The following is a 115343-nucleotide window of genomic DNA, read 5'->3' as shown; positions in this document are numbered from 1 at the left end:
CGACCCGGGTGACGCGGCGGGGGAAGCCGGGCTTCACCCGGTACAACGCCAGCCGCTGCGAATCCGGCGACCAGGCAATCGTTTCCGGGTCGTAGAAATCGTCGCTGCGGCCATCGTCGGCCAGGCGCAGCGTGTGGCCGTCCGCCACCGCGCGCAGCATCAGCGCATTGCCGTCGACATAGGCGTCCCAGCGTCCGTCCGGCGAGCGCCGCGGAGTGGCATCGGCCGGCACGCTGAGATCGCGCACCACACCGAAACCGCGCGGCCGCGTCTGCGGGCCGCTGTCGGCCCGCGCGCAGACGTAGGTGGTGAGCCTGCAGCGCCACGGCGTCTCATCGAGCTCGAAGGCGATCGCCGCCTGCGGCTGGCCGCCATCGGCGACGTAGGCGAAGCGCGTGAACGGCAGCCGCAGCGCCGGATAGGCGGTGCCGGTTGCCGCGCCCAGCGCGCGCGCCAGCCGCGCCTGGTCGAACGCCGGCTGCTTGCGTTGGCTGGCCACGTCCTCAACCTCGAAGGCGAAACCGCCCGGCACGGTCTTGCGGTAGTAGAACGCGCCGTCGTCGCGCCACTGCGCCGGCCAGGTCACGTTCTCGGTCAGACCGATCCAGGCTTCGCGCAAGCCCAGCGAGCGCTGGTAGTCGGCGACGCTGGGCGCGGCCTGGGCGGCGCCGGCGCAGCAGGCCAGGGCCATGACGAGGGAGACAACGAACTTGTTCATGCGGTTTCCAAAAAATTTCATGAAGCGCTTGTCTTCCATAGGGGCGGCTCTAGCCGCGACGGGCGTTCCCGATAACGTCTGTCGCAACCAATCACAACAAAGGAGACAAGCGCCGTTTCTTCGTACACCCAGACGCGACGGGTTATTCCCCGTCGTCTTCTTCCAGTGCCAGTTCCTCCGGACGCAGGCCGCTGCGCGCACCCCAGTGGTAACAACCCAAGGCAATCGCGGCCACGCACAGCGTGTCCCAGGGATGGGCGATCCAGCCGCTGCCGCCGAAGGTGCCAAGACGCGATACCACCAGCACCAGCGCGAAGAACACGATCAGCCACAGCACGCCGCGCACCTGCCGCCACAGCCGCGCACGGCCGGCCGCGTTGGGCAGGCGGTACAACACGTACAGCGCGAACATGGCGATCTGCAGGCCGAGCAGCCACGACAGCGTGCTCCAGGTCGACCAATACACGATCAGGCCTGCGACGATGAACGACAGCGGGCCGAGCAGCGCCATGCCGCGCAACCGGAACGGCCGCGGCAAGTCCGGCGCGCTGCGCCGCAAGGCGGCCACGGTCACCGGCGCCACCGCATAACTCAGCACCAGCGCCGCGGACACCACGTTGATCAGCGCCTCCCACGAGGGGAACGGCAGGGTCCAGAACACCGACAGGCCCAGGCTCAGCCACAGCGCCGGGCGCGGGATGCCGGAGGCGGCGTCCACCTTGGTCAGCACCGGCAGGAATCCGCCGCTGCGCGCCCAGCCGTAGACCACCCGCGGCGTGGCGTTCATGTAGATGTTGCCGGTGCCGCTGGGCGAGATCATCGCGTCGCAGATCACCAGCGCCGCCAGCCAGCCCATGCCCAGCGCCAGGGCGATATCGTGGTACGGCAGCGAGAACGCCTTGTCGATGCCGCCCCAGCCGTTGACCAGATGTTGCGCCGGCACCCCACCGAGGAAGGCGAGCTGCAGCAGCACGTAGATCACAGTGGACAGCGCCACCGACAGGATCAGCGCGATCGGGATATTGCGCTGCGGATCGCGCACCTCGCTGGCCACCGACACGATCGGCGTGAGCCCCAGGTAGGCGAAGATGATGCCGCCGGCGGAGATCGCCGCCTCCACCCCGGCCGCGCCGAACGGTGCGAAGCCCTGCACGTGCAGGTTGCGCGCATCGAAGTGCGCCATCAGCAGCACGATCACCAGCACCGGCACCAGGAACTTGAACACGCTGACGATGTTGTTGGCGGTGGCGAAGGTCTTGACGCTGTAGTAGTTGAGCAGGAAGAACGCGACCAGCAGCGCCAGTTGCAGCAGCCAGCCGGCGACGCTGGGATGGGTACTGCCTGACTGGTTGAGCCAGGGGAACCACGCCGCGGCGTATTGCCGCGCCGCTTCCACCTCGATTGCGATCAGGCTGGAGAAGGCGATCAGGGTGATGAAGCCCATCAGCCAGCCCAGCAGTACGCCGTGCGAGTACTCCGGGTAGCGCACCACGCCGCCGGCGCGCGGCAGCGCCGCGCCGAGTTCGCAGTACACCAGGCCCAGCAGCAGCACCGCCACGCCACCGGCGATCCACGAGACGATGCCGGCCGGCCCGGCGATCGCCGAGACGTGGCTGGCCGAGAACAGCCAACCGGACCCGAAGATCGAGCCCAACCCGATGAAGGTCAGATCGGTCAGGCTCAAGCGCTTGTGGAACTTGCCTTGTGCGGCCATGGCGTCTCCCGCTGGATTGGTGTCACTGGCGATTCGATGATCTGCGGCGTTCCCTACCCTCACCCCAACCCCTCTCCCGGAGGGAGAGGGGCTTTTACTTCCCTTCTCCCCTCGGGAGAAGGTGCCCCGAAGGGGCGGATGAGGGTCCGAGCGAAGCCTCGTGCAGCTGAAACACCGCATGCGCTTCGCGCCCGACCCTCACCCCAACCCCTCTCCCGGGGGGAGAGGGGCTTAGCACTCCCTTCTCCCTCCGGGAGAAGGTGCCCCGAAGGGGCGGATGAGGGGCCGGGCGAAGCCTCGTGCAGTTGAAACACCGCATGCGCTTCGCGTCCGAACCCTCACCCCAACCCCTCTCCCGGGGGGAGAGGGGCTTGTAGCTCCCTTCTCCCTCCGGGAGAAGGTGCCCCGAAGGGGCGGATGAGGGTACGGGCGAAGCCTCGTGCAGTTGAAACACCGCACGCGCTTCGCGCCCTATCCTCACCCCAACCCCTCTCCCGGGGGGGAGAGGGGCTTATTACTTCGCCGCCTCCTTCGACCAAGGCGACTTTCCACCCTCGGCAATGAACCGGTCGATGCGCTGCTCCAGCACCGGCAGCGGCACCGAGCCCGTCTCCAGCACCGCGTCGTGGAACGCGCGGATGTCGAACTTCTCGCCCAGCGCCTGCTCCGCCTTGCGCCGCAGCTCCAGGATCTTCAACTCACCCAGGTAGTACGACAGCGCCTGGCCGGGCCAGGCGATGTAGCGGTCGACCTCGGTGGTCACCTCGTGCTCGCTGAGCGCGGTGTTGTCGCGCAGGAACGCCTGCGCCTGCTCCCGCGTCCAGCCGTCGTGGTGAATGCCGGTGTCGATCACCAGCCGGCACGCACGCCACATCTGGTAGGTCAGGTAACCGAAGCGGTCGTACGGGGTGTCGTACATCCCCATCTCCTGCCCCAGGTATTCCGAGTACACCGCCCAGCCCTCGCCATACGCGGAAATGAAGGTGTAGCGGCGGAAATCCGGCAGGTTGTCCTGCTCGGCCGCCAACGGCATCTGCAGCGCATGACCAGGCGAGGACTCGTGCAAGGTCAGCGCAGCGAGGTTGTACAGCGGCCGTGACGGCAGGTCGTAGGTGTTGACCAGGTAGATGCCGGGGCCACCGCGGCCGCCGGTGTAGAACGGCGCCAGGTCCGCCGGCACCGGCTCGATCGCGAAGCGTTGCCGCGGCAGCCGGCCGATGTAGTCGCCGATCTTGCCGTCCACGCGCTTGGCGATCCACGCCGCGTCCTTGAGCAGTTCTTCCGGGGTCTTGGCGTAGAACTTGGGATCGGTGCGCAAATAGTGCAGAAACGCCGGGAAGGTCTGCTGCCCCGGCGGGGTCTTGAAGCCGCTGTCGGCGATCGCCTGGTCCATCTCCTTGCGCAGCCGCGCCACCTCCTTCAGGCCCACCGCATGAATCTGCTCGGGGCTGAGGTCGAGCGTGGTGTATTCGCGGATCTGCGCGCGGTAGTACGCCGCGCCGTCGGGCAGCGATTCGGCGGCCAGCGCCGGGCGTGCCTTGGGCAGGTATTCCTCGCGCATGAAACGCAGCAGCTTGGCGTAGGCCGGCACCACCTGCTGGGCGATCGCCGTGCGCGCCTGCGCGCGCAACTGCGCCTGCAGCGGCGCCGGGATCGTCGCCGGCATCTGCTTGAACGGGGTGTAGAACAGATTGGTCTCGCCAGGCGCCTGCGCGACCTCGGCGATCGACTGGTCGCGACCCTGCAGGGTCACTTTGGGCTGGGCGAAACCGCGCGCCAGACCGGCGCGCATGTTGGCGATCTGCTCGTCGAAGTAGCGCGGGATGTCGGCGAGCTGTCCGAGATAGCGCTGGTAGTCCTCGCGGTTGCGCAGGGTGGCGCGCGCGGTGAAGCCCAGGTCGCTCCAGAACGCGGTGTCGCTGTTGAACGGCATTTCCCAGGCGCGGAACCGCTGCTGGTCGAGCAGCACCTGCAGTTGCTGGCGATAGACCTGGTAGTTCACCTGGTCCTGCGCCGACAACTGCGCCGGGTCGATCGCATCCAGATCATGCAGCGTCTGCTGCCAGTAGGCGGTGCGCTGCGCCTGGGTGGCCGGATCGACCTTGGGCAGGTGATCGGCGGCCTGTCCCTGCGCGTCCTCGTCGTCGGCGCCGGCGAATTGCTCCTGGCGCCATTTCCACTCGCGCTGGTACAGCGCCTTGAAGCGCGCGCCGGCATCGCCGGCGGGGGCAGCGGCCGCCGGCGCGGCGGTCTTTGCGGGCGCGGCGGCGGCAGCGCCCTGCCAGGCCAGGGTGCACGCGATGGCCAGGGCCAGCGCCGTGCGCAGTCGGGAACGGGAGGTCATCGCGAAGTCTCCTGAGTAGAGGGAGCGCCGGCCTGGACCTGGGCGATCCAGGCGTCGATGCGCGCGTCCAGCAGGTCCAGCGGCATCGCGCCGCCGCCGAGGATGGCATCGTGGAAGGCGCGGATGTCGAAGCGCTCGCCCAGCGCGCGCCTGGCATTCTCGCGCAGCGCCAGGATGTCCAGTTCGCCGAGCTTGTAGCCCAGTGCCTGGCCCGGCCAGACGATGTAGCGGTCGGTCTCGGACTGGATGCTGGGCTCGTCGTCGGACGGATGCGCGTGGAAGAAGTCGATCATCTGCTGCCGGGTCCAGCGCTTGTAGTGCACGCCCGTATCCAGCACCAGCCGATTCGCGCGCAGCAGCTCGCCGGCCAGGCGGCCGTAGTCGCTGTACGGATCGCGGTAGAAGCCCACTTCCTTGCCCAGCCGCTCGGCGTACAGCGCCCAGCCTTCCACGTAGGCGTTGTAGCTGGATTGCTGGCGGAACGGCGGCAGCGGCAGGGTCTGCGCAAGCGAGATCTGCAGGTGATGACCGGGCACGCCCTCGTGATACGCGGTGGCCTCGATGTTGACCAGGGTGCGGTGCGCGTAATCGCTGGTGTTGACCATCACCAGCCCCGGCTTGCTGCCCTGCGCATCGCTCTGCCAGTACTCGGCACCGGGCGCGGTGGCGCGGAACGCCGGCATCGCGCGCACCTCCAGCGGCGTCTTCGGCAGCGTACCGAACAACGTCGGCAGCTTCGGCTGCATCTGCGCGATGTCGTCGCGGTAGCGCTGCAGGATCTGCTCGGGCGAGGTAGCGAAGAACTTGCGGTCATGGGCCACCGCCTTGCGTAGCGCAGCCAGATCGGCATAGCCGAGCTGCTTGGCGATGAGGCCCATCTCGCCCTCGATGCGCGCGACCTCGGCCAGGCCGGTCTGGTGGATCTGCTCGGGCGACTGATCTGTGGTGGTCTGGGTGTGGATCGCGAAGCGGTAGCGGCGCGCACCATCGGGCAGCGACCACAGGCCTTCGTGGACGCGGCCCTGCGGCGCGTACTCGTCGGCGACGAAGTCGGCGAGCTTGCGATAGGCCGGCCGCACCTGCTGGTCGATCGCCGCGATCATCGCCGCGCGCAGGCGCGGCCGCTCGGCCTCCGGCACTGCCGCAGGAAACTGCTGCAGCGGCTGCGCGAACGGACTGTCGGCCCCGGCCGGTGCGGCGATCTCGCGTACCTGCGCGGGAATGCGCTCGAGCAGGTACTTCGGCTGCACCAGCCCGTCCCTGGCGCCGGCGCGCGACAGCGCCACCACCTGGTCGAGCAGCGCCGGGATCGCCTGCAGGCGCTTGATGTAGTCCTCGTAGTCCTTGACGCTGGCGAACGGAAACGCCTGCGCATAGCCCGGCAGCGCCACCTGGATGCCGCCGACCGGCTCCAGCGGCATCTCGTCGTTCTTCAGCGCGATCGCCTCCATCCGGTCGCGCAACTGCCGCTGCATCATCTGCAGGCTCAACTGCTCCTGCGCCGACAGCGCCTTGCCGTCGATCGCATCGAAGCGCGCCAGGAACGCAGCGGTGGCCTGGCGTTCGGCCTCCAGCGCGGCGAGCGAATAGTCGCTCCAGCGCTCGTTGTAGCGGCTGTCGCCGATGATGCTGGCGAACTCCGGATGGTGTTCGAGCTGGTACTGCCACTGCGCATCGAGCAGCGCGGCGAAGGCCTGCGACGGCGAGGTGCTTGCCTTGGCCGGCGCCGTTGCCGCCGGCGTGGAAGGCGCCGACGGTGCCGACGGCTGACAGGCACTCAGCAGGGCCAGTGCCAGCATGCCGACGACGGGCAGAGGTATGTGCTTCATCGAGGAACTCCGCAGGGCGGCACGCGCCCGTGACACACCGCGGCGGCCGCCGCACAAACGTGGCAAGCGGCCGCCCTGCGCATCAGGCGAACGGCCGGTCGATCGCCGGCGACGGCGGGGTGAACCACTGCGCGCCGTCCTCGGTGACGTAGAAATGATCCTCCAGGCGCACGCCGAACTCGCCCGGCACCACGATCATCGGCTCGTTGCTGCAGCACATGCCCGGGGCCAGCGCCAGCGCATTGCCGCGCACCAGGTACGGTGCCTCGTGGATGCTCATGCCGCAACCGTGGCCGGTGCGATGCGGCAGCCCCGGCAGCTGATAGTCCGGGCCGAGCCCGGCACGCTGCAGCACCTTGCGCGCGGCCTCGTCCACCACCGCGCAGGCCACGCCCGGCCGCACCGCGGCGAAGGCCGCCGCCTGCGCGTCGTGCTCCAGTTGCCAGATGCGTCGCTGCTTCTCGCTGGGCTCGCCGAAGATGTAGGTGCGGGTGATGTCGGAGTGGTAGCCCTGCACGGTGCAACCGGTATCGATCAGCACCAGCTCGCCCGGGCGCAGCGCCTGCACGCCGGGAATGCCGTGCGGATACGCGGTGGCGTGGCCGAACTGCACGATGCAGAAGGTCGAGCCGTTGTCGGCACCGAGCGCGCGGTGCGCCTGGTCGATGAAGCGGGTCAGTTCCGCGGTGGTGATGCCTTCGTGGATCAGCCCGGCGGCCAGCCGCTGCACGTGCAGGGTCATGTCGCAGGCCTGCTGCATCAGCGCCAGTTCCGCCGGCGACTTGCGCATGCGGCAGCCGTCGACGATCGCCGCCGCATCGCGGATCGCGATCCGGCCCAGCACCGCCGTCAGCCCGGTGTGCACCGCAAAGGCCACGCCCGGGTCCAGCGCCAGGCTCTGCGCGTCCAGTTCCAGCAGGGCCTCGGCGACCAGCGCGTGCGGATCCTCGTGTTCCTGCCACAGGCGCTTGCGCACTGGCACCGACAGCACTGCGTCCAGCGAGCCTTCCTCGAACGCCGGGCAGATCAGCAGCGGATCGCCTTCGGCGGTCAGCAACATCGCCACCAGGCGCTCGCTGGCGCCCCACGGCACCCCGGTGAAGTAGCGCAACGAAGCGCCAGCACCGATCAGCAACGCGTCGGCGCCGTGCGCGCGCATCAGCGCGCGCGCATTGGCCAGACGCTGCCGGTACTCCTGCTGCTGGATCGCCGGCGCGCGGTGCGGCCACGGCGCCAGTTGCGCGTGCGCCTGCTCCAGGGTCAACCCGCCGATCTGGGCCTGCTCGCTCATGCGCGCGGATCCACGTCGGCGGTGCTCCAGCTGCCGTCGATCAAGCGCTGCACGCCGCCGGGATTGCGATCGCGCAGCAACGGCGGCAGCAGCGCGTCGGGCACGCCGTCATAGCTGTGCAGCGCGGCGAAGCGGCGGATCGCCGCGGGCATGCCGACGGCAGTGAAGCCCGGATGGCCGGTGCTCGGATACGGGCCGCCATGGTTCATCGCCGGGCTCACCGCCACGCCGGTCGGCATCTTGTTGCAGATCAGGCGGCCGACCCGCGGACGCAGCGCCGCGGCCAGCGCGGCGAAGGCCATGTCGTCGCTGCCATCGGCGGCGCGATAGAGCGTGCCGGTGAGATTGCCCTCGAAGCTGCGCGCCAGGGCGGTCAACTGCCCCAACCCGCCGCCGCGCACGATCAGGCTGACCGGGCCGAACGCCTCGGTCTGCAGCGCCTCGGGCTGCTGCAGGAAGGCCCCGGCCGACACTTGCAGCAGCGTCGGCGCATGCCGATAGCCGGGGCCGGCATCGGCCTCGCCACCGGCCAGCACCGTGGCGCCGGCATCGCGCAGCGTGCCCACGCTGCGCTGCAGATGCTCCAGCACGCCGCGCGAGAACAGCAGCGCCGGCGCAGCCGCGGCGAAATGCGCGGTGGCCGCGGCGACGAAGGCATCGCCGGCCTCGCCCTCGGGCACCACCACGATGCCCGGGTTGGTGCAGAACTGGCCGCTGCCCATGGTGCAGGAGGCGAAGAACTCCTGCGCCAGCGCCGCACCGCGTTCGGCCAGCGCGCCCGGCAGCAGGAACACCGGATTGACGCTGGACAACTCGACATAGGCCGGCACCCCGGCGCGGTCGGCGGCGGCCTTCAGCGCCAGCCCGCCGGCACGGCTGCCGGTGAAGCCGATCGCGCCGAGCCGCGGATCGCCTGCCAGTTCCAGGCCCAGCGTGTTATCGAAGTGATACAGCAACTGCACCGTCGCCGCCGGCAGGTCGTTGGCCAGCAGCGCCTGGTGCGCGAGCTGGGCCAGGCGCTGGCTGGTGGCCGGATGCGAAGGATGCGCCTTGGCGATGACCGGATTGCGCGCGGCGATGGCCGAGGCGAAATCGCTGCCGGCCACCGCGTTGAACGCGAACGGGAAATTGTTCGGACCGAACACCAGCACCGGCTTGTGCAGCGGCCCCAGCTGCGCGCGCAGGCCCGCCGCGGTGTCGATCACCGGCTGCGCCCAGCTGTGGCTACGCACTGCCTGCGCGGCCTGGCGCAACTGCCCGCTGGCGCGCGGCAGCTCCACCTTGGCCAGGCGCGGCTCCACCGGCAGGCCGGTTTCGGCATGGGCCAGCGCCACCAGACGTTCGACGTCGGCGTCGATCGCGTCCGCGTACGCATCCAGGAACCCGGCGATGCGTTCCGGCGCGGCCGCGGCCAGCGCATCGGCGCTCAGCGCCGCCGCGCTCAGCGCCGCTTCCAGATCGGCGGCGCCGCTGATCGGGAACGACGGGCCGAACTCGCTCCCGTCGCGCGGATCCTCGGCGCGGAAACTGCCGCGCTCTTCCAGCGAGGCCTGCCAATGGCCGGCCAGCAACAGCGGTTGCGTGCTCATCTCAGTGCCCAGGGTGGGTGGCGATGGCGTGGTCGATGACCTTCAGCGCGGCCTCGCGCTCGGCGCCTTCCAGCACCAGCCGCGGCGCGCGCACGCGCTCGCTGCCCAGGCCGACCTTCTCCTGCACCAGCTTGATCAGCTGCACGAACTTGGGCACGGTGTCCAGGCGCAGCAGCGGCAGGAACCAGTCGTATAGCGCCTTGGCCGCCGGGTAGCCGCCGTCGCGGGCCAGCTCGAACAGCTTCACCGACTCCTTCGGGTAGGCGTTGACCAGGCCGGCGATCCAGCCCTTGGCGCCCATGCTCAGGCCTTCGACGATCGCATCGTCCATGCCCACCAGCAGCACCAGGCGGTCGCCGAGCAGCTCGCCCAGCGCGGCGAAGCGGCGCACGTCGCCGGAGGATTCCTTGACCGCCTGCAGGTTCGGGAATTCGGCGGCCAGCTCGGCGATCTGCGCCGGGCTGAAATCGGTCTTGTAGGCGATCGGGTTGTTGTACAGGATCGCCGGCAGGTCGGTGGCGGCGATCACCGCGCGCATGTGCGCGCCCATTTCGCGCCAGTCGGTGGAATACACATACGGCGGCAGCACCATGAGGCCACCGCAGCCGACCTGCTTGGCCGCCTGCGCCAGGCGCACGGCCTCGTCGGTGGACAGCGCGGCGATGCCCGGCACCACCGGGATGCGGCCGTCGACCGCCTGCACCAGGGTCTTCAGGATCGCCAGCTTGTCGTCGAAGCTCAGCGTAGCCGCCTCGCCCAGCGAGCCCAGCGGCACGATCGCAGTGCAGCCGGCGTCGATCATCAGCTGCGCATGCTTGGCCAGGAACGCGTGGTCGATGCTGCCGTCGGCGTTGAAGGGGGTGGTGATGGCCGGCAGCACGCCGTACCAGAAGGAAGCCTTGCTCATGGATGTACACCTTGTGGAGAGTTGCGAAGGGATGCCGCGCGCGACGGCGCGGCGCAAGCGGTGTGCGGACCGGGGTCCGGACAGGGATGGGCCAGCGCGTCCAGCCGCGCCGGGAACAGCGGCGGCCGGCGGCCGTCGTCGGAGAAATCGGCGGCGCGCGCGGCCAGCCCCAGCTCGGTCAGCGCGCTGCCGCAAATGCGACCTTGGCAGGCGCCCATGCCGCAGCGCGAGGCCAGCTTGGCGTCGCGCAGGTCGGCATGGCCCTGCAGCGCGGACAGCGGCACGTCTTCGCAGCGGCACACCAGCGTGTCCGGCGCGGCCAGCGCGTGGATGCGCGGGTCCAGCGCGAACTGCCGCTGCAGCAGTTCAGCAAAGGCGCGCGCGCGGCGCCGCTGCGGCTGCAGCGCCTGCGCAGCGGCGTCCTGGCCGGCGGCCAGATGGCCGGCGATGGCGCCTTCCACCCGCGCGCAATCGCGCCCGCCGATGCCCAGCGCCTCGCCCGCGGCGTACACGCCGTCGACGCTGGTGCGCAGTTGCGCATCCACCGCCACGCACGGATGCGCGCCGCTGCGGCCCAGCCGGCAGCCCAGCAGTTGCGCCAATTCCACGTTCGGCACCAGGCCGTAGCCCACCGACAGTTGATCGCAGGCGAGACGGCGGCGGCCGCGCGGGCCGTCGATCTCCGCCTCTTGCACGCGGCCCTCGCCGTACGCGGCCAGCACCACGCTGCCGGCGTGGTAGCCGACCCCGGCCAGTTGCGTGCGCAGCGCCAGCGCCTGCAGCGCCTTGTCCGGCCAACGCAGCGGCAGCTGCGCGGCGAACGCGGCCAGCGCGCGCCACGGCGCCTGTTCGACGATGCCCAGCACCTGCGCGCCGTGGCGATGCAGCGTCGCCGCCGAGGCCAGCAGCAGCGGCCCGCTGCCGGCGACCAGCACGCGCCGCCCGCGCAGCGGCCAGCCCTGCTTGGCCAGCGCCTGCGCGCCACCTGCACCGGTCACCCCGGGCAGGGTCCAGCCCGGGAACGGCAACAGCAACTCGCGCGCGCCGGTGGCCAGCACCAGCGCGTCGTAGCCCAGCCAGCGCGGGCCATCGGGTCCATCGGTGAGCAGTTGCCGGTCCTGCGCCAGCAGCACCTGGGTCTGCGGCAGAAACGTCACGGCGCTGGCCGCCAGTTGCGCCAGGGTGCGCGCGGCCAGGCGCGGCGGCGCCTGGGCCAAGTCGTGGCGCCAGATCTGCCCGCCGGCACGCGCCTGCAGATCGACCAGGCCGACGCGGCGGCCATGCCCGGCCGCGGCCAGCGCCGCCGCCAGCCCGGCCGGCCCGGCGCCGATCACCAAGACCTCGAAGTGGGTGCGCGGCTCAGCCATCGGTCCACACCTGCATGCCGTCGCGCGCCGGGGTGATGCAGGCGCGCAACTGGCCGACGCGGTCGATGCGCACCCGGCACTCGGCGCACACGCCCATGCCGCACAGCGGCGCGCGCGGCTGGCCGCTGCGCGAGCGGCGGAAATGCGTGGCCACCTGCGCCACCGCCGCGGCCACGCTGCTGCCATCAGGCACTTCGACATCGCGGCCGTCGACCTGCAGGCGCAACATGCGCGCGCTCATGCCAGCGCCCGCGCCGGCGCGTACGGCGCCGCGTCGATGGCCGTGGGCCGCTGCAGCAACTGGTCCAGCAGCAGGCGCGCACTGCCCAGCGCCGTCGTCACGCCCAGGCCCTCGTGGCCGGCCGCGACCCACACGTCGCGCCGCTCCGGCACCGCGCCCAGGTACGGGCGTCCGTCCGGCGTGGCCGGACGCAGGCCGGTCCACACCCGGATCGCCTGCAGTTGCCGCAGGCCCGGCAGGAACGCGAAGGCGCGCTCCAGCATCCGCTGCAGCATCGGCATCGACACCGTGCGGTCGGTCGCATCGAATTCGCGCGAGGAGCCGATCAGGATCTGCCCGGTCGGCCGCGGCTGCACGTTGAACGCCACGCTGCTGCCGTCGCTGCCGTGCGCGCTGTCGGCGTAGCCCAGTTCCAGCAATTGATGGGCGACGAAGCCCGGATAGCGGTCGGTGATCACCAGTTGCCCTTTGCGCGCGCGCATCGGCAGTTCCGGCAACAGCTCCGGCACGGCGCAGCCGGTGGCGACCAGCACCGGGCCATGCAGCGCGCTGCCGTCGTCCAGACGCACGCCGGCATCGGCCAGCGCAGTGGCGCGACGCCCGGCGTACAGCTGCGCACCGGCGGCGCAGGCACGCTCGACCAGGTAGCGCGCCATCCGCGGCGGATACACCACCGCCTCGGCGGCCACGCGCATGCCGCCGGCCAGGCCCGGCACCAGCGCCGGCTCCAGTTGGTACAAGCGCTGCGCATCGAGCGCTTCGGCGTGCACGCCGGCCGCGGCCAGCCGCTGGATCTTGGCCGGAATCGCCTCCAGTTCGCGCGCCTCGCGCGCCACCCACAGCGTGCCGCAGCGGCTGAACTCGGCCTCCGGCAGCGGCGCGAATTCTTCCCACAAACGCAGCGAGTACGCCGACAGCGCCAGTTCCGCCGGATCGTCGTCCATCGCCACCAGGTGCCCCATCGCCGCGGCGGTGGAACCGCCGCCGATACTGCCCGACTCGACGATCGCCACGCGCAGGCCGGCGGCCGCCGCCGCATCGGCGCAGGCCGCGCCGACGATGCCGGCGCCGACGACGATCAGGTCGAAACCGCTCATGCGGCGCCGATGCCCCAGGCGAACGGATCCTGCGGATCGATCGACAACTGCGCGCGCGCAGTGATGTAGGCCTGCCCGGTGATGCGCGGCAGTACCCCGCGCGCACCGGCCGTGTAGCTGCCCTCGAACACGCTGCCGAGGATGCCCTGCTGCCGCCACACCTGGCCCGGCGCCAGCTTGCCGTCGGCGGCCAGGCACGCCAGCTTGGCGCTGGTGCCGGTGCCGCAGGGCGACCGGTCGTAGGCCAGGCCCGGGCACAGCACGAAGTTGCGCGCATCGGCGCTGGCGTCCGGCGCCGGCCCGTTGATCTCGATGTGGTCGATCTCGCCGCCGTCGGCGCCGCGGATGCCCGCCGCCTCCAGCGCCAGCCGCAGCGCCTCGGTGTAAGCGGTCAGCGCGCGCTGGTGGCGCAGTTCCAGCGCGCACGGCGTCTGTTCGGTGATGAAGAACCAGTTGCCGCCCCAGGCGACGTCGCCGCGCACGCGCCCGTACTCGGGCACCTGCACTTCGACGCCGGTGGCATGGCGGTAGCTCTCGACGTTGTCGACCGAGACGCGGCCGTCGGCGTGCAGTTCCACGCCGACCGTGCCCACCGGCGTCTCGATGCGGTGCGTGCCCGCACTCAGCCGGCCCAGCTCGGCCAGCGTGCGCACCAGGCCGATGGTGCCGTGGCCGCACATGCCCAGGTAGCCGACGTTGTTGAAGAAGATCACCGCCGCGCAGGCATCGGCGGCCACCGGCGGCAGCAGCAGCGCGCCGACCATGGTGTCCGAGCCGCGCGGTTCGCAGGCGATGGCGCTACGCCAGGCGTCGAAGCGCGTGCGGAACAGCTCCCGGCGCTCGGCCAGGGAACCGGTTCCCAGATCGGGGAAGCCGGAGACGACGACACGGGTCGGTTCGCCGGCGCTGTGCGAGTCGATGACATCGAGTGTATGCATGGAGCCATGCTCACATTCGGCACCGCCGCCGGCTAGCAGCGTTTGCCTGTCGCCAATGCGGAAGTTCGCACAACCCGGCGACGCCCCAGGGCGCCGACTTAGGCTAGCATCGGCATTCGGGGGACGCGCGGCGGCGCGCCCGCACCGCCGCCCACTTCCGCAGGTGAACGCCATGGACACTCTGATTTCGGCACTGGAACTGCAGACGCTGTTCGACGCCCTGCCGGACGTGGTGTTCTTCGTGAAGGACCGCGACGGCCGCTACACCCACGTCAACCTGACCCTGGTGCGGCGGCTGGGCAAGAAATACCGCGCCGACCTGATCGGCAAGTCGGCTGCGGACGTGTTCCCGCTGCCGCTGGGCGGCAGCTACCTGATGCAGGACCGGCGCGTGCTGTGCGGCGAGGTGATCGAGAACCAGTTGGAAGTGCACTTGTTCCCGAATCGCACCCCCGGCTGGTGCCTGACCTTCAAGCGCCCGCTGTGCGAGGGCGAGGAGGTGATCGGCGTGGTCGGCATCTCCCGCGACCTGGGCCAGCCGGACAACCGCCATTCCGCCTACGAGCGCATCAGCCGCGCCATGGAACACATGCAGGCGCACTACGGCGACAACCTGCGCGTGCAGACCCTGGCCGACCTGGCGGAGCTGTCGGTGGCGCAACTGGAGCGGCACTTCCGTCGCGTGTTCCAGCTGACCCCGCAGCAACTGCTGACCAAGATGCGCATCGAAGCGGCGATGCGCCTGCTGCACGGCGACGACAGCATCGCCAGCATCGGCCAGCTGTGCGGCTTCGCCGACCAGAGCGCCTTCGCCCGCCAGTTCAAGGCCACCGTCGGCATGACCCCGCGCGACTACCGGTCGATGAAGGGCAAGCTGTGAAAAGCCGGGAATGGGGATTGGGGAATCGGGATTGGTTGCTGAATGCGGGCGTTGGGATGGCTGCACTGCAGATGCGGATGCGGATGCGGATGCGGCTATAGAAGCAGCTTCAGCCCCTCGGGGCAGCCTCTCCCGCAAGGAGAGAGGATGCTAAAGCCCCTCTCCCTCCGGGAGAGGGGTTGGGGTGAGGGTCCGGCACAGCCGATCGCATTGAAATGCCATGACATGTCTGCACCTCCACCCTGCGACCGCACTTCACTTTGAACACCACGGTTGCAGCTAGCCCGCCAATTGGGACAAGCGCCGCGCCAATGCACGCACACACGGTCGTGAGGCACGAATTCCACTTTGCCGACCATCCCAGCCAGCCCCCGCTGCACCGGCCGCTCAGGTCGCAAGTGGTAGCATTCTTCGTTTCCGGTCCACGCGTCATCCATGGTCAGCCTATTCCGCCGCAACAAGCCCCAGGACAACGCCGGCGAGAGCCGCACCCAGCGCTACAGCATCGAGGAACTGGCCGCCGCCTTCCCCAAGCCGGCAAGCGCCGAGCCCGCTGCGCCTGCGCCGTCGGCGCCGCCGGCCGCTGAGGCAGCGCCCGCCACTCCCGCACCCGCCGCCCCCCCGCAGCCGACGCCCGCGCCGATCGCCGAACATCCCGTGCAGGCGCCGGCCCCGGTCGCGGTGCCGCAGCCGCAACCGACCCCGCTGCCGCCGGCAGCGCCCACGCCACCGCCGCAGGCTTATGTGCCGACGCCGGCCGCTGTACCGGTGCCGAGCGTGCCGCAGCCGACGCCCGCCCCTGCACAGCCGCCCGTCGCGGTGTCCGTGCCCTCGCCGGTTACTGCGTCCACCGACGCCGACCTGGTGCGCAGCGACGCGCCGCCCGCTGCGCCGGCCGGCAAGCCCGGCTGGCGCGAACGGCTGCGCAACAGCAGCTTCGCGCGCAGCGTCGGCAGCCTGTTCTCGCGCAACCCCAAGCTCGACGACGACCTGCTCGACGAGATCGAGACCGCGCTGATCACCGCCGACGTCGGCATTCCCGCCACCACCGCGCTGATCGAGAGCCTGCGCAAGCGCATGAAGGCGCGCGAGTTCGCCGACGCCAGGGCGCTGCAGCAGGCGCTGCGCGCCGACTTGCTGGCGATCCTGCAGCCGGTGGCCAGGCCGCTGCAGATCGACCGCAACGCCAAGCCCTTCGTGGTGCTGACCGTCGGCGTCAACGGCGTCGGCAAGACCACCACCATCGGCAAGCTGGCCAAGCGTTTCAAGGACGAGGGCCACAGCCTGATGCTGGCCGCTGGCGACACCTTCCGCGCCGCCGCGGTGGCGCAGTTGCAGGCCTGGGGCGAGCGCAACAGTGTGACCGTGATCGCGCAGGGCCAGAACGCCGACGCCGCCTCGGTGGCCTTCGATGCGCTGCAGGCCGGCAAGGCGCGCGGCACCGAGGTGCTGATCGCCGACACCGCCGGCCGCCTGCACACCCAGACCGGGCTGATGAACGAGCTGGGCAAGATCCGCCGCGTGCTCGGCAAGCTCGACCCCAGCGCGCCGCACGAGGTGCTGATGGTCATCGACGGCACCACCGGCCAGAACGCGCTGTCGCAGCTGCGCCAGTTCCACGCCGCGGTCGGCGTCACCGGTCTGGTGGTGACCAAGCTCGACGGCACCGCCAAGGGCGGCGTGGTGTTCGCCCTGGCCCGCGAATTCGGCATCCCGATCCGCTTCGCCGGCATCGGCGAGCGCCCCGAAGACCTGCGCGTGTTCGACGCCGAAGCCTTCGTCGACGCGTTGCTGCCCGACGCCCTGGGCGGCTGATGCAAAGCCCCTCTCCCCCCGGGAGAGGGGTTGGGGTGAGGGTACGGCGGAGCCCGCAATGCCGGCATGCGCACTACCCAAACCGCACCAGGCTTCGCCCGTACCCTCATCCGCCCCTTCGGGGCACCTTCTCCCGAGGGGAGAAGGAACTCAGATGCCAGCATGCGCCAGCCCGACACCTTCCCTACCCGCCTGCTCGCCTGGTTCGACCGCCACGGGCGGCATGACCTGCCCTGGCAGCATCCGCGCAGTCCGTACCGGGTGTGGCTGTCGGAGATCATGCTGCAGCAGACCCAGGTGGCGGTGGTCATCCCCTATTTCCTGCGCTTCCTGCAGCACTTCCCGACCCTGCCGGCACTGGCCGCCGCCGACAACGACGCGGTGATGGCGCAATGGGCCGGGCTCGGCTACTACGCCCGCGCACGCAACCTGCACGCCGCCGCCAAGCGCTGCGTGGAACTGCACGGCGGCGAGCTGCCGCGCGATTTCGAGGCCCTGCATGCGCTGCCCGGCATCGGCCGCAGCACCGCCGGCGCGATTCTCAGCCAGGCCTGGAACGACCGCTTCCCGATCCTCGACGGCAACGTCAAGCGCGTGCTGACCCGCTACCACGGCATCGCCGGCTACCCCGGCCTGCCGGCGGTGGAAAAGCCGCTGTGGGCGCTCGCGCACGACCACGTGGCCGCCGTGCCGGACGGGCGCATGGCCGACTACACCCAGGCGCAGATGGATTTCGGCGCCACCCTGTGCACCCGCGCCAACCCGGCCTGCGTGCTGTGCCCGCTGCAGGACGACTGCGTGGCGCGCCGCGACGGCCTGGTCGAAGCGCTGCCCACGCCCAAGCCGGGCAAGACCCTGCCCGAGCGCGAGGCGCTGGCGCTGTTGCTGGAGAACGCCGCCGGCGAATTGCTGCTGCAGCGGCGGCCGCCGACCGGCATCTGGGCCTCGCTGTGGACCCTGCCGCAGGCCGACACCGACAGCGAGCTGCGCGCCTGGTACGCGCGCTGGATGCGCGGGCGCGCCTACGACGACGCCGAAGCGCTGCCGCCGATCGTGCACACCTTCAGCCATTACCGCCTGCACCTGCAGCCACTGCGCCTGCGCAAGGTCGCCATGGGCGATGCGCTGGGCGACAATGACGACCTGCGCTGGGTGGCGCGCGCCGACCTGTCGACGCTGGGCCTGCCCGCACCGATCCGCAAACTGCTCGACGGCCTCTAGCGCGCCAGCGCGCGCCGCCGTACGCACCGCCAGGAATTGACATGTCCCGCACCGTCTTCTGCCAGTACCAGCAACGCGACACCGAAGGGCTCGACTACGTGCCGTATCCCGGCGAGCTCGGCAAGCGCGTGTTCGCGCACATCGGCAAGGCCGGCTGGCAAGCCTGGCTGGCGCACCAGACCATGCTGATCAACGAGAACCGGCTGTCGCCGCGCGATCCCAAGCACCGCGCGTTCCTGGAAACGGAACTGGAAAAGTTCCTGTTCCAGGGCGGCGCCGACAAGCCCGACGGCTACGTGGCGCCCGACCAGGCCTCCTGAGCACCACCGCGTCGTCGCGTCACTCCCACGTACCGACGCTCAGACACCGCCAAGCGCCTGCGTTCGTCGCACCTCACCCAACCTCCAGGAGCGTCTTCAGCCGCGACACGGCCTTACCGGTAATACCCGTCGCGGCTGAAGCGTGCGCCCCGGAGCCATAAGGGCGTGCCGCACAGCACCTTGCAGTGCACCTGACGCAACAGGCTGCACCAGCAAGCGACGGCGCGACATCACACTAGCCGCACCACCGCGCGCGCCGCCTCGCGAATCCCGAATCCCGGCACTGCGTCAGCTCCCAGGCGCCTGCTGCGCCCGTTCCTGCACCTTGGCCTCGCGCAGTTCCTTCTCCGAGGTGCGCAGCGCCTTGACGTCGAGCGGGCGGATGCTGTCGATGCGGCACGGCAGGCGAATCGCGGCGGGGCCGCCGCCGAGCACCAGCACATCGTCGAACTTCGCCGAGACCTGGCTGCCGAAATGGGTGATGGCGATGCTGGGGGCGAAATCCAGGTCCTGGCAGGTGCCGGCGAATTCCAGCAGATAGGCCTGGTTCGGGCGCGTCCACACCGCCAGCGCGCTGTCGCCGAGTGCGGTCCAGCCGCTGAGCCGGTTGAAGTACTGGAAGTCGCGCACCGGCGCACCGGCGTGGGCGCGGTACAGGGTCAGACGCTCGTCGTCGCTGAGCCGGTTGGTGGCACAGCCGGCCAGCACGGCCGTGGCGACGAGGGAGGACAGCAGCAGGCGTTTCATGGCAGTGCTCCCGATGGTGTGGAGCGCATCATGCGCCCGCCGCCGTGCACGCGAGCGTGGATAAGCGCGCGGCGTTCAGCGACAAGGCAGCCAACGCGTGCGGCGACGGCAGCGCTTACTGCGAAGCACCACGCGCGGACTCGCAGAAGCGCTGCCGGTACTCCAGCGCCTTGGGCATCAGCGCCTGCAGGTTCTGGATGCGGGTGCCCGGATTGGGATGGGTGGAGGCGAACTCCGGCGGCGCCTGGCCGCCGCTGCTGGCGCTCATCCGCTCCCACAGCGGCACCGCCTCGCGCGGGTCGAAACAGGCCGCCGCGGCCAGCATCAGGCCCACTTCGTCGGCCTGGGTCTCGTGGCTGCGCGCGTACGGCAGCAGGTAGCCATAGCCCATCGCCGCCATCGCCATCTGCTGCTGTTGCGGATCCAGGCCGCCGGCGGCGCCGGCCATCTGCCCGATCTGGGTCAGCTTCTGCTGGGCCATGCGCTGCGCGCCATGCCGCAGCAGCGCATGCGCGATCTCGTGACCCATCACCACCGCCATCGCGTCGGCGTTCTTGGCCACCGGCAGCAACCCGGTGTAGACCGCCATCTTGCCGCCGGGCAGGCAGAACGCATTGGCCTGGTCGGACTCGATCACGTTGACGTCCCAGTCGAAGCCGCGCGCGTAATGCTTGGCCTGCATGCCGTGCTCGGCGGCCAGCGCGTCCTCGACCACGTCGACCTTGGCGATCAGCCGCTGCGCGATCGCACGCACCTGCTGCGCCACCTGCGACTGCGGATCGACCGGATGTTCCTGCGCCAGGATCTCCTGGTACGCCTGCAGACCCAGCGCCTTCTCGTCCTCCACATTCAACGAGCGGTCGATCAGCACCTGCTCGCCGGTGTACGGATCCTCGCTGCGGTTGGAGAACCAGTAGAACCCGGCATACACGGCAAACCCCAGCAGTACCAGCCAGCGCACCCCGCCCAGCGGTCCACGGCGGCCGCCGCCCGGTTCGCCGCCCTGGCGGCCGAAGACTTGGTTCATCGCACTCCCCCTCGCTGACTGGTGAGGCAATCTAGCGCCGACCCTGGCGCGGCGGCGTCAAATGCCGCGCACCAGGCGGAAGCCGACGCGTGCACTGGTGCTGTCCGAATCCTGCATCAGCCGCCAGGCCGCGCGGGTCTGCTCCGGTGCATTGGCCCAGTTGCCGCCGCGCACCACCCGCGAGCGGCAGCCCGGGTTGTACCAGGCCGCGCCGTCGGCCGGCGCGCGGCGATAGCTGGCGTGCCAGCAGTCGGCGACCCACTCGCTGAGGTTGCCGGCCATGTCGTGCAGGCCCCAGGCGTTGGCGGAAAAACTGGCCACCGGGGCCGGGCCCCAGAAGCCGTCGGTGTAGCCGACGAAGGCATTGCGCCAGTGCCGCCCGCTGGGCGAGACGTCGCCGCCGCCGGTGAAGTTGCCGCTGCCGCGCGGCGGCGTGCCGGCGTTGCCCCAGGGGTAGCGGCCGCGGCCGCCGGCGCGCAGGGCGTATTCGAACTCGGCCTCGCTGGGCAGCCGGTAATGCCGCCCGGTCTGCTGCGACAGCCAGGCCGCATAGGCCTCGGCGTCGCGCACGCTGACGTGCATCACCGGGCTGTTCGGCGCCGCCCGCGCGCCCTGGTAATCGGACTGCCAGTCCACGCCGTTGCGGCGCACGAAGTTGCCGCTGCGTTCGTCGTAGACGGTGGAATGGCCGCGGCGGGTGGCGCGCGGACGCGCATTGGTCGCCTCCACGAAACGGCGGAACTCGGCCACGGTGACCTCGGTGATCGACATGGCGAAACCGCGGTCGAAGCGCACGTAGTGCTGCGGCATCTCCGCCGGCGAGGCGCCGGGTTCGGTCTCGGCCGCGCCCATGCGGAAGCCGCCGTGCGGCACCACGATCATCTGCGGACCGCGCCCGCCGTCGTGCATGCCGTCGGTGAACACCTGGCCGGGGCGGAAGCTGCCGTAGTGGGTGGCCAGGTCGATGCGTTCGCGCAGCATCGCCGCCACCGGGTCGCCGGGATCGGCAATGCGCAGCACGTCGCCCAGGCGCTCGCGCGCCGACTTCAATCCGGCCGGGGTGGCCAGATCGCGCAGGCCCGCATCGCGCAAGGCGGCGATGCGCGCCACCCGCACCTGCTCCACGCGCTCGCGCGCGTCGTGCACCGTGGGCGCGTCCTCGCGCACCCGCGCCGCGCGCGCCAGCCAACTGCCGGCGGCGGCGAAATCCGAGGCCGCCGCGGCCGTCTCGGCGCGACGGATCAGCGCGCTTTCCACCGCCGCCACGCCCTGCCGCGCGCGCGCATCGTCCGCATCCAGCAGCAACGCCTCACGGAAATTGGCCAGGGCGCCGTTGCCGTCCTCGCCCAGGCGGCCACCGCGCAGGTCGTCCTCGCCGGCGCGGTTGTAGGCCAGCACCCGCGATGCGGTCTCCACCCGCTGCTGCAGGCGCCGCACCGCCGGGTCATCGGCATCCAGCCACAGCGCCACCATCGCGATGCGCGCGGCCTGCTCGAGCGTGCGTTCGGAAAGATCCGGATCGCCCAGCGCCTGCGCGCCGAGTTGCAACAGGCGCCGCCGCGCCTTGCGCAGGCCGTCCTGGGCAACGCGATCGTTCGGCGCCAGGCTGCGGATCGCCAGGTACAGCGGAATCGCCGACTGCGCATCCTCGAACAGGCGATCTTCGGCCAGCGCGCGCGCCGCCTGGCGCCGCGCCTGCGGCAGGCCGCTGCGCGTCAGGGTCGGCAACGGCGGCTGCCAGCGCGCCACGGTCTCGGCCGCATCCTCGCCGCCGATGGTCACGCTGGGCGCCTGCACCGGCTTGACCGGCGCCGACTGCGCCGTAGCGGTGGCGGTGGCAGCGGCGGTCGCAGGCGCGGTCTCGGCGGCCGGCGCCGACGGCTGCCGCGCACAGCCGACCAGCGCCGCCGCAAGCATGCTCCAGACCATCACAACGCCGCTGCTGCGCACTTTCCCTCCGAACCATGGACCTTGCGACGCCATCCCGTCCGGCGCGCCGTGCGGCCGGCGGAGCGACGTTAGGCTATTCTCGCCTGCCTGAGCAAACCCTGCAGTCAACGGAAATCACGTGCCTTACTGGATCAAGCAACCTGCCGAGCTGAGCGAACGGCTGGCGCAGCGACCGGCCCGCATCGGCCTGGATACCGAATTCGTCCGCGAACGGACCTACTGGCCGCAACTGGCGCTGGTGCAGATGGCCGTAGGCGACGAAATCCTGCTGATCGACCCGCTGATCCCGGGCATGCCGCAGGCGCTGGCGCCGTGGCTGAGCGACCCGGACATCCTCAAGATCATGCACAGCGCCAGCGAAGACCTGGTCGCCTTCAAGTGCGCCTGCGGCACCCTGCCGCGGCCGCTGTTCGACACCCAGATCGCCGCCGGCCTGGCCGGGCTCGGCGCCGGCATGGGCTACCAGAAGCTGGTGCTGGAGATCACCGGCGTGCACCTGGCCAAGGGCGAGACCCGCTCGGACTGGCTGCGCCGCCCGCTGTCGCCGGCGCAGCTGGAGTACGCCGCCGACGACGTGCGCCATCTGTTCGCGCTGCACGACAACCTGCAGGCGCGGTTGCAGACCCTGGAGCGCGGCGACTGGCTGCTCGAGGACGGCGAACGCCTGCTCGGCACCGTCGAGCACGACGACGGCGAACGCTGGCCGCACCTGGGCATGCGCTCGGCGCAGTTCATGGACCGCCCCGCGCAACTGCGCCTGCTGCGCCTGTTGCGCTGGCGCGACGCGCAGGCCCGGCACAGCGACAAGCCGCGCAGCTGGATCCTGGACAACGAACTGGCCGCCACCCTGGCGCGCTTCCCGCCGCAGGACCAACCGGCCATGCTGGCGCTGTTCGACAAACACCCCAAGGCGCCGCGCAAGCTCAGCGATGCGGTGTGGCAGGCGCTGACCACCCCACTGGCCGACGAAACCGACGCCCCGCAGGCGCTGGCCGCCAGCGACGACAACAAGGCCGCGCTGAAGCGGCTGCAGGACGCGGTGGCCGCGCGCAGCGCCGAACTCGGCCTGCCCGACGGCCTGCTCGCCTCGCGCAAGCACCTGGAAGCCCTGCTGGAAAGCGCGCAATGGCCGGCGCCGCTGGCCGGCTGGCGCCGGCGCGAACTGGAACCGCGGCTGCAGCCGCTGCTGGCGGCCACGCGCTGAGCGGGCGCGGCCGGGCCGATCGCGCCGCCTCGTCCGCGCAGCGCGATCGGGTCAACGATCGGGCATAAAAAAAGGCCAGGAATTCCTGGCCTTTCTTCGTTCGCTCAATACTTGAAGAGCGGGAACTTCAGATCCGGATGGCGCGCCTTCCATTCGTTGTAGGCGGCGGTGCCTTCCCAGGCGGCGAACGCCTTCGGCGTGCGACCGCGGCCGGACCAGGTCTCGCCGGTGTGCGGCAACTGGTACTTCGGCTTGACCTCGCTGCGGCCGCCGGCGGACTTGCTGCTGGCCGGCTTGGGCGCTGCGCTGGTCACGTAGGCGGCGATCTCGTTGCGCTGCTTGGCGCTGAAGAACTCGGCGAACTGCTCCAGCAGCGACAGCACGTTGGCATGCGCCGCATTGGTTTCGCCCTCGCGCGCCTGCCGCTCCTGCTCTTCCAGCTTGCGCATTTCTTCCTGCAGCTTGGCCTTGGCTTCGGCGATCTGTTGCAAGTTGCGAACTTCCGTCATGTGTAAAAGACCTGTCTTTAGTAAAAGGTGTGAAGCGGACGGTATATTTCGTCCGGAACGAAATCACCGCGGGGGATTTCGGCCGTCGAGTATATCGACTCCATGCGCGCGCTGTAGACAAAAGGCGAACACGTTTTCCGGCCCGACCGGTCCCCTGCCCCGGCGCCGCCGATGTTGCACTGCCCCCTTGGCACGCGGCCCCGTGCCCAGTTACACTACGCGTCTGATGTGGGGCGGTAGCTCAGCTGGGAGAGCGTCGCGTTCGCAATGCGAAGGTCGAGGGTTCGATCCCCTTCCGCTCCACCATCTTGCCGTCTTCGACGGTGCAAACGAGGTCAGACAGCCACCAGGCTCTCTGGCCTTTTTTGTTGGCCAAGCTTGGGCCTGGCCGCGCTCGATCGCGCGGGGTGCGCCATCCGCTGGCGCGCCAGGCAGTCCTTGGCCGTCGTCCTGGCGGAACGGGAAGCGGGATGCACTCCGCTCCTGCCCGCCGCATCGCTCAGTCGTGCCCGTCCTGCGCCGCCTCGCCCTGGCCGGAGCGCGGGCCGCGCTCGTGCGCCTCGCGCAGCTTCTGGTCTTCCAGGCCCGGCCGCTGCTTGGCGGTGTCGTCCTGGGCACGGTCCTGCCGGCCCTCGTGGATGCCCTGCTGCTTGCCGGACTGGGTGGTCTCGTCTTTTGCCATGGTCTGCACCTCGCTGGGGCGGATGCCCGTTCGCCGCCACCCTAGCGAGGCCGCCGTGATGCATGGATCACGGCCTACCTGACGTCACGCCGCCAGCGCCGCTGCGCCGACCTCGGCGATGTCGTCGCTGCGCAGCAGCCGCGCGCGGTCCAGCAGGATCACCAGCCGATCCTCCAGCTTGCCCATGCCCTGCAGCAGGTCGCGGCGGATATCGCTGCCGAAGGCCGGCGGCGCCTCGATCTGCTGCGGCGGCAGTTCCAGCACCTCGTTGACCGCATCCACCAGCAGGCCGAAGGACTGCGCGCCGCCGCCCTCGTCGGTGGCGGCGCTGGCGATGACGATGCAACTGCGCCGGGTGACCTCGCTGGGCCCGCGGCCGAGCCGCGACTGCAGGTCCACCACCGGCACCACCGCGCCGCGCAGGTTGATCACCCCGCGCACGCAGGCCGGCATGGTCGGCACCGGGGTGGGCGGACGGTACTCGATGATCTCGTGGATGCCGGCGATGTTGAGCCCGAACAGTTCGCGGTCCAGCTGAAAGGTCAGGAACTGCCAGCCACCCTGCGGCGCGTGCTCGGCCGCGCTCTCATAGCGATCGTTGTGCATGTTCTTTCCCCTCAGAAGTTGACGAACTGGCCTTCGTCCGGCGCATCCGCCAGCGCGTAGGCCGGCACCGGGCGCGCACGCGGGCGCAGCGCCTTGCCGGCGTTGCGCAGCGGCCGGGTGGCGGCCGGCCTCGGCGCCACCGGCGCGGCACGGCGCGGCGCGGCCAGGTCCTGTTCGCGGCTGAGGCGGAAGAATCCCATCGCCTGCTGCAGCGATTCGGCCTGGGTGCTCATCTGTTCGGCGGTCGCCGCCAGTTGCTCGGAGGCCGCCGCGTTCTGCTGCGTGGCCTGGCTGAGCTGGGATACCGCCAGGTTGATCTGGGTGACGCCGGAGGACTGCTCCTGCGAGGCCGAGGCGATCTCCTGCACCAGATCCGAGGTCTTCTTGATGCTGGGCACGATGGTGCCGAGCAGGCTGCCGGCGCGATCGGCCAGGCCCACGCTGCTGGCGGCGACCTCGCCGATCTCCTGCGCCGCCACCTGGCTGCGCTCGGCCAGCTTGCGCACTTCGGCGGCGACCACCGCAAAGCCCTTGCCGTGCTCGCCGGCGCGCGCGGCCTCGATCGCCGCGTTCAGCGCCAGCAGGTTGGTCTGATAGGCGATGTCGTCGATGATGCCGATCTTCTGCGCGATCTGCTTCATCGCCTGGGTGGACGCCAGCACCGCGTCGCCGCCCTCCACCGCTTCCTTGGCCGCCTGCGCCGACATGCCCTCGGTGACCTTGGCGTTGTCGGTGTTCTGCGCGATGGACGCGGTCATCTGCTCCAGCGAGGCGCTGGTCTCCTCCACGCCGGCGGCCTGCTCGGTGGCAGCCTGGCTCAGCGACTGCGCGGTGGCGCTGACTTCCTCGGAGGAACCGGCCAGCGACTGCGCGCTGGCATTGACCTCGCCCACCACCTCCGCCAGTCGCTCGACCATCGCCTGCAGCGCCACCATTGCGCTGGTGCTGTCGTTGGCGCGGGTCGGCACTTGCACGGTCAGATCGCCGCGCGCGATCCGCGAGGCCACTTCCATCACCGTGCTCGGCTCGCCGCCAAGTTCGCTCATCAGCGACCGCGCGATCAGGAAACCGATCAACGAAGCACACAGTGCCGCGACCAGGCTGCCGACGATCAGGGTCAGGTTGGTGCGCTGCTGCAACTGCTCGGCCTCGGTGGCGCGCGCAGCGAGCAACTCGCTCTCGGCGCGGCGCACTTCGGCCATGCGATCGCGCATCGCGTCCATGTAGGCCTTGCCCTTGGAAGCACGCACCGCAGCGCTCAGCGCCTCCATCGTCGCCTGGCCATCGTTGACGTTCTTGCGCAGCGCGATCTGCGGATGCACCGCCTGGCTGAGCCATTGCGCCTGGGTCTGCTTCAGCGCGTTCAGGCGCTCCTGCTGCTTGGGGTTGTCGGCGGTCAGCTCCTGCGCCGTGCGCAGGTGGCTTTCGAAGCTGGCGACGCCGTCGCGGTAGGGCTGCAGAAACGCGTCCTCGCCGGTCAGCGAGAAGCCGCGCGTGCCGGTCTCGATGTTGATCAGGCTGCTGAGCGCGGCATCGACTTCGGCGATCACCTTGTAGGTGTGGGTGTTCCAGTAATTAGCCTGCGACAACGCGGACACGTTGAAGTAGGCCACGCCGGCCAGGGCCAGCAGGATGCACAGGACCACGGCGAAGCCGCCGTAGAGCTTGGTTGCGATTTTGAGATTCTTCAGCACGGCACTCTCCCGGCAATGGGCAGTTGTGACAACGACAGCGACACGGAACTGGCGGCGCGGCAGGCGCCGCCAGCGAATGGATCAGGCGCGGCCCAGCAGCGCTTCGCTGCGGTCGCGATTGCCTGCAACGGAACGGCGCGCGGCGACGGATGGCGCACGCGGCGCCCAGCGCGAGCCAGCCGCACGCAGCGGCGCCACCGCCTCGCCGTCGTCCAGCGCGTGCGTGGCGCGGCGCGTGCCGGCGGACAACTGGAAGAACGCCATGCTGTCCTGCAACTGCACGGCCTGCGTGCTCATCGATTCGGCGGTGGCCGCCAGCTCTTCGGAGGCGGTCGCGTTCTGCTGGGTGATCTGACTCAGCTGCACCACCGCCGCATTGATCTGGGTGACGCCGGACGACTGCTCCTGCGAGGCGGCAGCGATCTCCTGCACCAGATCCGAGGTCTTCTTGATGCTGGGCACGATGGTCTCCAGCAGCTGACCGGCCTTCTCCGCCAGTTCCACGCTGGAACCGGCGACCTCGCCGATCTCCTGCGCGGCCACCTGGCTGCGCTCGGCCAGCTTGCGCACTTCCGCGGCGACGACCGCAAAGCCCTTGCCGTGCTCGCCGGCGCGCGCAGCCTCGATCGCCGCGTTCAATGCCAGCAGGTTGGTCTGGTAGGCGATGTCGTCGATGATGCCGATCTTCTGCGCGATCTGCTTCATCGCCGCGACCGTGGCCACCACCGCCTCGCCGCCCTCCAGGGTTTCCCGCGCCGCCTGCGCGGCCATGCCGTCGGTGATCCTGGCGTTGTCGGTGTTCTGCGCGATCGAGGCGGTCATCTGTTCCAGCGAGGCGCTGGTCTCTTCCACGCCGGCGGCCTGCTCGGTGGAAGCCTGGCTCAAGGATTGCGCAGTGGCGCTGACTTCCTCCGACGCACCCGCCAGGCTCTGCGCACTGGCGTTGACCTCGCCGACCACCTGCTGCAACTTCTCGACCATGCGCTGCATCGCCAGCAGCAATTGCCCGGTCTCGTCCCTGCCGCGGACCTCGATCTGCATGCTCAGGTCGCCCTCGGACAGCGCATTGGCCACCTTGACCGCCTTGTCGATCGGCCGGGTCACGCTGCGGCTGATGCAGCAGCCCAGGCCGACCCCGAGCAGCACGCCGCCGATCACGATGGCCAGCATGGTGCGGGTGCTGCTGGCATAGATCGCATCGGTGGCGTCGTTGGCACGCGCGGCATTGGCTTCCTTGGTTTCGCTGAGTTCGGACATCAGCGCATCCAGTTCGTCGGAGCTGCTGCGCACGCCCTTCGACAGGTCAGCCAGCTGCGCATTGCCCTGCGGCAGCGGCTCACGCATCACCGAGTCGACGAACTGGCCGCGCCGCTCCAGGTAGGTCTTCCACACCTGGTCGAAGCGGGCCAGCTTGGCCAGCGTGGCCGGGTCGTCGAACGAGGTCCTGGCCTTGTCCATGTGCTCGACCACCTTGGCGGTGTACTTGTCGAGACTGGCGATGTGCTTGGCGCGATCCTCCGCCGTACTGGCCAACTGCAGGTTGGCGCGCGAGCGGCCGGCGTTGATCAGATTGATGTTGGCCTCTTTCAGGTGCGACAGACCAAGCAGTTCGCGCTCGTACAGCACCGTGGCGTAGTCGTTGATCCGGCCCGAGTTGCGGATGCCGACCCAGCCGATGCACGCGCCGATCGCCGCCACGATCAGGAACGCCGCCGTCAGCCTGACTCCGATTTTCATATTGCCCAACATGGTGTACCCCGATTCTTTGTGTGCGTCCGGTTGCGCAAGTGAGCGCCTCCAGCCGTCTTCCGCAGCGCCTCGCGGAGTGGACACACTCGCTCTGAGGAGAGCGAGGACGCTGCGCCGCAACGTCTGTGCGTGAGGGCTATCGGCGCCATCGACAGCGCCTTTAAATCGCGTGAAAACTGCGGAATTCCGCATAGCGCAAGCGCTGCGGCGACGTTGCATGAATGCGCAACGGGCATTGCGGCGCAGCACTCGACGCGTGTGAAGAAAGCGCCTGGGCGTCTGCGGCGCGGATGCCGCAGTTGTTCTGCAATGGCAGATGACCCCGGTTTTGCACCGAAGGCGAAGTGGGATACCAACCCCTTTAATTTGTAGACAGAATGTGAAAGCGGCGCCGATATGCCCGCCCTCGCAATGCGCGAGCGCATGCATGGCGCCGCGTCTTCACACCATCGGCAGCGCCGCGACCGTACGTCGTTCCGCCGCGGTGGCTCCGCGCAACAAGCGCTGCGCGCGCACGCGTTCCTCGGCATCGAGCTGCTGCAGCGCCTCGAAACGCTCGCCGACCCAGCTCGCCATCGGCACGCCGTCGCGGTACAGCACGCGCGCGCCCGCCACGCGTGGCAGCCGCGTGCCCGGGAGCACGCTGCCGAGCAGATTGGCCGGATCGGCGGCGGCCACGCACACCCAGGTGCCGTCGCCAGGCTGGCGGCGGATCTGCCGCAGCAGACCGATCGCCTCCGGCAGGGCGAACTGCTCGCCGGACAGGCCATCGATGAAGCGCCCGCCGCGGATCTCGCCACGCGCCTCCAGGCGCTGGTAGACCCGCAACAGCTCGCGCCACGGCGGCAGCCATGCCGCCTCGCGCTCGAGCAGGCGCCAGCAGACCACGCCGTAGCGGCGCAGCAGCGTCAGCGCGACGTGCTCGACCGCCGCGCTGCGCGCCGCCGGGTCGTCGGCCTCGGCGCCGGCCCGCAACAGCGCCCAGCGCCCGGCATCCTGGATGCCGCCGTACAGCGCCATGCGCGGCCGCCGCCGCGACAGCGCCGACGGGCGCTTCGATGCCGGCACCAGCAAGGCGCGCAGGCCGGCGTAGCTGTCGCAATGGACCCGGCCGGCGGCGACCAGCTCGGTCAGCGCCGCCTCCAGTTCGGTGGAGAGCAGGCGGGTGGCCGCCGCGATTTCGTCGAAGAACGAGGCGCCATGCGCCGCGAGATGGTCGGCGACCTTGCGCGCGCGCGAGCCGAGCGCATCGGCGTCCGGCACTGGCGACAGCCGCGACCACTGCCCGGCGCTGCGCCGCGGCAGCAGCAGGATCGGCGTGCTGCGCAGCGTCGGCGCGGCGCCGCCGGCGCCGGGGCGCAACCGCGTCCATAGCGTGCGGCCGGCACTGCAGGCCTCGTCCAGCCAGGCCGGGCGGTAGTCGCGCACCCGCGCAGGCAACAGTTCCGCCTCCCACAGCGGCGCCGCGGCCTCCACGCCCTCCAGTTGCGCCAGCACCGCGGCCAGCGCTTCGGCGCCCTCCACCTGGCCCTGTGTGTCCAGATGCTGCCAACGGAACAGGAAGCGCGCGTAGTCGCGCGGCGCCACCGGCTCGATCTCGCGGCGCAGGCGACCAAGGGTGTAGCGGTGGATGCGTGCCAGCAGGTGCCGCTCGCACCACTCCTCGGCATCGGCGTCGGCACTGAACCGACCACCGAGCACATAGCCGTCCTGCTGCAGCGCAAGCAGCCCGGCCTGCACCTCGCGCAGCGGCAGGTGCAGCGGCGCGGCCAGCGTGGCCGCAGTGACCGGCCCCAGGCCTGCCAGCCGGCAGCGCAGCAACTCGCGCAGCGCGCTGTCGCGGTCCCAGTCGGCCACCGCGTAGCCCTCGGGACTGGCGATGGCCGGCCGCGCGCTGGCCTGCGGGTACAGCGGCGCCACCGCCGCCAGCGCTTCGGCCGTCACCCACAACGCCGCCGCGGCGCCGTCGACGCCGTGCAGGCAGGTGGCGCGCGCGTCGGCAGCCAGTTCATCCAACCACTGCCGCCACTGCGGCTGCGCGGCGGCCTCGTCCACGCTCACCACCCCGAGCGTGAGCAGCGCCTCGTGCATCTCGTCGCGGCTGCGCGGCTGCGGCCAGGCCTCCTCGCGCACCGCAGCGATCGCCTGCGGGTCCAACTGGCCGAGATCGTCGGCGCTGTGCGGATCCTGGTAGCGGCGACTGTGCACCGCCTGGGTGCGCCGCTCTTCCAGCGGCGCGTCGTCGAGAAAGGCATAGGGCCGCGCGTCGAGCGCCTCGGCCGCCAGCGGCGAGGGCGCGGTCAGCTCGCGCGCCAGCACGCGCACCTCGCCGGCCTCGATGCCGCGCAGCAGCTGCAGCCAGCCGTCGCTGTCCATCGCCTCGTCCAGGCAGTCGCGCAGGGTCTGCGCCACCAGCGGGTGCTCGGGAATCTCGCGCTCGCCGACCAGGTTCTCCGCGCAGGCCACCTGGTCGGGAAACACCGTGGCCAGCAGATCCTCGGACTTCATCCGCTGCAGCTGCGGCGCGACCTTGCGCCCGCCGGTGAAGCGCGGCAGCGCCAGCGCGTTGGTGGCATTCCAGCGCCAGCGCACGCCGAACAGCGGCGCGTCCAGCAGCGCCTGTACCAGCACGTCCAGCGCAGACGCGGCGCGCAGATAGCGCGCCACCTCGTCCAGGGCGAAGCTGTGCCGGGTCGACAGCGACAGCACGATCGCGTCCTCGGTCGCGGCCGCCTGCAACTCGAAATTGAAGGTGCGGCAGAAGCGCTTGCGCAGGGCCAGGCCCCAGGCGCGGTTTATGCGGCTGCCGTAGACGCTGTGGATCACCAGCTGGGTGCCGCCGGTGGCATCGAAGAAGCGTTCCAGCACGATGCACTGCTGGGTCGGCAAGGCGCCCAGCGCCGCATGCGCGCGGCCCAGGTAATCGACGATCTGCTGCGCGGCGGCGGCGTCCAGCGCCAGCGGGCCGCACAGCCACTGCAGCGCCTGCGCCGCGCCGCCCTGCTCCAGCGCCTGCGCGACTTCGGCCCGCAGCCGCGACACGCCGAGCGACAGCGCGTCGCTGCGCCCGGGCGCCTCGCCGATCCAGAACGGGATGTTGGGCGGTGCGCCGCGCGCGTCCTCCACCCGCACCCGCCCCGCTTCCACGCGCAGGATGCGGTAGCTGGCGTTGCCGAGCTGGAACACGTCGCCACCCAGGCTCTCCACCGCGAAATCCTCGTTGACCGTGCCGATGGTCTGCGCCTGCGGCTCCAGCACCACGCTGTAGTCGCCGGTCTCGGGGATGGTGCCGCCGGAGGTGAGCGCCGCCATCCGCGCGCCGCGGCGCTGGCGCACGCGGCGATGCACCGCATCGCGATGCAGGTAACCGGCGCGCGGCCCCAGCCGCGTGCTGAAGCCTTCGCTGAGCATGCGCAGCACCGCGTCGAACTGCGCGCGCGGCAACGCCGCATACGGCCAGGCGCCACGCACCAGCGCGTACAGCGCGTCTTCCTCCCACTCCTGGCAGGCCACCTCGGCGACGAGCTGCTGGGCGAGCACGTCCAGCGGCGCATCGAGCATGCGCAGCGCATCCAGTTCGCCGCGGCGCACGCAATCCAGCAAGGCCGCGCACTCGACCAGGTCGTCGCGCGACTGCGGAAACAAGCGCGCCTTCGGCGTGCCGCCCACCGCGTGGCCGGAGCGGCCGGCGCGCTGCAGGAACGCGGCGATCGAACGCGGCGAGCCGAGCTGGCAGACCAGGTCGACGTCGCCGATGTCCAGGCCCAGTTCCAGCGAGGCGGTGGCCACCAGCACCTGCAGCTCGCCGGCCTTGAGCCGGCGCTCGGCGAGCAGCCGGGTCTCGCGCGCCAGGCTGCCGTGATGCGCCGCCACCGCCTGCGTGCCGAGCAGTTCGCCCAGGTGCCGCGCGGTGCGCTCGGCCATGCGCCGGGTGTTGACGAACACCAGGGTGGTGCGGTGCGCGCGCACCAACTCGGCCAGGCGCGTATACGCCTGCTGCCACTGGTCGGCGGACATGGTCACGCTGAGCGGCGTCGGCGGCACCTCCAGCGCCAGGTCGCGGGCACGCGCATAGCCGATGTCGACGATGGCGCAGTCGGCAACGCCGTCGTGCACCGCGGCGCTGCCGACCAGGAAACGCGCGACCGCCTCGATCGGCTTCTGCGTCGCCGACAGGCCGATGCGCAGCGGCGGCACCTCGCACAGCTGCTGCAGGCGCTGCAGCGACAGCGCCAGATGGCTGCCGCGCTTGTTCGCCGCCAGCGCGTGGATCTCGTCGACGATCACCGTGCGCACGTGGCGCAGCGTCTCGCGCCCGGACACCGAGCCGAGCAGCACGTACAGCGACTCCGGCGTGGTCACCAGCACATGCGGCGGGCGCCGCCGCGCCTGCGCGCGCTCGCGCTGTGGGGTGTCGCCGGTGCGTACCGCGGTGCGAATGGACACATCCGGCAAACCCAGCGCCGCCAGTTCGGCGCGAATGCCCTGCAGCGGCGCCTCGAGATTGAGCTGGATGTCGTTTGAAAGCGCTTTCAGTGGCGACACGTACAACACCTGAGTGCGGTCCTGCAGGCCGCCTTCACGCAGGCCTTCGCGGACCAGCGCATCCAGCGCAGCCAAAAATGCCGTCAGGGTCTTGCCCGAGCCGGTCGGCGCGGCGACCAGCGTATGCCGTCCGGCCTGGATCGCCGGCCACGCCGCCGCCTGCGCCGGCGTGGGCGCCGCGAAACGCTGCTCGAACCAGCGTGCAACGGCGGGATGGAAGCGCGCCTGCGCCAACGACATGCGATCTCCTTGTGTCAGCGTCGCAACCAACCTGGGGCGCGCCGACGATGCCGCCTGTGCGGATTGTCCAGCTGGATGTCTTGCGCCATTTTCTCGGCAATGAAAATGGTGACGTTATCCAGGCAATCAAGCGCAACCTCGCGCGAGCCCTGTTTTTAGGGGTTTTTCCATTAAGCGTTCATCGAACGACATAATGTCTACCACTCGCTCCGCGTAGCGCGGTTATGTTGTCGACGGCGTCACGTATCCCGGCCTAGCGTTTGCGCATCACGCACAAGCTTCGCTTCTGGGAACGGAATGCGGCACGGCAACACCAGCGAACAACGGCATCGCCCATCACGCGCGCGGGACGCTCCACGACCCGCACACGCGATCGCGGCGGCGCGCGTTCGCGCCGCGTCCGCCTCCGTCTCCCTTCGACGTCGAACTGCCGTCGCCTCGCGGCGCGCGGCAGCGATGGCGGCGGCATCCGCCATCGGGTCCTGCACTGTGGGACTGCGCATGCGTTGTACCTCTCCACCGCCATCGCCAAGGAGCATCACCAATGGCACAGAGCAGCCCGTCACTCTCCAGCACCGACCTCAACCAGCGCCGCGGCAGCGACGCGCAACAGTCGCTCGGCGTCGCGCCGAACGTGTTCGAAGGCAACGATCCGGCCGCGATCGCGCGCGCGCTCAAGCAGTCGGCCGACCTGCACGCCCGCCGCCGCACCGGTCCGTATCGCTCGGCCATGTCGATGCTGACCTTCTACATCAATCGCGCCGGCGACCAGTTGCCGGCGCAGCGCCGCCAGATCCTGGAGCAGGCCAAGGACGAGTTGCGCAGCCTGTACGGCAAGCCGCGCAAGGGTGGCGCTGGCGACTGAGCACGCGCACGCGCACGCGCGCAGCGTGATGGAGCGATCAGTTCCGCACGCTGCCTGGGCGAAGCGCGCGCCGCGCGATTGCCGTCCTCCGACGCACTGCCACATGATGCGGACATGGCCAAGGCATCCGACATTTCGGACCTCATCCAGCACGCCGCCGCCGCGACCCAGGACGACGCGGCGCTGCTGTCGCGCATCATCCTGGCGCAGGGCGAAATCGCCGCGGCCGGCGGCGATCCGCTGCAGGTGGTCGACGTGGTCACCCGCCGCGCGCAGGAGCTGACCCGCTCCAACGGCGCCGTGGTGGAGATGTGCGACGGCAAGGACATGCTGTACTGGTCGGCCAGCGGCGTCGCCGAGCGCCACCTCGGCCTGCGCCTGCCCAGCAACGGCAGCCTGTCGGGGCTGTGCATGCGGACCGGCGAGGTCTTGCGCTGCGACGATTCGGAAGTCGATCCGCGCGTGGACCGCGCGGCCTGCCGGCGCATCGGTTTGCGCTCGATGCTGGTGGTGCCGCTGCGCTACGGCGACCGCAGCATCGGCGTGCTCAAGGTCCTCGCGCCGCACCCCAACGCCTACAGCGCACAGGACGTGCGCACGCTGGAATTGCTGGCGACCCTGGTCGGCGCGACGCTGGCGCTGGCGATGGACCGCGCCGCACTGCAGACCGACATCGCGCGCCGCCAGGACATGGAGAAACACGCATTTCGCGAGAAGGCGGCGATCGCCACCCGCATCCGCGAAACCATCGCCGAGACGCGCCTGCAGATCGTGACCCAGCCAGTGCTGGCGCTGGCATCGCAACGCATCGTCGGGGTGGAGGCACTGTCGCGCTTTCCGGCCAATCCGGCGCTGCCGCCGCTGCGCTGGTTCGACGATGCCAGCCGGGTCGGGCTGGGCCTGGACCTGGAACTGGCCGCCGCGCGCCAGGCGCTGGAGCTGCTGGAGCAGTTGCCGGCGCCGCTGTATCTGGCGATCAACGTGTCCGCACCGACGCTGCTGCATCCGCAGTTGCAGGCGCTGCTGCACGGCCACGACCTGTCGCGGATCGTGCTGGAAATCACCGAGCAATTGCAGGCGCCGGATTACCCACGCCTTTCCGAGCACATCGGCCTGCTGCAGCGGCAGGGCCTGCGCATCGCCCTGGACGACGCCGGTACCGGCTTCGCCAGCCTGCGCCATCTGCTGCACCTGGCACCGGACATCATCAAGCTGGACCTGACCCTGACCCGCGGCATCGACGCCGAACCGCGCCGGCAGCGACTGGCGATGGCCATCCTCTCCTTCGCCGCGGAAACCAATGCCGACGTGGTCGTCGAAGGCATCGAGACCGAGAGCGAACTGGCGACACTGCAGGCGCTGGGCGCGCGCTACGGCCAGGGCTACCAGCTCGCCCACCCCGGACCGCTGTCGGCGCATCTGGCACGCTATCCGGCGATCGAATACGACAGCAGCGGCTGAGAACGCCCACCGCAGGCGCGGCGCTGGTCCCCGGTTCGGGATCATCCCCCCAGGCATTCCCAAGATCGCCATGCCGGCCTGGTCGCGGCTGAAGCCGCTCCTGCGAAAGCGTGCGCTACGGACGCGCGCCCCCCACCCTCGCCGCCCCCGGGCCGCTGTCAGCGCATCTGCAGATGCTCTCCAGCGATCGCTGGCAGCCTCGGCCAAGTCGCGGGCCAAATGCTCCGTCATCCTGTGCAGGAGCGGCGCCAGCCGCGACAGGACGTCACCGTTGACGCCGCGTCGCGCCTGCGCAAACGCCAGGCAAGAAAAAAGCGGGCCGAAGCCCGCTTTTTTCCTGGAACGACGCTGGCAGCGTGCGGCTTATTCGGCCGACGCGCCCTCGCCTTCTTCCACGGCCTTCATCGACAGGCGGATGCGGCCCTGCTTGTCGACTTCCAGCACCTTGACCTTGACCACGTCGCCTTCCTTCAGCTTGTCGCCGACCTTCTCCACGCGCTCGCTGGAGATCTGCGAGACGTGCACCAGGCCGTCCTTGCCCGGCAGGATGGTCACGAACGCGCCGAAGTCCATGATCTTGGCGACCTTGCCTTCGTAGATGCGGCCCGGCTCGACGTCCGAGGTGATCTGCTCGATGCGCGACTTGGCGGCCTGCGCGGCGATCGCATTGACCGAGGCGATGACGATGGTGCCGTCGTCCTGGATGTCGATCTGGGTGCCGGTTTCCTTGGTGATCGCCTGGATGGTCGAACCGCCCTTGCCGATCACTTCGCGGATCTTGTCCGGGTGGATCTTGATCGTCAGCAGGCGCGGCGCGTAGTCGCTCAGCTCCGCACGCGGGGTGGTCAGCGCGCTGGCCATCTCGCCGAGGATGTGCAGGCGGCCGGCCTTGGCCTGCGCCAGGGCCTGCTTCATGATCTCTTCGGTGATGCCTTCGATCTTGATGTCCATCTGCAGCGCGGACACGCCGTCGGCGGTACCGGCGACCTTGAAGTCCATGTCGCCCAGGTGATCTTCATCGCCCAGGATGTCCGACAGCACCACGAAGTCGTTGCCTTCCTTCACCAGGCCCATGGCGATACCGGCCACCGGCGCCTTCACCGGCACGCCGGCGTCCATCAGCGCCAGCGACGAACCGCAGACCGAGGCCATCGACGAGGAGCCGTTGGATTCGGTGATTTCCGAGACCACGCGGATGGTGTACGGGAACTCTTCCATGGTCGGCATCACCGCCAGCACGCCGCGCTTGGCGAGGCGGCCGTGGCCGATTTCGCGACGCTTGGGCGCGCCGAAGCGGCCGCACTCGCCCACCGAGTACGGGGGGAAGTTGTAATGGAACAGGAAGTTTTCCTTGTACTCGCCGGAGACCGCGTCGATCACCTGGCCGTCGCGGGCGGTGCCCAGCGTGGTGACCACGATCGCCTGGGTCTCGCCGCGGGTGAACAGCGCCGAGCCGTGGGTACGCGGCAGCACGCCGGCCTGCACGCTGATCGGGCGCACGGTGTCCAGCGCACGGCCGTCGATGCGCACCTTGGTGCTCAGCACCGAACCGCGCATGGTCTGGTATTCCAGCTCGCCGAATTCCTTGGCCAGGTCGGCAGCGACCCAGTTTTCGGCGGTGGCGCGCGGCGCCAGCTGCGCCAGCACGTCCTTCTTGATCGCGGCGATGGCGTCGCGGCGCTGCAGCTTGTCGCGCACCTGGAACGCGGCGGCCAGCTGCTCGCCGACGGCTTCCTTCAGCGCGGCGATCATGGCCTCGTTCTTGGCCGGGGCGACCCAGTCGGACGGCTTGGTGCCGGCTTCGACGGTCAGCTCGTTGATCGCGTTGATGACCTTCTGCATCTCGCGATGGCCGAAGGTGACCGCGCCCAGCATCACTTCTTCCGACAGCAGCGCGGCTTCGGACTCGACCATCAGCACCGCGTTGGCGGTACCGGCGACGACCAGCTCCAGCTGCGACTCCTTCAGATCCGACACGGTCGGGTTGAGGATGTATTCGCCGTTCTTGTAGCCGACCTTGGCGGCGCCGATCGGGCCCTTGAACGGGGTGCCGGCCAGCGACAGGGCGGCCGAGGCGCCGATCAGCGCGGCGATGTCGCCGTCGATGTCCGGGTTCATCGACATCACCGTGGCGATGATCTGCACTTCGTTCTTGTAATCCTCCGGGAACAGCGGACGGATCGGACGGTCGATCAGACGCGAAATCAGCGTCTCCTTCTCGGTCGCACGGCCCTCGCGCTTGAAGAAGCCGCCGGGGATGCGGCCGCCGGCGTAGAACTTCTCCTGATAGTCGACCGTCAGCGGGAAGAAGTCCTGACCTTCGCGCGCGCTCTTGGCGGCGACGGCGGTGACCAGCAGTACGGTGTCGTCCATCTTGACGATGACGGCACCGCCGGCCTGGCGGGCGATCTCGCCGGTTTCGAGGGTGACGGTGTGCTTGCCGTACTGGAAGGTTTTGGTGATTTTTGCCACGGGGTTTCCTTGGATGATGCTGTCTGCAAATGGACCGCTGACGGCCCATGCCGCTGGCGGGTGGCCGGGAGGATCCGGCCGGTGGCGCGGAGCGATCCCCGGGCCACGGTACTACCCAAAACAAAACCGCGGCGCATCGCTGCGCCGCGGTGGGGTTCGTTGACTCAGCGACGCAGGCCGAGCTTCTCGATCAGCGCCTTGTAGCGCTCGCCATCCTTCTTCTTCAGATAGTCGAGCAGGCTACGGCGGCGGTTGACCATCTGCAGCAGGCCGCGGCGGCTGTGGTGATCCTTCTTGTGGGTCTTGAAGTGGCCGGTCAGCAGTTCGATGCGGGCGGTCAGCAGGGCGACCTGGACTTCCGGCGAACCGGTGTCGGCAGCGCCGCGCTTGTTTTCTTCGATGACTTTCTGGGTGTCGATGGACATGGGATTTTTCTCTGAGATGCGGGGCCGGCAGGAACGTGCAGAGGACGCACCGCCTGGCTCGCCGATTGCGAAGGATTGCGCCGGAGCGCAGCGTGCCGGAAAGGCCGCGAAATTGTACCGGCCTCGGCCCGGAGGAACAAGGCGTTAAGACCGCGTCATGACTGAACGACAGTCAGGTAACACCCGGCGCGACCGCTGCGAGGTCACGGATTGAACATGCGCTGCGGCGCCAGCAGCCCGCTCGCATCGACCTGGCCCAGGCCCAGCGGGATGCCGTCGGCGTCGAACACCGCGGCCAGGCCGGGCGCCCAGGATGGATCGCGCAGGCGCTGGCCCATGCGGAAGCGCTGCGCCGCAGCATGTTCCAGGCGCAGCGGCGGGAAATCGGCCAGACCCGCGGCCAACGGCAGCACCAGCGCCTCCAGGGCCGCCGGATCCTGCGCGGCCAGGTGTTGCAGGTGCTCCAGGGTGACCATCTGCGGTGTCCGGAACGGCTCCACCCACAGCCGCCGCAACGCGGCGATATGCGCGCCGCAACCCAGCGCCTCGCCCAGGTCGCGGGCCAGGCTGCGGATATAGGTGCCGGACCCGCAGGCCACATGCAGGCGCAGGCGGTCGCCGGCATGCGCGAGCACGTCAATCGCATGCACCTCGACCTCGCGCTCCGGCGCTTCGATCGCCTCGCCGCGGCGCGCCTTGACGTACAGCGGTTCGCCGCCCTGTTTGAGCGCGGAATAGATCGGCGCACGCTGGCGGATGCGCCCGCGCAACGGCGCCAGCGCCGCCTCCAGGGTCGCTGCGTCCAGCGGCGGCACCGGCCGGGTGCGCAGCACCGCGCCCTCGGCATCGTCGCTGTCGGTGGTGACGCCGAGCACGACTTCCGCTTCGTAGGCCTTGGCCGAGCCGAGCAGCAGCCCGGCCAGCTTGGTCGCCTCGCCGAAGCACAGCGGCAGCAGGCCGGTGGCGAGCGGATCCAGGCTGCCGGTGTGACCGCCCTTCTCCGCACGGAACAGCCGCCGCGCCGCCTGCAGCGCCGCGTTGGAACTCATGCCGATCGGCTTGTCGAGCAGCACGATGCCGTCGAGGCGACGGAAGACGATACGAGGCAGGCGCGGGCCGAAGACGGGCATGGGGGGTTGGGCGGGGATTCGGGATTGGGGATTCGGGATTGGCGGATCCGACCCCGGCATGGCGCGGGCGAACGGCACGCATGGAACAGCGTGACGCCAGACGGATGAAAGAGCGCCGCGATCGCGACTGCGAAACGGACGCTCGCGTTGGGCGCCCGCACTCGAACACTGGACGCCGACGCCGCGGCGTCGGCAGCGGACTCAGTCCTTGCGCGGCGCCGTGTCGGCGTCGTCGGCGGCAGGGCCGCCGTCGTCCTGCTCCTGCTGCAGTTCCGGCATGTCGCGCAGCAGATTGTCGATGCGCTCGCCGCGATCGACCGAATCGTCGTAGTGGAAATGCAGTTCGGGCACGTGGCGCAGCTTCATCGCCCGCGCCAGCTCGCTGCGCAGCTGCGGCGCCAGTTCCTTCAGGCCCTTGACCGCCTCGGCCGAGCGCTCCTGCATCAGTGCGGTGACGAACACCTTGGCATGGGCCAGATCGCGGGTGACCTCGACGTCGGACACGCTGACCGACGGCAGGCCGTGATCGCGCACGGCCGCATGCACGATCGTGCCGAGGTCGCGCCGGATCTGCGCAGACACGCGATCGGTACGGTGAAAGGATTTGGTGGGCATAGCGAAAATCTCTCTATTCGGAATAAAGAAATCGGGAAGGGTCTGGGACGAGCGACGCACCTGCAGCGCCCCGCTCTTCCCATTCCCCACTCCCGATTCCCGATTCCCGGCTCTTACAGCGTACGCTGCACTTCGATGCGCTCGAAGCACTCGATCTGGTCGCCGGCCTTGACGTCGTTGTAGGCCTTCACGCCGATACCGCACTCGGTGCCGTTGCGCACTTCGTCGACGTTCTCCTTGAAGCGACGCAGCGATTCCAGCTCGCCCTCGAACACCACGGTGTTGTCGCGCAGCACGCGGATCGGCTTGTTGCGCTTGACCACGCCCTCCACGACCATGCAGCCGGCGACGGCGCCGAACTTGGAGCTGCGGAACACGTCGCGCACCTGGGCGATACCGATGATCTCTTCGCGGATCTCCACGCCCAGCAGGCCGGACGCCACCTGCTTCACCTGGTCGATCACGTCGTAGATGATCGAGAAGTACCGCAGGTCGATGCCGTTGGTCTCGATGATGCGCCGCGCCGAGGCGTCGGCACGCACGTTGAAGCCGATCACCGTGGCCTTGGAGGCCAGCGCCGAATTCGCGTCGGACTCGGTGATGCCGCCCACGCCGGAGTGGATCACGTTGATGCGGATCTGCTCGTTGGACAGCGCGGTCAGCGATTGCTTCAGCGCTTCCACCGAACCCTGCACGTCGGCCTTGATCACCAGGTTCAGCGACAGCTGGCCTTCGCCCTTGCCGAGCTGCGACATGATGTCTTCCATGCGGCTGCCCGCCGAGGACACCAGGCGCGACTCGCGGCGCTTGGTCTCGCGCTGCTGCGCCACGTCCTTGGCCAGGCGCTCGTCGTCGACGACCACGAAGTCGTCGCCGGCATCCGGCACGCCGGACAGGCCGAGCACCTGCACCGGGATCGACGGACCCGCCGAATCCGGCTGCTTGCCGGTCTCGTCGAACAGCGCACGCACGCGGCCGTACTGGATGCCGCACACCAGGTAGTCGCCCTTCTTCAGCGCGCCCTGCTGCACCAGCACCGTCGCCACCGGGCCGCGGCCCTTGTCCAGCGAGGACTCGATCACCACGCCGCTGGCGCGGCCTTCGGCCACCGCCCGCAGTTCCAGCACTTCGGCCTGCAGCGAGATCGCGTCCAGCAGCACGTCGATGCCCTGGCCGGTCTTGGCCGAGAGTTCGACGAACTGGGTGTCGCCACCGAATTCTTCGGCGACCACGTCCTGCGCCAGCAGCTCGTTCTTGACCCGCAGCGGATCGGCGCCGGACTTGTCGATCTTGTTGACCGCCACGATCAGCGGCACGCCGGCCGCCTTCGCATGCTTGACCGCCTCGACCGTCTGCGGCATCACGCCGTCGTCGGCCGCGACCACCAGCACCACGATGTCGGTGAGCTTGGCGCCGCGCGCGCGCATCGAGGTGAACGCGGCATGGCCCGGGGTATCCAGGAAGCTGATGACGCCGCGGTCGGTCTCGACGTGGTACGCGCCGATGTGCTGGGTGATGCCGCCGGCTTCGCCGGAGGCGACCTTGGTGCGGCGGATGTAGTCCAGCAGCGAGGTCTTGCCGTGGTCGACGTGGCCCATGATGGTGACCACCGGCGGCCGCGGCAGCTTCTCGCCCTGCGCGTCCTCGGTGTGCGCCAGCAGTGCGTCCTCGGCGTCGGCACTGCCTGCACGCACCGGCTTGTGGCCGAGTTCTTCGGTCACCAGCGCGGCGGTGTCGTGGTCGATGGACTGGGTGATGGTGGCCATCACGCCCATCTTGAACAGCGCCTTGACCACGTCGCCGCCCTTCAGCGCGAGCTTCTGCGCCAGGTCGGCCACGGTGATGGTGTCGCCGATCGCCACTTCGCGCACCACCGGTGCGGTCGGACGCTCGAAGCCGTGCGCGCCGCCGCCGCTGCGCGACGGTTCGGCCTGGCGACGGCCGCCGCTGTGGCTGCCGCCGCGCGGCTTGCCGCGCACGTTGGAACGGCGCGCGCGGTCGGCCGCGGACAGATGCAGCTGGCCGGCGAAACGGCTGGTGCTGTCGTCGTCCTCGACCCCGGCGACCATCACGTGCGAGCCGCGGGTCTTGTGCTTGTTGTTGGCATTGTTGCGGTCGTCGCTGCGCGGCGCGGCCGGCTTGGCCGGATGCGCGGCGCCGGCCGGACGCGGCGCCATCGGCGGACGCGGCGCGCGCGGCGCGGCGGCGGGGGCGTTGCGGTCGGCGGCAGGCGCGGACGGCGCCGCAGCCGGCGGCGCCGACTCGGCGTCCAGCGCGGCCTGGGCCGCACGCTGCTCGGCCTCGGCACGCTCGCGCGCTTCCTGCTCGGCCTTGCGCTTGCGCTCGATTTCCTCGGCGCGCGCGCGGTCCTGCTCGGCGAGCTTCTGCTGTTCGGCCAGATTGCGCTGCTTGGATTCCTCCAGCTTGCGCAGGATCTCGGCGCGCTCGTCGTCCACCCGTCCGCCCGCGGACGGCGCCGCACGCTCGGCGGCCAGGTCCTCGGCCGACTTCACGTAGGTGCGCTTCTGCCGGACCTCGACGTTGACCGTGGTCTTGCTGCGCCCGGCGCTGACCGTCACTTCCTGCAGCTTGCGCCGGTTCAGGGTGATCTTCTTCGGCGCCGCCTGGGCCTCTTCCTCGACCGGCTTGTCGGTCTTGCCGTGGGTACGGCGCAGGAAGCCCAGCAGCTTCATCTTTTCGGTGCTGGTGACGACCTGATCGGGACCGCTGAACTTCATCCCGGCGTCAGCCAGTTGAACCAGCAGTTTCTCGACCGGCGTGTTCACCAGTTCGGCCAGCTTGCGGATGGTGGTTTGCTGCGACATTCGGATCCTATGATCTGGTTGGCGCCCCCTCGCCGCGTGCGAAGGTAGCGCGGATTCTAAGCCCTGATCGGGTCAGGGCGGCATTCATCGCTGACTCATTCGCCGCGCTCCAGGCGGGCGATCTCCTCGGCGCGGGCGGCCAGGATCAGGGCCGCGGCGCGGTCCTTGTCCAGGTCCTCGATGCCGAACTCGAGGATTTCGTCGGCAGCCAGATCCGACAGGTCCTCGCTGGTACGTACGCCATGGCCGGCCAGCGCGTAGGCGGTGGCTTCGTCCATGCCCGGCAGCGACAGCAGGTCCGCCGCCGGCACACCGTCGTCGTCGCTCTCCTCGGCGGCCAGCGCCTCGTTGAGCAGCGCGTCGCGGGCACGCGCGCGCAATTCCTCGACGATGTCCTCGTCGAAGCCTTCCACCGCCAGCAGCTCGCCGACCGGCACGTAGGCGATTTCCTCGACCGAGTTGAAGCCCTCGGCGACCAGGATCGCGGCGATTTCCTCGTCCACTTCCAGCTTGTCCATGAACAGCTGGCGGGCCACGGCCTGCTCGGCCTCGGACTTGGCCGCGACCTGCTCGGCGGTCATCACGTTGAGCTGCCAGCCGGTCAGGCGGCTGGCCAGGCGCACGTTCTGGCCGCCCTTGCCGATCGCCTGGGCCAGGCGGTCTTCCGCCACCGCCAGGTCCATCGAGTGCTTCTCTTCATCGACGATGATCGACTGCACCTCGGCCGGCGCCATCGCGTTGATGACGAAGTTGGCCGGGTTGTCGTTCCACAGCACGATGTCCACGCGCTCGCCGTTGAGCTCGTTGGACACCGCCTGCACGCGCGAACCGCGCATGCCGATGCAGGCGCCGATCGGATCGGTGCGGGTGTCGTGCGCCAGCACCGCGATCTTGGCGCGGTCGCCCGGATCGCGTGCGCAGGCCTTGATCTCGACCAGGCCCTGGCCCACTTCCGGCACTTCCAGCTTGAACAGCTCGATCATGAATTCCGGCGCGGCGCGGCTGATGAACAGCTGCGGGCCACGCGGCTCCGAACGCACTTCGGCCAGGTAGCCGCGCACGCGGTCGCCGGCGCGCAGCACGTCGCGCGGGATGCCCTTGTCCTTGGGGATGAAGGCCTCGGCGTTGCCGCCCAGGTCCACGTAGATGTTGCCGCGCTCGGCGCGCTTGACCACGCCGGTGACCAGTTCGCCGACGCGATCCTTCCACGCATCCACCACCTGCTGGCGCTCGGCCTCGCGCACGCGCTGCACGATCACCTGCTTGGCGGCCTGCGCGGCGATGCGGCCGAAGTCCGGATTCTCGATCTGCTCTTCGATGTAGTCGCCGACGTCCACGCCCTCGGCCTCGTCGACCGCGTCCATCAGGCGGATCTGCCGGTCGGGCGATTCCATCACCACATCGTCGGCCACCACTTCCCAACGCCGGAAGGTTTCGTAGGTACCGTCCTTGTGGTCGATGGTGACGCGCGTCAGCACGTCCTGGTCGGGGTAGCGCTTCTTCGCCGCCGACGCCAACGCGGCCTCGATCGCGTCGAAGATCACTTCGCGCGGCACGCCCTTTTCGTTGGCCACCGCGTCGACTACCAGCAACAGTTCCTTGCTCATTCTTTCGCTCCGCGCGCAGCCTCGTCGGCCGCCGGTTCGTTGGATGGTTTCTTATTGGATTTTGCGTTCTTGCCGGCCGGCTTCGGGCCCTTGCCCGGCTTGGTCGGCGCCAGACCCAGCGCCGCCCAGTCGGGCATGATCCGCGCCTTGTCGATGTTGTCGAAGTCCACCGCCAGTTCGGCGCCGTCGACCTCGAAAGTGATGCGGCCGGTAGCGGCGTCGGCCTGCACGATGCGCCCCTGCAGGCGCCGACGGCCCTGCTGCGGCAACTTCAGCACCACCTTGGCCGATTCGCCCACATGGCGGGAAAACTGTTCGGCGCTGAACAACGGCCGGTCCACGCCCGGCGAGGACACTTCCAGCGTGTAGTTGCCGCTGATCGGGTCTTCCACGTCCAGTTGCGCCGACACCTCGCGGCTGACCCGCTCGCAATCGTCGATGTTGACGATGCGCTCGGGCTGCTCTGCCAGCGGCACGTCGATGTACAGGCGCAGCGTGGCGCCGCCGGGGGCCGGCAGGTATTCCGCGCCCAGCAGTTCCAGGCCCAACGCGTCCACGGTCGGGCCCAGCAGAGTCGCGATTTCGTTTGCCTTGTCGCTCACAGCCTGCCTTGCATCTGAAAAGGTTGAAAAGTCGATTGCGTGCATTTCCCGGACCCCGGAAACGACAAAGGGCCCTCTGGGCCCCTTGTCCGGTAAAACTCCGGTCACGCTGGATTCCGGTTGCGACGACGGGAACATGCGTCATCGCGAAGCCCAAACTTCCCTGCCGCAGACAACCGATGCACTGGTTGCCGCTGCAGACAAAGATGGTAGCGGGGGCAGGATTTGAACCTGCGACCTTCGGGTTATGAGCCCGACGAGCTGCCAGACTGCTCCACCCCGCAGCAGAAGCGGAATTATGAAGAATCAGTGCGTCGATTGCAAGCCCTGATTTTCATCTCGATGCGGTAGCGACGCTGCCGTTCGAAGGACGCCATGATAACCGCACACGATGGAAAACGAAACAACAATCGCATCGCCGAATGCAAAAACGCCAACGCCGCCTTGCGGCGGCGTTGGCGGAAAACAGCGGGAAAACCGCCCTTTCGCGATCAGGCCAGGTGCGCGAAGGCGCGCTGGCACCACGCCATCAGCGGGCTCCAGGCCAGACCGAAGGCCAGCAGGCCCAGCGCATTGACGCCCAGCGCCACGCCCAGCACGCGGTCGTCGTTGGCCGGCAGCGGCGTGCCGACCGGCTCGTCGAAATACATCACCTTGATCACGCGCAGGTAGTAGAACGCGCCGATCACCGCGCACAGCACCGACAGCACCGCCAGGCCGGTCCACCACAGGTTCTGGTCGGGCACCGCGACGACCGCGCCCAGCACCGCCAGCTTGGCCCAGAAGCCCAGGAACGGCGGCACGCCGGCCAGCGAGGCCATGATGCACAGCACCAGCAGCGCCATCCACGGGTTGCGCGCGTTCAGGCCCTTGAAGTCGTCGATGTTCTCGGCCTCGAAGCCCTTGCGCGACAACGCGATGATCGCGCCGAACGAGGCGGTGGACATCACCGCATAGCAGATCGCGTAGAACAGTGCCGCCGCATAGCCGCGCTCGCCGCCGCCGGCCACGCCCAGCAGCAGGAAGCCGATGTGCGAGACCGTGGAATACGCCAGCATGCGCTTGAGATTGCTCTGCGCCACCGCCATCAGGTTGCCGACCACCAGCGACAGCGCCGCCAGGCCGCCGATCACCCAGTGCCACTGCGCCGCCAGCGGGCCCACGCCCACTTCCAGCAGGCGGTAGGCCATGCCGAACGCGGCCAGCTTGGACGCCGAGCTGATGAACAGCGCGATCGGCGCCGGGGCGCCCTGGTAGACGTCCGGCAGCCACATGTGGAACGGCGCCGCGCCGAGCTTGAAGGCGACACCGGCGATCATGAACACGGTGCCGGTGAGCAGCAGCATGTGCTCGCGGCCGTTGCCGATCGCCTCGTGGATGCCGCTCAGGCTCAGCGTGCCGGTGGCGCCGTAGATCAGCGACATGCCGTACAGCAGCAAGCCCGAGGCCAGCGAACCGAGCACGATGTACTTCATCGCCGCTTCGGTGGCCATGCCGTTGTCGCGGTTGGAAGCGACCAGCGCGTAGGAGCACAGCGCCAGCAGTTCCAGGCCCAGGTAGACCATCAGCAGGCTGCCGGCCGAGACCAGGATCATCATGCCGACCGTGGCGAACAGCACCAGCACCGGGATCTCGCCCTGGTACAGCTTGCGCTCGCGCAGGTAGCTCCAGCCGTAGATCAGGGTCAGCGCGCTGAGGCCGACGATCACCGTCTTCATCACGTCGGCGGCGGCATCGCGCACGAACATGCCGTTGAACACCTCGCCCTGCCCGCCCACGCCGGCCAGCAGCATCGCGAACACCGCGACCAGGATCGCCACCGAGACGATGTGGGTCCAGGCCTTGTTGCGCTCGCTGATGAACAGATCGAGCATCAGCAGGAAGAAGGCACCGGCGGTCAGCACCAGCTCGGGCAGCAGGGGCGGCAGGTCGACGGTGGTCAGAGGCAGCAGCGCAGGGGTGGTCATCATCAAATCTCTGGAATCAATACGCTCGACGGCCGCTTACAGCTTGCTGGTGGCGATCTGCGCCGCCAGCTTCGCGATCGAGGGCTCCATCAGGTCGGTCAACGGCTTCGGATACAGGCCCAGGGCCAGCACGCCGAGCGCGAACACGCCCAGCACCAGCGCCTCGCGGCCGTTGATGTCCTTCAGCTCGGCCACGTGCGCATTGGCGACCTCGCCGAAGAACACGCGCTTGTAAAGCCACAGGGTGTAGGCGGCGGTGATCACCAGGGTGGTCGCCGCGCCGAAGGCCAGCAGCGGGTGCGCCTGGAAGCTGGCCATGATGACCATGAACTCGCCGACGAAGCCGCTGGTGCCCGGCAGGCCCGCATTGGCCATGAAGAACAGCATCGCGAAGGTCGCGAACCACGGCATCACGTTGACCACGCCGCCGTAGTCGGCGATGCGGCGGGTGTGCATGCGGTCGTACAGCACGCCGACGCAGGAGAACATCGCGCCGGACACGAAGCCGTGCGAGATCATCTGCACCATCGCGCCCTGCAGGCCCAACCGGGCCGCATCGGTGCTGCCGAAGCCGACCAGGGCGAAGGCGGCGAAGGTGCCGAGGGTGACGAAGCCCATGTGCGCGATCGACGAGTAGGCGATCAGCTTCTTCATGTCGTCCTGGACCAGGGCGACCAGGCCGACGTAGATCACCGCGATCAGCGACAGCGCGATCACCAGCCACGCCCACTCGTTGCTGGCGTCGGGCAGGATCGGCAGGTTGAAGCGCAGGAAGCCGTAACCGCCGATCTTCAGCGCGATCGCCGCCAGGATCACCGAACCGGCGGTCGGCGCTTCCACGTGCGCGTCCGGCAGCCAGGTGTGCACCGGGAACATCGGCACCTTGACCGCGAAGGCGATCAGGAAGGCGAAGAACAGCCAGGTCTGCTCCTTCGAGGTCAGCGACAGCTGGTAGAGGTCGGCGAGCTGGAAGCTGCCGCCCTTCAGGTACAGGTAGATCAACCCGACCAGCATCAGCACCGAGCCGAGGAAGGTGTACAGGAAGAACTTGACCGCGGCATAGATGCGGCGCGGGCCGCCCCAGATGCCGATGATCAGGAACATCGGGATCAGCATCGCCTCGAAGAACACGTAGAACAGCATCGCGTCGGTGGCGGAGAAGATGCCGACGGTGACGCCTTCCAGGATCAGGAACGCGGCCACGTACTGGTTGACGCGCTTGTCGATCGAGGTCCACGCGCCGATCAGCGCCAGCACCGTGACCAGCGTGGTCAGCACGATCAGCGCCACCGCGATGCCGTCGGCGCCGAGGTTGTAGCCGATGTCGTATGCCGGGATCCAGGCATGGGTCTCGACGAACTGCAGCGCGTCGCTGGCGTAGTCGAAACCGGTGAGCAGCGGCACGCTGAGCGCGAAGGTCAGCAACGCCACCAGCAGCGACGCCCAGCGCGCCGCACGCGCATCACGCAGGGCGAGCACCAGGGCGCCGCCGATGATCGGCAGCCAGATCAGGATGGAGAGTAGAGGCCAGTTCGACACGTGTTCTTATTCCGTACAGGTCAACGCCAGAAATGCATCAGCACGCCCAGCAGGGCAATGAGACCGACGATCATCGCGAAGGCGTAGTGATAGAGGAAACCGGATTGCGTGCGACGCAGCAGATTGGCCGCCAGGTCGATCACGCGTGCGGTGCCGTTGACCATGACGCCGTCCACGACATGCGTATCCACCGCGCGCGACACCTTGCCCAGGCGCACGCCGCCACCGGCGAAACCGCCGATCCAGAGCTTGTCGAAACCGTACTTGTTCTCGAGGATCCACACCGGCACCGAGAAGGTCTTGCGCGCCTTCGCCGCCAGTTCCGGCTTCCACAGGTACAGGATCCAGGCCAGGGCGAAGCCGGCCAGGGTCAGGAAGAACGGCGGCTGGGTCAGGCCGTGCAGGGCGAACGCGACCGGGCCGTGGAACTCCTCGGCCAGCGCGCCGACGGTGTCGCGCGCCGGATCGTAGAAGTCGACGATGCCGGTGAAGAAGCTGACCGCCTGGCCCTTGATCGCCGCCGCGGCATGGTGCCCAGCCCAGTCGGTGCCGAACAGCATCGGGCCGATGGTGAAGAAGCCGATCGCAATCGACGGGATCGCCAGCAGGATCAGCGGCACCGTCACCACCCACGGCGACTCGTGCGGTTCGTGCGCGCCGTGGTGGCCGTGGCCGTGATCGTCGTGGGCATGCGCACCGTGGGCGTCGTCATGATGCGCATCGTGGTGCGCATGCGCATCGCGGAAGCGCTCCTGGCCGTGGAAGGTCAGGAACAGCAGGCGGAAGCTGTAGAAGCTGGTGATCAGCACGCCGCCGAGCACGGCCCAGTAGCCGTAGGTCGCGATCCAGCCATGCGAGGTGTGCGCGTGGTGCTGCGCCGCCTCGATGATGGTGTCCTTGGAGTAGAAGCCGGCGAAGAACGGGGTGCCGACCAGCGCCAGGGTACCGATGACGCTGGTCCAGTAGGTGATCGGCATGTACTTGCGCAGGCCGCCCATCTTGCGCATGTCCTGCTCGTGGTGCATGCCGATGATCACCGAGCCGGCCGCCAGGAACAGCAGCGCCTTGAAGAAGGCGTGGGTCATCAGGTGGAACACCGCGGCCGAGTACGCCGACACGCCCAGCGCCACGGTCATGTAGCCCAGCTGCGACAGCGTCGAGTAGGCGACCACGCGCTTGATGTCGTTCTGCACGATGCCGATCAGGCCGGTGAAGAACGCGGTGGTGGCGCCGACGACCAGCACGAAGTTCAGCGCGGTCTGCGACAGTTCGAACAACGGCGACATGCGCGCCACCATGAAGATGCCGGCGGTGACCATGGTCGCGGCGTGGATCAGTGCCGAGATCGGGGTCGGGCCTTCCATCGAGTCCGGCAGCCACACGTGCAGCGGCACCTGCGCCGACTTGCCCATGGCGCCGATGAACAGGCACACGCAGATGATGGTGGAGACGTTCCAGGCATGACCCTGGAACAGCTGCACCTGGGCCAGACCGCCGGCGGCATCGCTGCCCAGCACCGCGGTGGCGTTGGCGAACACGCTGGCGTAGTCCAGCGTGCCGAACCACAGCAGCACGCCGGCGATGCCGAGGATGAAACCGAAGTCGCCGACGCGGTTGACCAGGAACGCCTTCATGTTGGCGAACACCGCGGTCGGGCGCTTGAACCAGAAGCCGATCAGCAGGTACGACACCAGGCCCACCGCTTCCCAGCCGAAGAACAGCTGCAGGAAGTTGTTGCTCATCACCAGGCTCAGCATCGAGAAGGTGAACAGCGAGATGTAGCTGAAGAAGCGCTGGTAGCCCGGATCGTCGGCCATGTAGCCGATGGTGTAGATGTGCACCAGCAGCGACACGAAGGTCACCACCACCATCATCATCGCGGTCAGGCGGTCGACCATGAAGCCGACGTGGGCCGAATAGTGGCCGACCTCGAAGAAGGTGTAGAGGTTCTGGTTGAACGGCGAGGCGCCCTGCCCCACCAACTGGTACAGGGTCCAGCACGACAGCGCGCAGCTGACCGCGACGCCGAGGATGGTGGCGAACTGCGCGCCCTTGCGGCCGACCTGACGGCCGAACAGGCCGGCGATGATGCTGCCGACCAGCGGGGCCAGCACCACCGCGATCAGCAGACTCTTAGAGAGCGTAATTTCCATCTGCAGGTCAGCCCTTCAGCGAATCGACTTCGGCCACGTTGATCGTGTGGCGGGTACGGAACAGCGTCACCAGGATCGCGAGGCCGATGGCGGCTTCGGCCGCGGCCACGGTCAGGATGAAGAACACGAACAACTGGCCGGCGGCGTCGCCGAGCTCGCGCGAGAAGGCGACGAAGTTGATGTTGACCGACAGCAGCATCAGCTCGATCGACATCAGCAGCACGATGACGTTCTTGCGGTTGAGGAAGATGCCGGCCAGGGCGATGCAGAACAGCACCGCGCCGAGCGCCAGCAGATGGCCTAGGGAGATCATGGCTGGCCCTCCTGCGATGCCGGCGGAGTGTGGAGCGTGGGCTTTTCGGCGGCCATCTTGACCATGCGCAGACGGTCGCCGGCCTTGACCCGCGACTGGTCGCCCGGGTTCTGGGTCTTGATGCCGGTGCGCTTGCGCAGGGTCAGCATCACGGCGGCCACGACCGCCACGGTCAGGATGATCGCGGCGAACTCGAACGGCAGCAGGAACTGGGTGAACAGGGTCTTGGCCAGCCAGGTGATGTTGGAGGTGTCGGCGGCCTGCGCCGCGGCGTTGTCGGCCGGGAACGGCGCCGCGCTGCGCGCCTTCACGCCGATCAGGGTGACCATCTGCACCAGCATCGCCACTGCCACCACCAGGCCCACCGGCAGGTAGCGCACCCAGCCTTCGCGCATGCGGGCGGTGTCGATGTCCAGCATCATCACCACGAACAGGAACAGCACCATCACCGCGCCGACGTAGACCAGCACCAGGGTCACGCCGAGGAACTCGGCGCCCACCAGCAGCCACACGCAGGCGATGGAAAAGAACGTCAGGATCAGGCACAGCACCGCGTACACGGGGTTGCGCACGCTGATCACCGCGCCGGCGGCGACCGCGGCGATGGTGGCGAAGATCCAGAAAGCGATATTGACCCAATCCATTTCGGAACCTCAGCGGAAGGGAGCGTCGGCAGCGCGGCGCTCGGCGATCTCGGCCTCGAGCCGGTCTCCGATCGCCAGCAACTGCGGCTTGGTGACGATGTTCTCGCCGCGCTTTTCGAAGTGGTACTCCAGCACCTGGGTCTCCACGATCGAATCCACCGGGCAGCTTTCCTCGCAGAAGCCGCAGTAGATGCACTTGAACAGGTCGATGTCGTAGCGGGTGGTGCGGCGGGTGCCGTCCTCGCGCTTGGTCGAGTCGATGGTGATCGCCAGCGCCGGGCACACCGCCTCGCACAGCTTGCAGGCGATGCAGCGCTCTTCGCCGTTGGGATAGCGGCGCAGCGCGTGCAGACCGCGGAAGCGCGGCGACTGCGGGAACTTCTCCATCGGGTACAGCACGGTGTACTTGGGACGGAACGTGTACTTCAAGGTCAGCCACAGGCCGCCGAGCAGCTCGAGCAGCAGCAGGCTCTTGAAGTAATGGGTGATTTTATTCATCGCTTACACGCCCTTCTGGATCACGCCGTAGAACACCATCAATGCCGTCACCGCGATCCACACGATCGTCAGCGGGATGAACACCTTCCAGCCCAGGCGCATGATCTGGTCGTAGCGGTAGCGCGGGAAGCTGGCGCGGAACCAGATGTACGCGCTGGCGAAGAACAGCACCTTCATCAGCAGCCACGGCCAGCCGCCGGTCCAGATCCAGTTGACCCACGGCGAGATGTCCGCGGTGACCCAGCCCTGGATCGGGCTCAGCCAGCCGCCCAGGAAGAAGATCGAGACCAGGAAGCTGACCAGGATCATGTTGGCGTATTCGGCCAGGAAGAACAGCGCGAACGCACCGCCCGAATACTCGACCATGTGGCCGGCGACGATTTCCGACTCGCCTTCGACCACGTCGAACGGCGCGCGGTTGGTCTCGGCCACGCCGGACACCCAGTACACGATGAACAGCGGGAACAGCGGGATCAGGAACCAGTCGAAGAACCCGGAGCTGCCGGCCTGCGCCTGCACGATCGTGCTCAGGTTCAGGCTGCCGGCCGCGATCATCACGCCGACCAGGGCGAAGCCCATCGCGATCTCGTAGCTGACCACCTGCGCCGCCGAGCGCATCGCGCCCAGGAAGGCGTACTTGGAGTTGGACGCCCAGCCGGCCAGGATGATGCCGTACACGCCCAGCGAGGTCATCGCCAGCAGGTACAGCAGGCCGGCGTTGGCGTTGGACAGCACCAGCTTGGCGTCGAACGGCACCACCGCCCAGGCGGCGAAGGCCGGCGCCAGGGTGATCAGCGGGGCGATCACGAACATCGCCTTGTGCGAGCTGCTGGGCTGGATGATTTCCTTGAACAGCAGTTTGAAGACGTCGGCGAAGGCCTGGAAGATGCCCATGCCCACGTACATCGGCCCGTGGCGCACATGCATCCAGCCGATCAGCTTGCGCTCCCAGACCACGTAGAACGCCACCGCGATGATCACCGGCATGGCGATCAGCAGGATCTTCAGCACGATCCACAGGACCACGCCGAGGGCGCCCAGGCCGAGGAACCACTGGTGCAGCGGATCGACCACGTTCAACAGCATCTCGTTCATGCAGCCACCACCGTCACCCGACCGGCGCCCAGCGGCGCGGTCGCGCCGTGGCCCGTTTCGATCCAGGCCGCGCCCGGCGCGACCCGCTTGTCCGTCGCCAGCGGCAACGTGGCGCTACCCGCCGCGGTGCCGACCTTGACCATCTGCCCGTCGCTCAGGCCCAGGCGCGCCGCCTCGTCCGGATGCAGCACAATGCCCGGCGCGCGGTTCAGCGGATGCTGCTGCAGCGCCTGCGCGCGGCGCACCACCGCATCGGTGCGGTAGATCGCCGGACTGGCGGCCAGTTCCAGGCCCTCGTCCTGGCGTGCCGGCTGCGCCGAGCTCGCCGCGGCGACCTCGCGCGGCTGCAGGCCGTCGCGCAGCCCGGCCAGGTCGATGAACTCGAAGCCAGGCAGGCCCAGCTCGCCGCCGAGCGCGCGCAGCACGCGCCAGCCCTCGCGGGCCTCGCCCGGCAGCTTGCCGCCGGCGCGGGTGCGCTGGTCGCTGCCGTTGAGGTTGGTCAGCGTCGCCTCGATTTCCGGCAGCGCGCCGATCGGCAGGATCACATCGGCCACGTCGCGGGTGGAGGCGCAGGCGAAGTGGCTGAACGCCACCACCTTGGCGCCGGCCAGCGCGCTGCGCGCGGCGGCGGCGTCGGCGAAGTCCAGGCCCGGCTCCAGGCCGTACAGCACGTAGGCGCTGCGCGGCTCGGCCAGCATCGCGGCGACGTTGCGACCGCGCGGCAGCACGCCGTAGCGCGACAGGCCCAGCGCGTTGGCGCCCTGCGGGATGCGGCACAGCGCCGCGCCGGTGGCGGCGGCGAAGTCGCGCGCGGCGGCACGCAGGGCGGCGGCCTGCGGATGGTTCTCGGCCAGCGCGCCGACGATCAGCACCGCACGGCCGGCGCCCTGCACCGCCTCGCGCAGCGCGGCGTCGGCCAGCGCCTCGGCGAACTTCGACGGCGCCACGATCTGGCGGCCGGCCTGGTCGAAGGCCACGTCGAAATCGACCGGGTTGATCGAGTACACCTTGGTCTGGTGCTGCATCCGCGCCTTGCGCAGGCGTGCATGCAGCAGCGGCAGTTCATGGCGCAGGTTGCTGCCCAGGATCACCACCACGTCGGCCTGCTCGATCTCCGCCAGCGGCAGCGCGAACGGTTCGGCCAGCGCGGCATCGGAGAAGTCGCGGTTGTACACGCGGTGATCGAGGTTGCCGCTGTCCAGACCGTCGGCCAGGCGCGCCAGCAGCGCGCCCTCCTCGTTGGAGGTGGACGGATGCGCGAGCACGCCCAGCGCGTCGCCGCGGTTGGCCTTGAGGATCTCGCTCGCGGCGGACAGCCCTTCGGCCCACGACACCTCGCGCCACTGCCCGTCGACCTTGCGCATCGGCCGCAGCGCGCGGTCCTCGGCGTACAGGCCCTGGTGCGAGTAGCGGTCGCGGTCGGACAGCCAGCACTCGTTGACCGCTTCGTTGTCGCGCGGCACGGTGCGCAGCACTTCGCCGCGGCGCACGTGCAGGAACAGGTTGGAGCCCATCGCGTCGTGGTAGCCCAGCGACTCGCGCGCCACCAGTTCCCAGGGCCGCGCGCGGAACTGGAACACCTTGTTGGTCAGCGCGCCGACCGGGCACACGTCGACCACGTTGCCGGACAGCTCGGTGGTCAGCGGCTTGCCGTCGTAGGTGCCGATCTGCAGGTTCTCGCCGCGGTACATGCCGCCCAGCTCGTAGGTGCCGGCGATGTCCGCGGTGAAGCGCACGCAGCGGGTGCACTGGATGCAGCGGGTCATCTCGGTGGCGACCAGCGGCCCGATGTCCTCGTCCGGCACCACGCGCTTGCGCTCGTTGAAGCGGCTGACCGAACGGCCGTAGCCCAGCGACACGTCCTGCAGTTCGCACTCGCCGCCCTGATCGCAGATCGGGCAGTCCAGCGGATGGTTGATCAGCAGGAATTCCATGACGCTGCGCTGGTACTTCAGCGCCTTGTCGCTGCGCGTCTGCACCTTCATGCCGTCCATGACCGGCGTGGCGCAGGCCGGCGACGGCTTGGGCGACTTTTCGACATCGACCAGGCACATGCGGCAGTTGGCCGCGATCGGCAGCTTCTCGTGGTAGCAGAAGCGCGGGATCGGGATGCCGGCCTTGTCGGCGGCCTGGATGATCATCGAGCCCTTGGGCACGACCAGCGACTGGCCGTCGATCTCGACGGTCACATGGCCTTCCGGCACGACCGCGGGGGTCGCGCCGGGATTGTTGGGTTGCGCGCTCATGCGGCGGCTGCCTCCAGCTTCTTGCCGTCAACCATCGAATGACCGTTGACGATGTAGTACTCGAATTCGTCCCAGAACTGGCGCAGGAAGCCCTGGATCGGCCAGGCCGCCGCTTCGCCGAAGGCGCAGATGGTGTGGCCTTCGATCTGCCCGGCGACGGTGCGCAGCTGGTGCAGGTCTTCCATCGTGGCCTTGCCGGCGACGATGCGCTCCAGCACGCGATGCATCCAGCCGGTACCTTCGCGGCACGGGGTGCACTGGCCGCAGGACTCCTTGTGGAAGAACTGCGAGATGCGGCAGGCGAACTTCACGCAGCACACGCTGTCGTCGAGCACCACGATCGCGCCCGAGCCCAGGCCGGTGCCCAGCGCGCGCAGGGTGTCGTAGTCCATCTGCAGGTCTTTGAGCTGCTCGGCCTTCAGCACCGGCATCGACACGCCGCCCGGGATCGCGCCCTTGAGGGTGCGGCCCGGCTTCAGCCCGCCGGCCATTTCCAGCAGTTCGTCGAAGGTGGTGCCCAGCGGCACTTCGAAGTTGCCGCCCTTCTGCACGCAGCCGGACACCGAGAAGATCTTCGGGCCGCCGTTCTTGGTCTTGCTCAGCCCCAGGAACCACTCCGGGCCGTTGCGGATGATCGCCGGCACCGACGCGTAGGTCTCGGTGTTGTTGATCGTCGACGGCTTGCCGTACAGGCCGAAGTTGGCCGGGAACGGCGGCTTGTAGCGCGGCTGGCCCTTCTTGCCTTCCAGCGACTCCATCAGCGCGGTCTCTTCGCCGCAGATGTAGGCGCCGGCACCGAGGGCGCCGTAGATGTCGATGTCGATGCCGCTGCCGAGGATGTCCTTGCCCAGCCAGCCATTGGCGTAGGCGTCGGCCAGGGCCTGCTCGAAATGCTCGAAGGGCTCGTGGTGGAACTCGCCGCGCAGGTAGTTGTAGCCCACGGTGGAGCCGGTGGCGTAGCAGGCGATGGCCATGCCCTCCACCACCGAATGCGGGTTGTAGCGCAGGATGTCGCGGTCCTTGCAGGTGCCCGGCTCGGACTCGTCCGAGTTGCACAGGATGTACTTCTGCGGCGCGCCCTTGGGCATGAACGACCACTTCAGACCGGTCGGGAAGCCGGCGCCGCCACGGCCGCGCAGGTTCGACTGCTTGACCATCTCGATCACCTGCTCCGGCGGGATCTTCTCTTCGAGGATCTTGCGCAGCGCGGCGTAGCCACCGGTCTTCAGGTAGCTCTCGTAGGACCACGGGGTGTCGTAGTGCAGCGTGGTGTACACCACCTGGTGCGGCTGCGGCGCGGGGCCGACCGGACCGGTGGGGGCGTGGGGATGCTGTGCCATTGCCGTTACTCCAACCCGTCCAGCAATTCGTCGACCTTGTCCTTGGTCAGATGCTCATGGTAGTGGCCGTTGATGACCATCATCGGCGCGCCGGCGCAACCGGCCAGGCACTCTTCCTCGCGCTTGAGGTAGACGCGGCCGTCGGCGGTGGACTGGCCCAGCTTGCAGCCGAGCTTCTTCTCGGCGTGAGCGACCAGGTCCTCGGCGCCGTTGAGCCAGCAGCTGATGTTGGTGCAGAACGCGACGTTGTTGCGGCCGACCTTCTCGGTCTCGAACATCGAGTAGAAGCTGGCGACCTCGTAGGCCCACACCGGCGGCAGTTCCAGATACTTGGCCACGCCGGCGATCAGTTCGTCGGTCAGCCAGCCCTGGTTCTGCTCCTGCGCCGCGTGCAGGCCCTGCAGCACCGCCGAACGCTTGCGGTCCGGCGGGAACTTGCTCAGCCAGTGATCGATGTGCGCGCGCGTCTTGTCGCTCAGCACCACCATCGGATCGACGTCGCGCGCCGCTTCGAAATTACCTGTCGCCTTCATCGGTCGACCTCACCAAACACCAGATCATAGGTACCAATCATCGCCACCACGTCGGCCAGCATGTGGCCGCGCACGATCGCGTCCATCGACGACAGATGGGCGAAGCCCGGCGCGCGCAGGTGCACGCGGAACGGCTTGTTGGCGCCGTCGGACATCAGGTAGCAGCCGAACTCGCCCTTCGGCGCCTCGACCGCGCAGTAGGTCTCGCCGGCCGGCACGCAGTAGCCTTCACTGAACAGCTTGAAGTGATGGATCAGCGCTTCCATGTCGTCCTTCATCTCGGCGCGCTTGGGCGGCGCCACCTTGAAGTTCTCGACCATGACCGGGCCCGGGTTGGCCTTCAGCCACTGCACGCACTGCTTGATGATGCGGTTGGACTCGCGCATCTCGGCCACGCGGACCAGGTAGCGGTCGTAGCAGTCGCCGTTGGTGCCGAGCGGAATGTCGAAATCGACGCTGTCGTACTTGGCGTACGGCTGCTTCTTGCGCAGGTCCCAGGCGATGCCCGAGCCGCGCAGCATGGCGCCGGTCATGCCCCAGGCGTAGGCCTGCTCCGGGGTGACCACGCCGATGCCGACGGTGCGCTGCTTCCAGATGCGGTTGTCGGTGAGCAGGGTCTCGTACTCGTCCACGCGCGCCGGGAAGGTGTTGGTGAACTCCTCCAGGAAGTCCAGCATCGAGCCTTCGCGCGCGGCGTTGAGCCGCTTCAGCGCATTGCCCTTGTGCCAGCGCGATTCCTGGTACTTGGGCATACGGTCCGGCAGGTCGCGATAGACGCCGCCCGGGCGGTAGTAGGTCGCGTGCATGCGCGCGCCCGACACCGCCTCGTAGACGTCCATCAGCTCTTCGCGCTCGCGGAACGCGTACAGCATCACCGCCATCGCGCCCAGATCCAGGCCGTTGGAGCCGACCCACATCAGGTGGTTCAGGATGCGGGTGATCTCGTCGAACATGGTGCGGATGTACTGCGCGCGCTCCGGCGCCTCGATCCCCATCAGGGTCTCGATCGCGCGCACGTAGGCGTGCTCGTTGCACATCATCGACACGTAGTCCAGGCGATCCATGTAGCCGATCGACTGGTTGAACGGCTTGGACTCGGCCAGCTTCTCGGTGCCACGGTGCAGCAGGCCGATGTGCGGATCGGCGCGGACCACGGTCTCGCCGTCCATTTCCAGGATCAGGCGCAGCACGCCGTGCGCGGCCGGATGCTGCGGGCCGAAGTTCATCGTGTAGTTGCGGATTTCCTGCTTGGCTTCGGCAGGATTGCTGGCGAACCCGTCGTGCGCCTGGTGGTACTCGCTCACTTGGCGGACTCCTTCTGTGCTTCGCCCGCCGCGGTCTGGTAGCGCGCATCGTCGCGGATCACGCGCGGCACGCCCACGCGCGGCTCCACCGAGGTCACCGGCTCGTAGATCACGCGCTGCTTCTCTTCGTCGTAGCGCACTTCGACGTTGCCGATCAGCGGGAAATCCTTGCGGAACGGATGGCCGACGAAGCCGTAGTCGGTGAGGATGCGGCGCAGGTCCGGGTGCCCGGCGAAGACCACGCCGAACAGGTCGAACGCCTCGCGCTCGAACCAGTTCGCGCCCGGCCAGATGTCGGTGACCGAGGCCACCACCGGCAGGTCTTCGTTCGGCGCGTAGCAACGCACGCGCAGACGCTGGTTGTGGCGGTAGGAAATCAGCTGCGCCAGCACCGCGAAACGCTGCTGTGGGACCGGCAACGGCTGGGCGCCGCCGGCAGCCTCACCGCTGGGGAACTCACCCCAGGCGAAACGGCCCACGGCCTTGCCTTCGACGCCGCGGCTGAAGCCGTGCGAGGACACGTCGGAGGTATCCCACTCGTCGCTGCCGTAGCCGAGGTAATCGACGCCGCACAGGTCGGACAGCTGTTCGAAACCGAACTCGTCGCGCAGCGCCAGGCAGGTGGCGTGCCAGGCGTCGGCCGGCACTTCCAGGGTGACTTCGCCGCGCGGAAGGGCCACGAAGACCTGGCTGCCGGGGAAACGGGCGCCGAGTCGGTCGCTAAAGGAAGATGCTTGCTCTGCCATGGGGGCTTGGCGTGCTCTCGAGGAAAGAGGAATCAGCGCGCGATGGTCTGGGTTCGCCAGATCTTCTTCTGCAACTGCAGGATGCCGTAGACCAGGGCCTCGGCGGTCGGCGGGCAACCGGGGACGTAGACGTCCACCGGCACGATGCGGTCGCAGCCGCGTACCACCGAATACGAGTAATGGTAGTAGCCGCCGCCGTTGGCGCAGCTGCCCATCGAGATGACCCACTTCGGGTCCGGCATCTGGTCGTAGACCTTGCGCAGCGCCGGGGCCATCTTGTTGACCAGGGTGCCGGCGACGATCATCACGTCGGACTGGCGCGGCGACGGGCGGAACACCACGCCGTAGCGGTCCAGGTCCAGGCGCGCGGCGCCGGCGTGCATCATCTCGACCGCGCAGCAGGCCAGGCCGAAGGTCATCGGCCACATCGAGCCGGTGCGCGCCCAGTTCAGCAGCGCATCGACGCTGGTGGTGACGTAGCCCTTTTCCAACAGCGGGTTTTCGCCTTCGGGACGCAGGATGTCGTCCACCCGCCCTTCCGGGATCGGGTTGGTCATCAGGCGATCCAGGGTCTGAATCACTCCCATTCCAGCGCTCCCTTCTTCCACACGTAAACAAAACCGAGGAACAGCATGCCGACGAACAGGCCCATGGTGACCAGGGAGCGAGCGCCCAGGTCCATGAACACCTGCGTCCACGGCACGATGAAGATGATTTCCAGATCGAAGACGATGAACTGGATGGCGATCAGGTAGTAGCGCACATCGAACTTCATGCGCGCGTCCTCGAAGGCCTCGAAGCCGCACTCGTACGGCGAGAGCTTCTTCAGGTCGGGACGCCGGGGACCGAGGAACCGCCCCACCAGCATCAGCGCGACGCCGATACCGGTGGCCACGATCAGAAACAGCAGGGTCGGCAAATATTCGGCCAGCACTCGCGATTCTCTCTTGCCTGTGCCCGCACGCGTGCCGCGCAGGCATGGGATAGACGATTCTCCGGGCGAGGGCGTGATGCCTTCGCGCAGAAACCGTAGCCAAACAATGGTGCCCAAGAGGGGACTCGAACCCCTACGACCTAAGTCGCTACCACCTCAAGGTAGTGCGTCTACCAATTCCGCCACCTGGGCTTGCGTAAAACCTGCGCGGCAATCCCGCCGCGCAGCATATTGTAACCGCCTTCAGTCTTTCTGCGACGGGGCAGGCGACTTTTCTTGCGCTTTTTCCGGCGCCTGCTGGGCGGCGGGGGCAGCCGGCGCCGCGGCGGCGGCCGACGGCGCCTGCGGGACCTGCAGTTCGCCGGCCGGCGCAGCCGGCGCCGGGGTGGCCGACTGCGACATCACGCCCAGATTGGCGTCGGCCGGACGCGCGCTGTGGCCGGCGTACCAGGCCATGAACAGGCTGATGGCGAAGAACACCACCGCCAGCCACTTGGTCGACTTGGACAGGAAGTTGGACGCGCCGCGCGATCCGAACACGGTGCCGGACGCGCCGGCGCCGAACCCGGAACCCGCCGCCGCACCGGCGCCGCGTTGCATCAGGATCAGCGCGATCATCGCGATCGCCACCAGCACGTAGACCACATTGAGGATGACCATCAGCATTTCGAAATCCGTCCGGACAGTACGACTTGGGGGACGAACGGCCGCCAGCGGCGGCCGTTCGCTCAACAGGTGGCCGCCGCTCGCACGATGGCCAGGAATTCCGCGGCGACCAGCGAGGCGCCGCCCACCAGCCCGCCATCGACATCCGGCTGCGCGAACAGCTCGGCGGCGTTGTCGGGCTTGACGCTGCCGCCATACAGGATCGGCAACGAATCCGCGATTCTAGCATCGCGCGCCGCCACTTCGCCACGGATGAACGCGTGCACCGCCTGCGCCTGCGCCGGGCTGGCGGTGCGGCCGGTGCCGATCGCCCAGACCGGCTCGTAGGCCACCACCGCGCGGGCGAAGCCGTCGGCGCCGACCAGGTCCAGCACCGGCGCCAGCTGCGCGGCGATGACCGCCTCGGTGCGCCCGGCCTCGCGCTGCTCCAGGGTCTCGCCCACGCACAGGATCGGGACCAGCCCGGCGTGCAGGGCGGCGGCGAACTTGCGCGCGACCAGCTCGCTGCTCTCCTGGTGGTACTGGCGCCGCTCCGAATGCCCGACCAGGCCATAGTCGGCGCCCACGTCCACCAGCATCGCCGCCGACACCTCGCCGGTGTAGGCGCCCTTCTCGTTGCTGCTGACGTCCTGCGCGCCGAAGCGCAGCAGCCGGCCCTCGAAATGCTCGATCAGGTCGCCCAGGTAGGGCAGCGGCGGCAGGATCACCACCTCCACGTCGTGCTCGGCCTCGTGCAGCCCGGTGACGATCTCCCGCACCAGGTCGGCGGCGAAGTGGCGGGTGCCATGCAATTTCCAGTTTCCGGCTACGATCTTGCGTCGCATCGGCGCATCTCCGGCGAAAAAGTGCCGAGAGGATAGCCGATGCGCCGCCAAGGGCAGGCATCGCCCCTGCCCCGCCCTGCGCCACGCCGCCCGCTCCACACCCAGAGACCGTCATGACCCAGCTTCCCGGCTACGCCCTGATCACCGGCGCCTCCAGCGGCATCGGCCGCGAGATCGCCCGCGAATACGCCCGCCGCGGCGTGCCGCTGATCCTGACCGCGCGCCGCGAGGCGCAGTTGCAGGCGCTGGCCGCCGAACTGCGGCCGCAGGTGCCGGTGGAGGTACTGGTCGCGGACCTGGCCGATCCGGCCGCGCCAGCCGCACTGGTGGCCGAGATCGAACGGCGCGGTCTGGCGGTGCGGATCCTGGTCAACAACGCCGGTTACGGCGTGCCCGGCCGCTACATCGCCCAGGACTGGGCGGTGCACGCGGCATTCCTGCAGGTGATGGTCGGCGCCGTGTGCGAACTGACCTGGCGGCTGCTGCCGGCGCTGCGCGCCAGCGGCCACGGCCGCATCCTCAATGTCGCCTCGTTCGCCGCCCTGGTGCCGGGCGCGGACGGCCATACCCTGTACGCGGCGGCGAAGAGCTTCATGCTGCGCTTCAGCGAATCGCTGGCGCTGGAGAACGCCGACCGCGGCGTCGGCGTCTGCGCGTTATGCCCAGGCTTCACCTGGTCCGAGTTCCACGACGTCACCGGCACCCGCGAACAGATGAACGCCCTGCCGCGCTGGCTCTGGCTGCAAACCGCCGCGGTGGCCCGCGCCGGCATCGACGGCGCCGAACGCGGCAAGGTCCGGGTGGTCCCCGGCGCGGTCTACCGCGCCCTGCTCGGCCTGACGGCACTACTGCCCAATGCCCTGCTGCTGCGGATGATGGGGCGCGGCTCACATCGGATCAGAAATCCAGGGATTGGGGATTAGGGATTGGGGATTCGTAAAAGCGGGGTTTTGCGCGGGGTGACAGATCGCGGGCATGCCGCTTTTGCCAATCCCCAATCCCGACTCCCCAATCCCCGCCTCACTTCAGCTTGATCTCGCGCAACCTCTCTTCCAGATACCCCTGCGCGGTGATCGGCTCGGGATAGCGGCTGGGGTTGTCGGCGCTGACGCAGGACGGCAGCACGTCGATCACGAAGTCCGGGTTCGGGTGCAGGAAGAACGGTACCGAGTAGCGCGGCTGGCGCGCCTGCTCGCCCGGGGGGTTGACCACGCGGTGGGTGGTCGAGGGGTACACGTGGTTGGTCAGGCGCTGCAGCATGTCGCCGATGTTGACCACGATGGTGTCGGCGTCGGAGGTGAACGGCACCCACTCGCCCTGCTTGGACTTCACTTCCAGGCCGGCGGCGCTGGCGCCGACCAGCAAAGTGATCAGGTTGATGTCCTCGTGGGCGCCGGCGCGCACGTTGGGGATGTCGTCGGCGGTGATCGGCGGGTAGTGGATCGGGCGCAGGATCGAGTTGCCCGAATCGGTCTTGTCGACGAAGTAGTGCTCGGGCAGGCCGATGTGCAGGGCCAGCGCCGACAGCACGCGCGCGCCGAGCTGGTCCAGCGCCTGGTACAGGCCGTAGCCGTGGGCGCGGAAGCCGGGCACTTCGCTCGGCCACAGGTTCGGCGGCATCACCGCGCGGTACGGGGAGTCGTCGGCGATCTCGCGACCGATGTGCCAGAACTCCTTCAGGTCGAAGTGCTTGGAGTCCTTGGCGGTCTCCACGCCGAAGGCGGTGTAGCCGCGCGCGCCGCCACTGCCGGGCAGGTGGTAGGTGCGCTTGGTCTCCTCGGGCAGGGCGAAGAACGCCTTGAACACGTCGTAGGCCGCGTCGATCTGCGCCTGCGCGATGCCGTGGTTACGGATGCCGGCGAAGCCCCACTCGCGGTAGGCCGCGCCCAGCTCGGCGACGAAGGCCTCGCGGTCGGTGTCGAAACGGGTGATGTCGAGGGTGGGAATGCGCGCAGTCATGGCAGGAACCGTCATCTCGTGAGAGGAAGCAAACGCCGCGCTCAGCGCAGCAGGCGATACAGCAGGTAGAACGTGACCGCCTTGGCGACGATCACGAAGAGGGCAATGGCGATCGACTCACGCCGCGTCACGGACCGCCTCGGCCAGGGCGTCGAGGGTCTGCCGCATCAATGCGGCATCGTCGGCCTCGACCGTGACCCGCACCACCGGCTCGGTGCCGGAGGCGCGCAGGAAGGCGCGCCCGCGCCCCTGCACCGCCGCCTGCGCCGCGGCCAGCGCGGCCTTCACGGTCTCGGCCTCGAGCGGGCGCACGCCCGGCTGCAGGCGCACGTTGATCGTCTGCTGCGGCACCTTCTGCAGCCCGGCCAGCGCCTGGCGCAGGGTCTGCCGCGAGCGCTTGAGCACTTCCAGCACCTGCAGCGCGCTGACGATGGCGTCGCCGGTGGTGGCACGGTCCAGGCACAGCATGTGCCCGGAGGCCTCGCCGCCGAGCACCCCGCCCTGTTCGACCAGCGCCTGGTGCACGTAGCGGTCGCCGACCTTGGCGCGCAGGAACGGCACCTGCAACGCGGCCAGCGCCCGTTCCAGGCCATAGTTGGTCATCAGCGTGCCGACCACCGGGCCGTGCAGGCGGCCGCTGGCCTGCCAGCCGCAGGCCAGCACGTACAGCAGACCGTCGCCGTCGACCGGATTGCCCTGGTCGTCGGCCATCAGCACGCGGTCGCCGTCGCCGTCGAAGGCAATGCCCAGGTGCGCGCCATGCTCGCGCACGTTGGCGGCGAGGTTGTCGATGTGCATCGAGCCGACGCCGGCGTTGATGTTGAGCCCGTCCGGCGCGGCGCCGATCGCGATCACCTCCGCGCCCAGTTCGCGGAACAGCAGCGGCGCGATGTGGTAGGTCGCGCCGTGCGCGCAGTCCAGCACCAGTTTCAGCCCGCGCAGGTCGAAGCCGCGCGGCACGCTGGCCTTGCAGAATTCGATGTAGCGGCCGATCGCCTCGCGCGCACGCATCGCCTTGCCCAGCCGCTCGGACTCGACGGTGGCAAACGGCGCGTCCAGCGCGGCCTCGATCGCCTGCTCGGTGGCGTCGTCGAGCTTCTCGCCGTGGGCGGAGAAGAACTTGATGCCGTTGTCGTAGTGCGGATTGTGCGAGGCGCTGATGACGATGCCGGCGTCGGCACCGAGAGTGCGCGTGAGGAACGCCACCGCCGGAGTCGGCATCGGCCCGAGCAACTGCACGTTGGCGCCTGCCGCGACCAGCCCGGCCTCCAGCGCCGACTCGAACATGTAGCCGGAGATGCGCGTGTCCTTGCCGATCACCACGGTCGGCCGCGCGGTGCCGCCGGCGACCAGCACGCGGCCCAGCGCATTGCCCAGGCGCATCACGAAATCGGCGGAAATCGCCCCCTGCCCGACCCGGCCGCGGATGCCGTCGGTGCCGAAGTATTTGCGTTGGCTCATGCGCTGGGGAATCGGGAATGGAGAATCGGGAATCGGGAACAGCCGGAGACGTCCAGGGATCGCGACAAGCATGGGCTTGCCGCGCGATGCGGCGCACGCGCGACACCACGATTCCCCATTCCCGATTCCCGATTCCCGGCCCTCATGCCGCCTCGCTCTTCGCCGGGGCCGGCTGCCGCATCATCAGCGCCAGCAGCTCGGACAGGCGGTCGCGCAGTTCGCGGCGGTCGCAGATCTGGTCGATGGCGCCGTGCTCGAGCAGGAACTCCGAACGCTGGAAGCCTTCCGGCAGGGTCTCGCGCACGGTCTGCTCGATCACGCGCGGGCCGGCGAAGCCGATCAGCGCGTACGGCTCGGCGATGTTGATGTCGCCGAGCATGGCGAAGCTGGCCGACACGCCGCCGGTGGTGGGATGGGTCAGCACCGACACGTACGGCAGGCCGGCCTCGCGCAGGCGGCCGAGCGCGGCCGAGGTCTTGGCCATCTGCATCAGCGAAAACAGGCCTTCCTGCATGCGCGCGCCGCCGCTGGCGGAGAAGCACACGAACGGTGCGCCGATCTTCAGCGCGGTCTCCGCGGCCAGGGCGAAGCGCTCGCCGACCACCGAGCCCATCGAGCCGCCCATGAAGGCGAAATCGAACGAAGCCGCGACCAGCGGCTGGCCCTTGAGCAGGCCCTGCATCGCCACCAGCGCGTCGTATTCGCCGGTGCTCTTCTGCGAGGCCTTGATGCGCTCGCCGTACTTCTTCTGGTCCTTGAACTTGAGCGCGTCGGTCGGACCCAGGCGCGCACCGATCTCGGTCGGCGCGGTGTCGGCGTCGAACAGCGCGGCCAGGCGCGCGCGCGCGCGGATCGCCATGTGGTGGCCGCACTTCGGGCACACCTCCAGGTTCTCCTCCAGTTCCGGCCGGTACAGCACGGCGCTGCAGTTGGGACATTTCTCCCACAAGCCTTCGGGAACGCTGCGCTTCTTGCTGGGCGTGCTGTCGGTGCGGATGCCCGAAGGCATCAATTTGCTGAGCCAACTCATGCGATGTGACGATCCATTGGGCGGCCGCGAGAGCCGCAGAGGGGCGACAGTCTAACTCGGTCCCCCGGTGGCCTGCAGACGGTGGCGCATGGAGCGGCCGGGCCGGCCGGTAGCGGCGCGGCCGCCGCCAGGACGCCTGCTGCGGCCGCGCAACGCGGGACGTGCGGTAGCGTCGCCGCCATCCCGCATCGTCGACACGCAAGCGGGGGCCAGCAACGGCGCGTGCCGTCCGACCAACGATGCATGTACCGCATGCTCCGCACGCACCGCATTTGCGGCAGTGCGGCAGAACGCGAACGCCCGCGCAAGGCGGGGCGTTCGCAAACACACCAGGCGTACCTCAGCCCGCGTCCAGCGCCTGCCGCAGCGGCACCAGGAACGCCATGGCCGCCTCGCGTGCGGCCTGCGGGCTGCCGGCCTCGGCCAGCGCCGCCACCAGCGCGCTGCCGACCACCACGCCGTCGGCATCGACGGCCATGGCCTTGGCGCTGGCGGCGTCCTTGATGCCGAAGCCGGCCACCACCGGCACCGGGCAGCGCGCGCGCAACTGGCGCAGGCGATCGCCGGCGGCGCGGGTATCCAGCCGGTCGGCGCCGGTCACGCCGGCGAAGCTGACGTAGTACAGATAGCCGCGCGCCGCCTCGCACAACAGGTCGATGCGCGCGTCGCTGGTGGTCGGCGAGGCCAGCACGATCAGGTCCAGGCCGGCGTCGGCGAAGACCGTCAGGGTCTCGGCCGACTCCTCCGGCGGCAGGTCGACCAGCAGTACGCCGTCCACGCCGGCCGCCACCGCCTCCTCGGCGAAGCGCGCGGTGCCGTGGATCTCCACCGGGTTGAGGTAGCCCATCAACACCACCGGCGTGGTGGCGTCGTCGCGGCGGAACGCGCTGACCGTCTCCAGCACGTAGCGCAGGCCGGCGCCGCGCGCCAGCGCGCGCTCGGAGCTGCGCTGGATGGTCGGGCCATCGGCCATCGGGTCGGAGAACGGCACGCCCAGTTCGATCACGTCGGCACCGGCCTCGACCAGCGCGTGCATCGCCGGCACGGTCGCCTCCAGCGATGGATCGCCGGCGGTGAGGAAGGGAATCAGGGCCTTGCGGCCTTGGGTATCGAGTCGGGCAAAGGTATCGGCGAGGCGGTTCATGGAGGACCTATGCACCCCTCTCCCGCCGGGAGAGGGGTTGGAGAGGGGTTGGGGTGAGGGGAAGAGGCGAAGCGGTGCGGATTTGAGTACTGGGCTGCGCCCGTACCCGCATCCGGCGCTCCGCGCCACCTTCTCCCGAAGGAGAAGGGTAAAGCGTTACAGCGTCAGCCCCTCGCGCGCGGCGATGGTGTGCACATCCTTGTCGCCGCGGCCGGACAGGTTGCACAGCACCAGCGCGTCCTTGGGCAGTTCGCGCGCCAGCTTGATCGATTGCGCAACGGCGTGGCTCGACTCCAGCGCGGCGAGGATGCCTTCGGTATGCGCCAGCAGGTGGAACGCGGCGAGCGCTTCGTCGTCGGTGATGCCCTGGTAGATGGCGCGGCCGCTGTCGGCCAGGAACGCGTGCTCCGGGCCCACGCCCGGGTAGTCCAGGCCGGCGGACACGGAGTGGGTCTCGACGATCTGCCCGTCGTCGTCGCAGATCACGTAGGTGCGGTTGCCGTGCAGCACGCCGGGGCGGCCGGCGGCGATCGAGGCGGCGTGGCGGCCGCTGCCGATGCCGTCGCCGGCGGCCTCGGCGCCGTAGATCTTCACCGAAGCGTCGTTGAGGAAGGCATGGAACAGGCCGATGGCGTTGCTGCCGCCGCCGACGCAGGCGCTGATCGCATCCGGCAGGCGGCCGTAGTCGCGCAGCATCTGCTCACGCGCCTCGCGGCCGACGATGGCGTTGAAGTCGCGCACCATGCGCGGGTAAGGATCGGGACCGGCGACGGTGCCGATGATGTAGAAGGTGTCCTGCACGTTGGTCACCCAATCGCGCATCGCCTCGTTGAGCGCGTCCTTGAGCGTGGCCGAGCCGGAATGCACCGGCACCACCGTGGCGCCGAGCAGCTTCATCCGGTAGACGTTGATCTTCTGCCGCTCGATGTCGGTGGCGCCCATGTACACCACGCACTCCAGGCCCAGCCGCGCGGCCACCGTGGCGCTGGCCACGCCGTGCTGGCCGGCGCCGGTCTCGGCGATGATGCGGGTCTTGCCCATGCGGCTGGCCAGCAGCGCCTGGCCGATGGTGTTGTTGATCTTGTGCGCGCCGGTGTGGTTCAGGTCCTCGCGCTTGAGCAGGATCTGCGCGCCGCCCACTTCGCGGCTGAGCCGCTCGGCGTGATAGATCGGGCTGGGCCGGCCGACGTAGTGGGTCAGGTCCTTGTCGTAGGCGGCGATGAAGGCCGGATCCTGGCGCGCGGCGTCGTAGGCCGCGGCCAACTCCTGCAGCGGGCCGATCAGGGTCTCGGCGACGAAACGGCCCCCGTAGCGGCCGAAATGGCCGGCGGCGTCGGGATAGGCGTGGAAGTCGCTGACGGGGACAGAGGACATGGCGCAACCGGGGGCAACAGGACAGGCCTGCACTTTAGCGCACACGTTCCCACAGAAAAACCGATAAAGTCTGACGCAATCCGTCAGGAAAACTCACATGACCAGCACGCGCCGCCTGCCCTCGCTCAACGCCCTGCGTGCGTTCGAGGCCGCCGCGCGGCTGCGCAGCGTCGGCGCGGCGGCGGCGGAACTGCATGTCACTCATGGCGCGGTGAGCCGTCAGGTGCGGCTGCTGGAGCAGGAACTGGGGCTGCCGCTGCTGCAGCGCGACGGCCGCGGCATCCGCCCGACCGCCGCCGGCACGCGCCTGTGCGAGGCCGCCGGCAGCGCCTTCGCGCAGTTGCAGGACGCGGTGGCGGAGTTGCGCCGCCCATCGCGCCCGGCCGCGCTGGTGCTGGGCTGCCCCGGCAGCATCCTGGCCCGCTGGATGATTCCGCGGCTGCAGGCGCTGCAGCGCGACCTGCCGGCGCTGACCCTGCACCTGTCCGCGCACGAGGGCGACTTCGCCGCCGACCTGGACGGCCTGGATGCGGCGCTGCTGCTGGGTCAGGCGCCGTGGCCGGCGGACTGGCAGGTGCGCGTGCTGGCGCCGGAGCGGATCGGCCCGGTACTCAGCCCGGCCCTGCCGCAGGCACCGGCCCTGACCGCGGCCGCGCCGGCGGCACTGCAGGGACTGCCGCTGCTGCATACGGTGTCGCGCCCGCAGGCCTGGCCGGCCTGGGCCGAGGCGCAAGGCCTGGCGCCGGCGCAGTTGCGCTACGGCACCGGCTTCGAACACCTGTACTACCTGCTGGAGGCGGCGCTGGCCGGGATCGGCGTGGCGATCGCGCCGCAGCCGCTGGTCGCCGACGACCTGGCCAATGGCCGCCTGCTGGCGCCGTGGGGCTTCGTCGACACCGGCGGGCAGTGGGCGCTGTGCGCGCGGCGGGAGCAGCAGGATCCACGGGTGGAGGCGTTGGCCGGGTGGTTGGCCGGCGAGTTGCGGGAGGATCGCGGTTAGGCGTATTGCCTGGCCTGTTCGCTGGCAATTCGCGGCGCAACCGCGCTGTACAGGACGCTTGGCCGCGACGCCTGGCGTGCGCGGGAGTGGAGGTGTCTGTCGCGGCTGAAGCCGCTCTACATGGGTGGGTGGGGCGTCGAGCGCCCATCGGCGGGCGCGCGCGTCAGCCCGGCTGCGCCGGCGCGGCCAGGCGCCGCTGCAGGTCGTCGCGCAGCCGGCTCAGCTCGACCTCGGCGGCGCGCCGCTGCTGCATGCCGTCGCGGTGGATCTCGCGCACCTCCTCCACCGTGGCGATCAGTTGCTCGTGCACGTGGCGCAGCGTGTCCATGTCGATCACCGCGCGTTGGTTGGCACGCGCCGTGTCCACCGAGGCCTGCCGCAGCAGGTCGGCGTTGCGGCGCATGATGTCGTTGGTGGCATCGTCGATGGCGTTGGACAGCACCACCGCGTTCTGCTGCTCGTGCAGCGACAGCTGGATGGCGAACTGGCGCTTCCACGACGGAATGGTGATGTCGCGGACGGTGTTGAACTTCTCGATCAGTTGCAGCGCGTTGGCCTGGATCAGCCGGATCATCGGCAGCGCCTGCTCGGCCGCGTGCTGCATCACCTGCAGGTCGCCGACGCGTTTGTCGAGCAGGCGCAGGGCGGTATCGATCTCGGCGCGCTGGCCGCGCGCCTGCGGATCGTCCTGGCCCGCCAGCGCCAGGTGCTGTTGCTGCAGTTCGGCCAGGCGCAGCTTGCCGGCAGCGACGTGCAGGCCCAGTTCGCGGCGCTCGGCCTGCGCCATCTGGTGCATGCGGTCGAATTCGCCCACGCGCTGGCCGAGGTTGGCCTGCTGCGCGCCGACGTCGCGCAGCAGTTGTTCGATCTGCCGGTTGGTGTCGCTGAACTTCTGCACCAGTTCGTCCTTGGACGCGCGCAGGCGATCGATCAGGCCGCCGATCAGCGGCACCCGCGAGCGCTCGCCGAGCTGGTCGAGCTTGAGCGCGCGCGCGATCCGCACCACTTCGCCGAGCTTGTCGCCGCTGGCCTCCAGGTCGCGGTTGCGGACCTGGTCCAGCAACTGGCTGGAGAACGCGGCGGTCTGCGCGGCGACCTCGGTGCCGAACAGGTGCAGGCTGCCGGGCGTGAGTTCGCGCAGGCCCTGCGCCAGCGCCGCGATCTGCGCACGATCGTCCGGCACCAGGCCGAGCGCCTTGAGCTCGGCTTCGTCGGGTTGCAGCGGCAGGCTCTGCGGCGTCAGCGGGTGTTCCTGGGTCATCATGGTTCTCCTTCGATAGCGATTCGCGGCGGCGGCGCAGGCTCAGCGCAGTCTAGCCCGCATGGCCTGCAGTTCGGCCAGGATGTGTTGGTGCGCCTGTGCGGCGCGGGCCACGTGGTCCCTGCCCTGCGCTGCCTGCGGCGTGACGGCGGCCTGGCGCCAGGCCGGCAGCAGTACGTCGCGGATGTTCCTGTAGCGTTGCAGCAGGTCCTCGCCCTGCTGTTGCAGCAACCGCCATTGCGCCGCTTCCAGGCGCCAGGCGGCGGCGAGGCGGCGCAAGTGGTCGAGTCGCTGGTTCCAGGCCTGCGCCAACGCCGGGTCGGGCGTCGGCGCCGCGGCGATCCAGCGCTCGAGCGCGGCCACGCCGGCCTCGGCGACGCCGGCGCTTTCGGCATATGCCTGGCCCGCGTGCCGCAGCGCCTGGGCATGCGCATCGGCGCGCAGCAGGACCACGCCCAGTTGCGCCTGCAGGGTCTCGGCCTCGGCCTGGCGCTCCAGGTCGCGGCCGAGCAGACGGCCGAGCAGGCTGCTGTCGCGGCGGATCCGCCGCGGATCGCGCGCCTGCAGTGCGTGCTGGATGCGCTCCAGCTCCTGCACCAGTGCCGCGCCGGCGTCCGGCGCGGCGGCGCGCGCGGCCAGGGCCTGTGCGACCGCCTCGAGCAGCGGCGCCGCGTAGCCGGACGCGGCCTGCGCGTCGTTCGCCGCGGGCGGCGACACCGGCGGCTCGGGCAGCGCAGGAGCGGCGCGCGCGCTCACGCCGGGCCGGGTTCGGGATCGTCGCTGCGCGCGGCGCCCGCGTCGCCATAGAAATGCCGCGCCAGCGCTTCGTCGAGCTGGCGTTCGGCCAGCGTGCGCGGCCGCCGCACGCGCGGCTCCGCTTCCGGCGCGGACGGCTCGCGCAACGACGCGCGCAGCGCCTCTGCCAGCGCGGTCAGCGCCTGCCCGGCCTGCGCCTGGCCCTCGTGCGAGCGCGCGAGTGCGTCCAGCAAGGGCTGCAGCGCGGGCGTGACCGATGCTTCCGTCGGCGCAGGCGCGGCCGGCGTGGTCACAGGCGTGGCGGGCGGCGCTTCGCGCTCGCGTTCGGCCAGCACCTGCCGCAGCAGCGCAAGAAGTTGCTCCCAGCGTGCCGGTTCCGGACTCGGCTCGGCACGCAGCCCCTGCAGGCCGCCTGCGATGTCCGCCAGCTGCGCCACCATGCGCCCGCCGACATCGGCCTCGTCGGCGCCCATCGCCTTGTTGCGCAGGAAGTCGCGCTTGATCTGGTCCCAGCGCGCCTGTTCCTCGGCGCCCATCGCGCCGCGCAACTCGGCCAGCTTGAGCAGGTTCTCCTCGGCGCCGCTGGTCAGCAGTTGCGCCTCGCCCAGGTAGTGGTCGGAGATCAGCTGCTGCAACTCGGCCTCGTTCATCACCGGCGAGACCTTCTCCGCCAGCTTGTTCATGTTGCGGTAGCTGCCCTGCAGCCGGAACGGCGGCTCGGTGCGGTAGCGATCGTCCTGCGCGGCGCTGGCGATGTACTGCTGGTTGACCTTGTACACCACCTCGCGCACGCGCAGCAGGCGCTGCAGCGTGGCCACGATCTCGTTGATCTCCGCGCCGCTGTAGGCATGGCTGAGCGCGTTGCCGGAGATCTCCTTGCCGCGCGCGCGATCCACCAGCAGGTACAGGTCCGCCAGCTCGCGCGTGGCCAGCGACGCCAGCACCGGATTGGAGGTGAGCGCGTTCTCGATGTAGCTGAGCAGGAACGCCTCCTCCATGCCGCCGAGCACGTCGCCCAGGTTGTAGATGTCGGCGCGGTTGGCGAGCATGTCCGGAATCTTGAACACCTCGCCGGACTCGGTGTACGGATTGCCGGCCATCACCACGCAGAACTTCTTGCCGCGCATGTCGTAGGTGCGCGTGCGCCCCTTCCACACGCCCTCGATGCGGCGCGTGCCGTCGCACAGCGAGATGAACTTCTGCAGGAATTCCGGGTGCGTGTGCTGGATGTCGTCGACGTACAGCATGGTGTTGTTGCCCATCTCCAGCGCGAGATTGAGCTTGAGCAATTCCTGCCGCGCGGTGGCGTCCGGCGCCTGCGCCGGATCCAGCGAGCGCACCGCGTGGCCCAGCGCGGGACCATTGATCTTCATGAAGACCAGGCCGAGCCGGCTCGCGACGTACTCCATCAGCGTGGTCTTGCCGTAGCCGGGCGGCGAGATCAGCATCAGCATGCCCATCAGGTCGCTGCGCTTGTTCTCGCCGACCGTGCCCATCTGCTTGGCCAGGTTGTCGCCGATCACGCCCAGGTAGACCTCATTGATCAGCTTGTTGCGCACGAACGAGGACAGCGGCCGCGGCTTGAACTCGGACAGGCGCAACTGCTCGCGCTCGCGGGCGATGACCTGCTGGCGCAGTGCCTGGTACTGGCGGAAGCCGGGCACGAACACCTGCTCGTGGTGGCGCAGGCGCGCCAGGAAATCGTCGATGGCCAGGCGCAGGCGCCCGCCTTCGATACGCGGATGTTCGCCGAGCAGGCCCTCCACCGTGGCCATCAACGCCACCTCGCTGGCGCGGCTGCGCAGCCGCGGCGCCAGCAGCGCGATCGCCACCGCCTCGGGCGCGTAGCCGGCGTGGACCGCGAAGCGCGGATCGTGGCACAGGCCCTGCACCCACTGGCTGGCCTGCGTCCAGGCGGCGCCAAGCTTGCCGCGCACGCGTTCCAGGCCTTGCTCGAACTGCTCGCGCAGCCCGGCCTCGGCCAGCCGCGCATGCAGCGCATCGAGCAGTTCCCGCGCATGCCGGCTGAACGGAAAAGTCGGTTCGCCCTGCGCCAGTTCGGCCGCCAGGTAGGCGGCGGCCGCCCGCGCCTGGGCGGCATCGAACGCAAGCCCTGCGTCCTCGGCGAAGCGGTCCATGGCCTGCGCCATCTCGACCTGCAGCGCGTCGCGGCCGTCGCGCGCGCCGAACAGGCGCGCGATCGCATCGACGCCGGCCTGGCGCGCGACCCACGCGGCCACCTCCTCCTCGCGCTGGCGTTCGGCCCAGAACGCCAGCGCCAGCGCGCGCGCGGCCGGGGCGTGCATCAGCGTGCCCGCGGCCTGCTGCAAGGGCAGCAGCGCCTGCAGGATGCGCGTGGCGTCGTGGTCGTGGATGCCGCGCTCGTAGCCCTCGCGGTAGCGCGGCGCGGCGAAGTCGCGCACGCTGCGCGCCAGCGCGTCGGGTGTGGCCGCCAGTTGCGCCAGCGCATCCAGGCTCAGCCCCTCCTCGCCCGCCAGCGCCGCTTCCAGCATGCGCCCGGCCAGGTATTCGCCGCGGTACAGCGTGGGCGATTCCGAATCCAGCGCCACCTGCCAGTAGGCGCGGGTGGCGTCCAGCGCGGCGTCCTGCAGCGGCTCCAGGTAGTCGGTGCCGGTCAGATGCAGCGCCAGTCCGTCCTCGCGCGGCAGCAGGGTCAGGTCCAACGCTTGCGTGTTGACGCTGAAGCGGTGCCGCGGACCCAGCCGCACCACGTTGCCGCCGGCCTCGAACAGCTCGCTGCGGTCGCGCAGCGCGCGCACCGCCTGGTCGCGCACGCCCTTCAGCCGCGCCTCGACGTCGTCGGCCTTGACGCTGTCGCGGTAGCCGCGCAGCCGCTCGGCCAGTTCGCGCAGCTTGAGAATCAGCGGGTCGCCGGCGAAGAAGGCGTTGAGTTCGTCGGCGTTGGCGAAGCGCTCGGTGCGCCGCGGCAGGCCGTCGAGGATGCGCGAGGCCGCGTCCAGCAAGGAGCGCGCCTTGCGCTGGCGGTCGTCGAGCAAGGCCTGCTTGTGCGTCTCGAACGCCTCGACCAGTTCCTCGCGCTTGCTGAGGATGTCGCCGAGGAACTGCTCGTGCTCGCCGAACTGGCTCTCCAGTTCCTCCAGTTGCACCATCAGCCGCGACAGTTGCTCGTCGGCGCGCTCGGGATCGGTGGACAGCGCCAGCGCGCTGGTGATCGCCTGGCCGAACAGCGCGAACTGCGCGCCGAACTGGGCCACGGTCTCGGCCGAACCCAGGCTCTTGCGGCGCTGCTCGGCACGCGCACGCGCCTGGTTGAGCCGCGCGTAGACTTCGGACAGGGCCTCGACCACGCGGGTGCGCTCGGTGGCGTCGTCGACCTTGAGCCCGGCCATCAGTTCCGAAAGCAGGTCCAGGTCGGCCGACATCGCCTGCATCGCCTGCACCTGCTCGGACAGCGCGCGCGCGGTCGCCGCCGCCTGCGCCGCCGCGTCCAGCTCGGCCAGGCGCGCGTGCAACGGCGCCAGCGCGCTTTCGCTGCCGAGGAAACGCCCGGTGGCGGCGCCGACGGTGTCGTGGGCCTGCTGCAGCGTCGCGCCCATCGCATCGATCGCATCGGTGTCGATGTAGCGGTACTCGCGGATGGTCAGCAGATGGCCGCGCTGTGCGGCGATGGCGTTGAGCGGTTCGACGAACTCCTGGATGCTGTTCCAGTTCTCCGGCTGCAGCCGCGCCAGCAGCGCCTTGTGCGCAGCCGTGGCCTCGGCCATGGCCTGGTCGGACTGCTGGCGGATCGACAGCACCTTTTCGTATTCGTCCAGCACCGCCTCGCCGGTGGCGCTGATGCCGCGCAGCACGCCGGCCAGGTCGCCGCAGTGCGCGTCCTCCAGCCAATGGTGCGCGTCGAACAGGCGCCGCGCGTCCTCCACCAGCAACTGGTAGCGCTGCACCGACACCTCGTCGCGGTCGATCGCGCGCGCCAGCCCGAACAGGCTGGAGATGCCGCGCACCAGTTCGGCATTGCCGATGCGACCGAGGAAGGTGTTGCTCGGCGGGCGCCTGGCAGCGAACTCGTCGCTGCTGAAGGGAGTCTGCCAGACCTGCATCGGATGGATCCGGGTCGGCTCGCTGCCCTCGGCATGGAACAGCACCATGCGCCCGTCCTGCAGCAACGCATAGCCATGGCCGAACACCGGGTTCTGCAGCGCGCGGCGGATGGTGTTGTAGACGAACAGCGCGGACTTGCCGCCCTCGCGCTCGTAGAAGATGTACAGCACGTCCTCGCCGTTGGGCGAGCGGATCGCGCGCTTGAACTGCATCCCGTCCATCGCCGCGTCGAACGCCTTGTGATCGCCGTTCTGCAGGTAATAGCCGCCGGGAAAAATGATGCCGTGGTCCTCGGGCAGCTGCACGCAGGCCTGCACGATGGCATCGTTGCGCACGATGCGGCCGCTGAGCGTGTTGTAGATCAGCCCGCGCCACTGCGTCTCGCGATACGGCAGCACCTTGAGCAGGACCAGACTGCCGACCCGCGCGAAATCGAACTGCGCATCATCCAGCGACTGGGTCTTGTCCTCCACCGGTTCGCTGTAGATGCCCTGTCCGGTCTCGGTGTTGTTCTCGACCTTGATGGTCAGATCGCCGCCGATGGTCTCCACGAACAGGGTATCGAGGATGTTCAGATGCGAATGGCGCCCGTTCACCGCCATCTCGCGGGTGGCGCGGGTCCATTCGAAGTCGAACGGCGGCGGCAGCGCGATGTCGCGTTCGCCGCGCGCATCGATGTAGGTGAGCGCGCCGTCGCTGTCCTGCGCCCAGCGGAATACGCGCACGTCGCTGCTGCGCTCGCCGATCTGGAACGCCGCCAGCAGCTTGCCGCCGATGACGATCAGTTGCAGCAGCCGGGCGTGCTTGTAGTAGGCGTACAGCTCGCCGAAGTCGTGCACGAAGCCGGCCTGGCCGAGGAAGCTGCCGGCCAGGTCGATCGGGCTGACGTCGTAGCCGTCGGCGCCCTCGACCAGCCGGTACAGCCCGAACACGTCCTGCACGCGGGTCTGGTTCTTGAGCCCGAGGAACACGTTGTAGCCGAACAGCAGCAGGTCCGGCCCGACCTGCACGATGTCGCGGCCGACGCAATTGTGCTCGGTGCGGATGCGGAAGCGGCCGTCCACCTCGAGACGGCTGTCGCCGAACTCCTGCAGGCGCTGCCGGTTGAGCGCCTCGACCGCGTCCTGCAGCCGCGCGCCCTGCTCGACCAAGCGCTTGCGCAGCACGTCGTAGGCGCCGCCCTGGGCGACCGCCTGGTCGACCTGGCTGGGCGCGTCGCCCTCGGGCTGGGGATCGGTCTGGGATTGGGGAGGTGTTGCCATCGTCGCGGCTCCTGCCGGCTTGCGGGGGATCGGCGCATCGCGCCGCGCGCCCGCCACGGGTTGCGACGACGCGCCACCGTCGCCGGCCGCGCGCCGCCTGCGCACTCAGTCCAGTGCCGCGCTCAAGGCTCGGCGACGGGCAGTTGGCCAGCCGCGTCCGGCGCCAGCCGCGACGGCGCCGCCGCGCCGCGCTGCACGCCGAGATAGCGCTGCATCAGGTCCTGCACGATCGGGCTCTTGTCGGCCAGGCCTTCGATCGACTTGCCGAGCGAGACCGCCTTGATGAGGTTGTCGAACATGCCGCCGTCGCCGCCGACCAGGTCGATGTCGGCATTGCGCAGGGCGCTGGCGATGACCTCGGCGTTCTCCTTGGACACTTCCTTGCCGGCCTCGATCGACGCCAGCGCCTGCTTGAGGCTGTTGTCGAGCAGCATCCGGAATTCCTCGTGGCCGCGCGCGCTGTCGCTGAGCGCGCCGATCGCCTCGAACTTGCGGGTCAGGCCGTCGGCCTCGGCCAACAGGCGCTTCTCCACCACCACCGCCTCGGCCATGCCGATCGACTCGGCGGCGCTGGCCTTGGCCTTGCCCATCTGCTCTTCGCCCTGCGCCTTGGCCTGCAGCGTCTCGGCCAGCACGCGCGCCTCGTTGCTGCCCTGCTTGAGGCTGGCATCGGCCTTGGCCTCGATCACCCGCGCCTCGGCGATACCGACCTTCTCGATCGCCAGTGCCGAGGCCTCCTTGACCTGCGCGTCGGCCAGACCGGGCGCGGCCTTCTCGGCGCGGATGCCGTCGGCGAGCAGCTTCTTGGCTTCGGCCTGCTTGCCGGCGGCCTCGTGTTCGGCCTGCGCCAGGGTGGTCAGTTCGACCGCGCGGTGCTTGGCCGCGGTCTCGCGCGCCTGCGCGTCCTTGACCTGGCGCACCAGCAGTTCCTGCGCCTTGGCCTCCGCTTCCAGGATCGTGACCTGCTTGAGCCGGTCGGCCTCGGCGACCTGGCGCACTTCCTTGATCCGCTCCTCTTCCTGCGCCACGGTCTTGTCGATGGCGATGCGCTCGCGGGTGATGTTGGCCACGTCCATCTTGCCGTTCTCGACCACCTTGTCGCGCTCCACGCCCTGCAGCTGCACCTCGCGATCGGTGGTGACCTGCTCCAGCTGACGCGCACGCGCGACCCGCTCGACCTCGATGGCCACCGCGCGCTGGCGATTCTGTTCGGCCACCTCGACCTCGCGCAGGCGGTTCTGCTCGCGGATGTCGATCAGTTGCTGCGCCTCGATGCGCGCGTTCTCCGCCAACTGGCGCTGCTCCTCCTGCACCTTCAGCGTCTCGGCCTGCTCGCGCGCGCGGATCGTGTCGACCTCGCGCTTCTGCCGCGCCTCGGCCTCGGCCTGCTGCCGCTCCAGCGCCAGCATCGCCTCGCGCGCCTCCACGTTCTTCTTGGTGATCGCCAGCTTCGCGTTCTGCTCCAGCTCGTTGGTGACCACGTTCTGGGTGCCGGTGAGCTCGGTGATCTTGCGGATGCCCTCGGCGTCGAGGATGTTGTGCGGATCCAGCAGCGCCTTGGGCGTCTGCTCCAGGTAATCGATCGCCACGTCCTCGAGCACGTAGCCGTTGAGGTCGTTGCCGATCACCGCGATGATCTCGTCGCGGAACTCCTGACGCTTCTCGAACAGCTCGGTGAACTCGAACTTCTTACCCACCGTCTTGAGCGCCTCGGAGAACTTGGCGTTGAACAGTTCGTCGACCGCGTCCTTGTCCGAGGCGCGGTCGGCGCCGATCGCCTTGGCCACGCGCAGCACGTCGGCCTGGGTCTCGTTGACCCGCAGGTAGAACGCCACGGCGATGTCGGCGCGCATGTTGTCGCGGCAGATCAGCCCTTCCTTGCCGCGGCGGTCGACCTGAAGGGTGATCAGGCTGATCCGCATCAGCTCGGCGCGGTACAGCACCGGCACGATCAACGCGCCGGTGAAGTGCACCTTGGGCGTGGCGCTCATGTCGTTGACGATCAGCGCTACGCCCTGATCCACCTTGCGGTAGAACGCGCGGAACAGGCCGGCCAGCCCCAGCAGCAGCACCAGCAGGATGCCGACGCCGATCAGAAACGGCGCCATCGTCGCAAAACTCATCGGTGGATCTCCTTATCGCCCGCAATCAGGCTGTGTGGAAACGGCAAACCCGGCAGATCCTGCTCGCGGGCGATCAGATAGTGGTTGTGCGCCTGCACGTAGTCGACCAGCACCACGCGCTCGCCGCGCGGATAGACCTGGCCGGCCTGGGCACGCACCTGCAGGACCAGGCCGGCGCCGCCATCGTCGACGGTGGCGTAGCCGGAGTCCGCGTCGGCACGCGGCGAGGCGACGACGCCGACCTTGCCGAGCAACGACGTCTGCGCCACCGGCCGCAGCCGCAGCAACAGCCGGCGCAGCGGCCGCAGCATCCAGGAGGTCAGCGGCAGCGCAGGCAGCAGGGCCAACAGCGCCACGCCGCTGCCGATGCCCCAGCGCAGGCCGGCCGGCAGGGACTGCAGCAGGAACAGATGGACGAAATAGGTGCCGAGCCAGCCCCAGAACGAGAGCAGCGCCACCACCAGCATCACCGGCGCACCGCCCAGGCCCAGCCGCGAGAAGACGGCGGACACGCCGTGCAGGCCATGGTCGGCGCCGTCGACATGCAGATGCCCGTCGGGCGCGGCATGGTCGCCGATGCCGAAGGCGGCCAGCGCCCAGTAGAGCGCGGAAAATGCCAACAGGATGCTGTACGGCAACGTCGGAAATCCCAGTGCGACGTTCAGGAACTCGGCCATCCCCTCATCCTTGCTGTGCCGTGACGGCGCGCCCCATCATGGGCTCGCGTCATCCCGCCGGCCTGCGCGCACGGCGCGCGGCGGACCGCCGGCAGGTTCTAGAGCCGGATGATACGTGAAAGTCGCGGCGGTTGGCCCGCGGCGCGGGCCGATGCGGCGGCACCTGCGGCGGCCGGCGCCGGCCCGGACCCGGCAGCGGGCTGCTCCCGGCGGCGCGTGCCAGCCGGCCGCGCTCAGCAGTTGGTGTTCAACTCGTGGCAGTCGGCGCGGCGCACTTCCTCGACGAACTTGCGCATCTTGTGGCCGTCCTTGATCCCGGGCTGGCTCTCGATGCCGCTGGACACGTCCACGCCCCACGGCAGGGTGCCGATGATCGCGTCGAACACGTTGTCGCCATTGATGCCGCCGGCGAGCAGGAACGGCCGGTGCAAGCCGGTCGGCAGCCGCGACCAGTCGAAGGTCTTGCCCGAACCGCCGCTTTCGCCGGGCGCGTGGCTGTCGAACAGGAAGCCGGCCGCGTTCGGATACTGCAACTGCAGGGTGCGCGCATTCACCTCGCCGCCGCCCATCGGCACCGCCTTCAGATACGGCAGGTTGAAGCTGCGACAGAAGCCGTCGTCCTCGTCGCCATGGAACTGCAGCAGGGTCGGACGCACCGTGCGCAGCACCTCGCGCACCTCGTCCTTGGGGTTGTCGCGGAACAGCGCCACCACGTCCACCATCGGCGCGGCGGCCTGGCGCATGGCCCGCGCCTCGGCCGGCGCCACCCGCCGCGGGCTGCCATGGGCGAACACGAACCCGATCGAATCCACGCCCAACTCGCCTGCCAGGCGGATGTCGCCGGCGCGGGTCATGCCGCAGAACTTGATGCGGGTGCGATACAGCGTGCGATTCATAGCGTGACCTCGTCCGGAAGCGTCCAGTGGGCGGGATAGAGGGGACCGACGAACACCAGGCCCTGCGGCGGTGCCGTCGGACCAGCGACGCGGCGGTCGCGTCCCGCGAGCAGTTCGCCAATCCAGGACACCGGCTTTTCGCCCGTTCCCACCATGACAAGGGAACCAACGATATTGCGCACCATGTGATGAAGGAATGCATTGGCCTGGACCTGGATCTCGACCAGCTCGCCGCTGCGGCTCACCGCGATCGACTGCAGCTCGCGGCGCGCGTGCAGGGCCTGGCACTGCACGCTGCGGAAAGCACTGAAGTCCTGCTCGCCCAGCAGCGCCTGCGCCGCCGCGTGCATGGCGTCGGCCTGCAGCGGCCGCCGCTCCCAGCTCAGGGTCTGCCGGTACAGCGCCGGGCGCACCTGGCGGTTGAGCAGGCGGTAGCGATAGCGGCGCGCGCGGGCGGAGAAGCGCGCGTGGAAGTCGTCGGCCACCGGCACGCACCAGCGCACGCACACCGAGGGCGGCAACCGCGCGGTGGCGCCCAGCATCCAACCGCGCGGCGGGCGCGGCGCGCCGCAATCGAAATGCACCACCTGGCACTCGCCGTGCACACCGGCATCGGTGCGGCCGGCGCAGACCACGCTCACCGGGGCGTCGGCCACCGACGACAGCGCCGCCTGCAGCGTCGCCTGCACGCTGGGGCCGCCACTCTCGCCGAGTTGCTGCCAACCCTGGAATTCGCTGCCGTCGTACTCCACGCCTAGCGCGTAGCGCATGGCGACCTCCACTGCAGTGCGGCATCGACATCGGCGCGCGCTGCGGCCGACGCGCGCAGGGACCAACACGGGGCGCCTGCAACGCCACCGCGGCAGCGCCTCTGCCCGGCCGGAAGCGCGCGCTTGGCGCGCGCCCGTCGCCGATGCGCAAAATGCCGCTGGGCCGTCCCGATCCAGGCCGGACGGCCGCGGCGAGCGCGCCGCGCGCCGCCTGCCACCATCAGTCCAGCCGTCCCAGCAATTGCAGCGCCTCGGCGCGTGCGGCCGGATCGCCACTGGCCGCGACCTCGGTCAGCAAGGTGCGCGCGGTTTCGTTGTCGCCCAGATCCATGTACGCCACCGCCAGTTCCAGCCGCTCGCGGCCCGCCGGCGGATACGGCGACGGTGCTTCGGCCGGGGCCGGGGCCGGCGCGGCAGGCTGATGCCAGGTCGGCTCCTGCCGGCCGCCGCCGGCGTCCTTGTCGGCATGGGCGTCGCCGCCCGGCACTGCGACCACCGGCGACGGCTGCCGCCACGGCGCCTCGGCAACCGGCTCGGCGGCCGGTGCGGCCTCCGGATGGGCATCGGACACGCCAGCGGAATGGTCGTCGTCGTTGTCCGCGGACAGCGGCGCATCGGCCGGCGCCTGCCGCAGCGACTGCTGCGCCAGCACCCGCTCGAAGGCGTCGTCGTCGAGTGCGGTGTGGTGATCGGCGTGATCTGAGTGATCGGCGGCAGCGTGGTCGAGATGGTCGGCGCGCTCCCACTCTTCCAACGCCTCGTGGTCGCGGGCGACCGCCTCCTCCTCGGCCAGCGGCTCGGCCGGTTCCAGCGGCGGCAGTTCCGGCGCATCGACATCGCGGTGCGCGACCACCGGCACCGCGGCGCTCGCCGCCAGCGCGGCATCGTCGTCGCGCGGCAACGGCGGCAGCGGCGAGGGCTTGCGCCGGCGCGACAGCAGCCAGGCACCGAGGCCCAGCACCAGCAGGCTCAGCCCGCCCCACAGCCACAGCGGGAACCCGTCATTGGCCGGCGCTTGCGCGGGCGCGGCCGCTGGCGCCGCCTGCCCGGCCTGGGCCAGGCGCTTCTGCGCCGCAGCCAGGTCGCTGTCCTTCAACGCGATCAGTTGCTGCTGCTGGGACTTGAGCTTTTCGAGCTGCTCCACCCGCGAACGCAGTTCCTGGACCTCGGCATCGCGTGCCGCGAGGTCTTCGCGCGCCTGCTGCAATTGTTGGGCTGCCACCATGTCTCCTTCGTCGCCGGCACCGGTGCCGGACTTGGTTCCCGCCTCGCGGCGCGTCGCCGGCACCGCCGGCGCGATTTCCAGGCGTGCGCCAGCGGCGGCGGCCGGCGCCGCTGCGGCCGGCTTGGGCGCGGTCTGCGCCGTCGCCGCGTCCTGCTGCGCCTGTGCCGGCTGCGGCACCGGCGCACGCGCCTGGCGCCATTGCGCCGCCTGCTCGCGCACCACCGCCTCGGCGGCGGCGGCATCCAGGCTCGCCAGATCCTCCTCGCGCGGGGTGCGCAACACCGCGCCCTGCTTGAGCAGGTTGAGATTGCCGCGGATGAAGGCGTCCGGATTGGCGCGCAGCAGCGCGACCATGGTCTGGTCCAGCGAATGGCCGTTGCCGCGCGCCAGTTGCCCGGCGATCTGCGACAGGGTCTGCCCGGCGCGCACCGGCGCCAGCGCATCGCCGGGCGCGGCCGCGGGGGCCGGCGCCGGACGCGGCGTGGCGGCCGGCCTGGCGCTTGGCGTCGCCGGCGTGGCGGCGGCGGCAGGCGCTGGCGCCGCGGTGGACGTTTCGCGGGCGATGCGGTCGGACGGCTGCGCCGCGGCCGGCGCATCGATCGCCGGTGCATCGATCGCGGCGGCGGTGTTGGGCGCATCGATCAGCGCGGAGTATTCGCGAATCAGCCGCCCCTGGCCCCAATCGACCTCGATCAGGAAGCTCAGCGACGGCACGTCGACCGGCATGCGGCTGCTGACCTGGATCACCGCGCGGCCCTTGCGGGTCTGGGTGAAACGGAACTGCAGATCGCTGACCAGGCCCTGCGGGCGCTCCAGCCCGACCCGCGCGAAGGTCGCCGGCGAGGCCAGCGCCACCCGCGCCCGCTCCAGTTCGCCCGGCTCGTTGGAGATCACCGGGATCTCGGCCAGGAACGGCTCGCCCGGCTTGGACAGCACGCGGATATCGCCCAGGCCCAGGGCCAGCGCGGCCTGGCTGCAGGCCAGCAGCAACAGCGCCGTGGCAGCGCGACAGACATGGCGCAGCCCGCGCACGGCGGACACCGCATCGCCGCGATGGCGACGGAACAAACGTGGTTGTAGGCGCATCCCGCCCCTGCCCCTTGGAATCATGCGTGCAATATATAGGAAGCCGGGACCGGGGACCCGGGGTCCGGAAAAGCCGAGACAGGGACCGCGTTGCTGGTGCACCGCTGAAATCCACGACGCAAGAACACCCTGCAGCAGGAAAGCCCAGGCACGCCACTGTGGGAGGGACTTCAGTCCCGACGCGAGGTGCGGCCGCTGTCGGGACCGAAGTTCCCAAAAAATCCGGGCCCGGAAAAGCCCCCGTGGGGAGGCTGGGGACTCGGAAATCCGAGACAGGGACCGCGCTTCATAACGCGGTGTGCGGGATCTCGCGTCGGGACTGAAGCCCCTCCCACAACGGGGCGAGCGCGGATACCTGCGACTTCCATTTTCCAAACAAAAAGCCAGGGCTCGCGCCCCGGCCTTCGCTCCACTCCGCCACACGATCAGGCCGCGCGGCCAGCCACGCCGCCACGCCATGAACCCGCGGGACCCGGGTCCCGGCTTTCAGCCCTCCAGGGCAACCAGCTCGGCCAACTGCACCGCATTGAGCGCGGCGCCCTTGCGGATGTTGTCGGCCACCACCCACAGGTTGAGGCCGCGCGGGTGCGAGAAGTCCTCGCGGATGCGGCCGACGAACACCGGGTCCTTGCCGGAGGCATGGGTCACCGGGGTCGGATAGCCGCCGGCCTTGTGCTCGTCGACCACTTCCACGCCCGGCGCCTGACCCAGCAGCGCGCGCGCCTGCTCGACGGTGATCTTGCGCTTGGTCTCGATGTTGACCGCTTCGGAATGGCCGAAGAACACCGGCACGCGCACCGCGGTGGGGTTCACCAGGATGCTGCTGTCCTCGAGGATCTTCTGCGTCTCCCACACCAGCTTCATCTCTTCCTTGGTGTAGCCGTTGGGCTGGAAGTCGTCGATGTGCGGGATCAGATTGAAGGCGATCTGCGCCTGGAACTTCTGCGGCTCGATGTCCTGGAACGCCAGCAACTGCGCGGTCTGCTTGCCCAGCTCCTCCATGCCCGAGCGGCCGGCGCCGGACACCGACTGGTAGGTGGCCACGTTGATGCGCTCGATGCCGTATTCCTTGTGGATCGGCGCCAACACCGGCATCAGCTGCATGGTCGAGCAGTTGGGGTTGGCGACGATGCCGCGCGGACGCTGCTTCAGCGCGTGCGGATTGACCTCCGACACCACCAGCGGCACGTCGTCGTCGTAGCGGAAGGTCGAGGAGTTGTCGATCACCACCGCGCCGGCCGCGGCGAATTTCGGCGCGTATTCCTTGGAGATGCCGCCGCCGGCCGAGAACAGCGCGATGTCCACGCCGCTCGGATCGAAGGTCGCCAGGTCGAGCACGGTGACCTTGTGGCCCTTGAACTCGACCTGGCCGCCGGCCGAGCGCTCGGAGGCCAACGGGTACAGCGTGGCGACGGGGAAATCGCGCTCGGCGAGGATGCTCAGCATGGTCTCGCCGACGGCACCGGTGGCACCGACGACGGCGACGTTGAAACGACGGGTTGCATTGCTCATGGAAGATTCGATCCGCAGAAAAAGAAGGGGAGGAACAGCCGCACTGCCACGTGGATTCGGGGAACCTGCCGTGCGCGTCGCGCGCGGCGCCGCAGGCTCCCTATCGTTTTTTGTCCGCAATCGCCCGCGCGCCGCCGGCCGCGGCAATCGCGTCCAGGTTCAGCGCGTTGGGCGGGCGCCCGGCGTCGGCGCCGATGCCCAGGGCGGCAAGCAGGTTGTCCACCGCCAGCGACACCATCGCGCGGCGCGTGGCCACGCTGGCGCTGCCGATGTGCGGGGTCAGCACCACGTTGCGCAGCGCCAGCAGCTCCGGACGGATCGCCGGCTCGCCTTCGAACACGTCGAGTCCGGCCGCGGCCAGACGCCCGTTGGCCAGCGCGTCGGCCAGTGCGACTTCATCCACCAGGCCACCGCGGGCGATGTTCACCAGCGTCGCGGTCGGCCGCATCTTGGCCAGTGCGGCGGCGTCGACGATGTGATGCGACTGCGCGCTGTACGGCAGCACCAGCAGCAGGTGGTCGGCGCGCGCTAGCAGGTCGTCGAAGCCGACGTACTCGGCGCGATGCGCGCGCTCCACCTCGGCCGGCAGGCGGCTGCGGTTGTGGTACAGCACACGCATCGAGAAGCCGGCGGCGCGGCGCGCGATGGCCTGGCCGATGCGGCCCATGCCGAGGATGCCGAGCGTGCTGCCGTGGACATCGGCGCCGAGCATGGTCTGGAACGACCACTGCTGCCACTGCCCCGCGCGCAGCCAGCGCTCGGCCTCGCCGACGCGGCGCGCGGCGGCCATCAGCAGGGCGAAGCCGAGATCGGCGGTGGTCTCGGTGAGCACATCGGGGGTGTTGGTGGCGACGATGCCGGCCGCGCTGAGCGCATCCAGGTCCAGATTGTTGTAGCCGACGCCGACGTTGGCGATGGCGCGCAGCCGCGGCGCGCCGGCGATCTCGGCGGCGCCGATGCGTTCGTTGAGGGTGACCAGGGCGCCGTCCAGCGGCGCCAGCGCCTGCGTCAGGTCCTGCGGCGAATACCTGGTCACGCCCGCGGTGGTGGTCAGCGCGCAATACTCGCCCAGCCGTGCGACGACATCGTCGAACAGCGGCTGGCTGACCCACACCCGCGGCCGCGACTCAGCCATCGCCACCGCCGGGGATGCGCGGGGTCACCGTGCCGACGTCGCCGCATTGCGCGCGGTGGCGCAGCGCCTGGTCCATCAGCACCAGCGCCATCATCGCCTCGGCGATCGGGGTGGCGCGGATGCCGACGCAGGGATCGTGGCGGCCGGTGGTGATCACGTCCACCGCCTGCCCGTCCACGTCCACCGTGGCGCCGGGCAGGCGCAGGCTGGAAGTGGGCTTGAACGCCACCGAGACGACGACCGGCTGGCCGGTGGCGATGCCGCCGAGCACGCCGCCGGCGTGGTTGGACTGGAAGCCGTCCGGCGCGATCAGGTCGCGATGCTCGGTGCCCTTCTGGGTCACCGCGGCGAAACCGTCGCCGATCTCCACGCCCTTGACCGCATTGATGCTCATCATCGCCGCGGCCAGTTCGCCGTCGAGCTTGCCGTAGATCGGCTCGCCCCAGCCCGCCGGTACGCCGTCGGCGACCACGGTCACGCGCGCGCCGATCGAATCGCCGGACTTGCGCAGCGCATCCATGTACGCCTCCAGCTCCGGCACCTGCGGCGCATGCGGCCAGAAGAACGCGTTGTCCTCCACCGCCTCCCAGGCGAAGCCCTGCGGCAGCAGCGGCCCGAGCTGCGACAGGTAGCCGCGCACGCGCACGCCGTAGCGCTGCGCCAGCCACTTCTTGGCGATCACGCCGGCGGCCACGCGCATGGTGGTCTCGCGCGCGGACGAGCGCCCGCCGCCGCGCGGATCGCGGATGCCGTACTTCTGCCAGTAGCTGTAGTCGGCATGGCCGGGACGGAACTGCCGGGCGATGTCGGTGTAGTCCTTGCTGCGCTGGTCGGTGTTGCGGATCAGCAGGCCGATCGGAGTGCCGGTGGTGCGGCCCTCGTAGACCCCGGACAGGATCTCGATCTCATCGGCTTCGCGTCGCGCCGAGGTGTGCCGGCTCTTGCCGGTGGCGCGGCGCTGCAGGTCGTGGGCGAATTCGCTGGCGTCCAGTTCCAGCCCCGGGGGGCAGCCATCGACCACGCAGCCGATCGCCGGCCCGTGCGATTCGCCGAAGGTGGTGACGGTCAGCAGCTTGCCGAAACTGTTCGCGCTCATGTCGCTTGCGTCACCGGTCCGCGGCCAGCGCGGCGATGCGCGCATGGTGCGTCAGCAGCTCGCTGCGCTCCACCGCGAAGATGCCCATCTGCCCGACCTTGAACTCGACCCAGGCGAAGTCCACTTCTGGCAGCAGCTGCGCCAGCGCGCGTTCGGACTCGCCGACTTCGCAGATCAGCAGGCCGTCCTCGCTCAGGTGCGCCGGCGCGTCGCGCAGGATCTTCAGCGCCAGGTCCAGGCCGTCGTCGCCCGCGCGCAGGCCCAGTTCCGGCTCGTGCGCGTACTCCGGCGGCAACGCGTCGGTCTCGGCGTGGGTGACGTAGGGCGGATTGGTCACGATCAGTTCGTAGCGGCGCCCGCCCAACCCGGCGAACAGGTCGGACTTGACCAGTTCGACGTTGTCGGCCAGCAGCCGCTCCTTGTTCTCGGCGGCCAGGCTCAGCGCCTCGTCGCTGATGTCGACCGCGTCCACCTGCCAGTTCGGGTTGTAGTGGGCCATGGCGATGGCGATGCAGCCCGAGCCGGTGCACAGGTCCAGCGCGCGCTCCACCGGGCGGCCGGCCAGCCACGGCTCGAACCCGGCTTCGATCAGCTCGGCGATCGGCGAGCGCGGCACCAGCGCGCGCGCATCGCTCTTGAAGCTGAGCCCGGCGAACCAGGCCTCGCCGGTGAGGTAGGCGGCGGGGATGCGCTCGGCGATGCGGCGCTCGAACAGCGCCAGCACCTGCGCCTTCTCCGGCGTGGTGACCCGCGCGCTGCCGTAGGCCGGGCCGAGGTCGTGCGGCAGGTGCAGCGCGTGCAGCACCAGTTGCGTGGCCTCGTCCAGGGCGTTGTCGTAGCTGTGGCCGAAGCTCAGCCCGGCGGCGTTGAAACGGCTGGTGCCGTAGCGGATCAGGTCGATGATCGTGTGGAGTTCGGCGGCCGCGTCGGCAGTCATGGCAACAGGCAAGGCAATTCGGCCCCCGATTATAGAGGCCCGGCCGCTATGATGAGCGTTCGTTGCATGGGAAATCAGTATGTTCAACCGCACCTTCGGCATCGTCCTGGTGGTTGCCCTGGCCGCCGGCCTGGGGCTGCTGCTGGCCCAGAAGTACTTCGGCGGCAGCGCCGCCCCGGCCTGGCCGGAGACCCGCACGGTGCGCATGTACCCGCAGCCGCGGCCCCTGCCCGACTTCCACCTGCGCCAGACCGACGGCACGCCGCTGGTGCCGGGCGAGCTCAAGGGCCACTGGACCCTGGTGTTCCTGGGCTTCACCGCCTGCCCGGACGTGTGCCCGACCACCCTGGCCGACCTGGCGCGCGCGCAGAAGCAATGGGAGACCTTGCCGGACACGCTGCGCCCGCGCGTGCTGTTCGTCTCGGTCGACCCGCAGCGCGACACCCTGCCGCGGCTGGGCGAGTACGCCCACGCCTTCCACAAGGACACCATCGCCGCCACCGCCGACGTGCCCGAGCTGGAGCGCTTCGCCACCGCGCTGGGCTTCGTGTTCCAGAAGGTGCCGGGTAAGCATTACGCCGAGAACCCGAACGACTACAGCATGGACCACTCCGCCGCGATCGCGGTGCTCGACCCGCAGGGCCGCCAGGCCGGGCTGATCCGCCCGCCGTTCGATGCCGCCGCGATCGCCGCCGACCTGCAGGCCCTGACCAAGGCCACCGCCCCATGAGCCTGACCACCCGCCTGACCTACGTGCTGCCGCACCGGCTGCTGTCCTCGCTGGCGCGGCGCCTGGCCTATTCGTCGCGGCCCGGGCTCAAGCAGTGGCTGATCGACACGGTGGTGCGCCGCTTCGGCGTGGACCTGAGCGAGGCTGCGCAACCGGACGCGACCGCTTACCCGACCTTCAATGCCTTCTTCACCCGCGCACTGAAGCCGGGCGCGCGCGTCGCCGATCCCGATCCGCAGGCGCTGCTGATGCCGGCCGACGGCCGCATCAGCCAGCTCGGCCGGATCGAGGACGGACGCATCTTCCAGGCCAAGGGGCAGTCGTTCACCGCCGCCGAACTGCTCGGCGACGACGCGGCCGCGGCCCCATTCGCCAATGGCCTGTATGCCACCGTGTACCTGTCGCCGCGCGACTACCACCGCGTGCACATGCCCTGGACCGGCACCCTTCGCGAAACCGTGCACGTGCCGGGGCGGCTGTTCAGCGTCGGCACCGACGCGGTACGCACCGTGCCGCGCCTGTTCGCGCGCAACGAACGCCTGGTCTGCCATTTCGACACCGACTTCGGCCCGATGGTCTCGGTGATGGTCGGCGCGCTGCTGGTGTCCGGCGTGGAAACGGTGTGGAGCGGCGTGGAGATCCCGCGCTACGCCGACCGCATCACCCGCAAGGACTGGCGCGGCAAGGGGATTACCCTGCAGCGGTTCGAGGAGATGGCGCGCTTCAACTACGGCTCCACGGTGATCGTGCTGCTGCCGCCCGGCGTGGCCGCGTTCGACCCGACGCTGAAGGCGGAATCGCCGGTGCGGCTGGGACAGGCACTGGCGCGGTTGGTGCGCTGAGGTGCGCAGGCCGCGCTGCGGCCCTTTGTGTAGAGACACCCTTGTGGGAGGGACTTCAGTCCCGACGCGCTGGCGGTGAGAGAACCCGGGCTTGCAATGGGTAGATGAAAAGCCACACGCGCCAGCACTGCGGCCGCCGTACCCTCATCCGGCGCTACGCGCCACCTTCCCCCGAAAAGGGGCCATGGTCCCGAGGGGAGAAGGGATGGGGATCGCGCTTGGATCTCGCGGTCGACGTTCATGCCAGCGACCCGCGAGATGCAATGGCCCCACTGTGGGAGGGACTTCAGTCCCGACGCATGGAAGGTGACAGACCACCAACCCGCAATGGATGACCGAAAAGCCGCACACACAACACCGCGGCAGCCGCACCCTCATCCGGCGCTGCGCGCCACCTCCCTCCGAAAAGGGGGCCATGGTCCCGGTGGGAGAAGGGAGCGACAGCGCCCTACTTCTCGCAGCCCACCAGCTTCAGCGACTGCCCCGGCTTCAGCGCATAACCCGGCGCACGCAAGCCATTCGCCTTGGCCAGCTCCTTCAGGTCGCAGTCGTGGCGATCGGAAATCCGGCCCAGGGTGTCGCCCTTGGCCACGCGGTAGTTGCGCACCTGCTTCTGCTTGGGCTTGGCCGGCGCGGGACGGCCGGTGGCCACCGTGGTCGGCACGCCGGCGACCGGGCTGACGTCGCCCACCGCCACGTTGCCGGTGAGGTCGGCGACCGGCGCCGGGCTGCCGCTGCGCACGGCGGAGGTGACGTCGGCGGTGATCAGCGCGCGCGCCAGGTCGGCGCGTGGGCCGCTGACGCAGTAGCGGTTGTACAGGCCGACGATCTTGGTGGTGGCGTTGATGGTCACCCCGGCCGGGATCCAGCCGTCCGGCTCGTAGCGCGGGTTGAGGTTGCGCAGCGCGCGCATGTAGCCGTCGCGGGTGCCGTCGCTGCCCAGGCAGATGGTCAGTTCGTAGATGGTGGTGGACTTGGCCAGACGCAGCGTGGCCGGCTGCGCATTGATCTTGGGGAAGGCCACGCCGTACTGCTGCGGGTGCAGGAAGATCCACGCCGCGGCGATCACCATCGGCACGTAGTCCTTGGTCTCGGCCGGGAACTGGTTGTACACCGACGCGTCCCAGAAGCTACGGCCGGGCATCTGGTTGAACACGCGCGCGGCGCGGCCTTCGCCGCCGTTGTAGCCGGCCAGCGCCAGTTCGACGCTGCGGTTGAGTTCGCCCATGCGCTCGTTGATGTAGACCGCGCTGGCCTCGGCGGCGCTGCGCGCGTCGTAGCGGGTGTCGAAGCCGGTACCGTCCGGGCCCAGGCCGAAGCGGCGCCCGGTGGCCGGCATGAACTGCATCAGCCCGGCAGCACCCACCCGCGAATTGGCGTGCACGCGGCCGTTGGACTCCTTGGCGATGATGCCGAACAACAGCGCTTCCGGCAGGCCGCGCTTCTCCCATTCCGGCCACATGATCGCGCGCAGGTTCTGGTAGTTCTCGTAGCTGCTCATCAGTGCCGGCCGCATGTCGGTGAGCCAGCGGCGGATGCCGGCCTGTACCGCCGGGTTGTACTCCACCATCGAATCGAAGGCGTGGCGCTTGTCGTTGAGCAGGCGCGCCGCGCGCGCGGCTTCCGGCACGTCGGCGGCGAGCGGGCTGATGTGGTCGGGGTCGGCCTGCAGCGGCGCCGAGTCGTCGTCGGCGGCATCGGTGTCGCTGGCCTGGCCCTGCGCGTCGGCCTTGGCTTTCAGCAGGCGCTTGTACGCGCCCAGATAGGTGCCCACCTCGCAGCCGCGCTGCTTGATGCAGGCCTGGATCACGTCCTCGATGTCCTCCAGCGCGGCGTCGCTTTCCTGGGTGCCCTTGGGGTCGCTGTTGCCGACCAGCACCAGGGCGTCGTTGTAGCGCTTCTCGGCGGCGGCCAGGCGCTGGTCGAGGACGGCGATGGCGGCCTGGTCGCGGGCGGACACGCGGGCTTGGGCGGCAGGAGCGGTGCAGGTCAGCGCCACGGCAGCCGCGACGGGCCACGCGTGGGTGAAGCGGAACGGAAGGGGCATGGTGGGACGCGGCGACGGAAAGGCCGCAGGGTAGCCCCCGCCGTCGCATCGCGGCAAGGTCGCGGCGGCCAGGGTCCGGCCCGCGGCGGGGCCAGGGTTCATCGCTGGCGGCCATCCCGCACCGCAACACAAGTACCGCGCGCGCTGGCTCCCGCGCCACCGATGTCGTCCGCCACGCCGGTGCCGCCCCCGCGAACGACCACACCTCGCAAGGACCGCGGTTGGCCGGGAGTGCCGGCAGTTGCAGGCCGGCGCAGCGCGCCCACGGTAGCTCGCACGCGTTCGGCCATGCCGCGTACGTTCTAGAATCCGGGCATCTCACTGCGGACCCCGATATGGACCCGATCCTGCTAGGCAAAGGCGTGACCGACGACATCGCAGTGCTGCTGCAACCGCGCCTGGGCAACCGCCACGGCCTGGTCGCCGGCGCCACCGGCACCGGCAAGACCGTGACCCTGATGACGCTGGCCGAAGGCTTTTCGCGCATCGGCGTGCCGGTGTTCCTGGCCGACGTCAAGGGCGACGTGGCCGGCCTGGCAATGCCCGGCGACGGCAGCGAGAAGGTGCTGCAGCGCGCCCGGGAGATCGGCGTGGCCGACTACGCCCCCGCGGCCAATCCGGTGCTGTTCTGGGATCTGTACGGCAAGCTCGGCCATCCGGTCCGCACCACCGTCAGCGAGATGGGCCCCACCCTGCTGGCGCGCGTGCTGGAACTCAACGACACCCAGGCCGGCGTGCTCGACATCGTGTTCAAGCTGGCCGACGACCGCGGCCTGCTGCTGCTCGACCTGGACGACCTGCGCGCGCTGCTGGCGCTGGTGGTGGAAGAGCGCAAGGACATCTCCACCGAGTACGGCCTGGTCAGCGCGCCGTCGGTGGCGGCGATCCAGCGTGCGCTGCTGCGCCTGGCCCAGGACGGCGGCGAAGGCTTCTTCGGCGAGCCGGCGCTGGACCTGGCCGAGCTGATGCGGGTCGACCACGACGGTCGTGGCGTGATCGGCATCCTCGCCGCCGCGCAACTGGTGCTCAAGCCGCGGCTGTACTCGACCTTCCTGCTGTGGCTGCTGTCGGAACTGTTCGAGCGGCTGCCGGAAGTGGGCGACCTGGACAAGCCGAAACTGGTGTTCGTGTTCGACGAGGCGCACCTGCTGTTCGACGATGCGCCGCCGGCGCTGGTGCAGCGCATCGAGCAGGTGGTGCGGCTGATCCGCTCCAAGGGCGTGGGCGTGTACTTCTGCTCGCAGTTCCCGGACGACGTGCCCGACAACATCCTCGGCCAGCTCGGCAACCGCGTGCAGCACGCGCTGCGCGCCTACACGCCGCGCGATCAGAAGGCGGTGCGCACCGCCGCCGAAACCTTCGTGGCCAATCCCAAGCTGGACGTGGCCAAGGCCATCTCTCAACTCGGCACCGGCGAGGCACTGGTGTCCACGCTGCAGGACAAGGGCGTGCCGGCACCGGTGCAGCAGACCCTGATCGCCCCGCCGCGCTGCCGCATGGGCGCGATCACCGACGCCGAGCGCGCGCAGGTGCGCGCTGGCAGCCCGGTCGGCGGCCGCTACGACACGCCGGTCAATCGCGAATCGGCGGCGGAACTGCTGGCGCGCCGGGTCGAGCAGAGCGCCGACCACAGCGCCGCCCCGCCGGCGCGCACCCGCGAACAGGACGAAGCGCAGGACAGCGGCTTCGGCCAGGCGGTCAAGGACGCGGTGTTCGGCACCAAGCGCCGCCAGGGCATGCTCGAGGCGATGGCCAAGCAGACCTCGCGCACCATCGGCAACCGCATCGGCCAGCAGATCGTGCGCGGCATCTTCGGCAGTATCTTCGGCGGCAAGCGCTGAGCGCGGCCGACGTCAAAGGAAGCTCCAGCATGGACAGGAACGCGATGAGCGCCTTTCAATGATGTCGCGGCAAGACAAGCCGACAACGCTCCAGGGAAGCTGCCACTGCGGCTGCCTGACCGTCGCGTTCTCGACGGATCAAGCGGCCGAGGACATCCGTCCGCGCGCCTGCGACTGCAGCTTCTGCCAGAAGCATGGTGCGGCCTACGTTTCCGATCCCGCCGGCACGCTGCGACTGACGGCCACGCATGCCGAGGCCGTGCATCGTTATCGCCAGGGTGCAGAGGCCGCGCAATTCCAGCTGTGCCGCCAGTGCGGGGTGCTGGTCGCCGTCACGTTCGAGCATCAGGGGCGGCTCTACGGTGCCGTCAATGTCGGCTGTCTGAACAAGACGCCGGCGTTGGGGGCCGCAGCACCGGTGTCCCCGCAATGGCTGGACGCCGAGACAAAAATGGCCCGATGGCGGCAGGCGTGGGTGCCGGACGTGCAATGGGTCATCGCTGACACCTGAGCATGCCTGCCGCACACCGTCGTCACCGGCGATCGACAGGCGCAGCGTTCAGAACGCTGGATTCGCGGTTAGGCGCGGCCTTCGATCCTGACGATGCCACCCGCAGAGACAAGAACCGATAAAGCTACGCTAGGCCAGCAAACCGTGCAGCTTGGCGTATTGCAGCAGCATGATGGTCTTGGCGTCGGCGATCTCGCCGGTGTCGATCATCGCCAACGCGGCATCGAGCGCCAGCTCCAGCACTTCGATCTCTTCGCCCTCTGCGGCCACGCCACCGCCTGCACCGACCTTGTCGCGATCGACATACTCGCCCACGAAGAAGTACAGCCGCTCGGTCACCGAGCCGGGGCTCATGAACGCCTCGAACACCTTGCGCACGTTCTCGATCCGGTAGCCGGTCTCCTCTTCGGTCTCCTTGCGGATGCAGGTCTCCGGATCGTGGCGATCGAGCAGGCCGGCGCAGGCCTCGATCAGCATGCCGTCGGGGTTGCCGTTGAGCAGGGTCGGCAGACGGAACTGGCGGGTCAGCATCACCGTGCGCTTGGCGCGGCTGTACAGCAGGATGGTCGCGCCGTTGCCGCGGTCGTAGGCCTCGCGCGTGAGTGCCTGCCAGCTGCCGTCGTGACGCTGGAAATCGAAGCTGACCTTGCGCAGCACGTACCAGTTGTCCGACAGCACTTCGATGTTGGTGACGCGCACGCGCGGGTTGCCGGAAACGAACGAAGGGTCCAAGCGAAACTCCAAGGGACAAGGGACAAGGGATCACGGCAGGCCGCAGGCGCGGCACCCGCCACACCTCTGCCGCCGTTCGACCGGGCAGTGTAGCCAGCACGCACCCCTGCGCGCCGGCACGGGGTGCGCTTTGCGCAACCGACCACACTCCCTCGGTGCCGCCGTCCGCATCGCGCCGCCGCCCCAGCCAGCCTCCCGATTGCGTGCGCCGCAGCCGACCCGCACAATCGTCACACTTCGTAGACAGGGGGCGTCATGGAAGACCGTCGTCGCGCGGGCGCGAGCCGCGTACACCGCAGCACACCCGAACCGTTCTGGGCGCGCACCCGCGCCATCGCGCTGTATCCGCTGCGCGGCGGCGCGCTATACGCGCTGATCGCGCTGACCCTGTGCAGCCTGCTGGGCATGCTGCCCGGCATCGGCTGGATCCTGGGCATCGTCACCACCCTGGCCATCTACAAGTACGCCTTCGAGATCCTGCGGCACACCGCCGATGGCTACCTGGACGCGCCGGAACGTGGCTTCGACATCGGCGACGGCGTGGTGCTGCGACTGCTGGCGATGATGATCCTGCTCGGCGTGGCGGTGTTCGCCGCGCTGCTGCTGACCGGGCCGGTCGGCGGCCTGCTGATGCTGCTGGCGGTGGTGCTGCTGCAGCCGGGCATCCTGATTTCCCTGGCGATGGACGGCAGCCTGCGCCGCGCGCTGAACCCGGCGGTGTCGATCGGCCTGGCGCTGCGCATCGGCTGGCCGTACCTGGCCGCGTTCGGCCTGCTGTTCGTGATCCAGGCCAGCGCGCTGGGTGCCGCCGCCTGGCTGCAGCGCGTCCTGCCGCCACTGGTCGCCGACCTGGCGGTCACCGTGGTGACGATCTGGGGCCTGTTCGCCGCCTTCCACCTGATGGGCTATCTGGTCTACCAGTATCACGCCGTGCTGGGCTACGAACCTGCCGCCGACGCCGCGAGCGGCTTCACCCGCCACGACCCGGACCAGCGCGTACTCGACGAGGCCGAACAGCTGGTGCGCGACGGCCATACCGACGACGCGCTGCAGGTGCTGCGCAGCGAAGTGCGCACCCGCGCGGTGAGCCTGGGCGTGCACGAGCTGTACCAGCGTCTGCTGCGCGGCAGTGCGCGCCAGGACGAACGCCGCGAGCACACCCGCCAGTACATCCACCGGCTGCTGCAGGAGAAGCAGGAACGGCGGGCACTGGCCCTGCAGCGCGAGGCGCTGGATGCCGATCCCGACTTCGTGCCGCTGCTGCCGGAACAGGCCACGCTGCTGGCCGAACGCGCGCAGCTGGCCGGCCAGTTCCGGCTCGCCGCCGACGGCCTGCAGGCCGCGCTGCGTGCCTGGCCGAAGGCACCGGAACACAGCACCTGGTCGCTGCAGGCTGCCTTGCTGCTGGCCGAACGCTTCGGCGAGGACGCGCAGGCGCGCGGCCTGCTGGAACACGCGCTGAGCCGCTGCGACGACGAGGTGCAGCGCGGCAAGCTGCAGGCGGCGTTGCGCGCGGTGACGATCGCGCCGGTCTAGCGCGTCCTGCGCGGCGTGCCGAACGAGGGGTGGCACTGCGCACCCCACGCGTGCCGAGCAGCGCCCTCAGGCATTGGCGAGCAGGAACCGCGCCTTGTCCGCCTGCGGCAGGTCCGGGTAACGCGCGACCAGCGCCTCCAGCACGCGCCGCCACTCCGTTGTAGCCTGGCGTTCGCCGTGGCCCAGCGCCAGCCGGAACCAGGCCTGCGCCTGCTGCTCGCGTGGCGAGACCGCATCCTGCGCCAGCAATGCCTCGGCCTCGGCCAGCATCCCCAGCGTCATCCAGCGCGCGAACAACGCCGCGCGCGTCGACGCATCCAGATCGCCGGCCGCGGCAAGCACTGCCGCCTGCTGCTGCGCCTCCTGCACGGACGGCGCCGCCAGGCGCAGCACGTCCAACGCACGCAGCCGCGCCGTCGCGACCTGGCCGGCGTTCGCGGCCAGGCGGTAGCGTGCCAGCGCCACATCGAAGCGCCGCGGCGCTTCCGCCGCCAGCGCGTCCAGCAATGCGCCGGCCTGGACGTGCTCCATCCGCCCCAGATGCGCCTGCGCGCGGTCCCAGCGGTCGTCGGCCGGTGGCCCGTCCTCATCGCGCAGGAACGCCTCGCGCGTCTGCCCGGTCGCCACCAGCACCGCACCGAGCAGCGCGCCGACCACCAACCCACCGGCATGTGCGTCGAAGCCGATGCCGGCATCGCCGTTGAACAGCAGGTTGTACAGCTCCCAGCCCAGCCACAGCGGCAACAGCACGATGGCCGGCGCGCGCACGTAGTCGAACAGCACCGCCACCCAATAGAAGAAGCGCACCGGACGCCGTCCCCACACCACGCAGAACGCGCCCATCAGCGCGGCGATGGCACCGGACGCGCCAAGGCCCGCCCCTGCCTCGCCCCAGCGCCAGCACAGGCTGGCCGCGCTGGCGCCGAACGCACCGAGCAGGTACACCGCCAGGAACCGCCAGCCGCCGATCGCGCCTTCCAGCAGCGTGCCCAGCGCCAGCAGGAACAGCATGTTGCCGAGCAGGTGCATGGCGTCGGCGTGCAGGAACGCCGCGCTGAGCATGCGCGCCGGTGCCCATTCCGAGCTGCGCTGCACATGGCGCAGGGTGAACACGCGCTGCAGCAGCGCGTCGTAATGCGCGCGCAGCGGCGTCCACGCCTGCTGTGCATCGGCATCGGCGAAGGCGCTGCCGTCGCGCATGGCCTGCACGAAGCGCACGTCGTGCACGGTGGCGGCGCCGACGAAGGCCGGCCGCTCCGCCGCCGGCACCTGCTGCAGTTGCGCCAACGCATCGCGCTGACCGCTGCGTTCCAGATGGCGCGCGTAGGCCGGCGCTTCCAGCGCACCGAGACCGGAGTCCAGGTAGTAGCGCTGCGCCTGCCGCAGCGGCGCCGCGTCGTGGCGCTGCCAGCCCGCGTACACCGCGATGTTGAGCAGGATCAGCAGCAGCGTGACCAACGGAAAATTGTCCCGCGACAGCGGCTTGTGCAGCGGCAGGATCAACATCGAAGAACGTCCATGTGCGGGGCGGCGCCAGCTTCGGCCATCGTCCGCGGGTGCGCAAGCCGCAGGCACGCGCTAGCATCGCCACCCCGTTCCACCGCAGTCGCACCGATGAGCCGCTGGCGTCCCCCTGCCGAAAAAAGCACCGCCCTGATCACCCCGGAAGGCCATGCCCGGCTCAAGGCCGAGCTGGAGGAACTGTGGCGGGTGCGCCGGCCCGAGGTGGTCAAGGCGCTGGCCGCGGCCGCGGCCGAGGGCGATCGCTCGGAGAACGCCGAGTACACCTACCGCAAGAAGCAACTGGGCGAGATCGACCGCCGCGTGCGCTACCTGAGCAAGCGCCTGGAAGCGCTGCGCGTGGTCGCCGAGGCGCCGTCCGACCCGCAGGCGGTGTTCTTCGGCGCGCACATCGAACTGGAGGATGCCGACAGCGGCGAACTGCGCCGCTACCGCATCGTCGGCCCGGACGAGACCGACGCGGCGCGCGGCTGGATCAGCATCGATTCGCCGCTGGCGCGTGCGCTGCTGAAGAAGCGCGTCGACGACGAAGTGGAAGCACAGCTGCCCGGCGGCCGCCACAGCTTCGTGGTGGTGGCGGTGGACTACGCCGCGCCGTGAGCGCGCGGCGCCGTGGCGCCACGCATGCCGCCGCCTGCAGCGTCAGAGCACCCGCAGATCCAGCGGCGTTGCCGACGACGCCTGCGCCGGCAGGGCATCGCCGAACAAGTCGTGCTCGTCGCTGTCGGTGATCTCCACCTGCACCAGATCGCCCGGCTTCAGCCCAAGCTCGCCGCCGTTCTGGATATGCACCAGGCCATCGATCTCCGGCGCATCGGCCTTGGAGCGCGCCACCGCGATGCCGTCCTCCAGCAGGTCGACCAGGCACTCCTGCACCGTGCCGATCTTGGCTTCCAGGCGCGCGGCGGAAATCGCCGCCTGCCGCTCCATGAAGCGCGCCAGCCGCTCCTGCTTGAGTTCCTCCGGCACCGGATCCGGCAGCGCATTGGCGCTGGCGCCTTCCACCGGCGAATAGGCGAAGGCACCGACGCGGTCCAGCTGCGCTTCGTCCAGGAACTCCAGCAACTGCTCGAACTCGGCGTCGGTCTCGCCGGGGAAGCCGACGATGAAGGTCGAACGCAGGGTGATCTCCGGACACAGCGCACGCCAGCGCTGCACGCGCTCCAGGGTGCGCTCCACCGCGCCCGGCCGCTTCATCAACTTGAGGATGCGCGGGCTGGCGTGCTGGAACGGGATGTCCAGGTACGGCAGCAACTTGCCCTCAGCCATCAGCGGGATCACGTCGTCCACGTGCGGATACGGATATACGTAGTGCAGGCGCGCCCACGCGCCCAGTTCCGACAGACCCTCGCACAGCGCCTTCATCCGCGTCTGGTAGGCGCGGCCACGCCACTCGCGCTCGGCATACTTCAGGTCCACGCCATAGGCCGAGGTGTCCTGCGACACCACCAGCAACTCGCGCACCCCACCCTTGACCAGGCGTTCGGCCTCGCGCAGCACCTCGTCGACCGGGCGCGACACCAGGTCGCCGCGCATCGACGGAATGATGCAGAAGCTGCAGCGGTGATTGCAGCCTTCGGAGATCTTCAGATAGGCGTAGTGGCGCGGGGTCAGCTTGACGCCGATGTCGTCCTCGGCGCCCCGCGCGCGCGGCAGCAGGTCCACGAACGGATCGTGGCGCGGCGGCAGCGCCGCATGCACCGCTTCCATCACGCTCTGGTAGTCCTGCGGGCCGGACACCGCCAGGACGTCCGGATAGGCCGCGCGGATCTGCTCCGAGCGCTTGCCCAGGCAGCCGGTGACGATGACCTTGCCGTTCTCGGCCATGGCCTCGCCGATCGCCTCCATCGACTCGGCCACCGCCGAATCGATGAAACCGCAAGTGTTGACCACCACCACGTCGGCGGCGTCGTAGCTGGGCACGATCGCATAGCCCTCCACGCGCAGCTGGGTGAGGATGCGTTCGGAATCGACAAGGGCCTTCGGGCAGCCGAGGCTGACGAAGCCGACTTTGGGGGTCGCGAGAGACATTGGGGCCGGGGTCCGGGGGCCTGGGAGAAAAACGGCGCGCAAAGTATACCGGGCCGTGGCCGCCGACGCGGCCCGGCCGGTGTGCGCCCGCTCACCCCGGCTTAGCCTGGGCCATGGATAATCCGCCGCTTCCCCCACGCCACAGGAATGCCGCCATGGGCCACTGGACCACCCTCGACACCGCTCACGGCCAGGTCTCCGCCTGGCATGCCCTGCCCGAGGGCACGCCGCGCGGCGGCCTGGTCGTCATCCAGGAGATCTTCGGGGTGACCGACTACATCCGCGAGGTCGCCGACCGCTACGCGGCGCACGGCTACGAGGTGCTGGCGCCGGCACTGTTCGATCCGGTCGAGAAGGATGCGCAGCTGGCCTACGACCAGGACGGCGTGCGCAAGGGCTTGGAACTGGTCGGTGCGCTCGGCTTCGACCGCGCGCTGGACATCGTGCAGGCGGCCGCGCAGGCGCTGGCGCCGGCCGGCAAGGTCGGCACCCTGGGCTACTGCTGGGGCGGCAGCGTCGCGCTGCTGTCGGCGCTGCGCCTGGGCCTGCCCTCGGTGAGCTACTACGGCGGCCGCAACACCCAGTTCCTCGACGAAACGCCGAAGGCGCCGGTGCTGTTCCACTTCGGCGCGCAGGACGGCAGCATCCCGGCCGAGTCGATCCAGCAGCACCGCGAAAAGCTGCCGCAGATGCAGACCTTCGTGTACCCGGCCGGCCACGGCTTCGACCGCCACGTGGACCCGAACCACTACGACGCCGACAGCGCCGAGCTCGCCCGCGAACGCAGCCTGGCGTTCCTCGCCGAGCACCTGGGCTGAGCCGCGGCGTGGCCGACTTCGTCCTCGACTCGCGGCTGCAGGCCGACAGCGCGTTCGTCGCCGACGGGCCGCTGTCGCAGGTGCGGCTGATGGACGACGCGCGCTTCCCGTGGCTGCTGCTGGTGCCGCGGGTGGCCGAGGCCAGCGAATGGATCGACCTGGACGGTGGGCAGCAGCGTCTGCTGCTGGCCGAGATCAACCAGCTCTCGCAACTCCTGCGGCACGAACCGGGCGTGCACAAGCTCAACATCGGCGCGCTGGGCAACGTGGTGCGGCAACTGCACGTGCACGTGCTGGGGCGGCACCCGGACGATGCGGCGTGGCCCGGCCCGGTGTGGGGCAGCGGCGCGGCGCAGCGGCTGCCGCCCGAGGAACTGCAGGCGCGTGTTGCGGCGTGGCGCCAGCGGCTACGATAGGCGCCCTTTTTGCGGAAGCCGCGCCTCCATGAAATCCAATGTGATCGCCGCCATCGTGCTGATCGTGATCGGCCTGGTGTTCCTGGCCAACAACCTGGGCTGGACCAACCTGAGCCTGGGCCGGCTGATCGCCACCTGGTGGCCGGCGATCCTGGTCGCGGTCGGCGTCGGCATGCTGTTCGGCCGCGGCAAGTAGGTGCAGCCGGGATTGGGGATTTGGGAGTGGGGATTCGCCTGGGCGATCCCCACCCCGCTACTGCGTCGCGGCCGCTGACTCAGCGGCGGACGTTGACCACGCGGGTGCCGGCGATCAGGTCGTGCAGGCAGCGCTTGTCCTGGCGGAAGATGAACAGCGCGTCCACCAGGGCGTAGATGCCGCCCACGATCGGCAACAGCGAGATCGCCTGGGTCGGCAGATAGCGCAGCGCGATCAGGCGCCAGAACGGCGGCTGCCCGCCGTCCAGGTCGGCGATGCGGATCCACAGCAGCTTCTTGCCCCAGGTCTGGCCGCTCTTGGCCAGCGGGTAGCCCTGCACCAGCAGGAAGATCACCATGCCCAGCACGCCGTAGCCGAGCGTGGTCAGGAACGGCACCTGCACGCCGCTGCGCGCGGCCTCCATGACCTTGCCGAAATAGCCGGTCAGCGCCGCCACCGGCAGGAACGTCGCCAGCGAGATCACGCCGTCGATCAGCGCCGCGCCGAGGCGCTCGCCGCGTCCGGCCAGGGTCTCACCGTCGGCGATGCCCGGCAGCGCGGGCGGCAACGCCGCGTCGGGGGCCTGGTAGGGATTGGGGTCGTTCATTGCGCGCTCCTTGTGCTGTCGGAAAGAAGGGAGTGGGAGATCAGGTCTTGGGCAGGGTCACGCCGGTCTGGCCCTGGTACTTGCCGCCGCGGTCCTTGTAGCTGGTCTCGCAGACGTCGTCGGCATCGGACTGGAAGAACAACATCTGCGCCACGCCTTCGTTGGCGTAGATGCGCGCCGGCAACGGCGTGGTATTGCTGAACTCCAGGGTCACGTGGCCTTCCCACTCCGGCTCCAGCGGGGTCACGTTGACGATGATGCCGCAGCGCGCATAGGTGCTCTTGCCCAGGCATACCACCAGGGTGTCGCGCGGGATGCGGAAGAATTCCACCGTACGCGCCAGCGCGAAGCTGTTGGGCGGGATGATGCACTCGTCGGCCTCGATGTCGACGAAGCTCTTGGGGTCGAAGTGCTTGGGGTCGACGATGGTCGAGTTGATGTTGGTGAACACCTTGAACTCGCGCGAGCAGCGCACGTCGTAGCCGTAGCTAGAGGTGCCGTAGCTGACGATGCGCTGGCCGTCGACCTGCTTGACCTGGCCCGGCTCGTAGGGCGCGATCATGCCGTGCTGTTCGGACATGCGGCGGATCCAGCGGTCGCTCTTGATGCTCATGGGGGTTCCTGATGCCGGTGGCGGCGGCCGCAGCCTGCGCGCCGGGAGCGCGGCCGACCGATGGGGCCGGCCGCAATGACCGGCGATTCTAGCCGGTCGCGGGGCGTTCGCGGCAGGCGCCGCGCGCCGCTCAGCGCAAGGCCGCGGAGATCGGGATGGCCGCGCGCGGACGCTTGCGCAGCTCCTCGGTCAGCCGCTGCGCGGTGGCCAGGTAGGCCTGCGCCGCGGGCGAGTCCGGTGCCGCGGCCACCACCGGGGTGCCGGCGTCGCCCTGCTCGCGGATCGCGATCGCCAGCGGCAGCGATCCCAGCAGCGGCACACCGTACTGCTGCGCCATGCGCTGGCCGCCGCCCTCGCCGAACAGGTGCTCGACATGGCCGCACTGGCTGCAGGTGTGCACCGCCATGTTCTCGACGATGCCCAGCACCGGCACTTCGACCTTCTCGAACATCTTCAGCGCCTTCTTCGCGTCCAGCGTGGCGATGTCCTGCGGGGTGGTGACGATCACCGCGCCGGCCACCGGGATCTTCTGCGCCAGGGTCAGCTGGATGTCGCCGGTGCCGGGCGGCAGGTCGATCAGCAGGTAGTCCAGGTCGTCCCACAGGGTATCGGCGAACAGTTGTGTGAGCGCCGAGGTCGCCATCGGACCGCGCCAGATCATCGGCGTGTCCTGGTCCACCAGCAGCCCGATCGACATCGCCTCGATGCCGAAGGCGCGCATCGGCTCGATGCTCTTGTCGTCCGGGCTGTCCGGGCGCCCGCTCAGGCCGAGCATGGCCGGCACGCTGGGGCCGTAGACGTCGGCATCCAGCACGCCGACGCGCGCGCCCTGGCGCTGCAGGGCCAGGGCCAGGTTCACGGCAGTGGTGGACTTGCCCACCCCGCCCTTGCCGGAGCCGACGGCGACGACGTTGCGGATGCGCGGGTGCGGGGCGAGCTTGGGCTGGACGGCGTGGGCGGGGAGACGCGGGCGATCGGTCATCGGAAAACTCAACAAGAAAGCGTCGGCGACGCAGGCCAGGCATGCGCGCGACGGAAAGGAAACCATGGACCGCACACGGCGCCGCGGGCAGCGGCAGCGGCGCGGGCCGCACAGACACATGACTATACAAGTGCACCGACGCACGGTCCCGCGCCGCGGGCGGCGCGAGCGCTGGCGGATTTTGCGCAAATGCCGCGTGGCACGGCCTGCGACCGACCTTTCAGCTCCGCCATCGCGCGCCTCGGCACCGGCCCGCGCAGACGCCGGGATCGCGGCGCGCCATGCCGATGCGGCGATCACCCGCACTTGCACGCCCCACGATGGCGAGTCGCGCTCACCGAAATGGTGCGTCGGCAGCCGGGCCGCGCTGCTGGCGGTATCGGGATCGCCCAGTCGTCACAGGCCTTCAGGGGCACGGCCCGCCACGCCCCACATCCGTTCAGCAACCTATACAACGAATGCCCCGCAATGGTGCAAAGCAACGCGAAATTTGTCTACGCCGGTGCCGCGGCCCGACGTTCGCCGACATTTCCCGCCTGATCACCGCAGTTTTTGTTGGTAGACGAAAAAAGTGACACCCATGTACAAACCGCGTTAAGTCCGTGTTACGTTTGGGTTGATTGCAGGATGCAATCCCACTTTCAAGGCACACGTCGCGGCACGAGGCCCCTCGCCTTATCGATTGATTTTCGGGGAAGAGAAAGATGACTGTCCGTCATACTCGTAGTTTCAAGCACAGCCACCTGAGTGCCGCGCTGGCCTCCGCCATGCTTGTCCCGGCCGCGTTCGCCGCCTTCGCGCAGGACGCCACGACCGACGACAAGACCGATAAAGCGACGAATCTCGACAAGATCACCGTCACCGGCTCGCTGATCCCGCAGACCGAGATCGAGACCGCCACCCCGGTCACCACGATCAACGCCGAAGAAATCAAGGCGCGCGGCTTCAGCACCGTCGCCGACGTGCTGCAGAAGAGCTCGTTCGCCACCGGCGGCGTGCAGGGCGGGCAGAGCTCGGGCACCTTCACCCAGGGCGCGAAGACGGTGAGCCTGTTCGGCCTGCCGCCGGGCTACGTGAAGTACCTGATCGACGGCCGTCCGATGTCGAACTACCCGGCGCTGTACAACGGCAGCGACACGTTCAACAACATCAGCGGCATTCCGATCGACCTGGTCGACCGCATCGAAATCCTGCCGGGCGGCCAGTCGTCGCTGTACGGCTCCGATGCGATCGCCGGCGTGATCAACGTCATCCTGAAGAAGAAGATGGACGGCGCGGTGTTCAGCATCCGCGGCGGCGGCTTCTCCGAGGGCGGCGGCAGCAACTTCCGCACCACCTTCGCCGACGGCTGGACCTCGGCCGACGGCCGCACCAGCGTGCTGGGCGGCGTGCAGTACGAAGAGAAGGATCCGATCTGGGCCTATCAGCGCAGCCAGACCAAGCAGTTCAATACCCACGGTACCACTCCACAGTTGGCGAGCCGAGATTTCCTGGTCTACAGCCCATTCACCAGCTACAAGTTCCTCGATCCGAACAACTGCAACAACGTCTCCGGCCTGTTCGGCGGCACCATCGCCAAGCAGCAGCGCCGCGGTTTCGGCGACGAGTACTACTGCGGCTCCAAGTACACCCCGGGCTACCGCACCCTGGACAGCGGCACCAAGTCGCTGCAGGCCTACATCCACGGCACCCATGACCTGAACGATAACGTGCAGCTGTACGGCGACGTGCTCTACAGCCACGAGGAGGTCAAGTACAACGCCGGCTCCAACTACATCTGGTGGGGCACCTCTGCCGACTTCGGTTACTACTACGATCCCAAGGTGGGCGACCTGCTGAACCTGCAACGCTCGTTCGCGCCGGAAGAAATGGGCATCAACGGCATCAAGGACACGATGAGCCGCGACAAGAGCGAATCGGTACGTGTGACCTTCGGCGCCCAGGGCACGCTCGGTCAATCGAACTGGGACTACGATGCCGGCGTCACCTACACCCAGTACAAGCTGGAGGAGCGCCAGCTGGTCCGCTACAAGAACGCGATCGACCAGTTCTTCGTGAACCGCGTGCTGGGCCCGCAGCTCGGCCTGGATCCGCTGTACGGCGCCTACCCTGTGTATTCGCCGAACTACGCGGCGTTCTACTCGCCGATCAGCCAGGCGGACTTCGCCAGCTTCACCGGCCAGGCCACCAACAAGAGCAAGACTTCCGACGGCATGTTCCGCGTGCAGGCCACCAACGCCAAGCTGTTCAGCCTGCCCGGCGGCGACGCGGGCCTGGCCGTGGTCGGCGAATACGGCAAGCAGAAGTGGGATTACGCGCCGGATCCGGTGATCCTCAACGGCGAAGTCTGGGGCCTGACCTCGGTGGCCGGCGGCGGCCAACGCGACCGCTACGCGCTGACCTCGGAACTGCGCATGCCGGTGTTCGACCCGCTGACCATCACCCTGTCCGGTCGCTACGACGCATACAAGGCCAGCGGCCGCACCATCGACAAGCCGACCTACAGCATCTCGCTGGAGTACCGCCCCTTCGAAACCCTGCTGCTGCGCGGCAAGTACGGCACCGCGTTCCGTGCGCCGACCCTGTCCGACCTGTACCAGGGCCAGAGCGGCTACTACAACAGCGTCGTCGACTACTACCAGTGCGCGCAGCGCGGTTATCTGCCGGGCAACACCGACAACTGCCCGCAGGCTTACTCCAGCCGTCAGTTCCGCGGCACCCAGTCCGGCAGCCTGGACCTGAAGCCGATCAACGCCGACGTGTGGAGCGCAGGCTTCGTGTGGTCGCCGGTGGATCGCATGGCGCTGACCGTCGACTACCTCAACTGGGACATCAGCGATGAGGTCACCCAGCAGAGCGCCGATGGCCTGAGCCTGCAGGATTACCGTTGCCGCGCCGGCATCGACGACGCCAACTCTGCACTGTGCAAGCAGACAGCGTCGCAGGTGACACGCAATGCGGCCGGCCAGATCACCAACATCTACACGCCGAAAATCAACGTCTCCAACCAGAAGCTGGAAGCGGTCACCGCCTCGTTCCGCTATGGCTACGACTTCGGCCGCTGGGGCGACCTGAGCACCATCGCCAGCTACAGCGAGAACCTGCGCCACAAGTACGTGCGCTACGCGGGCGATACGCCGGTGGACCTGCTGAACGATCCGTACTGGAGCACCGATCCGAAGCGCAAGGCCGATGCGTCGCTGACCTGGGACATCGGCAAGTTCTCGACCACCTGGTATGCGAACTGGTTCGACAAGACTCCAAACTATGCCCCGACGGTCAGCATCAAGGGGTATGGTGCTGATGGCGCAGGCAAGCTGCCTTCGCACATTACCCACAACGCCAGCGTCACCTACAAGGCGTTCGATGGCATGGAGCTATCGCTGATGGTAACCAACGTATTCAACAAGATGCCGCCGCTCGATCCGACTTACCTGGGCAGTGCGCAGGCGGCGTACAACGTTTACAACTTCGATGTGTACGGCCGTGCGTACTACCTGGAAATGCGTTACTCGTTCGGCAAGTAAGCCGACACGCAGGTCCTCACAGAGCCCACCCGCAAGGGTGGGCTTTTTTTTTGGCCTCGCATTCGCGGCCTGCCCGGTCATTCCATCCATTGCAGGCGTCTGCCCGCGCTGCGCGTCGGCGAGATTGGTCAAGCACACATGATTTGCGCACGACAGCGTTCCGCCGCCGTGGCCGTTGGCGCCGTCAGCCCATGCTGTAATCGCGCCCAACGCATCCGTCGCCGCCGAGACGCCCCCTCCTCGTCGTCGTATCCGATGCCGCAATGCATCCAGTGGAGATACCCGACATGGCGCGTCGCGACTTCGATCCCGCCACCTTCGCCGCGGACGGGCGGCCGGCAACCCAGGCACGGCTGTTCGATGCGGACACGCCGCCGCCGTGGCACGGCGGCGTCGCCGGCGCAGCCCTGGGTGGTGCGGTCACCGTCCTGACCTACGGCACCGATGCGATCGGCGACGGCCCGCCGCGCCACGTCCATCCGTACGACGAAACCTTCGTGGTCCTGGTCGGACGCGCGCGGTTCTTCGTCGGCGACAGCACGCTCGAGGCGGCGGCCGGAGACGTGGTCTTCGGTCCCGCCGGCGTGCCGCACCGGTTCGAGAACCTGGGCCCTGGCCGTCTGCAGACGCTGGACATCCATCATTCGCCGACCTGGATCCAGACCGATCTGGACTAGGCGAGGCCAGCCACGCGCAGTGCGGCAATGCCGCGGCACACAGGAGCGCCACGGAAGAAGTGCGCAGCGCTCACCGCTCCGCACCACGCCCGCGCCACGCGCCAGCGTGCGCGCCGGATACCACAGCGACCGATCACGGAGCGGTAGAGACCGGCCGCGTGGCCGGCCCAGTGGTTACGGATAGAACGCCGACAACAGCGCCTTCAGTTCCTGCAGATCCTCGCCGTAGCGCTGCCAGCGTCCCATGTAGGAACGCGTCATCGACGTGCGTACCTGCACCACGCTGGCGGTCGCCACCGGCGCCTGGTTCTGCTCGAAATGCAGGCAGGCGTCGTCCCACGGCAGGCCGCAGAACTCCAGCAGGCGGCGCGTGGTCGGCTCCTGCGCAGTCACCAGGTCCTCGTAATCGACCTGCAGGATGCGCTGCGGCAGCACCGCGTTCCAGTGCGCCATCAGCCGGTCGAACATCAGGAAGTAGCGGCCGACGTCCATCAGGTCGAAGGAATAGTCGTAGTACGGCGAGGACAGCGCGAACAACTGGCGGAAGTTGCTCAGGCAGGTATCCATCGGGTCGCGCCGCAGGCACACGATCTTCGCCTTCGGCAAGGCGCGCGCGATGTGGCCGGCGTAGAGGAAGTTGTGCGGCAGCTTGTCCACGAAGCGCGGCTTCAGCGCGGTGCCGGGGCGCGTGGACTCGACATAGCCGCGGCCGAGCGCGCGCCAGTCCAGCCCCTGCACCTGGCTCAGCGTGGTTTCGTCGAGGATCTCCGGCGACGGCGTGCCGGTCAGGCGCTTGAGCACCACCGAGAAGTTCTGCAGTTCGCCCGCCGAGTGCACCTGCGGATGGCTGGACAGGATCCGGTCCACCAGGGTGGTGCCGCTGCGCGGCATGCCGATCACGAAGATCGGCTCCTCGCTCTCGAAGCCCGCCACCGGCGCATCATCGGCGCGGAAGCTCCGATGCAGGGCCTCGAACAGGCGCGCATCGCGCTCGGAGGTGTAGCCGCGCGCACGCTTGTGCACCGACTTGCCCTGCACATAACCGCGGAACGCCGCGCGGTAGTCGCCCAGATCCTCGTGCTCCTTGGCCAGCGCCAGGTTCAGGTGCAGCACCGCGTCCGGGTCGTCGCCGGCCGACGCCAGCGCGGCCTCGAGCAACGCCAGGTTGTTCTCCTCCGGCGTCCACTTGCGCAGTTGCGACAGCGACAGATACACCTTCCAGTAGCGCGGCTCCAGCGCCAGGCAGGCGCGGTATTCGGCCTCGGCCTCCTGCAGCCGTCCGGAGAACAGCAGCGAGGTGCCCAGGTTGTAGCGGAAGCTGGCCTGCTGCGGCGCCGCCTGCACCGCACGCGTGAACGCCTGCAGCGAGGCAGCATGTTCGTTGACCTGGCTGTAGACCACGCCCAGCGTGTCCAGGGTATGCGCATCGGTGGGCTGCAGCGCCATCGCCTGATCGGCGAAACGGTGCGCATCCTGCAGGAACCGCCCCATCGCCAGCACCCGCGCCAGTTGCGCCGCGTAGTCGGCGCGCTCGGGATTGAGGGTCGCGGCCTGATGCAGATGCACCGCAGCGACCTGCATCTGCTGCAACTCCAGCGCCGCCACACCGGCGACGAAATGCACGCCCGGATGCTGCGGCAATGCCTTCAGCAGATGCTGTGCGATCCGCAGCGCGTGCGGCCAGTCGCTGCGGTTGAGCGCGGCGATGGCCTGGTTGTAGAGCTGAACCTGTTCGCTCATGGATGCGCCCGATCTCCCCTGGAAGGCTGGCCGCGGCGGCACGCAGGCGGGCGCGGCGGTCTCCGATTATGACCGCAGCGCAGCATTCGCGCGCATGCGCGGTGTCTGCCGCCAGCCGCCGCCGCACACCCCGGCCGCAGGGCGAGCGCGGAGCGAAACGGGCTCGCCCTGGCGCAAACGCCGCGGCGACAAGGGCTTGCATCACGTGGCGTCCAGGTGCGCCTGCCGCGGCGACCGCCTTTACAGCAAGCCCACTTCAAAAACATGTCATGTAACGCAAATTTTTCGTTACTTTTCCGATTTGTTCATGCTACGGTCAAGAAACGTGAAACGGACCTCACACTCTCTACACGTACCTGTCCAGGAAGGGACCCGGGTACTGCACAAGCATCTAGGGGAAATTTGTCAATGTCAGTCAAAGCACCGACTCCCAAGCGGAGTCTTCTAGTCGTTGCTGTGTCCGCCATTCTGGCCCTGCCCGCCGCATCGGCGCTGGCGCAAAGCCAGCCCGCGAGCGAGGAATCGGAGACGGAACAACTGACCGAGGCCACCGGCGCCAAGGCGCGCACCCTCGAGAAGGTGACGGTGACCGGTTCGCGCATCCAGCGCACCGAGGTCGAGGGCCCCTCGCCCGTCACCATCATCTCCGCCACGCAGATCGAGCGCGAAGGCTTCAACACCGTCTTCGACGCGCTGAGCACGCTCACCCAGGCCTCCGGCTCCACCCAGAACGAGCTGTTCCAGGGCGGCTTCACCCCCAACGCCAGCGTGATCAACCTGCGCGGTCTCGGCCCCGGCCGTACCCTGCTGCTGATCAACGGCCGCCGCGCCGCGGACTATCCGCTGCCGTACAACGGCCAGAGCAACTTCGCCAACTTCGGCAACATCCCGGCCGCGGCGGTCGACCGCATCGAGATCCTCGCCGGCGGCGCCTCGGCCATCTACGGCTCCGACGCGGTCGCCGGCGTGGTCAACGTCATTCTCAAGACCAACTACGAGGGCGACCTGGTCAAGCTGCGCGGCAGCACCCTGACCCGCGGCGGCGGCGACACCGGCGACTTCCAGTGGATCGGCGGCAAGACCGGCGACCGCTGGAGCCTGACCTACGCCTTCGAGTACACCGCCGGCGAGCCGCTGTACGGCTACCAGCGCGACTTCATGGATTCGTCGCTGGACAACCCGTTCCCGCCGGCCTTCGTCGGCATCCAGCCGACCGGCACCATGCGCGTGCGCCGCCGCACCGGCTCGACCACCAACTCGTACTTCGCGCCGCCGGCCGGCGCCTGCGAACAGTTGGGCGACGAGTGGGTGCGCTGGAACTACCGCAGCGCCAGCGCCGCCGGCGCCATCACCAACCTCGGCCAGGCCTGCGGCACCTTCAAGGATCCGGCCTACCAGACCATCCGCAACGAGAACAACGACCTGTCCGGCTACGCCTACGGCACCTTCGATTTCGAAGGCGGCATGCAGGGCTGGGCCAGCCTGCAGGCCTGGTCGTCCGAGTCCAAGTACACCTCGGGCACCCAGTTCTGGTCCGGCCGCACCAATGGCGCGCTGTGGTTCGATCCCGGCTTCAACGCGCTGGTCGACGCGCAGCGCGTGTTCGCCCCGCAGGAAGCCGGCGGCGTCGAGCACCTGATGGCGCGCAACAAGGAGAAGTCCTACGACTTCGCCGCCGGCCTGCGCGGCAAGCTGGGCGACCGCTTCGACTGGGACCTGACCCTGTCGCGCGCCGAGTACAAGGTGAAGGTCGATCGTCCGCGCCTGATGGCCTCGGCGGTCAACGACTACTTCCTCGGCCAGCAACTGGGCACCCGCGTGGTCGGCGGCGTCACCTATCCGGTGTATCGCCTGAACCAGCAGCGCTACTACAGCGCACTGACCCCGGACCAGTTCGCGGCGTTGAGCACCACGGTCAAGACCGACGCCAACTCGCATGTCAACCAGGGCAGCTTCGTGCTCTCCGGCGACCTGTTCGAGCTGCCGGCCGGCGCGCTGGGCTTTGCCGGCGTGGTCGAAGCCTCGCAGCAGGAATACAAGCTCAATGCCGACCCGCGCATCCTGCCCGACTACACCGGCACCGACCGTCCGTACAATCTCACCGGCACCGGCGGCGGCGGCAAGCGCGACCGCTACGCGCTGGGCGTGGAGCTGTCGATTCCGATCCTCAGCTCGCTGAAGGCGCACCTGGCCGGACGCCTGGACAAGTACGACGACGTCACCGCGGTGGACGACGCCAAGACCTGGAACGCCGGCCTGGAATGGCGTCCGCTGGACAATCTGCTGTTCCGCGGCTCCTACTCCACCAGCTTCCGCGCGCCGGACCTGCACTACGTGTTCGCCGATCGCAGCGGTTCGTTCTCCAGCATCTTCGACACCCGTCGTTGCCTGGAAAGCGGCCGCGCCGCGGCGCAGTGCCCGACCTCGGACACCACGGTGAACTACACCGCGTACGGCGTGCGCCAGGGCACCACCAACCTCTCCGAGGAAACCGGCACGTCGTGGACCGCCGGCTTCGTGTGGGACGTGCTCGACGGCCTGTCGGTCACCGCCGACTACTACGACATCCGCCTGAAGAACGTGGTGGCCGACATCACCTCCACCTACATCCTCGACGGCGAAGCCGGCTGCGTGACCGGGCTGACCCGCAACCGCAACCCGTTCACCCTGGGTGCGCCGGGCTCGGCGTTCTGCAACGACATGCTGTCGCGGGTCACCCGCCTCAACGCGCCGGGCACGCCGAACGACGGCCAGATCACCGAGATTCGCCGCGGTCCGATCAACCGCGCCTTCCTCGGCACCAAGGGCATCGATGCTTCGCTGGACTACCGCCTGGACACCGACCGGCTTGGCGACTTCCGCTTCCAGGTGGGCTACTCGCACACCCTCGAGCAGAAGTCGGCCGAGTTCAAGGGCGATCCGATCCTCGATTACCGCGACGACCTGGGCAACTTCGACTTCCGCAGCCGCATCCGCACCACCGCGACCTGGCAGAAGAACGACTGGCAGGCGGCGGTGTTCATGATCCGCTACGGCAGCCTGCCGAACTGGCAGGAGACCGGCCGCATCGCGCCGTACTTCATCTGGAACGCCAACGTGGGCAAGAAGCTGACCGACAAGCTGACGGTCAACTTCTACGTCAACAACGTGTTCGACAAGACCCACCCGAAGGACAGCGGCTACAACACGTATCCGTACTTCTGGCGCGCCTACAGCCCGTACGGCCGCGAGGTGGCGGCGGAGTTCCAGTACCGCTTCCGCTGAGCCGCACCACGCGCACTGGAGGTCAGCGAGAGCCCGGCATCGGGCTCTCGCTGTGTTCAATCACGCAAAAAGGATTCTCGTGAAACGACTCGTTGGTTTCTGCGCGCTGGGGCTGTGCCTGCACGTCGGCATCGCCGCGGCCGCTCCCCCGCCCATTGCGGATTTCGTCAAACGCCCCACCTACAGTGCGGTGAAGATTTCGCCGGACGGCGAATACCTGGCGCTGACCGTGGACCGCGGCGAGCAGGACGTGCTGACCGTGCTCGGCACGCGCGACCTCAAGCCGATCAAGGTCAACGTGCTGCCGGACGGCAAGAGCGTCGGCGCGTTCTACTGGACCGGCCGCAAGCGGCTGCTGTTCACCGCGGTCAAGAAGGTCGGTTCGTTCGAGCGGCCGATGGGCACCGGCGAGTGGTTCGCGGTCGACGCCGACGGCGGCCAGCCGCGCACGCTGATCGAATACGGCACCCAGGGCGTCACCCAGCGCGGCAAGAGCGTCGGCCGCGAATCGTTCTCCCTGCTCGACACGCTGCGCGACGACGAGCAGAACGTGGTCATGCAGGTGCGCTACCCGCGCTCCTCGGAAGGTGCCGGCACCGAAGTGGTGATGATCGACACCCTCAGCGGGCGGCGCAAATCGCTGGGCCGCGCGCCGAAGGCGAACTGCTCCATCGCCCTGGACGCGACCAAGCAGCCCGCCTTCGCCACCTGCCAGAGCGACAAGGACGAGGACACCGGCTACGACAGCCACAGCGAGGTGTACGCGCTGAAGGACGGCAAGTGGGAGCTCATCAACGCCAGCAAGGCCGATGGCGCGCGCCTGGACATCGCCTGGTCCACCGCCAACGGCCGCGTCTATGCCACCCGCGACGACGGCAAGGCGCCCGGCGCGTTCGGGTATCTGGATCCGCGCAGCGGCGGCTTCGTCGCCCTGTTCCAGGACCCCACCAGCGAGGTGGCGCGCACCATCACCGCCACCGACGGCTCGGACACCGCGCTGGCGGTGGTCACCGAGGCCGGCGCGCCGCAGGTCAAGCTGATCGACGAGGCGCATCCGGACGCAGCGTTGTACGCCAGCCTGGCCGCGGCCTTTCCCGGCCAGTACGTCGACTTCGCCAGCGCCACCCGCAATGGCGACACCATCGTGGTCAGCGTGCGCAGCGACCAGAATCCCGGCGAGCTGTACCTGTACGAGCGCGCCACCGGCAAGGCGCGCTTCCTGATGAAGAGCCGGCCCTGGATCGATGCGGCGAAGATGGCCACGATCACGCCGATCCAGTTCACCGCCCGCGACGGTCTGCGCATCCATGGCTACCTCACCGTGCCGGCCGGAGCGCAGGCGAAGAACCTGCCGCTGATCGTCAACGTGCACGGCGGACCGATGGGGCCACGCGACAACTGGGGCTTTCATTCGGAGGCGCAACTGTTCGCCAGCCGCGGCTACGCCACGCTGCAACTCAACTACCGCGGCTCCGGCGGCTTCGGCAAGGCGTTCATGGACCGCGCCTACGGGCAGTGGGACGGCGGCATCATCAACGACATCGTCGACGGCACCCAGTACGCCATCCAGCAGGGTCTGGCCGATCCGGCGCGGATCTGCATCTACGGCGGCAGCTTCGGCGGCTACGCCGCGATGATGGCGCCGGTGCGCGCGCCGGGGCTGTTCCGCTGCGCGTTCGGCTACGTCGGCATGTACGACGCCAAGATCCAGTTGCGGCTCAGCGACACCAGCAAGAGCGAGAGCGGCAGGCGCTATCTGCTGCGCGCCTTCGGCAGCACCAGTGCCGAGCAGGAGCGGATGTCGCCGATCAACCACGTGCAGGCGCTGACGCTGCCGATCTACCTCGCCGCCGGCGCCCGCGACGACCGCTGCCCGCCGGAGCACACCGAGGCGCTG

90 protein-coding genes and 3 tRNA genes (2 of these 93 cut by a window edge) are annotated in these 115343 nt (G+C 69.4%); 23 read left to right on the top strand and 70 right to left on the bottom strand.

Features of this window, described 5'->3' with window-relative positions:
- The 11 genes from SLW52_RS05040 to SLW52_RS04990 form a co-directional block, all read right to left on the bottom strand.
- A protein-coding gene (locus tag SLW52_RS05040; protein WP_320739261.1) for a DPP IV N-terminal domain-containing protein crosses the window boundary here: on the bottom strand, positions 1-718 show its 5' portion. It extends 1613 nt beyond the left edge of the window; only the first 718 of its 2331 coding nucleotides appear in the window; its start codon is at positions 716-718; the stop codon falls past the left edge of the window.
- Positions 719-860: 142 nt separating this feature from the next.
- Positions 861-2432 carry an APC family permease gene (locus SLW52_RS05035; RefSeq protein ID WP_267123963.1) on the bottom strand — a complete coding sequence of 524 codons (1572 nt, stop codon included), beginning with the start codon at positions 2430-2432 and terminating at the stop codon, positions 861-863.
- 514 nt (positions 2433-2946) lie between these two features.
- Positions 2947-4776 carry a DUF885 family protein gene (locus tag SLW52_RS05030; protein WP_320739262.1) on the bottom strand — a complete coding sequence of 610 codons (1830 nt, stop codon included), beginning with the start codon at positions 4774-4776 and terminating at the stop codon, positions 2947-2949.
- Positions 4773-6605 (bottom strand): DUF885 family protein, encoded by a 1833-nt coding sequence (locus tag SLW52_RS05025; protein ID WP_320739264.1) that lies wholly within the window; start codon positions 6603-6605, stop codon positions 4773-4775. The genes SLW52_RS05030 and SLW52_RS05025 overlap by 4 nt, the downstream gene beginning before the upstream one ends.
- Before the next feature lie 82 nt (positions 6606-6687).
- Entirely contained in the window at positions 6688-7896 is a 1209-nt protein-coding gene (locus tag SLW52_RS05020; RefSeq protein ID WP_152235766.1) for a Xaa-Pro peptidase family protein, read from the bottom strand.
- On the bottom strand, positions 7893-9485 hold the full coding sequence (locus SLW52_RS05015) for an aldehyde dehydrogenase family protein (RefSeq protein WP_267103217.1): 1593 nt from the start codon (positions 9483-9485) through the stop codon (positions 7893-7895). The genes SLW52_RS05020 and SLW52_RS05015 overlap by 4 nt, the downstream gene beginning before the upstream one ends.
- 1 nt (position 9486) lies before the next feature.
- Entirely contained in the window at positions 9487-10392 is a 906-nt protein-coding gene (locus SLW52_RS05010; protein ID WP_017909351.1) for a dihydrodipicolinate synthase family protein, read from the bottom strand.
- Positions 10389-11759 (bottom strand): FAD/NAD(P)-binding oxidoreductase, encoded by a 1371-nt coding sequence (locus SLW52_RS05005; RefSeq protein WP_320739267.1) that lies wholly within the window; start codon positions 11757-11759, stop codon positions 10389-10391. Before SLW52_RS05005 ends, SLW52_RS05010 begins: the two co-directional genes overlap by 4 nt.
- The gene (locus SLW52_RS05000; protein ID WP_170268107.1) at positions 11752-12000 is read right to left on the bottom strand and encodes a (2Fe-2S)-binding protein; all 249 of its coding nucleotides are present in this window, start codon (positions 11998-12000) and stop codon (positions 11752-11754) included. Before SLW52_RS05000 ends, SLW52_RS05005 begins: the two co-directional genes overlap by 8 nt.
- Positions 11997-13097 (bottom strand): FAD-dependent oxidoreductase, encoded by a 1101-nt coding sequence (locus tag SLW52_RS04995; protein WP_267093809.1) that lies wholly within the window; start codon positions 13095-13097, stop codon positions 11997-11999. The genes SLW52_RS05000 and SLW52_RS04995 overlap by 4 nt, the downstream gene beginning before the upstream one ends.
- Entirely contained in the window at positions 13094-14035 is a 942-nt protein-coding gene (locus SLW52_RS04990; RefSeq protein ID WP_267096781.1) for a proline racemase family protein, read from the bottom strand. The genes SLW52_RS04995 and SLW52_RS04990 overlap by 4 nt, the downstream gene beginning before the upstream one ends.
- 172 nt (positions 14036-14207) lie before the next feature.
- On the opposite strand from SLW52_RS04990, the gene SLW52_RS04985 reads away from it, so the two are divergent.
- From SLW52_RS04985 to SLW52_RS04970, 4 genes are all read left to right on the top strand, one after another.
- Positions 14208-14915, top strand: coding sequence for an AraC family transcriptional regulator (locus SLW52_RS04985; RefSeq protein WP_152235762.1), 708 nt, complete (start codon positions 14208-14210; stop codon positions 14913-14915).
- A 435-nt stretch (positions 14916-15350) separates the two neighbouring features.
- Positions 15351-16730 carry a signal recognition particle-docking protein FtsY gene (ftsY, locus tag SLW52_RS04980; RefSeq protein WP_320739270.1) on the top strand — a complete coding sequence of 460 codons (1380 nt, stop codon included), beginning with the start codon at positions 15351-15353 and terminating at the stop codon, positions 16728-16730.
- A gap of 162 nt (positions 16731-16892) precedes the next feature.
- The gene (mutY, locus tag SLW52_RS04975) at positions 16893-17951 is read left to right on the top strand and encodes an A/G-specific adenine glycosylase (protein ID WP_267099517.1); all 1059 of its coding nucleotides are present in this window, start codon (positions 16893-16895) and stop codon (positions 17949-17951) included.
- Between the two features lie 41 nt (positions 17952-17992).
- Positions 17993-18271 carry an oxidative damage protection protein gene (locus SLW52_RS04970; RefSeq protein WP_017909670.1) on the top strand — a complete coding sequence of 93 codons (279 nt, stop codon included), beginning with the start codon at positions 17993-17995 and terminating at the stop codon, positions 18269-18271.
- 288 nt (positions 18272-18559) lie between these two features.
- On the opposite strand, the gene SLW52_RS04965 is transcribed toward SLW52_RS04970, so the two are convergent.
- The 3 genes from SLW52_RS04965 to SLW52_RS04955 form a co-directional block, all read right to left on the bottom strand.
- Positions 18560-19018, bottom strand: coding sequence for a DUF6491 family protein (locus SLW52_RS04965; RefSeq protein WP_017909671.1), 459 nt, complete (start codon positions 19016-19018; stop codon positions 18560-18562).
- 115 nt (positions 19019-19133) lie between these two features.
- Positions 19134-20045: a M48 family metallopeptidase gene (locus SLW52_RS04960; protein ID WP_017909672.1), complete on the bottom strand. Its 912-nt coding sequence runs from the start codon at positions 20043-20045 to the stop codon at positions 19134-19136.
- A gap of 57 nt (positions 20046-20102) precedes the next feature.
- Complete coding sequence (locus SLW52_RS04955) at positions 20103-21962, bottom strand: formylglycine-generating enzyme family protein (protein WP_152235786.1); 1860 nt, start codon at positions 21960-21962, stop codon at positions 20103-20105.
- A 151-nt stretch (positions 21963-22113) separates the two neighbouring features.
- Between SLW52_RS04955 and rnd the strand changes: the two genes are divergently transcribed.
- Complete coding sequence (rnd, locus tag SLW52_RS04950; RefSeq protein ID WP_320739274.1) at positions 22114-23199, top strand: ribonuclease D; 1086 nt, start codon at positions 22114-22116, stop codon at positions 23197-23199.
- A gap of 104 nt (positions 23200-23303) precedes the next feature.
- Here rnd and SLW52_RS04945 read toward each other — a convergent pair whose 3' ends face one another.
- Complete coding sequence (locus SLW52_RS04945; protein WP_010344215.1) at positions 23304-23708, bottom strand: H-NS family nucleoid-associated regulatory protein; 405 nt, start codon at positions 23706-23708, stop codon at positions 23304-23306.
- Positions 23709-23938: 230 nt separating this feature from the next.
- Between SLW52_RS04945 and SLW52_RS04940 the strand changes: the two genes are divergently transcribed.
- Positions 23939-24014 (top strand) — tRNA-Ala (locus SLW52_RS04940).
- Positions 24015-24207: 193 nt separating this feature from the next.
- Here the strand turns inward: SLW52_RS04940 and SLW52_RS04935 are convergent.
- The 5 genes from SLW52_RS04935 to SLW52_RS04915 form a co-directional block, all read right to left on the bottom strand.
- A complete protein-coding gene (locus tag SLW52_RS04935) occupies positions 24208-24390 on the bottom strand; it encodes a hypothetical protein (protein WP_043092554.1) in 183 nt (60 codons plus the stop codon).
- 84 nt (positions 24391-24474) lie between these two features.
- The gene (locus SLW52_RS04930) at positions 24475-24996 is read right to left on the bottom strand and encodes a chemotaxis protein CheW (RefSeq protein ID WP_267124407.1); all 522 of its coding nucleotides are present in this window, start codon (positions 24994-24996) and stop codon (positions 24475-24477) included.
- A gap of 11 nt (positions 24997-25007) precedes the next feature.
- Positions 25008-26690, bottom strand: coding sequence for a CHASE3 domain-containing protein (locus SLW52_RS04925; protein ID WP_279361226.1), 1683 nt, complete (start codon positions 26688-26690; stop codon positions 25008-25010).
- An 81-nt stretch (positions 26691-26771) separates the two neighbouring features.
- The gene (locus SLW52_RS04920; protein ID WP_320739278.1) at positions 26772-28439 is read right to left on the bottom strand and encodes a methyl-accepting chemotaxis protein; all 1668 of its coding nucleotides are present in this window, start codon (positions 28437-28439) and stop codon (positions 26772-26774) included.
- 441 nt (positions 28440-28880) lie between these two features.
- Complete coding sequence (locus SLW52_RS04915; RefSeq protein WP_320739279.1) at positions 28881-33224, bottom strand: DEAD/DEAH box helicase; 4344 nt, start codon at positions 33222-33224, stop codon at positions 28881-28883.
- A 544-nt stretch (positions 33225-33768) separates the two neighbouring features.
- Between SLW52_RS04915 and SLW52_RS04910 the strand changes: the two genes are divergently transcribed.
- Together SLW52_RS04910 and SLW52_RS04905 are read left to right on the top strand one after the other, a co-directional pair.
- Positions 33769-34089 (top strand): DUF3175 domain-containing protein, encoded by a 321-nt coding sequence (locus SLW52_RS04910; protein WP_017907565.1) that lies wholly within the window; start codon positions 33769-33771, stop codon positions 34087-34089.
- A 114-nt stretch (positions 34090-34203) separates the two neighbouring features.
- Positions 34204-35550: an EAL domain-containing protein gene (locus SLW52_RS04905; protein WP_295912082.1), complete on the top strand. Its 1347-nt coding sequence runs from the start codon at positions 34204-34206 to the stop codon at positions 35548-35550.
- 363 nt (positions 35551-35913) lie between these two features.
- Here SLW52_RS04905 and pnp read toward each other — a convergent pair whose 3' ends face one another.
- The 25 genes from pnp to tpiA form a co-directional block, all read right to left on the bottom strand.
- On the bottom strand, positions 35914-38022 hold the full coding sequence (pnp, locus tag SLW52_RS04900) for a polyribonucleotide nucleotidyltransferase (RefSeq protein ID WP_043092562.1): 2109 nt from the start codon (positions 38020-38022) through the stop codon (positions 35914-35916).
- A gap of 164 nt (positions 38023-38186) precedes the next feature.
- The gene (gene rpsO, locus SLW52_RS04895) at positions 38187-38447 is read right to left on the bottom strand and encodes a 30S ribosomal protein S15 (protein WP_003467392.1); all 261 of its coding nucleotides are present in this window, start codon (positions 38445-38447) and stop codon (positions 38187-38189) included.
- A gap of 203 nt (positions 38448-38650) precedes the next feature.
- Positions 38651-39577: a tRNA pseudouridine(55) synthase TruB gene (gene truB / locus SLW52_RS04890; protein WP_267124057.1), complete on the bottom strand. Its 927-nt coding sequence runs from the start codon at positions 39575-39577 to the stop codon at positions 38651-38653.
- Between the two features lie 201 nt (positions 39578-39778).
- A complete protein-coding gene (gene rbfA, locus SLW52_RS04885) occupies positions 39779-40192 on the bottom strand; it encodes a 30S ribosome-binding factor RbfA (protein WP_267093802.1) in 414 nt (137 codons plus the stop codon).
- Between the two features lie 113 nt (positions 40193-40305).
- Entirely contained in the window at positions 40306-43017 is a 2712-nt protein-coding gene (infB, locus tag SLW52_RS04880; protein WP_267121114.1) for a translation initiation factor IF-2, read from the bottom strand.
- A gap of 95 nt (positions 43018-43112) precedes the next feature.
- Positions 43113-44624 carry a transcription termination factor NusA gene (gene nusA / locus SLW52_RS04875; protein ID WP_017908136.1) on the bottom strand — a complete coding sequence of 504 codons (1512 nt, stop codon included), beginning with the start codon at positions 44622-44624 and terminating at the stop codon, positions 43113-43115.
- On the bottom strand, positions 44621-45226 hold the full coding sequence (rimP, locus tag SLW52_RS04870) for a ribosome maturation factor RimP (protein ID WP_152245715.1): 606 nt from the start codon (positions 45224-45226) through the stop codon (positions 44621-44623). The genes nusA and rimP overlap by 4 nt, the downstream gene beginning before the upstream one ends.
- Before the next feature lie 207 nt (positions 45227-45433).
- Positions 45434-45510 (bottom strand) — tRNA-Met (locus SLW52_RS04865).
- A gap of 207 nt (positions 45511-45717) precedes the next feature.
- Positions 45718-47193, bottom strand: a complete 1476-nt coding sequence (nuoN, locus tag SLW52_RS04860) for an NADH-quinone oxidoreductase subunit NuoN (protein WP_026143462.1) — start codon at positions 47191-47193, stop codon at positions 45718-45720.
- Between the two features lie 36 nt (positions 47194-47229).
- On the bottom strand, positions 47230-48732 hold the full coding sequence (locus SLW52_RS04855; protein ID WP_295936288.1) for an NADH-quinone oxidoreductase subunit M: 1503 nt from the start codon (positions 48730-48732) through the stop codon (positions 47230-47232).
- 20 nt (positions 48733-48752) lie between these two features.
- The gene (nuoL, locus tag SLW52_RS04850) at positions 48753-50885 is read right to left on the bottom strand and encodes an NADH-quinone oxidoreductase subunit L (RefSeq protein WP_267102394.1); all 2133 of its coding nucleotides are present in this window, start codon (positions 50883-50885) and stop codon (positions 48753-48755) included.
- A gap of 7 nt (positions 50886-50892) precedes the next feature.
- Positions 50893-51198 (bottom strand): NADH-quinone oxidoreductase subunit NuoK, encoded by a 306-nt coding sequence (nuoK, locus tag SLW52_RS04845; protein ID WP_017908131.1) that lies wholly within the window; start codon positions 51196-51198, stop codon positions 50893-50895.
- Positions 51195-51842, bottom strand: coding sequence for an NADH-quinone oxidoreductase subunit J (locus tag SLW52_RS04840; protein WP_017908130.1), 648 nt, complete (start codon positions 51840-51842; stop codon positions 51195-51197). Before SLW52_RS04840 ends, nuoK begins: the two co-directional genes overlap by 4 nt.
- A gap of 9 nt (positions 51843-51851) precedes the next feature.
- Positions 51852-52340 carry an NADH-quinone oxidoreductase subunit NuoI gene (gene nuoI / locus SLW52_RS04835; RefSeq protein WP_012915532.1) on the bottom strand — a complete coding sequence of 163 codons (489 nt, stop codon included), beginning with the start codon at positions 52338-52340 and terminating at the stop codon, positions 51852-51854.
- Positions 52341-52343: 3 nt separating this feature from the next.
- Complete coding sequence (gene nuoH / locus SLW52_RS04830; protein WP_017908129.1) at positions 52344-53435, bottom strand: NADH-quinone oxidoreductase subunit NuoH; 1092 nt, start codon at positions 53433-53435, stop codon at positions 52344-52346.
- Positions 53432-55681 carry an NADH-quinone oxidoreductase subunit NuoG gene (gene nuoG / locus SLW52_RS04825; protein WP_320739284.1) on the bottom strand — a complete coding sequence of 750 codons (2250 nt, stop codon included), beginning with the start codon at positions 55679-55681 and terminating at the stop codon, positions 53432-53434. Before nuoG ends, nuoH begins: the two co-directional genes overlap by 4 nt.
- Entirely contained in the window at positions 55678-57021 is a 1344-nt protein-coding gene (gene nuoF / locus SLW52_RS04820) for an NADH-quinone oxidoreductase subunit NuoF (RefSeq protein ID WP_148828923.1), read from the bottom strand. The genes nuoG and nuoF overlap by 4 nt, the downstream gene beginning before the upstream one ends.
- A gap of 5 nt (positions 57022-57026) precedes the next feature.
- Positions 57027-57554, bottom strand: a complete 528-nt coding sequence (gene nuoE, locus SLW52_RS04815; protein WP_010343009.1) for an NADH-quinone oxidoreductase subunit NuoE — start codon at positions 57552-57554, stop codon at positions 57027-57029.
- Positions 57551-58858 carry an NADH-quinone oxidoreductase subunit D gene (locus SLW52_RS04810; protein WP_017912135.1) on the bottom strand — a complete coding sequence of 436 codons (1308 nt, stop codon included), beginning with the start codon at positions 58856-58858 and terminating at the stop codon, positions 57551-57553. Before SLW52_RS04810 ends, nuoE begins: the two co-directional genes overlap by 4 nt.
- The gene (locus tag SLW52_RS04805) at positions 58855-59604 is read right to left on the bottom strand and encodes an NADH-quinone oxidoreductase subunit C (RefSeq protein WP_026144075.1); all 750 of its coding nucleotides are present in this window, start codon (positions 59602-59604) and stop codon (positions 58855-58857) included. The genes SLW52_RS04810 and SLW52_RS04805 overlap by 4 nt, the downstream gene beginning before the upstream one ends.
- 32 nt (positions 59605-59636) lie before the next feature.
- Positions 59637-60191: an NADH-quinone oxidoreductase subunit B gene (locus tag SLW52_RS04800; protein ID WP_010343006.1), complete on the bottom strand. Its 555-nt coding sequence runs from the start codon at positions 60189-60191 to the stop codon at positions 59637-59639.
- Positions 60182-60538 carry an NADH-quinone oxidoreductase subunit A gene (locus SLW52_RS04795; RefSeq protein ID WP_010343005.1) on the bottom strand — a complete coding sequence of 119 codons (357 nt, stop codon included), beginning with the start codon at positions 60536-60538 and terminating at the stop codon, positions 60182-60184. The genes SLW52_RS04800 and SLW52_RS04795 overlap by 10 nt, the downstream gene beginning before the upstream one ends.
- A gap of 107 nt (positions 60539-60645) precedes the next feature.
- A tRNA-Leu gene (locus SLW52_RS04790) sits at positions 60646-60730 on the bottom strand.
- Positions 60731-60781: 51 nt separating this feature from the next.
- Positions 60782-61204, bottom strand: coding sequence for a preprotein translocase subunit SecG (gene secG, locus SLW52_RS04785; RefSeq protein ID WP_267121116.1), 423 nt, complete (start codon positions 61202-61204; stop codon positions 60782-60784).
- Between the two features lie 62 nt (positions 61205-61266).
- A complete protein-coding gene (gene tpiA, locus SLW52_RS04780; protein ID WP_267085734.1) occupies positions 61267-62028 on the bottom strand; it encodes a triose-phosphate isomerase in 762 nt (253 codons plus the stop codon).
- Between the two features lie 113 nt (positions 62029-62141).
- Here tpiA and SLW52_RS04775 point away from each other — a divergent pair, with 113 nt between their 5' ends.
- The gene (locus SLW52_RS04775) at positions 62142-62951 is read left to right on the top strand and encodes an SDR family NAD(P)-dependent oxidoreductase (protein ID WP_320739286.1); all 810 of its coding nucleotides are present in this window, start codon (positions 62142-62144) and stop codon (positions 62949-62951) included.
- Between the two features lie 97 nt (positions 62952-63048).
- On the opposite strand, the gene SLW52_RS04770 is transcribed toward SLW52_RS04775, so the two are convergent.
- The 5 genes from SLW52_RS04770 to trpB all read right to left on the bottom strand — a co-directional run bounded on the left by SLW52_RS04770 (position 63049) and on the right by trpB (position 68996).
- Positions 63049-63987, bottom strand: coding sequence for a 2-oxoglutarate and iron-dependent oxygenase domain-containing protein (locus SLW52_RS04770; protein WP_242156702.1), 939 nt, complete (start codon positions 63985-63987; stop codon positions 63049-63051).
- Between the two features lie 117 nt (positions 63988-64104).
- The gene (gene glmM, locus SLW52_RS04765) at positions 64105-65448 is read right to left on the bottom strand and encodes a phosphoglucosamine mutase (RefSeq protein ID WP_152236077.1); all 1344 of its coding nucleotides are present in this window, start codon (positions 65446-65448) and stop codon (positions 64105-64107) included.
- 142 nt (positions 65449-65590) lie between these two features.
- Positions 65591-66478 (bottom strand): acetyl-CoA carboxylase, carboxyltransferase subunit beta, encoded by an 888-nt coding sequence (gene accD, locus SLW52_RS04760; protein WP_017909810.1) that lies wholly within the window; start codon positions 66476-66478, stop codon positions 65591-65593.
- 340 nt (positions 66479-66818) lie between these two features.
- Positions 66819-67622: a tryptophan synthase subunit alpha gene (gene trpA / locus SLW52_RS04755; protein ID WP_320739287.1), complete on the bottom strand. Its 804-nt coding sequence runs from the start codon at positions 67620-67622 to the stop codon at positions 66819-66821.
- Positions 67623-67778: 156 nt separating this feature from the next.
- The gene (gene trpB / locus SLW52_RS04750) at positions 67779-68996 is read right to left on the bottom strand and encodes a tryptophan synthase subunit beta (RefSeq protein ID WP_150409858.1); all 1218 of its coding nucleotides are present in this window, start codon (positions 68994-68996) and stop codon (positions 67779-67781) included.
- A 97-nt stretch (positions 68997-69093) separates the two neighbouring features.
- Here trpB and SLW52_RS04745 point away from each other — a divergent pair, with 97 nt between their 5' ends.
- On the top strand, positions 69094-69996 hold the full coding sequence (locus SLW52_RS04745; RefSeq protein WP_320739289.1) for a LysR family transcriptional regulator: 903 nt from the start codon (positions 69094-69096) through the stop codon (positions 69994-69996).
- 163 nt (positions 69997-70159) lie between these two features.
- Here the strand turns inward: SLW52_RS04745 and SLW52_RS04740 are convergent, their stop codons facing one another.
- The 12 genes from SLW52_RS04740 to prmB all read right to left on the bottom strand — a co-directional run bounded on the left by SLW52_RS04740 (position 70160) and on the right by prmB (position 88815).
- On the bottom strand, positions 70160-71257 hold the full coding sequence (locus SLW52_RS04740) for a toxic anion resistance protein (RefSeq protein ID WP_320739290.1): 1098 nt from the start codon (positions 71255-71257) through the stop codon (positions 70160-70162).
- A 42-nt stretch (positions 71258-71299) separates the two neighbouring features.
- Positions 71300-72013, bottom strand: coding sequence for a hypothetical protein (locus SLW52_RS04735; protein ID WP_267093793.1), 714 nt, complete (start codon positions 72011-72013; stop codon positions 71300-71302).
- On the bottom strand, positions 72010-77358 hold the full coding sequence (locus SLW52_RS04730; protein WP_320739291.1) for a DNA repair ATPase: 5349 nt from the start codon (positions 77356-77358) through the stop codon (positions 72010-72012). The genes SLW52_RS04735 and SLW52_RS04730 overlap by 4 nt, the downstream gene beginning before the upstream one ends.
- A 122-nt stretch (positions 77359-77480) precedes the next feature.
- Entirely contained in the window at positions 77481-79481 is a 2001-nt protein-coding gene (locus SLW52_RS04725; RefSeq protein ID WP_026143208.1) for a hypothetical protein, read from the bottom strand.
- Complete coding sequence (locus SLW52_RS04720; protein WP_320739293.1) at positions 79478-80158, bottom strand: hypothetical protein; 681 nt, start codon at positions 80156-80158, stop codon at positions 79478-79480. The genes SLW52_RS04725 and SLW52_RS04720 overlap by 4 nt, the downstream gene beginning before the upstream one ends.
- 233 nt (positions 80159-80391) lie before the next feature.
- Entirely contained in the window at positions 80392-81054 is a 663-nt protein-coding gene (locus SLW52_RS04715) for a phosphoribosylanthranilate isomerase (protein ID WP_010342993.1), read from the bottom strand.
- Positions 81051-81824 (bottom strand): tRNA pseudouridine(38-40) synthase TruA, encoded by a 774-nt coding sequence (truA, locus tag SLW52_RS04710; RefSeq protein ID WP_152239676.1) that lies wholly within the window; start codon positions 81822-81824, stop codon positions 81051-81053. Before truA ends, SLW52_RS04715 begins: the two co-directional genes overlap by 4 nt.
- Positions 81825-82044: 220 nt before the next feature.
- Positions 82045-84135: a FimV/HubP family polar landmark protein gene (locus SLW52_RS04705; protein ID WP_320744235.1), complete on the bottom strand. Its 2091-nt coding sequence runs from the start codon at positions 84133-84135 to the stop codon at positions 82045-82047.
- 486 nt (positions 84136-84621) lie between these two features.
- Positions 84622-85647 (bottom strand): aspartate-semialdehyde dehydrogenase, encoded by a 1026-nt coding sequence (locus SLW52_RS04700; RefSeq protein WP_295865434.1) that lies wholly within the window; start codon positions 85645-85647, stop codon positions 84622-84624.
- 100 nt (positions 85648-85747) lie between these two features.
- Positions 85748-86782: a D-glycerate dehydrogenase gene (locus tag SLW52_RS04695; protein WP_295921909.1), complete on the bottom strand. Its 1035-nt coding sequence runs from the start codon at positions 86780-86782 to the stop codon at positions 85748-85750.
- A complete protein-coding gene (gene aroC / locus SLW52_RS04690) occupies positions 86775-87878 on the bottom strand; it encodes a chorismate synthase (protein WP_048489501.1) in 1104 nt (367 codons plus the stop codon). The genes SLW52_RS04695 and aroC overlap by 8 nt, the downstream gene beginning before the upstream one ends.
- Before the next feature lie 10 nt (positions 87879-87888).
- Entirely contained in the window at positions 87889-88815 is a 927-nt protein-coding gene (prmB, locus tag SLW52_RS04685) for a 50S ribosomal protein L3 N(5)-glutamine methyltransferase (protein WP_320739294.1), read from the bottom strand.
- Positions 88816-88894: 79 nt separating this feature from the next.
- Here prmB and SLW52_RS04680 point away from each other — a divergent pair, with 79 nt between their 5' ends.
- A complete protein-coding gene (locus tag SLW52_RS04680; RefSeq protein WP_010340523.1) occupies positions 88895-89545 on the top strand; it encodes an SCO family protein in 651 nt (216 codons plus the stop codon).
- A complete protein-coding gene (asd, locus tag SLW52_RS04675; RefSeq protein ID WP_267093789.1) occupies positions 89542-90387 on the top strand; it encodes an archaetidylserine decarboxylase in 846 nt (281 codons plus the stop codon). The genes SLW52_RS04680 and asd overlap by 4 nt, the downstream gene beginning before the upstream one ends.
- A 448-nt stretch (positions 90388-90835) precedes the next feature.
- Here asd and SLW52_RS04670 read toward each other — a convergent pair whose 3' ends face one another.
- Complete coding sequence (locus tag SLW52_RS04670) at positions 90836-92434, bottom strand: transglycosylase SLT domain-containing protein (protein WP_267117059.1); 1599 nt, start codon at positions 92432-92434, stop codon at positions 90836-90838.
- Between the two features lie 221 nt (positions 92435-92655).
- Between SLW52_RS04670 and SLW52_RS04665 the strand changes: the two genes are divergently transcribed.
- Positions 92656-94275 carry a helicase HerA-like domain-containing protein gene (locus SLW52_RS04665; RefSeq protein WP_320739295.1) on the top strand — a complete coding sequence of 540 codons (1620 nt, stop codon included), beginning with the start codon at positions 92656-92658 and terminating at the stop codon, positions 94273-94275.
- Positions 94276-94333: 58 nt separating this feature from the next.
- On the top strand, positions 94334-94786 hold the full coding sequence (locus SLW52_RS04660) for a GFA family protein (RefSeq protein WP_320744234.1): 453 nt from the start codon (positions 94334-94336) through the stop codon (positions 94784-94786).
- Positions 94787-94915: 129 nt separating this feature from the next.
- On the opposite strand, the gene nudK is transcribed toward SLW52_RS04660, so the two are convergent.
- The gene (gene nudK / locus SLW52_RS04655; RefSeq protein WP_017915167.1) at positions 94916-95518 is read right to left on the bottom strand and encodes a GDP-mannose pyrophosphatase NudK; all 603 of its coding nucleotides are present in this window, start codon (positions 95516-95518) and stop codon (positions 94916-94918) included.
- A gap of 255 nt (positions 95519-95773) precedes the next feature.
- Between nudK and SLW52_RS04650 the strand changes: the two genes are divergently transcribed.
- Positions 95774-97054 (top strand): hypothetical protein, encoded by a 1281-nt coding sequence (locus SLW52_RS04650; RefSeq protein WP_295908711.1) that lies wholly within the window; start codon positions 95774-95776, stop codon positions 97052-97054.
- Positions 97055-97120: 66 nt separating this feature from the next.
- Here SLW52_RS04650 and SLW52_RS04645 read toward each other — a convergent pair whose 3' ends face one another.
- Complete coding sequence (locus tag SLW52_RS04645; RefSeq protein WP_295965296.1) at positions 97121-98560, bottom strand: rhomboid family intramembrane serine protease; 1440 nt, start codon at positions 98558-98560, stop codon at positions 97121-97123.
- Between the two features lie 108 nt (positions 98561-98668).
- Between SLW52_RS04645 and greB the strand changes: the two genes are divergently transcribed.
- Complete coding sequence (greB, locus tag SLW52_RS04640; protein ID WP_017911327.1) at positions 98669-99175, top strand: transcription elongation factor GreB; 507 nt, start codon at positions 98669-98671, stop codon at positions 99173-99175.
- A gap of 42 nt (positions 99176-99217) precedes the next feature.
- On the opposite strand, the gene rimO is transcribed toward greB, so the two are convergent.
- Positions 99218-100606, bottom strand: coding sequence for a 30S ribosomal protein S12 methylthiotransferase RimO (rimO, locus tag SLW52_RS04635; RefSeq protein ID WP_152236092.1), 1389 nt, complete (start codon positions 100604-100606; stop codon positions 99218-99220).
- 155 nt (positions 100607-100761) lie between these two features.
- Between rimO and SLW52_RS04630 the strand changes: the two genes are divergently transcribed.
- From SLW52_RS04630 to SLW52_RS04620, 3 genes are read left to right on the top strand one after another with little or no spacing between them, the layout of a single operon-like run.
- Positions 100762-101424 (top strand): dienelactone hydrolase family protein, encoded by a 663-nt coding sequence (locus SLW52_RS04630; RefSeq protein ID WP_152236093.1) that lies wholly within the window; start codon positions 100762-100764, stop codon positions 101422-101424.
- Positions 101425-101432: 8 nt separating this feature from the next.
- On the top strand, positions 101433-101840 hold the full coding sequence (locus SLW52_RS04625) for an HIT family protein (RefSeq protein WP_320739298.1): 408 nt from the start codon (positions 101433-101435) through the stop codon (positions 101838-101840).
- A gap of 28 nt (positions 101841-101868) precedes the next feature.
- Positions 101869-102036, top strand: a complete 168-nt coding sequence (locus SLW52_RS04620; RefSeq protein ID WP_003467495.1) for a DUF5668 domain-containing protein — start codon at positions 101869-101871, stop codon at positions 102034-102036.
- Between the two features lie 79 nt (positions 102037-102115).
- Here SLW52_RS04620 and SLW52_RS04615 read toward each other — a convergent pair whose 3' ends face one another.
- The 3 genes from SLW52_RS04615 to apbC all read right to left on the bottom strand — a co-directional run bounded on the left by SLW52_RS04615 (position 102116) and on the right by apbC (position 104238).
- The gene (locus SLW52_RS04615) at positions 102116-102643 is read right to left on the bottom strand and encodes an RDD family protein (RefSeq protein ID WP_152236095.1); all 528 of its coding nucleotides are present in this window, start codon (positions 102641-102643) and stop codon (positions 102116-102118) included.
- A 40-nt stretch (positions 102644-102683) separates the two neighbouring features.
- Positions 102684-103256 carry a dCTP deaminase gene (dcd, locus tag SLW52_RS04610; RefSeq protein ID WP_010340509.1) on the bottom strand — a complete coding sequence of 191 codons (573 nt, stop codon included), beginning with the start codon at positions 103254-103256 and terminating at the stop codon, positions 102684-102686.
- 130 nt (positions 103257-103386) lie between these two features.
- Positions 103387-104238 carry an iron-sulfur cluster carrier protein ApbC gene (apbC, locus tag SLW52_RS04605; RefSeq protein WP_320739299.1) on the bottom strand — a complete coding sequence of 284 codons (852 nt, stop codon included), beginning with the start codon at positions 104236-104238 and terminating at the stop codon, positions 103387-103389.
- A gap of 767 nt (positions 104239-105005) precedes the next feature.
- Here apbC and SLW52_RS04600 point away from each other — a divergent pair.
- Both SLW52_RS04600 and SLW52_RS04595 read left to right on the top strand, forming a co-directional pair.
- On the top strand, positions 105006-107765 hold the full coding sequence (locus SLW52_RS04600) for a TonB-dependent receptor (RefSeq protein ID WP_320739720.1): 2760 nt from the start codon (positions 105006-105008) through the stop codon (positions 107763-107765).
- Between the two features lie 287 nt (positions 107766-108052).
- Entirely contained in the window at positions 108053-108442 is a 390-nt protein-coding gene (locus tag SLW52_RS04595; protein WP_267102917.1) for a cupin domain-containing protein, read from the top strand.
- Between the two features lie 174 nt (positions 108443-108616).
- Here the strand turns inward: SLW52_RS04595 and SLW52_RS04590 are convergent, their stop codons facing one another.
- Entirely contained in the window at positions 108617-110182 is a 1566-nt protein-coding gene (locus tag SLW52_RS04590) for a sulfotransferase (protein WP_320739300.1), read from the bottom strand.
- A 456-nt stretch (positions 110183-110638) separates the two neighbouring features.
- Between SLW52_RS04590 and SLW52_RS04585 the strand changes: the two genes are divergently transcribed.
- Together SLW52_RS04585 and SLW52_RS04580 are read left to right on the top strand one after the other, a co-directional pair.
- Positions 110639-113446 carry a TonB-dependent receptor gene (locus SLW52_RS04585; protein ID WP_320739301.1) on the top strand — a complete coding sequence of 936 codons (2808 nt, stop codon included), beginning with the start codon at positions 110639-110641 and terminating at the stop codon, positions 113444-113446.
- Between the two features lie 79 nt (positions 113447-113525).
- Positions 113526-115343, top strand: partial view of a S9 family peptidase gene (locus SLW52_RS04580; protein WP_320739302.1) — the 5' portion only. Its footprint extends 186 nt past the window's final position; the window shows 1818 of its 2004 coding nt (coding positions 1-1818); it begins with the start codon at positions 113526-113528; its stop codon lies beyond the right edge, outside the window.

The sequence above is a fragment of the Xanthomonas sp. LF02-5 genome, from assembly GCF_034105325.1.
In the GTDB taxonomy this organism is placed as follows: domain Bacteria; phylum Pseudomonadota; class Gammaproteobacteria; order Xanthomonadales; family Xanthomonadaceae; genus Xanthomonas_A; species Xanthomonas_A sontii.
This window is presented reverse-complemented; position numbering and strand designations above follow the sequence as displayed.

What these genes read in the sequence shown, in the direction of transcription:
- SLW52_RS05035 (WP_267123963.1), bottom strand. Translation starts at nt 2,432, where the DNA reads ATGGCCGCACAAGGCAAGTTCCACAAGCGCTTGAGCCTGACCGATCTG.
- SLW52_RS05030 (WP_320739262.1), bottom strand. Translation starts at nt 4,776, where the DNA reads ATGACCTCCCGTTCCCGACTGCGCACGGCGCTGGCCCTGGCCATCGCG.
- SLW52_RS05025 (WP_320739264.1), bottom strand. Translation starts at nt 6,605, where the DNA reads ATGAAGCACATACCTCTGCCCGTCGTCGGCATGCTGGCACTGGCCCTG.
- SLW52_RS05020 (WP_152235766.1), bottom strand. Translation starts at nt 7,896, where the DNA reads ATGAGCGAGCAGGCCCAGATCGGCGGGTTGACCCTGGAGCAGGCGCAC.
- SLW52_RS05015 (WP_267103217.1), bottom strand. Translation starts at nt 9,485, where the DNA reads ATGAGCACGCAACCGCTGTTGCTGGCCGGCCATTGGCAGGCCTCGCTG.
- SLW52_RS05010 (WP_017909351.1), bottom strand. Translation starts at nt 10,392, where the DNA reads ATGAGCAAGGCTTCCTTCTGGTACGGCGTGCTGCCGGCCATCACCACC.
- SLW52_RS05005 (WP_320739267.1), bottom strand. Translation starts at nt 11,759, where the DNA reads ATGGCTGAGCCGCGCACCCACTTCGAGGTCTTGGTGATCGGCGCCGGG.
- SLW52_RS05000 (WP_170268107.1), bottom strand. Translation starts at nt 12,000, where the DNA reads ATGAGCGCGCGCATGTTGCGCCTGCAGGTCGACGGCCGCGATGTCGAA.
- SLW52_RS04995 (WP_267093809.1), bottom strand. Translation starts at nt 13,097, where the DNA reads ATGAGCGGTTTCGACCTGATCGTCGTCGGCGCCGGCATCGTCGGCGCG.
- SLW52_RS04990 (WP_267096781.1), bottom strand. Translation starts at nt 14,035, where the DNA reads ATGCATACACTCGATGTCATCGACTCGCACAGCGCCGGCGAACCGACC.
- SLW52_RS04985 (WP_152235762.1), top strand. Translation starts at nt 14,208, where the DNA reads ATGGACACTCTGATTTCGGCACTGGAACTGCAGACGCTGTTCGACGCC.
- ftsY (WP_320739270.1), top strand. Translation starts at nt 15,351, where the DNA reads ATGGTCAGCCTATTCCGCCGCAACAAGCCCCAGGACAACGCCGGCGAG.
- mutY (WP_267099517.1), top strand. Translation starts at nt 16,893, where the DNA reads ATGCGCCAGCCCGACACCTTCCCTACCCGCCTGCTCGCCTGGTTCGAC.
- SLW52_RS04970 (WP_017909670.1), top strand. Translation starts at nt 17,993, where the DNA reads ATGTCCCGCACCGTCTTCTGCCAGTACCAGCAACGCGACACCGAAGGG.
- SLW52_RS04965 (WP_017909671.1), bottom strand. Translation starts at nt 19,018, where the DNA reads ATGAAACGCCTGCTGCTGTCCTCCCTCGTCGCCACGGCCGTGCTGGCC.
- SLW52_RS04960 (WP_017909672.1), bottom strand. Translation starts at nt 20,045, where the DNA reads ATGAACCAAGTCTTCGGCCGCCAGGGCGGCGAACCGGGCGGCGGCCGC.
- SLW52_RS04955 (WP_152235786.1), bottom strand. Translation starts at nt 21,962, where the DNA reads ATGCTTGCGGCGGCGCTGGTCGGCTGTGCGCGGCAGCCGTCGGCGCCG.
- SLW52_RS04945 (WP_010344215.1), bottom strand. Translation starts at nt 23,708, where the DNA reads ATGACGGAAGTTCGCAACTTGCAACAGATCGCCGAAGCCAAGGCCAAG.
- SLW52_RS04935 (WP_043092554.1), bottom strand. Translation starts at nt 24,390, where the DNA reads ATGGCAAAAGACGAGACCACCCAGTCCGGCAAGCAGCAGGGCATCCAC.
- SLW52_RS04930 (WP_267124407.1), bottom strand. Translation starts at nt 24,996, where the DNA reads ATGCACAACGATCGCTATGAGAGCGCGGCCGAGCACGCGCCGCAGGGT.
- SLW52_RS04920 (WP_320739278.1), bottom strand. Translation starts at nt 28,439, where the DNA reads ATGTTGGGCAATATGAAAATCGGAGTCAGGCTGACGGCGGCGTTCCTG.
- SLW52_RS04915 (WP_320739279.1), bottom strand. Translation starts at nt 33,224, where the DNA reads ATGTCGTTGGCGCAGGCGCGCTTCCATCCCGCCGTTGCACGCTGGTTC.
- SLW52_RS04910 (WP_017907565.1), top strand. Translation starts at nt 33,769, where the DNA reads ATGGCACAGAGCAGCCCGTCACTCTCCAGCACCGACCTCAACCAGCGC.
- SLW52_RS04905 (WP_295912082.1), top strand. Translation starts at nt 34,204, where the DNA reads ATGGCCAAGGCATCCGACATTTCGGACCTCATCCAGCACGCCGCCGCC.
- rpsO (WP_003467392.1), bottom strand. Translation starts at nt 38,447, where the DNA reads ATGTCCATCGACACCCAGAAAGTCATCGAAGAAAACAAGCGCGGCGCT.
- truB (WP_267124057.1), bottom strand. Translation starts at nt 39,577, where the DNA reads ATGCCCGTCTTCGGCCCGCGCCTGCCTCGTATCGTCTTCCGTCGCCTC.
- rbfA (WP_267093802.1), bottom strand. Translation starts at nt 40,192, where the DNA reads ATGCCCACCAAATCCTTTCACCGTACCGATCGCGTGTCTGCGCAGATC.
- infB (WP_267121114.1), bottom strand. Translation starts at nt 43,017, where the DNA reads ATGTCGCAGCAAACCACCATCCGCAAGCTGGCCGAACTGGTGAACACG.
- nusA (WP_017908136.1), bottom strand. Translation starts at nt 44,624, where the DNA reads ATGAGCAAGGAACTGTTGCTGGTAGTCGACGCGGTGGCCAACGAAAAG.
- nuoN (WP_026143462.1), bottom strand. Translation starts at nt 47,193, where the DNA reads ATGACCACCCCTGCGCTGCTGCCTCTGACCACCGTCGACCTGCCGCCC.
- nuoL (WP_267102394.1), bottom strand. Translation starts at nt 50,885, where the DNA reads ATGGAAATTACGCTCTCTAAGAGTCTGCTGATCGCGGTGGTGCTGGCC.
- nuoK (WP_017908131.1), bottom strand. Translation starts at nt 51,198, where the DNA reads ATGATCTCCCTAGGCCATCTGCTGGCGCTCGGCGCGGTGCTGTTCTGC.
- SLW52_RS04840 (WP_017908130.1), bottom strand. Translation starts at nt 51,842, where the DNA reads ATGGATTGGGTCAATATCGCTTTCTGGATCTTCGCCACCATCGCCGCG.
- nuoI (WP_012915532.1), bottom strand. Translation starts at nt 52,340, where the DNA reads ATGAATAAAATCACCCATTACTTCAAGAGCCTGCTGCTGCTCGAGCTG.
- nuoH (WP_017908129.1), bottom strand. Translation starts at nt 53,435, where the DNA reads ATGAACGAGATGCTGTTGAACGTGGTCGATCCGCTGCACCAGTGGTTC.
- nuoG (WP_320739284.1), bottom strand. Translation starts at nt 55,681, where the DNA reads ATGAGCGCGCAACCCAACAATCCCGGCGCGACCCCCGCGGTCGTGCCG.
- nuoF (WP_148828923.1), bottom strand. Translation starts at nt 57,021, where the DNA reads ATGGCACAGCATCCCCACGCCCCCACCGGTCCGGTCGGCCCCGCGCCG.
- nuoE (WP_010343009.1), bottom strand. Translation starts at nt 57,554, where the DNA reads ATGAAGGCGACAGGTAATTTCGAAGCGGCGCGCGACGTCGATCCGATG.
- SLW52_RS04805 (WP_026144075.1), bottom strand. Translation starts at nt 59,604, where the DNA reads ATGGCAGAGCAAGCATCTTCCTTTAGCGACCGACTCGGCGCCCGTTTC.
- SLW52_RS04800 (WP_010343006.1), bottom strand. Translation starts at nt 60,191, where the DNA reads ATGGGAGTGATTCAGACCCTGGATCGCCTGATGACCAACCCGATCCCG.
- secG (WP_267121116.1), bottom strand. Translation starts at nt 61,204, where the DNA reads ATGCTGATGGTCATCCTCAATGTGGTCTACGTGCTGGTGGCGATCGCG.
- tpiA (WP_267085734.1), bottom strand. Translation starts at nt 62,028, where the DNA reads ATGCGACGCAAGATCGTAGCCGGAAACTGGAAATTGCATGGCACCCGC.
- SLW52_RS04775 (WP_320739286.1), top strand. Translation starts at nt 62,142, where the DNA reads ATGACCCAGCTTCCCGGCTACGCCCTGATCACCGGCGCCTCCAGCGGC.
- SLW52_RS04770 (WP_242156702.1), bottom strand. Translation starts at nt 63,987, where the DNA reads ATGACTGCGCGCATTCCCACCCTCGACATCACCCGTTTCGACACCGAC.
- glmM (WP_152236077.1), bottom strand. Translation starts at nt 65,448, where the DNA reads ATGAGCCAACGCAAATACTTCGGCACCGACGGCATCCGCGGCCGGGTC.
- accD (WP_017909810.1), bottom strand. Translation starts at nt 66,478, where the DNA reads ATGAGTTGGCTCAGCAAATTGATGCCTTCGGGCATCCGCACCGACAGC.
- trpA (WP_320739287.1), bottom strand. Translation starts at nt 67,622, where the DNA reads ATGAACCGCCTCGCCGATACCTTTGCCCGACTCGATACCCAAGGCCGC.
- trpB (WP_150409858.1), bottom strand. Translation starts at nt 68,996, where the DNA reads ATGTCCTCTGTCCCCGTCAGCGACTTCCACGCCTATCCCGACGCCGCC.
- SLW52_RS04745 (WP_320739289.1), top strand. Translation starts at nt 69,094, where the DNA reads ATGACCAGCACGCGCCGCCTGCCCTCGCTCAACGCCCTGCGTGCGTTC.
- SLW52_RS04740 (WP_320739290.1), bottom strand. Translation starts at nt 71,257, where the DNA reads ATGACCCAGGAACACCCGCTGACGCCGCAGAGCCTGCCGCTGCAACCC.
- SLW52_RS04730 (WP_320739291.1), bottom strand. Translation starts at nt 77,358, where the DNA reads ATGGCAACACCTCCCCAATCCCAGACCGATCCCCAGCCCGAGGGCGAC.
- SLW52_RS04725 (WP_026143208.1), bottom strand. Translation starts at nt 79,481, where the DNA reads ATGAGTTTTGCGACGATGGCGCCGTTTCTGATCGGCGTCGGCATCCTG.
- SLW52_RS04720 (WP_320739293.1), bottom strand. Translation starts at nt 80,158, where the DNA reads ATGGCCGAGTTCCTGAACGTCGCACTGGGATTTCCGACGTTGCCGTAC.
- SLW52_RS04715 (WP_010342993.1), bottom strand. Translation starts at nt 81,054, where the DNA reads ATGAATCGCACGCTGTATCGCACCCGCATCAAGTTCTGCGGCATGACC.
- truA (WP_152239676.1), bottom strand. Translation starts at nt 81,824, where the DNA reads ATGCGCTACGCGCTAGGCGTGGAGTACGACGGCAGCGAATTCCAGGGT.
- SLW52_RS04705 (WP_320744235.1), bottom strand. Translation starts at nt 84,135, where the DNA reads ATGCGCCTACAACCACGTTTGTTCCGTCGCCATCGCGGCGATGCGGTG.
- SLW52_RS04700 (WP_295865434.1), bottom strand. Translation starts at nt 85,647, where the DNA reads ATGAGCAATGCAACCCGTCGTTTCAACGTCGCCGTCGTCGGTGCCACC.
- SLW52_RS04695 (WP_295921909.1), bottom strand. Translation starts at nt 86,782, where the DNA reads ATGGCTGAGTCGCGGCCGCGGGTGTGGGTCAGCCAGCCGCTGTTCGAC.
- aroC (WP_048489501.1), bottom strand. Translation starts at nt 87,878, where the DNA reads ATGAGCGCGAACAGTTTCGGCAAGCTGCTGACCGTCACCACCTTCGGC.
- prmB (WP_320739294.1), bottom strand. Translation starts at nt 88,815, where the DNA reads ATGACTGCCGACGCGGCCGCCGAACTCCACACGATCATCGACCTGATC.
- SLW52_RS04680 (WP_010340523.1), top strand. Translation starts at nt 88,895, where the DNA reads ATGTTCAACCGCACCTTCGGCATCGTCCTGGTGGTTGCCCTGGCCGCC.
- asd (WP_267093789.1), top strand. Translation starts at nt 89,542, where the DNA reads ATGAGCCTGACCACCCGCCTGACCTACGTGCTGCCGCACCGGCTGCTG.
- SLW52_RS04670 (WP_267117059.1), bottom strand. Translation starts at nt 92,434, where the DNA reads ATGCCCCTTCCGTTCCGCTTCACCCACGCGTGGCCCGTCGCGGCTGCC.
- SLW52_RS04660 (WP_320744234.1), top strand. Translation starts at nt 94,334, where the DNA reads ATGATGTCGCGGCAAGACAAGCCGACAACGCTCCAGGGAAGCTGCCAC.
- SLW52_RS04650 (WP_295908711.1), top strand. Translation starts at nt 95,774, where the DNA reads ATGGAAGACCGTCGTCGCGCGGGCGCGAGCCGCGTACACCGCAGCACA.
- SLW52_RS04645 (WP_295965296.1), bottom strand. Translation starts at nt 98,560, where the DNA reads ATGTTGATCCTGCCGCTGCACAAGCCGCTGTCGCGGGACAATTTTCCG.
- greB (WP_017911327.1), top strand. Translation starts at nt 98,669, where the DNA reads ATGAGCCGCTGGCGTCCCCCTGCCGAAAAAAGCACCGCCCTGATCACC.
- rimO (WP_152236092.1), bottom strand. Translation starts at nt 100,606, where the DNA reads ATGTCTCTCGCGACCCCCAAAGTCGGCTTCGTCAGCCTCGGCTGCCCG.
- SLW52_RS04630 (WP_152236093.1), top strand. Translation starts at nt 100,762, where the DNA reads ATGGGCCACTGGACCACCCTCGACACCGCTCACGGCCAGGTCTCCGCC.
- SLW52_RS04620 (WP_003467495.1), top strand. Translation starts at nt 101,869, where the DNA reads ATGAAATCCAATGTGATCGCCGCCATCGTGCTGATCGTGATCGGCCTG.
- SLW52_RS04615 (WP_152236095.1), bottom strand. Translation starts at nt 102,643, where the DNA reads ATGAACGACCCCAATCCCTACCAGGCCCCCGACGCGGCGTTGCCGCCC.
- dcd (WP_010340509.1), bottom strand. Translation starts at nt 103,256, where the DNA reads ATGAGCATCAAGAGCGACCGCTGGATCCGCCGCATGTCCGAACAGCAC.
- apbC (WP_320739299.1), bottom strand. Translation starts at nt 104,238, where the DNA reads ATGACCGATCGCCCGCGTCTCCCCGCCCACGCCGTCCAGCCCAAGCTC.
- SLW52_RS04600 (WP_320739720.1), top strand. Translation starts at nt 105,006, where the DNA reads ATGCTTGTCCCGGCCGCGTTCGCCGCCTTCGCGCAGGACGCCACGACC.
- SLW52_RS04595 (WP_267102917.1), top strand. Translation starts at nt 108,053, where the DNA reads ATGGCGCGTCGCGACTTCGATCCCGCCACCTTCGCCGCGGACGGGCGG.
- SLW52_RS04590 (WP_320739300.1), bottom strand. Translation starts at nt 110,182, where the DNA reads ATGAGCGAACAGGTTCAGCTCTACAACCAGGCCATCGCCGCGCTCAAC.